Origin of the sequence: Lacinutrix sp., assembly GCF_029238095.1 — a bacterium.
Taxonomy (GTDB): domain Bacteria; phylum Bacteroidota; class Bacteroidia; order Flavobacteriales; family Flavobacteriaceae; genus Lacinutrix.
In genome coordinates this window covers 1-109,764 of record NZ_JAQWGS010000002.1, presented here as the reverse complement: position 1 = coordinate 109,764, position 109,764 = coordinate 1, and the positions used below count along the sequence as shown (strand labels likewise).

Here is a 109,764-nt window from a genome sequence, read left to right as displayed (position 1 = left end):
CAAGTTTCGTTTTTAATTTTAAAACGCGAATGGCAAAAGGTTTGGTTTAGAAATAGCTATTCTTAGTCTAAGATTGTCTTGTTATAATTTTCGATTTTTAGTATATTTGTGTAAATTGTTATTTAAATGTTTTCAAAAGCTCTGTAACCTGCACCTACAAAAAAAGACTGAATCCAGTACTTATCATCAAGAAAACTTGGGTTGTCGAAATTTCTACTCACATGATTTTGTTCAAATTCACCAGATAATTGAATTTCAGGAATTGGATTATATAGACTAATAATATTCGCTCCGAGAATAGTAGATTTCGCAATGTTTTTTTGACTAAAATAGGAACCATTTAAGCCTAAACCTAGAGAAAATTCAGGATTAAAATCGTAAATAGCACTTGGAGCAAGAGTGGCACTAAAAATATTGTTTCCTGTACTTAAACCTAATCCACCTCCAAAACGAACATGTTTCCAAAACTCATTTTCTTCGTTATTATTTTGAGCTAAAACAGAAGAAAAACAGAACAAAAATAGAAAGGATAATACAATAGTTTTTATTGCTTTTAGAGATTTTAAATGCATAGACTAAAAATTACGATGTTAATAAAGACATAAATATAAGAAAAGCATAGCTATTTTTGGAGAAAGTTGTATTTTTGATAAAATTTGTTGAAGCGAACACGTCTTATACTTAATAATGGATAAATATTCCTTTTTAAACGCAGCACATACAGCATACTTTGCTGATTTATACGAACAATACTTAAAAAATCCTGATTCTGTAGAACCAAGTTGGAGAGCCTTTTTTCAAGGTTACGACTTTGGTAGTGAAAACTACGGTATGGATGGTGAAATAGTTGAAGGTGTAACTACACAAATTCCAGAACATGTTCAAAAGGAATTTCAAGTATTAAAACTTATAGATGGTTACAGAACTAGAGGACACTTGTTTACAAAAACAAATCCTGTACGCGCAAGACGTAAATACGCACCAACTTTAGAAATAGAAAATTTTGGTTTATCCCAATCAGATTTAGACACTGTTTTTAATGCAGGAGAAATTTTAAGTATTGGAGCACAAACACTTCGTGAGATACGTAAGCATTTAGAAGCTATTTATTGCGACTCTATAGGTATTGAGTATATGTATATTAGAGATCCTGAACGTATACAATGGATTCAAAATAAGCTTAACCAAAACGATAACCAACCGCGTTTTTCTCCAGAAGAAAAAAAACAATTACTTAAAAAACTAAACGAGGCAGTTTCTTTCGAAAGTTTTTTACATACTAAATATGTTGGTCAGAAACGTTTTTCTTTAGAAGGAGGAGAATCTTTAATTCCAGCACTTGATGCTTTAATAGAAAAAGCTTCAGAATACGATGTCAAAGAATTTGTAATGGGAATGGCACATCGTGGTCGTTTAAGTACACTCGCAAACATTTTTGGTAAGTCGGCAAAAGATATCTTTAGCGAGTTTGATGGTAAAGATTATGAGCAAGAAGTTTTTGATGGTGATGTAAAATACCATTTAGGCTGGACAAGTGACCGTGTTACAGATGCAGGAAAAAAAATAAACTTAAATATTGCGCCAAATCCTTCACATTTAGAAACTGTAGGAGCAGTAGTAGAAGGTATTACTAAAGCAAAACAAGACGATAAATATCCAGAAAATCCATCTCAAGTTTTACCAATTGTAGTTCATGGAGATGCAGCAATTGCAGGACAAGGCCTAGTTTACGAAATTGTTCAAATGGCTCAATTAGATGGTTACAAAACTAATGGAACTATACATATAGTTGTAAATAACCAAATAGGCTTTACAACCAATTATTTAGATGCAAGATCTAGTACGTATTGTACAGATGTTGCCAAAGTAACACTATCACCAGTACTTCATGTCAATGCAGATGATGTAGAAGCAGTGGTTCATGCTGTTTTATTTGCACTTCATTTTAGAATGAGATATAAACGTGATGTTTTTATTGATTTATTAGGCTATAGAAAATATGGACATAATGAAGGCGATGAACCAAAATTTACACAACCTCTACTATATAAAGCCATTGCAAAACATAAAAATCCGAGAGATATTTATGCACAAAAGCTAATGGAAGAAGATGTTATAGATAGTTCTTATGTCTCAAAATTAGAAGAAGATTATAAAAATGCTTTAGAAGAAAAGTTAGTTGATTCTAGAAAAATAAAGAAAACAGAGATTACTCCTTTTATGAGTAATGAATGGGTAGATTACTCTACTACAGAAGAAGATGGAATGATGAAAGCTGTAGATACTTCTTATTCTAAAGAAGCATTAGCAAAAATCACAAAAGTATTATCTAGCCTTCCAAAGGATAAAAAATTCATTCGAAAAATATCTCGTCTTATAGAATCTAGACAAACCATGTTTAACGAAGATAGGCTAGATTGGGCAATGGCAGAACATTTAGCTTATGCCTCACTTTTAGAAGAAGGCTACGATGTTAGAATTTCTGGACAAGATGTAGAAAGAGGAACTTTCTCGCATAGACATGCAGTGGTGAAAGTAGAGGATAGCGAAGAAGAGATTGTTTTGCATAACAACCTAAGTGATAACCAAGGTAAATTCTTTATCTATAACTCTTTATTATCTGAATATGGCGTAGTAGGTTTCGATTATGGTTATGCTATGGCAAGCCCTAAAACATTAACCATTTGGGAAGCACAATTTGGAGACTTTAGCAATGGAGCACAAATTATGTTAGACCAATATATATCTGCCGCAGAAGATAAATGGAAACTGCAAAACGGTTTAGTTATGTTGTTGCCACATGGATATGAAGGTCAAGGAGCAGAACACTCATCGGCAAGAATGGAACGCTACCTACAACTGTGTGCAAAAGATAATATGTTTGTGGTAGATTGTACAACACCTGCAAATATGTACCATTTGTTACGTAAACAAATGAAAGCCAATTTTAGAAAGCCATTAATTGTCTTTACACCAAAGAGTTTATTACGTCATCCATTAGTAGTTTCTAGTGTAGATGAATTTGCAAACGGGAGTTTTAAAATGCTAATTGATGATGAAAAAGCAAAAGCAGATGAAATAAAGACATTGGTTTTTGTTACAGGTAAATTCTATTACGATTTACTAGAAGAACAAGAAAATCTAGGAAGAAAAGATGTAGCTTTAGTTAGAGTAGAACAATTATTTCCATTACCAATAGAAGATATTCGTAAAACAATAAGTAAATATAAAAACGCAAACGATGTGGTGTGGGCACAAGAAGAGCCAAGAAATATGGGAGCTTATAGCCATATGTTAATGCATTTAGACGAAGCTAAAACATTTAGAGCAGCAAGTAGAAGGCCTTATGGAGCACCAGCAGCAGGTAGTTCTGTAAGATCAAAAAAACGCCATCAAGAGGTTATTGATTTTGTGTTCGATAAAACAAAAAATAACCAGCGCTAAACCAATAATATTAAACAATTATGAAAAGAATAATTTTAGTAGCACTAGCGATTTTAAGTTTTTCAATAAGCTTTGCACAAACAGAGCTAGCTAATTATAAGGAAGTTGTTTCAAATTTTCAAAATAATTATAATAATGGAGACTTTGTTAGTATATATAATATGCTGAATGCAAATTTTCAAAAGACATTAACTTTAGAGAAGACTAAAGAGTTTTTTAAAACAAGTGTTAATGCCGAAGCTTTAGGTAAAATTAGAGCAGTAGAATTAAAAGAAATTATAAGAACAGGTCATAGTTATAAAATAAGTTTTGAAAACGGAGTTGGAGAAGCTTTTTTTCTATTAGATGACAATAATAAAATTAGTGGTTTACAAATGTATCCACCAAAACAATAAAACAACAGTCAAAACAAGACATTAAAACAAAATTATAGCACTATGATTTTAGAAATGAAAGTACCTTCACCAGGTGAATCTATCACAGAAGTTGAAATAGCAGAATGGTTAGTTCAAGATGGTGATTATGTTGAAAAAGATCAAGCAATCGCAGAAGTAGATAGTGATAAAGCCACTCTAGAATTACCTGCAGAAGCCAGCGGAACAATAACGTTAAAAGCAGAAGAAGGTGATGCAGTAGAAGTTGGTGCAGTGGTTTGTTTAATAGATACAAGTGCTACTAAACCAGAAGGGTCTCAAGAAGCACCAAAAGCAGAAACAAAAACGGAAGCACCAAAAGCAGTAGAAGCACCAAAAGCAACTGAAACTAAAACTTATGCCACTGGAACAGCAAGTCCAGCAGCAAAAAAGATTTTAGCAGAAAAAGGTATGGATTCTAGTACTATTTCTGGAACAGGAAAAGATGGTCGTGTTACTAAAGACGATGCAATTAATGCTGTACCTTCTATGGGAACACCAACTGGAGGAAATCGTGGGTCTTCAAACTCTAAAATGTCTATGTTACGTCGTAAAGTAGCAGAGCGTTTGGTTGAAGCCAAGAATACAACAGCAATGTTAACTACTTTTAATGAAGTAGATATGTCTCCAATTTTTGCTTTACGTAAAGAGTACAAAGAAACATTTAAAGCAAAACATGGTGTTGGCTTAGGTTTCATGTCGTTCTTTTCTCTAGCTGTAGTTAGAGCTTTAAAATTATATCCTGCTGTTAATTCTATGATTGATGGAAAAGAGATGAAGAGTTTCGATTTCGTAGATATAAGTATAGCAGTATCTGGACCAAAAGGATTAATGGTTCCTGTAATAAGAAATGCAGAAAATCTAACGTTTAGAGGAGTTGAAGCAGAAGTTAAGCGTTTAGCCATAAGAGCTAGAGATGGACAAATTACTGTAGATGAGATGACAGGAGGAACGTTTACAATCTCTAATGGAGGTGTTTTTGGTTCAATGTTATCTACACCAATTATTAATCCTCCGCAAAGTGGCATTTTAGGAATGCATAATATAGTAGAAAGACCAGTTGCTATAGACGGTAAAGTAGAAATAAGACCAATAATGTATGTAGCCTTATCTTACGACCATAGAATTATTGATGGTAAAGAAAGTGTAGGTTTTCTTGTTGCTGTAAAAGAAGCACTAGAAAATCCAGCAGAGTTATTAATGGATAATAATATTAAAAAAGCTTTAGAGCTATAATAATTAAAAGCATATTAAATAAAAAAGCACAGCCTATAATAGCTGTGCTTTTTTTATTATCATAGTTTAATTATGAATTAATGAAAACGGATAGAATATTAAGGAATATTACTATAACCGAAAAGATAATGACTCCAATTATAAGATTTTTGTTTTTTGTGTTATCTATTTCATCCATAATTATTTTTTGTTTTGAAATAAAAACTCTGGATTTTTTACAATACAGAGTTTTATAGTAATTCTTCCCCTAAAAAGAATTAATTAATAGCATTGTAAAGATACATAGAGTTAGTAATAAAAAAACACGTAGAAATACGTGTTTTTTTATTAGAGTAGATTTAAACAAGTTAAAATCTATAGTTTTAAATACAAATAATTCTTATTGTAGTCTATAATTGCTTTTCCTTTTTTTAAAATATCTGCACCAATAATACCATTCACTGGTTTTGCATTGTGCATAATTAATGCAGTATTAACGTGAGTTAAATTAAAAAGCACTAAAGTAATTTTTTGTTTTTTCCAGCGTCCAATTTTTATTGTGTTATTAGAAGCTGTTTGCGTAATCATATCTGTTGCTCCAGCTCCAGCAGCTTTAATATTTGATGCTTTTGCTTTAAGTTTAAACAGTTCAACATCTTCAAAACCAATACAACTACTTGATGCTCCTGTGTCTAAAATAAATAAACCTTTTACACCGTTTATAGTTGCTTTTACTTCAAAATGATTGGTTTTAGTAAGTTTTAATTTTACTTTTTTATACTCCTTTTTAAGTAGAAATTCCCAAAGTACGTTTTCCATTTTTTTGTTTAAATAACCAAAGCAAAAGTAGCATAATTACTAACCAAACTCCAATAATTGTCCATATATAATTGGTCTCTTTAACTTTGTCAAAATCACCATAAAGTTTAAACGCGCTCCAATAATATGGTGATTTTTTTATATTTTTTATATCCTTATTGTGGTACTCTGCTTTAAGTAGATTAAAGCAACGTAATATTGATGCTACAATAGTATTATTAAAGCAAATACCTGAAGATGCAGACGATTATAAAGTAGCGCAGAAGTTGTTGGATAAATTGGAGTAATGTTTATAAGATAATGTAACTTACTGTTCTCAGTTAGAGTAAAATTTTTTTTTTAAAATTTTGTTTCAAGTATATTAAAAAAATAGAATTAAAAAAAGTCATCATTAAACCGATGACTTTTTTATTTTTACAACATGATTATTACAGATACACATACGCATTTATATAGCGAAGCTTTCGATGACGATAGAGTAGAAATGATGCAACGCACATTAGACGCTAATGTTTCGAGACTATTTATTCCAGCAATAGATTCTACGTACACAGCATCTATGTTGCAACTAGAAAAAGACTATCCTAAAAACATCTTTTTAATGATGGGTTTACACCCAACACATGTAAAAGAGAACTATAAAGAAGAGTTAGCACACGTTGAGGAAATGTTAGATAAGCATAAATTTTACGCAGTTGGCGAAATAGGTATCGATTTGTACTGGGATAAAAGTACGTTGCCAATACAGCAAAATGCTTTTAGACACCAAATAAAACTAGCAAAACAATATAAATTGCCAATAGTGATACATTGTCGTGAAGCGTTCGATGAGATTTTTGATATTCTTGAAGAAGAGAAAAGCGATGACCTTTTCGGGATTTTTCACTGCTTTACTGGTACTTTGGAACAAGCGCATCAAGCGATTTCTTATAATATGAAATTAGGAATTGGTGGTGTAGCAACTTTTAAAAACGGTAAAATAGATCAGTTTTTAAACGAGATTGAATTAAAACATATTGTTCTAGAAACCGATTCTCCATATTTAGCACCAAAACCTTTCCGAGGAAAAAGAAACGAAAGTAGTTATATATTAAAGGTGGTAGAGAAGCTTTCTGAAATCTATAATACTTCCGAAGAAAAAATTGCCGATATTACAACAACGAATTCTAAAGCCGTTTTTGGTGTTTAAATAAAATAACCTCTCGACTGCGCTTGAGGAGACAAAAATCATGTTTAGTCGAGCACAGTCGAGACCTTAATAAAAATTATAATTTCAAATTGACCAAATCAATCCCAAACATACTCCTTATATATACTGGTGGAACCATTGGTATGATAAAAGATCCCGAAACAGGAGCTTTACGAGCTTTCGATTTCGATAATTTATTGGTTAGAATTCCAGAGCTTAAGCTTCTAGATTGTAATATAGAAGCCTATTCTTTTAAAACACCAATAGATTCAAGTAATATGGAACCTAGAGATTGGGTTACAATAGCTGAAGTTATAGAAAATAATTACGAGTCTTTCGATGGTTTTGTAGTGCTACATGGCAGCGATACCATGAGTTATACAGCTTCAGCATTAAGTTTTATGCTAGAGCACCTAGCAAAGCCAGTAGTGTTTACAGGTTCGCAATTGCCAATTGGAGATTTGCGTACAGATGCAAAAGAGAACTTAATAACCTCTATACAAGTGGCTTCTTTACAGCATTATGGTAAACCAATAATAAAAGAGGTATGTCTTTATTTTGAATATAAATTATATAGAGCTAACAGAACAACAAAAATAAATGCAGAACATTTTGAAGCTTTTGCAAGTTTAAACTATCCAGATTTAGCAGAATCTGGAGTACATTTAAAAATAAATAACGAGGCGCTATTTAAGCCTAATGCTAGAAAGAGCCTTGTAGTTCATAAAAATTTAGACAAAAATATTGCCTTGATAAAATTGTTTCCTGGTATTTCGGAACAATTATTGTTGTCTATATTCAACACACCAAATCTTAAGGGTGTTATAATTGAAACCTATGGTGCAGGAAACTGCTCTACAGAAGATTGGTTTATTTCTTTATTAAAAGAAACCATAAAAAAAGGAATACATATTATTAATATTACGCAATGTTCTGGAGGAAGTGTTATGATGGGACAATATGAAACCAGCGAAAAATTAAAAAAAATAGGTGTTATCTCAGGAAAAGATATCACAACCGAAGCCGCAGTCTCTAAATTAATGTATTTATTAGGACAAAATATTTCGCCTAACTTGTTTAAAACTATATATGAAACTGCTTTAAGAGGAGAAATGACTTAAAATTAATAGTTAAAAATTTGAGCCTTAAACTTTTTTTCATTTTATTTGAATAAACGAAAGTAATAGAATAGGTAACAGTTTAAAGAAAGAAATTTCTAAAAGCACAGTTATTATTTTATTTATTAATTCCATTTTTTATATCTTTAACACTTTAACTAATTAATAAAATTAAGAACAAAACAAATGAAAAGATTATTTTCTATCCTAGCCATAGTATTTTTAATGGCATTTGGCACAGCTAATGCAACTACAATCGCAGCAACAGTTGCTACTACAGTTGCTACAACTCAAGATGCAGCAACAACAGATGATGCAGCAGAAGAAGAACTTACATTTCACCAAGAGCTAAAAAAGCGTTTTATTGAAGGTGGACCAGGTTTTATGGGAATTGTATTATTATGTTTAATTCTTGGATTAGCAATTGCTATAGAGAGAATTATCTTTTTAAATTTATCTTCTACAAACACAAAAAAATTAACTCAAAATGTTGAAGATGCACTACAATCAGGTGGTATTGAAGCAGCAAAAGAAGTTTGTAGAAACACAAAAGGTCCTGTAGCATCTATTTTCTACCAAGGTTTAGATAGAGCAGACGATAGCTTAGAGTCTGCCGAGAAAGCAGTTGTAGCTTATGGAGGTGTACAAATGGGACAATTAGAGAAAAACGTATCTTGGATTTCATTATTTATCGCTTTAGCTCCAATGCTTGGGTTCATGGGAACAGTAATAGGTATGATTCAAGCCTTCGATAAAATTCAATCTGCAGGTGGAATGGATGCAACGTTAGTAGCAGGTGGTATTAAAGTTGCCTTATTAACTACTGTATTTGGTCTTATTGTTGCGATTATATTACAAGTTTTCTACAACTATATTGTAGCAAAAATTGATAGCATTGTAAATGATATGGAAGATTCTTCTATCACTTTAATGGATATGTTATCGAAGCATAAAAAATAAGCTATTAACTAATTTAAAAATACATTAAAAATTATGCATAAAGTATTAAAAATATTAGTAGCTGTTTTAAGCTTAATAGGAATTATTGGTCTGGTACGTATTATCATGACTGGTGAAGAAGAAGCTAAAGCTATAATAGGTTCTGGTGAAGGCATTTTATTTGAAACCATGTCTTCTATAGCATATATAATATTAATTCTAGCAATAGTGATAGTTGTTATATTTATATTCAAAAATCTATTTACAGGAGGCGGAAACATTAAAAACACTTTAATAGGTGTTGGTGCTTTTGTTGCAGTATTACTAATTGGATATTTAATGTCTGGTGGTGATACAAAAGAATATTTCTATAACGACATAATAGCAACAGATAGCGAATCTCAACTAGTGGGTGGAGGCTTAATAGCATTTTATATATTAAGTGTTGTTGCTATATTAGCAATGTTATTCTCAGGAGTTAAAAAAATAATTAAATAATTATGGCAAAAAGATCAGCACCAGAAGTTAATGCAGGCTCTATGGCTGACATTGCCTTCTTATTACTTATATTCTTTTTAGTAACAACAGATATTGCAACAGATTCTGGTTTAAGTAGAAAGTTACCACCTTGGGAACCTGATGCTGAACAAGAAAAAGTACAGATTAAGGAAAAAAATATTTTTGCCTTGACTTTAAATAGTAACAATCAAATACTTTTAACCTCTGCAGGAGATTCTGAAGTTATAGCCATTAAAGATTTAAGAGCACGTGCTTTCGAATTTTTAGATAATGGTGGTGGGCAAGGAGAAGATGCTTGTAAAAGATGTAAAGGAAATAGAGATCCTAAGTCATCTGATAATCTAAAAAAAGCTGTTATATCACTTGCTAACGATAGATTAACAGATTATAAAACCTACATAACGGTTCAAAACGAAATTATTGCAGCTTATAACGATATTAGAAATCGTGAGTTTAAAAAGGATTATCCTAAACTAGAGATGAATTTTGTTGAAGCTACAGAAATGTATCAAGATCCTGTTACAGATGTTAAGGTTAAAGAAAGCTTAAAAGAGAAATTAGAAGCAATTAAAGAAGTTGTTCCTCAACTTTTCTCTGAAGCTGAAGCAAAAAGAGATTAACAAGATAACATAAACACTATGTCTAAATTTAAAAAGAAAAAAGATGGAGGTTTACCTCCAATTTCAACAGCATCTTTACCAGATATTGTATTTATGCTTCTGTTTTTCTTTATGGTTGCTACAGTAATTAAAGAGGATAACTTAAAAATCCAGAACCAATTACCAAAAGCAAATCAAATTGAGAAATTAGATAAAAAGAAACCTATAAGCTATATCTATATTGGAAAGCCAAGTGCTAATTATATAGATACTTATGGTACAGAGGATAGAATACAATTAAACGATAAGTTGCAAAGCGTAGAGCAAGTTCAAGCATTTATTGCTGCCGAACGTGCTGCACTAGCAGAAGAGTTAGTACCAACACTTACAGTATCTCTTAAAGTAGATAGAGATGCTAAAATGGGTGTGCTAACAGATGTTAAACAAGAATTGCGTAAAACAAATGCACTTAAAATTAACTACACCACTAAAAAAGGTGATGCAGTTTCAAATTAATATTACATACTCTTAATTTTATAAAAGGCGTTTTGAAATTTCAAAACGCCTTTTATTTGTTTTAAAACTTATTATCTTGTAAGTATGAAAAATTGTATCGTATTTTTATGTCTCGTTTTTTTTAGCAACATGCTTTCAGCGCAAGAAGAATTGCTTTTAGAAACTAAACCTATTGATTCTATATATAAAGAAGATCAATTTTATTTTGGAATTACTTATAATCTTATTGGTAAAAAGCCAAGTAGCATGTCTCAAAGTGGTTTTTCTGGTGGTTTTCACTTTGGTTATACTAAAGATATGCCAATTAATAAAAGAAGGAATAAAGCCATTGGTATAGGTTTAGGCTTGTCTCTTAATTCTTTTAATCAAAACATTCAAATTGCTGAAGATTCTAGTGGCAATCAAAGCTTTCAATTAATAAATCAAGACGAAATCACATTTACAAAAAATAAGTTTTCAACCTATATAGTAGAACTACCAATAGAATATAGATGGCGAACGTCTACACCCGAAAATTATAAGTTTTGGCGAATTTATACAGGCTTTAAAATAGGTTATGTTTTTGCAAGCAATTCTAAATTTGAAGGCACTCCAGAAAATGTTAAAATAAAAACTATAGATGCTGTTAATAACTTACAATATGGTTTAACATTTGGAGCAGGATATAATACCTGGAATTTTTATTTGTATTATGCACTGAATCCAATTTTTAACGATTCGGCAAAAATAGGAGATACAGTAATTGAAGCTAATGCTATTAAAGTAGGCTCAATGTTTTACATACTATAACCAATACGGTAAAACCAGTAATTGCGGAAATAAACCAATACAAAACCCAAAAAGCAGCTCTACATTAGTATGTGCATTTAAGTGCAACCTAGACGTAGCAATGGCACCAGCTATTAAAGCAAATAGTGCTAAAGAACCATTTAAGTTTTTTCCAAAATGTAAAGAAATACCAATAGCAAACATAAAAACGCCAGCTATAGCGATCATGTGTATGCTTGCTTTAAATTTTAATAATGCAAGTATTAAGCAAACAACTGTAGAGATTAAGATACCAATAAAAAAATAATACAACTCCAATATTTGGTTATCTGGCAATACACGAACAATTATAAGTAAGCAAATAATTGTGTTTAGTGCCAAAGGAATTATACGTTCTTTAGTTGTTTTAAGGTATATAGACTCTGTTTTACCAATAGTTTTTAAAAGATAGTACAACAATATTGGTAGCACAATTGTAAGTATAGAAAGCGAAATAATTTTAGCTTCCATAACTTCTGGAGGAATAAACCTAGGAGATTTTGTAAAATAGAAAATAACACCTAATAATGGCATTATTATAGGATGAAAAACAAAGGATATACTTTTAAGTAGCCAATTCATTATTTATAGATATAAAGGATTGGATTTACAATTCCTTTCTTAAACGTGCCACAGAAATGTCTAACTGCTCTCGATATTTTGCAACAGTTCTTCTAGCAATTGGATAGCCTTTTTCTTTTAAAATTTTAGCTAAGGCTTCGTCTGTTAAAGGTTTCTTTTTGTTTTCTTCTTCAATAACTGTTTCAAGAATTTTTTTAATTTCTCTAGTCGAGACTTCTTCACCTTGATCGTTAGTCATAGACTCAGAAAAGAACTCTTTTATTAATTTTGTACCATAAGGCGTATCTACATACTTACTATTAGCAACACGAGACACAGTAGAGACATCCATTTCAATTTCGTCTGCAATGTCTTTTAAAATCATAGGTTTTAAATTACGCTCATCACCAGTTAAAAAGTATTCTTTCTGGTAATGCATTATAGAACTCATGGTAATAAATAAGGTTTGCTGTCGCTGCTTTATGGCTTCAATAAACCATTTTGCTGCATCAAGTTTCTGCTTGATAAACATAACAGCATCTTTTTGTGCTTTAGATTTTTCCTTAGATTCTTTATAGCCTTTAAGCATGTTATTATACTCACGAGAGACATGCAATTCTGGAGCATTTCTACCATTTAAAGTCAGTTCTAATTCGCCATCAACAATTTTAATTGCAAAATCGGGTACTACATGTTCAATCATTCTAGTATTTCCAGAATAACTTCCACCAGGTTTTGGGTTTAAACGTTCTATTTCATGTATAGCATCTTTAAGCTGAATTTCACTAATATTAAACTTAGCCATTAGTTTTTTGTAGTGCTTTTTAGTGAATTGCTCAAAAGCTTTATTAATAATATCTGAGGCCAAAGCAACATCTGGAGCTTGTTCTTTTCTGGCTAATTGAATACTTAAACACTCTTGAAGGTTTCTTGCGCCAACACCAGCAGGATCTAATTGGTGAACTATTTTAAGTACTTTCTCAATTTTATCTTCATCTGTATACACGTTTTGTGTAAAAGCCAAATCGTCCATGATATCACTTAATTCTCTACGTATGTATCCACTTTCGTCTACACTTCCTACTAGAAACTCAGCAATATCTCGCTCTTCATCACTTAAACGATAGGTGTTTAATTGTGTTTTTAAATGTTGCGTAAACGAAGTACCTGATGCATATGGTATGCTTTTCTCATCATCGTCTGCACTATAATTGTTAACATTAGTTCTATAATCTGGAATTTCGTCGTCGCTTAAATAGTCGTCAACATTAATTTCGGCTTCAATAGTTTCATTATCATTATATTCATCTTGAGAATTATCCATATCCTCGTACTCATCAACTTTTTCTTCTTTTCCAGTATCTAGTGCAGGATTTTCTTCAAGTTCTTGCTTTAAACGCTGCTCAAAAGCTTGTGTTGGCAACTGTATCAATTTCATTAATTGAATTTGTTGCGGAGACAATTTCTGCGATAATTTGAACTGTAAATATTGTTTAAGCATAATTTAATTTAAGATGATTACTAAAATAAAAAAAAACAATCTACAATATGGTTTTTAGTAGATTGTTTTATGACAATATTAATTGTATTACTTCTTATATTATAAATTAAGATGTCATTTTTGAAAGAGAGAACCGAACAGAAGAACCTTTATTAAGTTACTTGTTCTTGAAATGTTTTGTTTTACTCAGAATAACAACGATAAATAAGTTTTGATTAAAACTCAGCATTTTGAGGTGTTCTTGGATAAGGTATAACATCTCTTATATTACCCATTCCTGTTGTAAACATTACCAAACGTTCGAAACCTAAACCAAATCCAGAGTGCACTGCTGTACCATACTTACGTAGGTCTAAGTACCACCATAATTCTTCTTCAGGAATATCTAAAACAGCCATTTTTTCTTTTAGCACCTCTAAACGTTCTTCACGTTGGCTACCTCCAACCATTTCTCCAATACCTGGAAACAAAATATCCATTGCACGTACTGTTTTTCCGTCTTCGTTTAAGCGCATATAAAAGGCTTTAATATTTGCTGGATAATCGAATAATATTACTGGACATTTAAAGTGTTTTTCTACTAAAAAACGCTCATGTTCAGACTGTAAGTCGGCTCCCCATTCTTCAATAATATAATTGAATTTCTTCTTTTTGTTTGGCTTAGAGTTTTTAAGAATATCTATTGCTTCAGTATAGCTTAGGCGTTTAAAGTTGTTTTCGGTTACGAATTTTAACTTTTCAATTAAGCGCATTTCGCTACGCTCTGCTTGAGGTTTTGTTTTTTCTTCATCAAATAAACGTTGATCTAAAAACTCTAAATCCTCAGCATGATGATCTAAAACATAGGTAAGCACAGACTTTAAAAAGTCTTCAGCTAAATCCATATTTCCTGCTAAATCCATAAAGGCCACTTCTGGCTCAATCATCCAAAATTCTGATAAATGTCGAGACGTATTGGAGTTTTCTGCTCTAAATGTTGGTCCAAAAGTATATACTTTTCCTAAAGACATGGCATATGTTTCGGCCTCTAATTGTCCAGAAACGGTAAGGTTTGTATCTTTTCCAAAAAAGTTTTTAGAGTGGTCTATTGCGCCTTCGTCTGTTAATGGCGGATTTTTTTGATCTAAAGTACTTACTCTAAACATTTCACCAGCACCTTCTGCATCACTACCTGTAATTATTGGTGTATGCATATTAAAGAACCCATTGTCTGTAAAATATTTGTGCACAGCAAAAGATAATGCAGAACGTAAACGCATAACAGCACTAAAAGTGTTTGTTCTTGTACGTAAATGTGCATTTTCTCTTAAAAACTCGAACGAGTGTTTTTTTGGCTGAATAGGATATGTTTCTGGATCACTATCACCTAAAATTTCAATAGAAGAGACTACAATTTCAACGTTTTGTCCTTTACCTTGGCTTTCTATTAATTCTCCTTTTATGGATACAGCAGCACCAGTAGTAATACGCTTTAAGGTTTCTTCGGCTGTATTTTCGAAATCAACAACACATTGTATATTATTAAGAGTAGAACCATCATTTAGAGCAATAAATCTATTGGCTCTAAAGGTGCGAACCCAACCTTTAACTTCTACTTCCTGTAGTGTTGTTTCTTTTAATAATTTTGAAATTGTCATTTTTGTATTTATTAGATGGCAAATATAATTTTTTACTTCCTTTTTTTATTCTGATTCCTCTGAAATTTCATCTTCTTCATTTTCAATAGGAATAATATTAATTGAAGGTTTTTTAAGAATTTCTTTTCTAGCAATACTGCGTTCTAGAGAAAGTAATAATGAAGGCAATAGCAATAAGTTAGATAACATTGCAAATAATAATGTTACCGAAACCAAAGCACCAAGTGCGACTGTTCCTCCAAAACTAGAAATGGTAAATACCGAGAAACCAAAGAATAAAACAACAGAAGTGTAAAACATGCTTACGCCAGTTTCTCTTAAAGCTGCAAAAACCGATTTTTTAATTCTCCAGTTGTTTGCTATTAATTCTTGTCTATATTTTGCTAAAAAATGAATAGTATCATCTACAGATATTCCAAAGGCTATACTAAACACCAAAATAGTAGATGGTTTTATAGGTACACCAAGATATCCCATTAATCCTGCGGTTACTACCAATGGTAATAAATTAGGAATTAGAGAGACAATAATCATTCTAAAGGAACGAAACATGTAAGCCATAAATAATGAAATAAGTAAAATGGCAAGTGATAGTGATAAAGCTAAATTATTAACCAAATACTTTGTTCCTTTTTGAAATACTAAAGCTTTTCCTGTTATGGATACATTGTATTTTTCCTTTGGGAAAACTTTATTTATTTTGGAGATTAAATTCTCTTCAATACGTTCCATTTTATCGGTACCAATATCTTTCATGAACGTAGTAATGCGTGCATATTGTCCTGTGGAATCTACAAAGTTATTTAAAAGGTTTCCTTCTCCAGAGGTTGAGTTTTTTGCATAAGGTAATATAAAAGCTTCTTCTTGTTTTGTTGGAAGTTGGTAGTATTTAGGATTACCATTATAAAACGCCTGCTTAGAGTATTTAACCAAACTTACTACAGAGATTGGTCTTGATAGTTCTGGTGTTTCGATAATTAATTCTTCAAGCGTATTCATGCGCTTAAGTGTAGAAGATTTCATGACGCCTTTTTTGCGTTTGGTGTCTACCATAATTTCCATTGGCATGATACCATTAAATTCTTCTTCAAAAAACTTAATATCGCTAAAAAATTCTGCGCGCTTTGGCATGTCTTCTATTAAGCTTCCTGAAATTTTAATTTTATAAATTCCAATAATACACACAATTAATAAACCTATAGAAGTAATATAAATAGCAATACGCTTCTCTTTTACCATTCTTACAGTCCAATCTACAAAACCACCAATCCAACGTTTATTTAAGTGTTCTAAATGGCGATCTTTAGGATAAGGCAAAAAGGTGTATATAATTGGAATAATTAATAAACAGAGTATAAATATGGCTAGAATACTAAGCGATGCTACTACACCAAATTCTTTTAATAATTTGCTTTCTGTAATTATAAAAGTTGCAAAACCAGAGGCTGTTGTAACATTAGTCATCAATGTAGCATTACCAACTTTTGTAATAACACGCTGTAGTGATTTTACCTTATTGCCATGCAATTTAACTTCGTGTTGATACTTGTTGATTAAGAATATACAATTTGGAATTCCTATAACTATTATTAAAGGCGGAATTAAAGCCGTTAATACAGTAATTTCATATTTTAAAAGACCTAAAATACCTAAAGTCCACATTACACCAACACAAACTACTATTAGAGAAATAAAAGTGGCACGAAACGATCTGAAAAATAAAAAGAAAATTAGAGAAGTAATAAGTAATGCTGCACCTACAAATAGACCAATTTCATCTACAATATTTTGTGCGTTTAAGGTTCTTATGTATGGCATTCCAGATACACGTACATTTATGTTGTAGGTGTCTTCAAAAACTTTAACCTTCTTCATTAAAGTTTCAATTACAAAGTCTTTTCTTGCTGGTGTATTTACTAGTTCTTTTTTAAGATAAATGGCTGTTCTAACTGTTTTTGTTTCTTTATTAAAAAGAAAATTATCGTAAAAAGGAAATTGATTAAAAAGTTGATCTTGAAGTATTTTTATTTCTTCAGGAGATTTAACAGAGTCTTTTATAAAAGGTATGAGATCGAACTTTTGCTCTGTTTCATTTTTTACAAGTTTCTGTAAGTCTTTTATTGAAACTACAGATTCTACTTCGTTTGAAGCTCTAAAACTATTTGAGAGTGCATTCCAAGCGTTTAGTTTTTCAACTGTAAAGAGTGTTGTGTCTTTAACACCTAAAACAATTAAATTCCCTTCTTCACCAAAGATGTCAAGAAAGTTATTGTACTCAATATTGATCTCGTGATCATCTGGAAGTAAATTAGCTTCGGTATAGGTAAAACGCATGTATTTCCATTGCGTACTGAAGAGTATGGTAATAATTATAATGCCTAAAAGTATACCAATTTTATTGCGTAAAATTAGCCTAGCCACTATATCCCAAAACTTAGATTTTTTTTGTTTCGCCATGTTGCTTTAAAAGGAGCTTCAAAGGTATGGAAAACCTAAAGATTTTACGAAATAAAACAGCATTATAATGTAATGTTGAAAGTGAATTTAAGTGCAATATTGTCTTCTTCTCTTGGAAGGTGATAAGCGCCATAACGATACGTGAAACTCAAGCCAAAACCCAATAATAATTTATTGATTTCGAAACCAGATTCTGTATAACCATGTTTTAAGGTCTCAAAACTAACATTTTGATGTCTTGAGATATTATTCATATTACCATAGGCATAGCGCGACACCAATACTAACTGTGGATTAAAGTATTTAGAAATATGAAACGGTTTAACGTAATGTTTAACTACTAGTGTTGCAAATCTGTCTGAGAAGAACTCATTAAAATACATGGTTTCAAAACTATTAATTCCTGCTACACTAAAACGTTGTAAAATAGTTTCTTTAGTAATATTGTTTGGGTACGCATGGTATAAATGTGTTAATGGTGTGTCTCCATGTGCTAAACCAGCAGAAAAGGTACCAATAGTGTAGGATTCTTTATTATAATTAATTTTGTGTATGGTTCTAAAATCTAATTTAGAAAAGTTAAAATCTGCATTAAGGACATTTCTAAAACTCTTACTGTACTGTAATGTAAACTTTGGATAGCCATCTACGATGTTTTTGGTTTCTCCATCTACTATTTCATAGGTGCTAAATGGATTCCATTGTAAAGAAATTTTGGCTGTTGTGGTTTCAAAAGCACCATATGAAGTGTTGTCTAAAATATAATCGTAATCATAGGTTGGCCTAATATTACTTACAGCAATTTCTGTTTCTGTTATTAACTTTGGGTTTATTTCATGTTCTACTGAAATAGCAGACGTGATGTGTTTATGAAATAAATCGATATTTAATAATCGAGGCTCAAAAAAAGAGAAGAACCTACCATCTGTTAAAAAATTAGAACTTCCTGTTTCCATTAAATCGTCTACATGCGAGACATTAATCCAAGTATTTGTTTCAGGATTTAAACGAAAACCTCCACCAATTTTATATTTAAATCTATGGTCTTTAAAACCGTAAACACCATAAGAGTCTATTCTAAATGTTTTAGAAAAGCCATCGTTGGTAACACCACCTAAGCCAGTTCTAAACCCTTCATATTGATTGAATTTTACTAAGTAGCGTAAATCGAAGTTCCAAACTTTTGTAGGAAAGAAACCATTGCCAATTTGCTTTAAAAGGACACTTGACTCTAAAGAATCTTTAGGTTTTTCAATGTCTTTTTCTGGTGTTTGAGCTGTTATTACAGTAACACAAAAAAAGAATAGAATATATAACCAGTGTTTGTGCATAAATTATTTTAATAATGGCTTAATAGTATTAGAAAGTACAGTTTTAATATTGGTTCTGTAACCTATTTCTTTAAGTACTATTTCGCCTTTTTTATTAATTACAATACTTGTTGGGTAACTTTGTACACCATACATGTTTATAACATTATTTGCATTTGTAACTATGGTGTAGTTAAACTCTGTATCGTAAAGAAAATTTTCTACTACACCTTTTTTATTAAAGGTTAATGCTAAAAATACAACATCTTGGTCTTTATATTCTTTAACAAGTGCATTTAAGGTAGGTATTTCTTGAATACAAGGGCCACATTTTGTAAACCAAAAATTTAAAACAACAACTTTGCCTTTTAACTCAGATAGTTTAATGGTTTTACCATTTAGGTCTGTTACAATAAAGTCTAAAGCTTTTTCTCCAACAGTATAATGGGCTTCAGGATTTTTTTCAATTAAAACAGGATGATTACTCTTTTTTTTAAACACAACAGATTTAATTTGTCCTTTACTGTTTGCGTAAAATAAAGGTTGGTAATCTGGATTAGTCATGAGCTCCATTTGCGATACTGGTAGAATTTCACCTTGTTCGTTAAAAAGCATGATATCTGGAGTAATTATTATTTGCATAGTTTTTAATTGCTCGTTTGATATAACATGCTGATTTTCTGGAATAAATTTATAGGTGTTTTGCCCAAAAGTTATTAAGGAAAAACACATAGCAATATTAAAAAAAAGAGATTTCATAAATCGTGACATTTATAGAACGTGAAGTTAATTTTTAAATCATAAAAAAAGCGACTATTAAGTCGCTTTTAACTAATTATACAGTCATTATTTCTTTATCCTTATTTACTAGCAGCTCATCTATTCGTTTAACAGAATTATCTGTAAGTGTTTGAACATCTGCTTCAGCATTTTTCTGAAGATCTTCAGAGGCATCCTCTAATTTTTTAATGTCGTTATTAGCATCTTTTCTTGCATTTCTTACACCAATTTTAGCATCTTCTGCTTCTGCTTTAGCTTGTTTTGCAAGTTCACGTCTGCGTTCCTCTGTTAGTGGTGGAACGTTAATAATAAGTTGTTCTCCATTATTCATTGGGTTAAACCCTAAATTTGCAATTTGAATGGCTTTTTCAATAGGTTGAATCATTCCTTTTTCCCAAGGTTGAATAGTAATAGTTCTACCATCTGGAGTATTTACATTGGCTACTTGCGCTAATGGTGTTTGAGAACCATAATAGTCTACCATTACATTTCCTAACATTGCAGGACTAGCTTTACCAGCACGTATGTTTAGAAATTGTTTTTTTAAATGATCTATAGCACTGTCCATAGATTCTTTCGCGCTATCTATTATAAATTGAATGTCTTCGTTCATTGTTAAATTTTTTATTACTAATGGACTTAAAACAATAATTAAGCCAAATTGATTATTTGTTATTACACCATGATTTTTATTGCTTAATGCAGTTAAAGTATTGATGTCTATTTTTAATTAATACTAATGTAGTTAATTTTAGAAATTGCTACAAATTTTGATAAAATTCCTGTTTAATAGTAATTGGTTATAAACTTACTTGAGTTCCTATATTTTCTCCACAAACAACTTTCATTAGGTTTCCTCTTGTATTCATATCGAAAACAATAATTGGTAAATCGTTTTCCTGACTTAATGTAAAAGCTGTGGTGTCCATTACCTTTAGTCCTTTTCGTAATACATCATCAAAAGTAATATGGTCAAATTTTATTGCAGTACTGTCTTTTTCTGGATCTGTATTATAAATGCCATCTACACGAGTGCCTTTTAAAATTACATCAGCCTCTATTTCTATAGCTCTTAAAACTGCAGCAGAATCTGTAGTAAAATATGGGTTTCCAGTACCTCCTCCAAAAATAACAACACGTCCTTTGTTTAAGTGACTCATGGCTTTACGTCTAATAAAAGGCTCTGCAACTTCATTAATTTTAATAGCTGTTTGTAACCGTGTTTTTACACCTGCATCTTCAAGTGCTTGTTGTAATGCTAAACCATTAATTACTGTGGCTAGCATTCCCATATGGTCGCCTTGAACACGATCCATACCATTCATAGCTCCTGCAACACCTCTAAAAATATTACCACCACCAATTACTATGGCAACTTCTACACCTTTTTCTGTTACTGCTTTAATGTCTTGCGCATATTCTGCCAAACGTTCAGGATCAATACCATATTGACGTTTTCCCATTAAGGCTTCACCAGATAATTTTAGTAGGATTCTTTTGTATTTCATAAGAGTATGGTTGTGTTTAGATTTTCACTTGCATGAAAATAAAGGTTTAGCAAAGCTAAACGTTTTTAAGCATAAAAAAAACCACTAGCTCTAAAAATAGAGTAGTGGTTTTGATGTTTTACATTTTCTTATTGAGATTCTTCGCTTCGCTCTGAATGACAAAAGATTTGGTTATCCTAAAGACACACGTTTAAAAGCAGTAACTTCAATACCATTAGAGGCTACATAAGCTTCAACAGTTTGCTTATCGTCTTTAATAAACTTCTGGTCTAATAAACATTGTTCTTGATCTAAAGTGGTATTATCGCTAATAAAACGCTCCATTTTCCCTGGTAAAATTTTATCCCAAATTTGTTCTGGCTTACCTTCAGCAGCTAATTCAGCCTTTGCATCTGCTTCAGCTTGAGCCATAACTTCTGGAGTTAATTGTGCCATAGAAATGTATTTTGGTACATTTTTTAAGGTTTTTCCTAAACGTCCTAATTCGATATTATCTTTTTCAATAACTGCAATTCTTGCTTCAGTTTCACTGGCTACAAAAGCAGGATCAAAATCTTTGTAAGATAAAGACGTTGCTCCCATAGAAGCGACTTGCATTGCTACATCTTTACCAACAGTTTCGTTAGCTTCTGTTAAACCAACTAATGCTCCAATTTTGTTAATGTGAACATAAGAACCAACATAAGGTGCTTCTAATTTCTCGAAAGCATTGATTTCTAATTTTTCACCAACAACACCAGTTTGTTCAACTAATTTTTCGGCAACTGTCATGCCTCCAAAATCTGCAGCTAAAAATGCTTCTTTTGAGTTATAGTTGATTGCGATATCTGCAAATTGAGCAGCTAATGCTAAAAACGATTCGTTTTTACCTACGAAATCTGTTTCACATCCTAATACTATGGCAACACCAACAGTGTTAGCATCGTTTATTTTTATTGCAGCAGCACCTTCAGAAGAATCTCTGTCAGCTCTTTTTTCTGCTACTTTTTGACCTTTTTTACGTAATACATCGATTGCTGCATCAAAATCACCACCAGCTTCCACTAAGGCTTTTTTACAATCCATCATACCTGCACCAGTTGCTTTTCTTAATTTATTTACTTCTGCTGCTGAAATTTTTACTTCACTCATGATAAGTATATTTTAAAAAAGTCGCTTAATTATTTTCGGTTAAGAAAGCATTAAACGACTTTAATTTGTAATAATTTTATTGTTTTATTCTTCCTCTTCGTTTGCTGCTTTAGCTTTTTTAGCTGGAGCCGCTTTTTTCTCAGCTTTACCTTCTGCCTTATCAGCTTTTTCAGCTTTACGCTCGTTTAATCCACCTGTTATAGCTTCAGTAACATGCGTTAAAATTTTATCGATTGATTTAGAAGCATCATCGTTTGCTGGTATTACGTAATCTACTTGACGAGGATCAGAGTTAGTATCTACCATTGCAAAAATAGGAATGTTTAATTTCTGTGCTTCTTTAATCGCGATATGCTCACGTTTAATATCTACAACAAACAAAGCGCCTGGAAGACGTGTCATGTCCACAATAGAACCTAAATTCTTTTCTAACTTAGCTCTCAAACGATCTACTTGTAGACGTTCTTTTTTAGATAAAGTTAAAAATGTTCCATCTTTCTTCATTCTATCAATAGTAGCCATCTTTTTGATTGCTTTTCTAATAGTAACAAAGTTAGTTAACATTCCACCTGGCCATCTTTCTGTAATGTAAGGCATGTTAATACCTCCTGCTTTTTCAGCAACGATGTCTTTGGCTTGTTTTTTTGTAGCTACAAATAAGATTTTACGACCAGAGGCTGCGATTTTTGCTAACGCATCTCCAGCTTCTTCCATCTTAGCTGCTGTTTTGTATAAATTGATAATATGGATGCCGTTACGCTCCATATATACGTAAGGTGCCATGTTAGGATCCCACTTACGTGTTAGGTGACCGAAGTGTACACCTGCTTCAAGTAATTCTTTTACTTCTACTGCCATTTTGTAATAGTTTACGTTCTGTTGAATTAGCAATAATTAAGTGGTCATTTATAAAAAAATCGCCTTAAATATTTAGATGCTAGACTAAATCCTGTGCTTTTATTTTTAAAGCTACTAGGACAACAATAACTGTGTTAAATTTTGTTTTGTGTTGAAAATAAATTCAACAAGAATATTAACGTTTTGAGAATTGGAATTTTTTACGCGCTTTCTTCTGTCCGAATTTTTTACGCTCAACCATTCTTGGGTCTCTTGTTAATAATCCTTCAGGTTTAAGAATCCCTCTGTTTTCATCATTTAACTCGCACATAGCACGAGAAATTGCTAAACGGATAGCTTCTGCTTGACCTGTAATACCTCCTCCAAATACGTTAACGTTGATATCGAAAGTGTCTTCATTGTTAGTTAAAACTAACGGTTGGTTTACTTTGTACTGTAACGTTGCTGTATCGAAGTAGTCTTTAATGTCTTTTTTGTTAATCGTGATGTTTCCTTTACCTTCTTTTAGGTAAACACGAGCAACAGCCGTTTTTCGACGACCAATTTTGTGTAATACTTCCATTACTTGAATTCGTTTAAGTTAATTGTTTTAGGCTTTTGCGCTTCGTGAGCATGCTTAGTTCCTGTAACAACAGTTAAATTTCTGAAAAGTGCTGCTCCTAATTTGTTTTTAGGTAACATTCCTTTTACAGATTTCTCTACTAATCTTGACGGATCTTTTCCGAACAATTCAGTAGCAGTTAGACTTCTTTGACCACCTGGATAACCTGTGTGACGAATGTACGTTTTGTCATTCCACTTGTTTCCTGTTAAGTTGATTTTTTCTGCATTGATAACAATTACGTTATCGCCACAATCAACGTGTGGTGTGAAGCTTGGCTTGTGCTTTCCTCTTAAAAGTCTTGCGACTTGAGAGCACATACGCCCTAAAGTTTGACCATCAGCATCCACTAAAACCCACTGCTTATCTGCAGTAGCTTTATTTGCTGAAATGGTTTTGTAGCTTAGTGTATCCACAATTTTTAAATTTTATAATTAAACATTCCTCTCTCAAAAAGAGTTTGCAAATTTACGACAATCTTATTGATTACCAAATAGTATGCGGTATTTTATTTGATAACTTTGTTGATATGTTTCTACACTTTGTTAATTAACAGCTTAATTTCTAAAACACGCAGTTTATAAAGCCTGTTTTTTGTTCATTTCTGTTTAAAAAAATAATAAACAGTTAATTTAGGTGTGTTTTCTCATTGTAATCTGTGTAATTTGTAATGGTTATACTTTATTTTTTTAGGACAATTCACAAACAATACATTCTGTTTTATATTATAAATGGTACTATTTAAAAATATTATTAAAAATGAAATGCTAAAGCGATTATTACATACTGTATAAGAATCATTTTTTAACTATTTTTGCAACGCTATGAAACAACTACAACTTTCAGATTGGTTACCTACCACAAACAAAGAGGTTAAAATACGCGGTTGGGAAGCGTTAGACGTTATCCTATTTAGTGGAGATGCTTATGTAGATCATCCTTCGTTTGGTCCAGCAGTAATTGGTCGTATTTTAGAAAGTTATGGCTTGCGTGTAGCCATTGTACCACAACCCAATGTTAACGATAATCTTCAGGATTTTGTTAAAATGGGTAAACCAAAATTGTTTTTTGGTGTTACAGGTGGTTGTATGGATCCAATGCTTAGCAATTATAATGCGAACAAAAAGCGTCGTGATAAAGATGCTTATACACCAAATGGAGATATAGGTTTTAGACCAGATTACGCGACTACTGTTTACTCTAATATTTTAAAAGAAAAATGGCCAGATACTCCTATTTTAATAGGTGGTATTGAAGCTTCATTACGTCGTGTAACGCATTACGATTATTGGAGCGATAAACTTATGCCTACTATTTTAGAAACGTCTAAAGCAGATATGTTGGTGTATGGTATGGGAGAACAACCGCTTCGTGAAGTGGTGCGCTTATTACAAAAAGGTGTTCCTTTTTCTAGTATAACTACCGTTTTACAAACGGCTATTTTGGTAGATAAAAATGCACAGATTCCTAAAAATAGTAACTGGGAAGACGTGGAGATTGCATCGCATGAGGAATGTTTAAAGGATAAGAAAAAATACGCGTCTAACTTTAAGGTGATTGAACAAGAGTCTAATAAGTTAGCAGCAAGACGCCTTTTTCAGAAAGTTGGAGACAGGACTTTAATGATTAATCCGCCTTGTCCAACCATGACTGAAGCCGAAATTGATGCCTCTTTTGAGTTGCCTTATACTAGAATGCCACACCCAAAATATAATAAGCGTGGACCAATTCCTGCTTACGAAATGATTAAGTTTTCTATAAACATACATCGTGGTTGTTTTGGTGGTTGTAGTTTTTGTACCATTTCGGCACATCAAGGTAAATTTATTGCCTCTCGTAGTCAAGAATCTGTATTACGTGAAGTCGATACGGTTGCTAATATGCCAGATTTTAAAGGTTATTTAAGCGATATTGGAGGTCCAAGTGCTAACATGTATAAAATGAAAGGGAAGGTACAGTCTATATGCGATAAGTGTGTTGCTCCTTCTTGTATTTCGCCAGTAATCTGCAGTAATTTAGATACATCGCATAAACCGTTAACCGAATTATACCAAGCGGTTGATAGTCACCCAAAAGTAAAAAAATCGTTTATAGGTTCTGGTATACGTCATGATATGTTAGTACCAGAATTTAATAAAAATGCAGACCCAAAAGAGTTAGATGCTTATACAGAAGAAGTGATGACCAATCACGTGTCTGGACGACTAAAAGTAGCTCCAGAACATACTAGTGATCCTGTGTTAAAACTGATGCGTAAACCGTCTTTTACATACTTCCATAAGTTTAAAGAGCGTTTTGATAAAATTAATGTCGCTAAAAAATTAAAGCTTCAACTTATACCTTATTTTATCTCTAATCATCCAGCTTGCGAAGTCGAAGATATGGCAAATCTTGCTGCCGAAACTAAGGATATGGGTTTTCAGCTAGAGCAAGTACAAGGTTTTACACCAACACCAATGACTGTTGCGACTGTTATTTATTACAGTGGTTACCATCCTTACACACTCAAAAAAGTAAAGACACCAATTACTAGAAAGGAAAAAGACGAGCAACACCGTTTTTTCTTCTGGTATAAAGACGAGAATAAAGCGTGGATTAAAAAAACCTTAAACAAATTAGGTCGTCAAGATTTGCTAAAAGTGTTATTGCCAGAGAAAACCGAAAAATGGCGTAAAAACAAGCCAACAGGAGAAACTAAAAACACTTATGATGATGCCATACCTTTTAACCAAAGAAAGGATAAAGCTAAATTTAAGAGTAAGAAAAAGAGACGATAACTCTTTATAATAAAACACGAGTGGTCAACTTAATGCCTGATTGCTAGTTAGTACTATGTTATAGTAATTTTAACTTACGCCTTGCGCACGTCATTACTCTGCAATTCGTTTTAATTTTTAATTAACGATGATTGCAGATATAGCTATCCATAAACCAGAACCCTATTTTCCAGTACAACCTTTACCACAATTTAATCGCACGATAAATGTGAATCGTACCATTAAAGGTTTAGAAGCAGGTAAACCAATATTAATTACAACATTTTACAGTAATGGTTTAACGCTGTTAAGTGCGTTGCAGAAGCATCTTAAAAAAACAATGCCAAGCGAAACATTCCAGGAACAACGCAAGTTTCGTGCTGTTTACCAAAAGCTATCCAATCTTATTTATATAGAAGTTAAAGCACATGCATTAGCAGTAAAAAAAGCACCTACAATGTTCTCTTAATTTTAATTCGCCTGAAAGATATTCAGCTATAAAAGGTATTAATTTAATCTTGAAATTTGGGTATTGATGTGTGATAGGAGTTAGTCTATCTTTGATTTCAATTTTAATATTTAGTTCTTCTAAAATTTCTCTTTTTATACAATCAATTTCTGATTCTCCTGCTTCAATTTTACCACCTGCAAATTCCCATTTCAAAGGAAGTTTCATTGATTTACTTCTTTGTACTGCTAAAACCTTATTATTAAACTTAATGATAGCGCAAGTTACAGGAATGACTTTCATCTATAAATATTAATGTGCCTCTAACCAATTCAAACCAGTATCCAACTCCACATCCAAAGGCACCTCCATTTTAAAAGCATTTTCCATTTCGGTTTTAATTAAGGTTTTCATGTCTTCCAACTCTGGTTTGTACACATCAAACACCAATTCATCATGCACTTGTAGTAGCATTTTGGTTTTGTAGTTACCAGTTTCTAGTTTGTTATAAATATTAATCATGGCTATTTTAATAATATCTGCAGCACTTCCTTGTATTGGTGCATTTACAGCATTACGTTCTGCAGCACTGCGTACCACAGCATTTCTAGAATTAATATCTTTTAAATAACGCCTTCTGTCTAAAACGGTTTTTACATAACCATGATCGCGTGCAAAATCTACTTGCGCACTCATGTAAGCTTTTAGTTTTGGGTAGGTTTCGTAATAGGTGTCAATCAATTCTTTGGCTTCACCACGCGATAAATCGGTTTGGTTACTTAACCCAAAAGCAGAGACACCATAAATAATCCCAAAGTTTACGGTTTTGGCATTGCTACGTTGCTCACGTGTCACTTCTGTAATGGGTACGTTAAAGACTTTAGACGCTGTGGAAGCGTGAATATCTTCACCATTTTTAAAGGCTTCTATCATGGTTTCCTCTTGACTTAAAGCAGCAATAATGCGCAGTTCTATTTGGCTATAATCGGCAGCCAATAAAATGTACTCATCATTGCGAGGAATAAAGGCTTTACGTACTTGTCTGCCACGTTCTGTTCGTATAGGAATGTTTTGCAAATTAGGATTATTACTACTTAAACGTCCTGTTGCAGCAACGGTTTGCATATAATCTGTGTGCACACGTCCTGTGATTTCTTCCACTTGTAAAGGCAACGCATCCACATACGTACTTTTTAGTTTTGCGAGTCCTCGATATTCTAAAATATTTCTAATAATTTCGTGGTCTTTTGCTAGGTAAGATAAAATATCTTCGCTGGTTTTATATTGACCAGTTTTGGTTTTTTTAGGCTTATCAACTAGCTTCAGTTTTTCAAACAGAATAATTCCCATTTGCTTAGGCGAGGCAATATTAAATGTTTCGCCAGTAACCTCATAAATTTTAGCTTCTAAAGTTGCTATGTCTTTTTCTAAGGCTTCAGATAAACCATTCAAGAAGGTTCCGTCTAGATTAATACCTTCTAATTCCATAGCAGCTAAAACTCTAAGTAAAGGCACTTCGATATCATCGAATAATTTTTGAGTATTGGCTTCGCCTAATTCTTTTTCAAAATGTTCTTTTAATTGTAAGGTAATATCTGCATCTTCTACTGCATATTCTGTTTGTTTGTCTAACGGAACGTCTCGCATAGACAATTGGTTTTTTCCTTTTTTACCAATGAGTTCTGTAATAGAAACAGGTGTGTAATTTAAGTAGGTTTCTGCCAACACATCCATATTGTGACGCATATCTGGATTAATTAAATAATGCGCTAACATGGTATCAAACAACTTGCCTTTTACGCTGACATTGTATTTGGCTAAAACTTTAATGTCATACTTTAAATTCTGACCAATTTTCTCAATCGTTTCACTTCCAAAAAATGGTCTCAGTTCTTCGATAATAGCCTGTGCTTCTTGTCTATCTTCTGGAAATGGTAAGTAAAAGCCTTTGCCAACTTCCCAAGAAAAGGCAATACCAACAAGTTCTGCTGTTAACGGATTTAAGCCTGTGGTTTCCGTATCAAAACACACACTGGTTTGGTTCATTAGGTTTTTAACAAATAGCTTGGTTGCCATTCCAGGTGCAACACTTTGGTAAAAATGCGAGGTGGTTTCAAGAGTTTGTCTTGTGTATTCCGAAGTAGTCTCAGTAGTAGTAGGTTCTGCGCCACCAAATAGCGAAAATTGTCCAGCGCCTGCGCTTTCGGCTTCTTTAGGTGTTACTTTAGGTTGGTTTTCTGTAGTCTTTGTGTTAGACGATGGTTGCGATGTGGCCTCCTCACCAGACGTAAAGGTTTTTGTGAAATTATCTATAAGACGTCTAAACTCTAATTCCTGAAAAATTTCAGTGACTTTAGGAATATCTGGAGCATCTAATTCAAAATCTTTAGCATTAAACGTTACTGGAACATCTAGCATAATAGTCGCTAGTTTTTTTGACAGCATTCCAAGTGCTTTGGCGCCTTCTATTTTTTCTTTCATTTTACCTTTTAGCTCATGTGTATTGGCTAAAAGATTTTCCATACTACCATATTGAGCTAAGAACTTTTTTGCTGTTTTCTCGCCAACGCCTGGTAATCCAGGAATATTATCTGATGAGTCTCCCATCATCCCTAAAAAATCGATGACTTGCAAAGGATCTGTAACTTCAAATTTCTTTTGTACTTCTGGGATTCCCCAAGTTTCGTAACCACCACCAAACATTGGTCTGTACATAAAAATGTTTTCGCTTACCAATTGTGCAAAGTCTTTATCTGGAGTAACCATAAAGGTTTGGTAACCCTCTTTTTCGGCTTGTTTTGCTAAAGTTCCAATAACATCATCGGCTTCGTAACCTTCCTTTACCATGATAGGAATGTGCATGGCTTTTAAAATCTCTTGAATAATGGGTACAGCTATTTTTATGGCTTCGGGAGTTTCGTCTCTATTGGCTTTATAGGCTTCAAATAGTTCTACTCTGTCTGTGCTTCCGCCTTTATCAAAACAAACAGCTAAATGGTCTGGTCTTTCACGTTTTATAACATCTAAAAGCGAGTTCATAAAACCCATAATTGCAGAGGTATCAAGACCTTTAGAGTTAATTCTTGGATTTTTTATAAAGGCATAGTAGCCACGAAATATTAATGCGAAAGCATCTACTAAAAATACACGTTTGTTATTTGACATTGGTATGAGTTTGAAAGGACTCAAATCTACAAAAACTTATGCGTTTTATTTAAAATAATTGAATTGCAATTTGTAATTTTCGGCACTAAATATTTTTAAATGAAGAATTTTTCAATCGTAATACATGGTGGAGCAGGAACTTTAGTAAAAGGCATGATGACACCAGCACTAGAAACCCGATATAAAGCAGCGTTACAATTGGCTTTAGATGAAGGTTATAACGTATTAGAAACTGGAGGAACTGCAACTGAAGCAGTAGAGAAAGCAGTTATTGTTTTGGAAGATTCTCCATTATTTAATGCCGCGGAAAAACAGAAGAGGAACTTATTAAAATGCTAAATGATGGTATTAAAATGAAAGACCCAAATAAGAAAACAACCATTATTCCATCTGAAAAAGAAGCCATAAAATTTGCAGTAAAAAATGCAGTTAAATGCTCTTTAATTATACTTTGTAGTGACGTTATTCCTGATGCTTTAGATCTTGTAAAGAAATTTAAAGAACAAGAGGCAAGAGGTGAATTGAATTTTACGGATTAGAAATTAGAATAAATAAGTAGTTATAAAGAAAGCCGAAACTTACGTTTCGGCTTTTTTTAATGAATAGCTTATTAAGCTTTAACAATATATTTAGATTGAATATTTTCATTTTTTCCATCTTGATACTTGGTCATACTAAACCATTGATGAATACCAAAACTACCAGTTTCACCTTGTTTATTAACAGCTACATAGCCAACTTGAAAGTTTTTATAATCGCTATTTGGTTTGTTTACTATACGTCCAATTGCTTCTTCGCATGCTTCTTGTGGCGATTTCCCTTGTCGCATTAATTCCACGACTAAAAAACTCCCAACGGTTTTAACTACTTCTTCACCTAATCCAGTAGCCACACAGCCACCAACTTCATTATCTACAAAAAGTCCTGAACCTATAATTGGAGAATCGCCAACGCGGCCACCCATTTTGTAAGCCAATCCGCTCGTAGTGCAAGCACCAGAAATATCACCATTTTTATCAATAGCAATCATACCAATAGTATCGTGGTTTTCTATATTAATTATGGGCTTGTATTTGGCTTCCACTTTCCATTTTTCCCAAGCTTTTTTTGAGGCTTCAGTTAATAAATTTTCTTTTTTAAAACCAAGCTCATAAGCATATTGTTCCGCACCTTTTCCTGCTAACATAACATGTGGTGTGTTTTCCATTACGTTTCTAGCTACAGAAATAGCATGTGTTACATTTTGTAGATACACAACAGAACCACAGTTCCCGTTTTTATCCATAATACAAGCGTCTAAAGTGACGTTTCCATCGCGATCTGGCAAACCACCTTTTCCTACAGATTGTCCTTTTTCGTTGGCTTCTTCAATTTTACAACCTGCTTCTACTGCATCTAATGCATTTCCACCATTTTCTAAAACCTTGTAGGCTGTTTCGGTAGCCAATTTAACATCCCAAGTTGCAATAACTATAGGTAATGTTGCTGCTGTTTTGTTTGTAATAATTGGTTTATTGGTTTTAGGGTCTTCTGCACAAGCAATTAATGTACTTCCAACTGCTAAGCCAGCAGTAGACAGGGTAGCATTTTTTAGAAATTGTCTTCTTTTCATAGAAAATGTCTTTTTAATTTCCGCTTTTAGGAAATATTATTATTATAATTTAATACTCTACACCTTGTTTGTCTAAAACAGATTTAGCTCTAAAGGCATAAAACAATAAGTAAGCAAAGCATAAAACAGCCATCCAATAGGATGATTGGATATTAAATACATCGGCTAGTTTTCCTTGTAATGGTGGAATAATGGCACCACCAAGAATCATCATAATTAAAAAAGCAGAACCTTGAGACGTATACTTTCCTAAACCTGCAATACTTAATGTAAAAATACAAGGCCACATAATTGAACAAAATAATCCACCAGATAAAAAAGCAAATAAAGCTATATTTCCAGTTGTAAATAAACCAATTAGCATTGCTAAAACACCCAAAAATGCAAATATTTTTAAACTTTTTACAGGATTATCTTTGGCTACAAAGAAGCCAATAATTTGTATTGCAATGCAAAAAGAGAAAAACAGTATTTGATTTGTAGAATAATTAACCTTATTAACTAAAAGAATAACGGCAAAAGCAACATAAGGCACTATAATTAGTAGCGCCTTTTTAACGCCTTTACTTGGGTTAAAAACAGTAATTGCGCCAACCCAACGACCAATCATTAATCCTCCCCAATACAATGATATAAATGGTGCAATTTCAGCATCATTAAGTACTTTTAAACCTAAAGGATTTAAGTTTGCTGCTTTATCTGTAACTTGTTTTAAAAGTTCTCCTAAATTACTTCCAATAGTTACCTCTACACCAACATAAGTGAAGATAGCAAGCATCCCTAAAACCAATTGTGGATATTTCATGGCTCCCCAACCTTCAGCTTTTTTAGAAGCACTAGTGTTGGCAACAGTAACAGTTGCTATAACTGCAAATAATGCTACAAATAGTATGATTAATCGTGTTTTTTCTAAACCTTCTGTTGCTATTACTTCACCAGAATAAGTGCTAAAAATATAACCAAAACAGGCCACAATTATAACGGTTAGAACTATCAATAAGTTACGTGCTTTATTTGCTGGTTCAAAAGCCGTTTCAGCTTTTAAAGCTGGTAGTTTTTTAGAAAAATGAAACAATGCTGCTGCTAATAAGAATAAAACACCTACTCCAATATATAAAGCTTGAATTGTAGTTAGTTTAATCTCGTTATTTTGAATCATGGCTGTTAATTGCTCACCATCAACTGCTGCCCCAAATAGAATGAATGAAACTACAATTGGACCAATTGTAGTTCCAAAGGAGTTAATACCTCCAGCCAGATTTAATCGATGCGATCCAGTTTCTGGATTGCCAAGTGCAATAGCAAAAGGATTGGCTGTTGTTTGTTGCAACGAAAAACCTAAGCCTACAATAAAAAAGGCGATAAGAATATAATAAAAGACCTGTGTTTGACCTTGTTCTGCACCAAAAGTAGCAGGAAACATTAAAAAAGCACCTATGGCTGATAAAAGCAGTCCGTAAATTATTCCTTTTTTGTAGCCCCAAGAATTAATAATATCTTTTTTTATTGAGCTAGAAATAATAAATAGTAAAAGCGCTCCAATAAAATAGGCACCATAAAAGGCGAAATCTACAAGTTGTGATTGAAATTGGTCAATTTCAAAATACGTTTTACAGAATGGAATAAATACACTGTTTGATGCAGCAATAAATCCCCAAAAAAAGAAGACTGTTACTAGTGTTGTAAGAGCAGATTTGTTGTTTTGATTAGGCATAATTTGTTGTTAGTTTAGCTAAATGTAATTAAATAATGTATTGCTAAGAAATATTGTTTAAAATGAATTGTTATTTTACTATAATTTCATCAACAAATAACCAGCTTCTTCCATCGTGTTTATAGCCTAAATGCCATTCTGGAAGTTCGCCTAGTTTTTTTGCAGCTATTTTTATGTAACGATATTGTCTAGCAACTTGTTTAAAATAAGCCGTTTTAATTTCTGTGTTTTCAGATGCTAGAGAGTTATTCATTTTTCTAATTCCATCAATTAACGAGAAATTTATACCATCATTAGAACCCAAACAGGAAACTTCAGTAGGTAGAAAAATCCAAGAGCGTTGGTCTTGTAAAAAATTAACTTTAATTGTATTTACAGGTTTACTACTTCCTAAATCTACTGTTGCAATTAAATCTGAGTCAAAGTAGCCTTGCCAAGTTCCTGTTCTAAAATCTGGAGTACCTAAAATACCATCAATAAGCGCATTGTTTCCTCCAGCATTGTATTGATTTGCAAATTCTGTATCCAATGTTATAGATAAGTTAGGATCAATTTTAAAGAAGTTTGTAGTTATTATTTTGCTTTTTATTCCGTTCAATTCTGAATATACTTCTAACGATTGCGCTTCAGAAATTATAAAAGGCTTTTCGTATTTTTTGTAGTCAGTATTGTTTTTAGAATAATATATTGAAGCGTCTTTTGTGTTGTTTTGTAATTCAACCTCTGTCTCTCCTTTAAATGCGGTTTTTCCTTTCGAAATAAATGGAGGTGTAACTATAAGATGATTTTCAATTTTAGTTTGTGGTACATCAATATCTCGTGTTGCCCAATCTGATGCAGAGCCTTTCATTATAAAATGTAATGTACCACCTTTCATAATATCTTGATGAGAAATAAAAGATTGGTATAATGGTTCTCCATTTAATCTGGCAGATTCAATATAGAGGTTTGTGTTGCTTAAATTTTCTGCTTCAACTGTAAATTGTTTTCCATTTTCTAGGTTAAAAGTCGCTTTTTTAAATAAAGGCGTTCCTATAATGTATTGGTTACTTCCTGGAGTCACAGGATAGAAGCCAAGTGAGCTAAAAATGTACCAAGCACTCATTTGTCCGCAATCCTCATTTCCAGAAATTCCATCTGGAGTATTGGTATATAATTCGGTTAAAATTTGGTGTACTTTCTCTTGAGTTTTGTGTGGTTTATTAACGAAATTATATAAGTAAGCCATATGATGACTCGGTTCGTTTCCATGCGCATATTGCCCAATTAAACCAGTAATATCAGCTTGATTTCTGCCAGAAGTTTCAGCTTCTGCAACAAACAATTTATCGAGATTGGCTTCCAGTTTATCTTTTCCGCTTAATAAATTTATAAAGCCAGAAATGTCTTGAGGTACGTAAAAGCTGTATTGCCACGAATTGGCTTCAGTGTAATTAAAATTAACTTCGTATGGATCAAAAGGAGCAAACCAAGTATTACGAAAACGACCACGCATGAATTGAGTTTCTGGATCAAACACGTTCTTATAATTTTGTGCTCTTTGGGTATAATCTTTATAAATCTCTTTTTTATTCATGGCTTTTGCCATTTCAGCAATGGTCCAATCATCATAAGCATATTCTAAAGTTTTAGAAACAGATTCGCTTTCTTCCTCCACAGGAATAAACCCAAGATCTTTATAGCTTTTTAAGCCTAGTTTATCTCGAGTGGCACTGTGCATCATAGCTTCTAGAGCTTTTTCAGAATCATAACCACGAATTCCTTTTAAGTAAGCATCAGATATTACAGGAACGGCATGATAACCAATCATACAGCCTGTATAATTTGCGCTTAAATCCCAAATAGGCATAATACCACCTTCGTCGTATTTTGCTAAAAAGGTGTTTATAAAATCGTTTGTTTTGTCCTGTTCTATAATTGTATATAAAGGATGTGCTGCACGATAGGTATCCCAAAGTGAAAACACAGTGTAATAGTCGAAATCTTTGGCTTCATGGATTTTTAAATCCATACCACGATAACGTCCATCGACATCTTGATATAAATTTGGAGCTAAAGCCACATGATACATCGACGAATAGAAATTGGTTTTATAATCTTTATTATCGCTTTCAATAACTATTTTTTCTAATTGTTTTTCCCAAAAATCTTGAGCGTTTTTTTTTACCTGTTCAAAAGTTTGATTTCCTATTTCGCCTTCTAGATTTTTTCTAGCACCTTCAATGTCTACAGCACTAATGCCAACTTTAATGTAAACAGGTTCGTTATTTGGGTTTTTAAAATTTAAAGCAATTTTTTGAGCTCCTGGTTCTCCAAATTTTGGTGGAGATTGCAACACATCGTTAAAGGCATGAGATGTTTTAATAACGAAGAATAAACGTTGGTCTTTTGCCCAAGCATCAGAAAAGCGATAACCAACAATTTCAGTTTCAGAGATTTTTTCAATTTCAGCATCTAGAACCTTGTCTCTATGAACTAAATCTACAATGGCAAATTGATTTTCAGCAGAAGGAAATTGATATTTGTGAATTCCGCTACGCTTAGAAACAGTCAGTTCAACACTTATATCTGTATCGTCTAAATGTACTTTGTAAAATCCTGGTTCGGCAACTTCATTGTCGTGTGAGAATTTAGATTTGTATCCTTGTTCTCCATCTGCTCCATTATTAAAAACTTGTGCGTTGGTTGGCATTATTAAAATGTCTCCATAATCACTAACACCAGTTCCACTTAGGTGAGTGTGTGAAAAACCATAAATTTCATTGTCGCTATAATGGTAACCAGAGCAACCATCCCAACCGTCTAAACGTGTATCTGGACTTAGTTGCATCATGCCAAAAGGCATTGTTGCTCCAGGATAAGTATGGCCATGTCCACCTGTACCAATAAACGGATTAACATAGTTAATTAAAGATTGGTCTTTTACTGCTGGATTTTGTTCCTGTTTCTCTTTACAGCTTGAAATTATTAGGAATGTACAAAAAAGGCTTACAATTAAGTTTCTCATTAAAGAATAGATTACTAAATTTAAGCATCTAATATACTAAAATGAAATTCACAAAACTGCTACCTTTTTTTCTTTTACTATTTATTACTACTGCTTGTACTAAAAATTTTGAAAAAGCGATTGCACCACAAATTATTCCTAAGCCTTTAAATCAAGAAATTCTAGAAGGCGAGTTTAAACTATCTAATGAAACACAAATAATAACAAATCAAAACTTTAAAGTATCTTCTAAATTTCTAATAGAATATCTATCAGATTTTAATTTGAAAGTCTCTGAAACTAATATTGCTTCAAATAGTATTCAATTTATACGTGATGAAACAATAACTAATATTGAAGGTTACAAACTAGATATTTCTCCTGAAACAATTATAATATCTGCTAAAACAGATCAAGGTGCTTTTTACGCGGTACAATCTTTAAGACAATTATTACCAGAAGCTTTAGAGAACAGAACATTCACTAAAAAGCAAATCACAATTCAATGTTTAAAAATTGAAGACGAACCACAATTTAAATATCGTGGTATGCATTTAGATGTTGGTAGACATTTATTTTCTATAGATTTTATTAAAAAATATATAGATGCACTTGCTATGCTAAAAATGAATACGTTTCACTGGCATTTAACCGAAGATCAAGGTTGGCGTTTAGAAATTAAAAAATATCCAAAACTAACAGAAGTTGCTTCATTTAGAGACGAAACTTTAATTGGGCATTATAATACACAACCACAAGAGTTTGATGGTAAAAGATATGGAGGTTTTTATACACAAGAACAAATTAAAGATATAGTAAAATATGCTAACAATCGTAATATTACAATTATTCCAGAGATTGAATTACCAGGACATTCACAAGCAGCCATTGCTGCGTATCCAGAATTAGGATGTACAGGTCAACAAGTTAAAGTCGCAAATAAATGGGGCGTTTTTGAAGAGATTTATTGTTCCAAAGACGAGACTTTCACTTTTATTGAAAACGTTCTTGATGAGGTTTTAGAGTTATTTCCTAGTAAGTATATTCATATTGGAGGCGACGAAGCACCAAAAACAAGATGGACAAACTGTAGTAATTGTCAACAACGTATTAAAGACGAAGGTTTAAAAGATGAGCACGAATTGCAGAGCTACTTTATTACACGTGTAGAAAAATATTTAAACAGTAAAGGCAGACAAATTATTGGTTGGGACGAAATTCTAGAAGGCGGTTTAGCGCCAAATGCCACTGTCATGTCTTGGCGAGGATTTAATGGTGCAATAGAAGCTGCAAAACAAAAGCATCATGTTATTTTAACACCAGGTTCTCATTGTTATTTTGACCACTATCAATCTGAAAACGAAGAAGAGCCATTGGCCATTGGTGGTTTTTTACCATTAGAAAAAGTGTATAATTTCAGTCCTATTCCAGAAGAATTAACATTTGAAGAAGCTAATTATGTACTTGGCGCTCAAGGCAATGTTTGGACAGAATACATGCCAACATCACAACAAGTGGAGTATATGGTTTTTCCGAGAATTTTGGCACTAAGTGAAGTGGTATGGTCTAGTGCTAAAGGAAGGAATTATGAAGAATTTGTTCCAAGAGTAGAACATTTTCATAAGAGACTAGAGGCTTTAGATATTAATTATGCTAATCATTTATTTGAAATTGAAGGTAAAGTTATAACAAAAGAGGATGCCATTTTCTATCAAATGAAAACAGCTTCAAAAGGAAAAGATATTAGGTTTACTTTAGACGAATCTGAGCCAAATATAGAGTCAAAAATTTATACTAATCCAATTTTGGTAACCAAAAAAGTTACAATTAAAGCAAGTGTTTTTAATTCTAAAGAAAAATTAGGAAAAACATTTGCTCAAAAAATTAATCTACATAAAGCCACAGGAAAAAAAATTACAATAAACACAAAACTTAATACATCTTATCCAGGAAGTGGTGCATCAGGATTAATAAATGGTATAAAAGGGAGTAATACACGTTATGGAGATAAAGAATGGTTAGGGTTTTCTGGTGAGGATTTAGAAATCACAATCGATTTAGGTGAAGAAATGAATATTGAGTCAATAAGTGGAAGGTTTTTTCATTCGCCAGGTCAGTGGATTTATGCACCAAAATTTATAGAAATATTGACTTTAGCAGAGTCAAATGAATATTACGAAGATAATATTTACAGAATGATTCCAATTTCTCAATCAGAAAATAAGCTTATGAGAATTTTTAAAGAAAGTTTTAATTGGGAAAATAAGGCAGAAATGAAATACAGATACATAAAGATGAAAATCCCTAATTATGGAATAATTCCAGAAGGCAAACAAGGAGCAGGACATAAAGCTTGGACGTTTATAGACGAGATAATTGTAAAATGATTATGAAACTAGAAATCTGTACCAACAGTTACCAATCTGCAAAAAATGCGCAAGATGCAGGAGCACATCGTATTGAATTGTGTAGTGAATTAGCCGTTGGTGGCATCACTCCAAATTACGGTTTATTGAAACAAGTTTCAGAAAATTTATCTATTGAAACCTTTGTGCTAATTCGACCACGAAGTGGAAACTTTACCTATTCAAATACTGAGTTTGAAATTATGAAAAGCAATATTAAGCTCTGTAAAGATTTAGGTTTTTCTGGTGTAGTTTCAGGTGTTTTAAATGCAGATAATACAATAGACATAAAAAGAACAAAAGTATTAGTAGAACTTGCTAAACCATTGCAATTTACCTTTCATCGTGCTTTCGATTGGACACCAAATCCTGAAGAAGCTTTACATGAATTAATAGACCTAGGAGTGCAAAGAATATTAACTTCAGGACAAAGTGTTTCAGCAGAAAAAGGAATTGAAATTTTAAAAAGCCTAAAAATTAAAGCTGAAAATAAAATTGTTATTCTTCCAGGAGGAGGTGTTTCGGTTGAAAATGCTATACTATTTAGAGATGAAGGATTTACAGAGATTCATGCGTCTTTAACAAAACTAGAAAAATTAAACGAATCACCAATTATTTCAATGAACAGTAAAAAGCACTTTAAAGAAACACATTTGGCAGTTTCAAATTCAGAAAAAATAAAAGAACTTTTATGCAATCTAAAAAATGAATAAAATTATAGTTTTCTTCTTAATAATTATTTGCTTTTCATGTAAAAACGAAAGTGTCCCAACCACAATAGAACTCTCTCAAAACTGGGTTTTTAAAAATGTAAATGAGACAACTTGGTTAGTCGCCGAAGTTCCAGGAGAAGTGCATATGGATTTATTTAAAAACAAGAAAATTAAAGATCCATTTGTTGCAAATAATGAAGAAGATTTGCAATGGATTTCTGAAGCAGATTGGGAGTATAAAACCAATTTTAGTGTACATGAAAATACACGCGATAGAAATCACTTAGAGCTCAATTTTAATGGATTAGACACCTATGCTCAAGTCTATTTAAACGATAGTTTAATTTTAAAGAGCAACAATGCGTTTAGAACTTATAAAGTAGACGTAAAACCCATTTTAAAAGCTGAAAACGAATTAAAAATCATTTTCGAAAACACAAATAAAGTAGAAGAGAAAGCAAAAGCTAAACTATCGTATCAATTACCAGAAGGTAATCGTATTTTTACGAGGAAAGCACAATTTACTTATGGTTGGGATTGGGCACCAAATTTTATAACATCAGGAATTTCGAAACCTATTGAGCTGGTGGCTTGGGATGATTTTAAAATTGAAAATATAAAGATTAAACAGCTAGCATTAAGCGATTCAAATGCGGAGTTATTGGTTGAGATTAGCAAAATTTCTAATGTTAAATTAGATAAAAATTTAACTTACGAAGTTTATATAAATGAGAATCGAAATAAACAGTCCAATGAAATTTATAAAGGATATACATGGCTAACAAAAATTAAAATTAAAAACCCAAAAAAATGGTGGCCACATAATCTAGGTAAGCCTTATTTATACGATATTAAAGTTGTTGTTAAAGATGGTAAAACCGTTTTAGATAGTGTTTCAGTAAAAAAAGGGTTGCGTACAATAGAGTTAGTTTCTGAAAAAGATAGCATTGGCAAATCTTTTTATTTTAAAGTAAACGACGTGCCAGTTTACACAAAAGGTGCTAACTATATTCCGCAAAACAGTTTTCAAAATCAAGTAAAAGAAGAGGATTACAAAAAGTTATTAAACGATGTTGTTGATGCTAATATGAATATGCTTCGTGTTTGGGGTGGAGGCATTTATGAAAACGACATTTTCTACAATTTATGTGACGAAAAAGGCATTTTAGTTTGGCAAGATTTTATGTTCGCTTGTGCCATGTATCCTGGAGATGAGGCCTTTTTAGAAAACGTAAAAATTGAAGCAGAGCAACAGGTAAAACGCCTACAAAATCACCCAAGTATCGCCTTGTGGTGTGGCAATAATGAAAGTAGCGAAGGATGGCATCTTTGGGGCTGGCAAAGTGGTAGAAGTGAAGATGAGAAAAAAGAAATCTGGAATAATTATTTAAAAGTATTCGATACTATTTTACCAAAAATTGTAGCTCAAAATTCTGATACAGACTATTGGCAATCGTCACCAAGTTATGGTCGTGGCAATCCAAAATACAAGACAGAAGGTGATGCACACGATTGGTGGATTTGGCATGACGAGTATCCTTTTGAGCATCTGCAGGAAAACGTACCACGTTTTATGAGTGAGTTTGGATTCCAGTCGTTTCCTAGTTACGAAGCTATAAAATATATAAACGGAAATGATAGTATTTCAATTACTTCAAAGGCATTTTCAACGCATCAAAAACACGCACGAGGTTTTTCAATAATTAAAAATTACATGGAACGTGATTTTCCTATTCCAGATAACGACGAAGATTATGTTTACGTAAGCCAGTTATTGCAAGCACATGGTATCACTATGGGAATAGAAGCACAACGTCGAGCAAAACCATATAATATGGGAACTTTATATTGGCAATTAAACGATTGCTGGCCAGTAACCTCTTGGTCTAGTATTGATTATTTTGGTAACTGGAAAGCTTTACATTATAGTGTAAAACGTAGTTTTGAAGATGTTTTAGTGTCTAGTACGATTAAAGATAATATAGTTGAAGTTTTTGTAATTAACGACCTTTTAAAACCCATAAAAGGAAACTTAAAAGTAGAAATAAGAAAACTTAATGGCGATTCTATTTGGAGTATTAATAAAGATATTGAAGCGCCTAAACTATCAAGTAACAGAGATTATATAATAAATTATCGCAGTTTAGAATTTAATAAAAAGGATGCAGTTTTAATTACTAAATTTAATAACCAAACACGATTACATTATTTTGTTAGTCCTAAACACTTAGAACTTCCAAAAGGAGAGATAAAAAGTGAAATTATGAAAACAGATGATGGCTTTTTTATTACATTATCTTCAAAAGTGTTTCAAAAAGATGTGTTTTTGTATTCAAATAAAAAAGGACATTTTAGCGATAATTTTCTCGATTTACTACCAAATGAAACCAAAGTTATTCACTTTAAAACAGAATCAGTTCTACTTAACGATTTAAAAATTAAAACGTTTAACAAATTACTAAGATAAGTCGCTTTTACAATTAATATATTTGTAAAAAATTGCTTGTATGTTACGTTGGATAATAATTTCCATAATTATATTAATACTAGATTATTATGCCTTTCAAACGGTAAAAACAATTACCAAAAACTATTGGTTTTATGCTATTTATTGGTTTGTTAGTTTTTTTGTACTTGGAAATCTAATTTATCATTATTCTAGTTTTTCACGGTCAGATAGATTTACAATTAGTCATGGTTATGCTCTTGCATATTTATTTGGGATTTTTGTTCCTAAATTAATTTTATTACTCTTTATGTTTGGCGAAGACATACTAAGAGCTGTTTTGGTTTTAATTAATAAAGTTTCAAACTCTAATCCAGATAACATAGCATATTCAGCTAGTAGACGAGGTTTTGTATCTAAAATAGCTTTAGGTATTGCAGCCATTCCGTTTGCTTCTTTTATTTATGGTATTTACCAAGGGAAATATAATTTTAAAGTAATAAATCATGTTTTGCATTTTGAAGATTTACCAGACGCTTTCGATGGTTACAAGATTACCCAAATTAGCGATATACACTCCGGAAGCCTTGAGAGTAAAGAGAAAATCTCTTATGGTATAGATTTAATTAATGAACAAAAAAGTGATGCCATTTTATTTACAGGAGATATTGTAAATACTAAAGCTGAAGAGATGAATGAGTGGATTGATACTTTTAAAAAATTAGAAGCTAAAGACGGCAAGTTTGCTGTTATGGGAAACCATGATTATGGCTATTATGCTTATGGTAATGATAAAGCTTTAAATAATGAAAACCAACGTCAGTTAGAAGAAGTGCATAGTAAAATAGGTTTTGATTTGATTATGAACGATAACCGAAAAATAGAACGCAACGGACAAACTATTAATATCCTTGGTGTTGAAAATTGGGGAGCATCGCGGCATTTTCCTAAACGCGGAAGCTTAAAAGAAGCTACAAAATCTATTGGCGAAAACGATTTTAATATATTAATGTCTCACGATCCATCGCATTTTGATTATGATAAAATGGAGCTTAACACGAATGATAGAAATAACCATGATTTAATTACCAACGAAACCAATATTATTGATTTTGAAAAACACATTCATTTAACTTTAGCTGGACATACACATGGTATGCAGTTTGGTATAGAAGTACCATCTTTAGGTATAAAATGGAGTCCAGTAAAATACCGATATCCAAAGTGGGCTGGATTATACGAAGAAGCAGGTAAGTTTTTACATGTAAACAGAGGCTTTGGGTATTTAGCTTTTCCGGGTCGTATTGGTATTTGGCCAGAGGTTACAGTTATTACGCTTAAAAAAGGCACGAAAGTTGTTTAAATGTTTCTTAAATTAAATAAGATAAATCTATAAGTTGTTAAAAAATTGTAGATTTACATTAACCATTTTAAACTAATACTTTAAAAAATGTCAAAATTTGGAGAATTAATCGATGTAAACATTCCAGTATTACTAGATTTCTTTACAGAATGGAATGAACAATCAACAGCTATGCATCCTGTACTTCGTGATGTTGCCGCTGCTCTTGGTGATAAAGCTAGAGTAATAAAAATTGATGTTGATAAAAACAAAGAATTATCTGAAGCTTTGCGTGTAAAAAGTTTACCTACTTTAATTATTTATAAAGATGGTGAAATGAAATGGAGACAAAGTGGAGAACAAGATGCAAACACTTTAATTGCCATTATTAAAGATTTTGTTTAAGCATCAATAGCCTTAAAAGTGTAGCCTTTTTTGCTAAAATGAGCTAATACCTTTGGTAGTGCATACGTCATATTTCTAGATGCTTTTACACTATCATGAAAAATAATTATATTGTTTTTTTCTGAAGCTGCATTAATTACATTCTTCAAGCTTCTTTCTCTCGATATTTTATTATCCCAATCGAAAGCAACAACACTCCACATAATTACTTTATAGCCTCGTCTTGCTAACGCTTTTCCTTGTGTTTTTTTTATTTGTCCAAATGGTGGTCTAAATAAGCTAAGCTCATATTGACTATTAACTAACGCCTTATTTATAATAGTTTCTGCTTTAATAACGTTATCTATATATTTTTCTGTTGAAGTACTCCAGCCTTTTACATGATCTTGAGTATGGTTTCCTATACTATGTCCTTCTTTTAAAAGCAATTGAAAAATTTCTGGATGTTTTGCAACATTGTTACCAATACAAAAAAAGGTAGCCTTGGCATTATACTGCTTCAGCATATCTAAGGTCCATTCCGTTATTTCAGGAGTTGGACCATCATCAAAAGTAAGGTATATGGTTTTACCTTTAGACGAAAAATCCCAAACATAGTTTGGGAAAATTCGTTTTATAAATTGTGGTATTTTAGCAGGAAATAGACGCATGCTTAGTCTTCTGTTTCCACTTCAATAGGTTCTATGCTAATTGCACTGCTATCTCTATTAATATCGCTTTCTTCTCTTATGTCTGGTCTGTCGTCTGGGAAGAGCCTTTCAAAAGGTCTTTGAAATTCTGTAAAAGTTAAAAATTCTTTTTCAGCAAAATCTTCGTCATACTCAACAAGAACAATTATTAAAGCTCTGTAGCGTTCTAAATCTGTAACAATTTCTTGTCCGTTTTTAATTTGATTTTCTAGAGTTAGCTCACTATAATATGTTAAGTTTTCTTGATATTTAACAGCAACATCTTTAAACAATTGTCTCGCTTTATCTTTAGCGCCAACTTCGTAATAAGCACTAATATAAGGTTCAAGTAATGTGTAGTAGCCAAACTTATCTACAGGCATATTCTCCATAGCAATGTCTGCAATATGTTCTGCCTTGTCTAGTTTTTTCTCATTAATTAAGTTTTCTATTAATCGCGCTAAATTTCCTCTATAAGTAATAGAGTTTTTACGTGTTTCTGGGTCGTGGTAAATATCATCACTTCCGCTATTTCCCCAATCCCAAGCTTTAACTTTCTCGTACATAAAGTCTGTATCTACTCTTCCCATATCGAAAGGATTTGCTCGATCTGTAGGTGTTTTTATAGGAACTAACTTATAGCACATACCGTCAAGTTGTAAGAAATCTTTCATCCAGATATAATCGTCTTCACCAAAAGCACCACCTGTAAAGTAAATTGGTCGTTTCCAATCGTTATTGGCAACAATATCTAACATTAATAAACGCTGTTTGTAAATAGCGCTCTCTTTTATGTTAATATCAATATAAGGCACTATTAAGTCTGCATCCTTTTCTTTTACAATACCGTATTTTAAAGCATTTTCTTTGTTTACAGGAATACGAATATTTTCTACTGGAAAATAGTTTGTATTTAGTAATTGCGAAGGATATTGTTCTATATCTTCACCTTGTAACTGGATAATTCTCTTAAATTTTGTTTTTGGATTATCACTAGAAACAAAATCTAAAAAGTCTTTAATCAATAAAGTATCACGACTAAAAGTAGGTTTTGCATCTTCTGTCTTTGGATCTATATAATAAGTACGTTTCATTATATAATCTCGTGTTCCATATTTATATTGGTCGTGTGTTAATTGTGATGGCACAGGATCGCTTTCGTATGCTTTACGTTTCATTTGGTCTATATACCAATCGGTTTGAAACAAACTAGTATTTACTACACGAACATCTGTTCTATAATTTTCAATTTCTTGAGCATACCAGAGTGCAAATGTATCATTATCACCAATGGAAAAAAGAATAGCATTTTCGCCACAAGAATCTAGATATTTTTTGGCCATAGATAAGGCAGTGTATTTGTCAGACCTGTCATGGTCGTCCCAATTATTAACCGCTAAAATCAAAGGTGCAATTAATAAGCAAACTCCAGTAATTGCAAGAGGTAAAGCTGTGCTTTTTACTTTGTTTTTAAAGAATTCAAAAATTCCATAGACACTAAAGCCAATCCATATAGCAAATACATAAAACGAACCTACCACAGAATAATCACGCTCACGAGGCTCAAAAGGTCTAATGTTAGTGTATACTTGTATTGCAATTCCTGTAAATAAGAATAGCACGAATAATACCCAAAATGTTTTTTTATCTTTATTGAACAAGAAAAACAAACCAATAATTCCTAAAATTAATGGAAGGAAAAAGTATGTGTTTCTAGCTTTGTTATTTTTTACATCGCTTGGTAAATTATCTTGAGATTGTCCTAAATGCCAAGAATCTATTGCATTGATACCGCTAATCCAATTACCATGATTGTTGTACTCGCCTTGTATGTCGTCTTGTCGGCCAGTAAAATTCCACATAAAATAACGCCAATACATATAGCCTAATTGGTATTGAAATAAATACACAGTATTGTCTATAAACGATGGTTTTTCAATGTCTAAATACTCTTGGCCATATTCTTTTAAGAATCTATGGTAGCCTTCGTAATCTACTTTTCCTTCTGCGACTTTACTTTTAAACTGATTAATAAACGCAACATCTTTTTGTATTCTTGGTCTTAAAGCAATATTTAATTTATCGCCATAAACAGCCATAAATTCATCGTATTCTCTTTCTGTTAGTTGATTTTGTTGGTATTTTTCAATAAAATCCGCAATTTTTTTCTGAGTAAAGACATCGACATTAAATTTCTCCTTTAGCGTGTAATCTAAAAATCCAGAGAACAGCATGTAGTTTTCAGCATGCTCACCACTCCACATTCTTGGTAAAACAGAAGCATGATCGTAATTATAATTCTGTACTGCATCTTTATAGTCATTAACAATAACGTATTTGCCGAGCTTTAAATCTTTTTCGTATTTAGGTTTATCATCTCTGTAAGCATCTTCTTTGTCAGGATTTAATGCAGCATATTGGTCTGTAAATAATGGTCCGTAAAACAAATGCGTTTTTGGATATTGTTCCAAATTATAGTATGCAAGGAGCTCTCTTGCGCTTGAAGGATTGTTTTCATTAATTACCACATCGGCATTTGCACGAATAGGTAACATAAGCCATGACGAAAAACCAATAACAACAAAAGTAACACATAAAATTGCTGTGTTAAGATGTTTGTAACCTTTGTTTTTAGTGTGTTTTAAGCCAAAATATATGGCAGCAATTAATAAGAGACCTGCGATTATTGACCCAGAATTAAAAGGTAACCCAATAACATTAACAAAGAAAATTTCTAATAAACTAAAGAACCTAATGATATTTGGTGCTAGTAATTTAAAAATGAATAATAAAATAGCCACAGAAACTACATTTGCAACTATAAAGTTTGTTATAGTAACAGTTTTGTAATTTTTAAAATAGTAAATGAGACCTATTGCAGGAATGGTTAGTAATCCCATAAAGTGCACACCAAAAGATAAACCAATTATAAAAGCAATAAGAATAAGCCAACGGTTACCTCTAGGATTATGCATGTCGTTTTCCCAACGTAAGGCACAATAAAATAAAAGCGACATAATAAGTGTTGCCATAGCATACACTTCGGTTTCAACGGCATTAAACCAAAAAGAATCTGTAAAAGCAAAGGTTATGCTTCCAACTAAAGCACTACCTAAAATAGCATAAGATTTAGAAGTCGTACTTTCTTCGGTTTTAATCATTTTTTGAAGCAATAATGAAATACTCCAAAACATAAACAGTATTGTAAATGCACTAGAAACAGCACTTACCATATTAAGCATGAGACCAATATTTTCTGGGGAAATTGCAAACGTTGAGAAAAACGCACCCAACATTTGAAATAAGGGAGCTCCTGGTGGATGACCAACTTGAAGTTTTGCAGAGGTTAAAATATATTCACCAGCATCCCAATAGCTAACAGTTGGCTCGACTGTTAAACTGTAAGTTATTAAAGCAATTAAAAAAGCGAACCATCCTAAGATGTTATTCCATTTTTTAAAGTTTGAAGACGTCATATACCTAGTATGTTTATATTAATGGCGAATTTACTAATAAATTTGAAACAAGAATGATAAAGTTTTCATAACAGAGTTTATTTAAAACGGCTTGTTTTTATACAGCTAACACGCTTTTTAAAAAAAACGATGAAAAATAAATATTATTTTATAGCAAAATGTTTGCGCAAATAAAACTTTGTTTTAAATTTGCAGCCTGTTACAATTATTGGCCTATGGTGTAACTGGTAACACGTTGGTTTTTGGTACCAAAGAGTCTAGGTTCGAAACCTAGTGGGCCAACAAAAAAGTCTTCCAAATTTTGGAAGACTTTTTTATTTATAAAAATTTAATTTATTAAATTTTAAAAGTAATTACTGGTCTTTTAGCGTGGTTAACTAAGTCTTCACTTAAACTGCCATTTAAAAAGTGAGCAATACCTTGTCTTCCATGCGTGCTAATACCTATAAGATCTGCATTAATAATATGCGAAAAATTTAAAATACCTTTTTCTACAGTTTCATCATTATATATGTTTGTGGTGTAGTTTGTAAAGTTTGTACCTTCAATAAATTCTTGAATTTTAACTTTTGCTGATGCAGTGGTTGTAAAATTTGAAACTGTATTTACCATCAACAAGTGAATTTTAGCGTTAAAAGTTTCAGCTAATTTTACTGCTTGTTTGTATGTCTCACGACTATCGTTTTTAAAATCCGATGCAAAAACAAATTCTTCAATATCAAAATTTTCATGTTCGTTTTTAATAACTAAAACAGGTTTGTTAGAGGCGCGAACTATTTTTTCAGCGTTCGATCCAATAAACATTTCTTTTAACCCACTAGATCCATGAGAACCCATAACAATTAAATCTATATCCTCTTTCTTGCAAGTTTCTAATATACCAGTAGAAATATCATGTATGTCCACCATTTCTGTTACAGTAATATCACTTAAATACGGTTTAGACATCACATCTTCAAATTGTTTATGTGCAAGTTTCATAAAATATACAGCCTCAGGTAAATCTGCTGGAACACCTTCTGAAATATGAGTTAAAGGTAAGTCTAACATATTTAAAAGGATAAGCTCACAATTATGTTTTCTTGAAAGTTGAGCAGCTACTTTTATAGCATTTTCTGCTTCGTTTGAAAAATCGGTTGGTACAAGAATTTTTTTCATAGTATTTATGTTTAACAAGTATTTAAATCTAAGAAAAAAAAAGGACTTCTAAAAATGTATCGAGTATTCATTAATCTTGTTGTAAAAGATTTTAACTTTTTTGTTTTTAAAGGTATGTTTAAAGATTAAATCTTGCTTTTTTTTTAATAAAGCTAAAAGTCTGTAGGACATTATTATAAAAATATGTATATTTGCAGCGTTGTAAGATAAATGAATGTGAGCGGACTAGTCGTCCGCTCTTTTTATACTTAAAAATGTTTAATACTACAGTAAAAAACTTATTGGAGGAAGCCTTAGAGGAAAGATCAGATTTATTTTTAATAGATTTTACAATCTCTAATGATCAATCTATTAACATAATTATCGATGGCGATAATGGTGTTAGAGTTGAGGATTGCATGTTTATTAGTAGAGCTATCGAGCATAATATTGATAGAGAAGAGCATGATTTCTCTCTAGAAGTAGCATCAAATGGTGCAACTGCTCCATTGGTATTGCCAAGACAATTTGTTAAAAATATAGGAAGAACATTAGACGTTAGAACAAAAACCGAAAGTATAGAAGCAGCGTTAATTAATGCTTCCAATGAAGGCATTGAGTTATCTTGGAAAGCTAGAGAGCAAAAGCCTGTTGGTAAAGGCAAGGTAACTGTTCAAAAAAACGCAAAAATAGCTTACAACGATATTGTAGAAGCAAAAGTTATGATAAAATTTTAATTCAATAGAATAATGGAAAATATAGCGTTAATTGAATCATTTTCAGAGTTTAAAGACGATAAATTAATAGATCGTGTTACGCTTATGGCGATATTGGAAGATGTATTTAGAAATGCACTAAAGAAGAAGTTTGGAGATGATGATAACTTCGATATTATTATAAATCCAGACAAAGGAGATTTAGAGATTTGGAGAAATAGAGTAGTCGTTGCAGATGGTGAAGTTGAAGAGCCAAACCAAGAAATCTCTCTTAGTGCAGCTAGAAAAATAGAACCAGATTTTGAAGTCGGTGAAGACGTGTCTCAAGAAGTTAAGCTTATAGATCTTGGTCGTCGTGCAATCTTAGCGCTGCGTCAAAATTTAATTTCTAAAATTCACGAACACGATAACACCAATATATTCAAGCAATTTAAAGAACTTGAAGGCGAGTTATATACTGCAGAGGTACACCATATTCGCCATAGAGCAGTAATATTATTAGATGACGATGGTAATGAAATTATATTGCCAAAAGATAAACAAATACCTTCAGATTTCTTTCGTAAAGGAGATAATGTAAGAGGTATTATTGATAGTGTAGAGCTTAAAGGAAACAAGCCTGCTATTATTATGTCGCGTACATCGCCAAAGTTTTTAGAAAAATTATTTGAAGCTGAAATACCAGAAGTATTTGATGGTTTAATTACTATTAAAAATGTAGTAAGAATTCCTGGTGAAAAAGCAAAAGTGGCAGTAGATTCTTATGACGATAGAATAGATCCTGTAGGTGCTTGTGTAGGAATGAAAGGTTCAAGAATTCATGGTATTGTTCGCGAATTAGGAAACGAAAACATAGATGTAATCAATTACACTAATAACTTACAACTATATATTACAAGAGCATTAAGTCCAGCACGAGTAACGTCAATAAAAATTGATGAAGAAAACAAAAGAGCAGAGGCTATATTAAAACCAGAAGAAGTAAGTAAAGCAATAGGTCGTGGAGGTCACAATATTCGTTTAGCTGGACAACTTACTGGTTACGAGATTGATGTGTTTAGAGAAGGTGCAGAAGAAGATGTGGAATTAAGAGAATTCTCTGATGAAATAGAAGATTGGGTTATTAAAGAATTTAGCAAAGTAGGTTTAGACACAGCAAAAAGTGTCCTAGAGCAAGATGTTGAAGATTTAGTAAAAAGAACAGATTTAGAAGAAGAAACAATACTAGATGTTATTAGAATTCTTAAGGAAGAATTTGAAGATTAACATATTTTTGAGTAAAATTAAGGTAAAGGCAATTTATGGCTGAAACGATTAGATTAAATAAAGTACTACGTGAGCTTAACATCTCTTTAGATCGTGCTGTGGAATTTTTAGATTCCAAAGGTGTCGAGATAGAGAAGCGTCCAACAACGAAAATTTCTGAAACAACATACAAAATTCTTTCAGATGAATTCGAAACAGATGCAAATAAGAAGATCAAGTCTCAAGCAGTTAGTGAAGCTAAGCTCAAAGAAAAGGAAGATTTGCGTATTAAACGCGAACAAGAACTAGAAGCTAAGCAAAAAGAAGAAGAAGCAAAAGCTACAGCCAAAGCCAAGGCAGAAGAAGTTGTAAAAGCAACTAAAGTGCTTTCTGGACCTAAAAAAGTTGGTAAAATAGATTTAGACTCAAAAAAGAAAGAATCTAAGCTAGACAAAGAACAGGAAGTGAAAGAGGCAAAAGCTGAAGCTCCAAAAAAGGAAGTTAAAGCAGAAGCTAAAACACAAGAAAAAAATGAGCTAAAAAAAGAACCTGCACTAAAGAAAGCAGAGTCTACAAAAGCCAAAGAAGAATCGGTTAAAGCAGAAGAGCCTAATGAGCCAGAAACTGTAGAAACTCAATACAAAAAGCTTACTGGACCAAAAATTGCTGGTGAAAAAATAGATTTATCACAATTTAATAAGCCTAAGAAAAAGAAAGAAGTTGCTAAAAAAGCAGATGATGCTAATAAGAAAAAACGTCGTCGCATCTCTAAACCAGGAGATAACAAACCTGGCTCTGGAGGAGCTGGATCAAACAACAGAGGAGGTAACGATAGGTTTAAAGGTAAAAAACCAGGACAAGGTAGAAGAAATATTGTAAAAGCAGAACCAAGTGAAGAGGATGTAAAAAAACAAGTAAGAGAAACACTTGAAAAATTACAAGGAAAATCTAGCAAAGGTAAAGGAGCAAAATATAGAAGAGACAAAAGAGATCAACATAGAGAACAGTCTGAAATCGATGAGCAAATCGAAGCAGCAGAAAGCAAAATACTTAAAGTAACAGAGTTTGTTACAGCAAGTGAAGTTGCAACCATGATGGATGTTCAAGTAACTCAAATTATCTCTGCATGTATGTCTCTTGGAATGATGGTAACAATGAATCAGCGTTTAGATGCTGAAACATTAACTATTGTAGCAGAAGAGTTTGGTTACAAAGTAGAATTTGTAACAGCAGATATCGAAGAGTCTATTGTAGAAGTCGTTGATAAGCCTGAAGATTTAATAGAACGAGCACCTATTGTTACAGTAATGGGACACGTAGATCACGGTAAAACATCACTTTTGGATTATATTCGTAAAGAAAACGTAATTGCTGGAGAATCAGGCGGAATTACACAACATATTGGTGCATATGGAGTACAATTAGAAAGTGGTCAAAAAATAGCATTTCTAGATACTCCTGGTCACGAGGCCTTTACAGCCATGCGTGCACGTGGTGCTCAAGTTACAGATATTGCTATTATTGTAGCAGCAGCAGACGATGATATTATGCCACAAACAAAAGAAGCAATTTCTCATGCACAAGCCGCAGGAGTGCCTATTGTTTTTGCCATAAACAAAATAGATAAACCAGACGCCAATCCAGAAAAGATTAAAGAAGGTTTAGCACAAATGAATCTTTTAGTAGAAGATTGGGGAGGTAAAATTCAGTCTCACAATATTTCAGCTAAAGTTGGAACTGGTGTAAAAGAATTATTAGAAAAAGTATTACTTGAGGCTGAATTATTAGAGCTCAAAGCAAATCCAAATAAGCCAGCAATTGGTACTGTTGTAGAAGCATTCTTAGACAAAGGGCGTGGATATGTATCGACAATATTAGTACAAGCAGGAACACTTAAAATTGGAGACTATGTATTAGCAGGAAAAAATAGTGGAAAGATTAAAGCAATGCAAGATGAACGAGGTAATGATGTTCAAGCAGCAGGACCTTCTACTCCAGTATCTATATTAGGTCTAGATGGAGCACCACAAGCAGGTGATAAATTCAATGTTTTTGCAGATGAGCGTGAAGCGAAGCAAATTGCCACAAAACGTATGCAGTTACAACGTGAACAAGACGTACGTACAACAAAAACATTAACACTTGCAGAGATTGGTCGTCGTATCGCTCTAGGTACATTTAAAGAATTAAATATTATTCTTAAAGGAGATGTTGATGGTTCAGTTGAGGCCTTAACAGATTCGTTTCAAAAACTCTCTACAGAAGAAATTCAAGTTAATATTCTTCATAAAGGTGTTGGAGCCATTACAGAAAGCGATGTATTGTTAGCAACTGCATCAGATGCTATTATTATTGGTTTTAATGTTCGTCCAGTAGGTAACGCAAGAGTTATTGCGGATAGAGAAGAAATTGATATTAGAACATACTCAATTATCTACGACGCCATTAATGATCTTAAAGACGCAATGGAAGGCATGTTGTCTCCAGAGCTTAAAGAAGAAATTACTGGTACTGCAGAAATTAGAGAAATATTTAAAGTTACTAAAGTTGGAAGTATTGCAGGATGTATGGTAATGAACGGTAAAATATTTAGAAACTCTCAAATACGTTTAATACGTGATGGTGTTGTTGTTTACACAGGAGAATTAACCTCTCTAAAACGATTTAAAGACGATGTTAAAGAAGTTGGTAAGGGTTACGACTGTGGTATGCAAATAAAAAATTATAACGACATTAAAGAAGGTGATGTTATTGAAGCATTCCATGAAGTAGAAGTAAAGAAAAAATTAAAATAATGTGATTCATCGTTAAGCGAAGAATCTATAAAACTAAAAGCCGTTTTCAATTAATTGAAAACGGCTTTTTTATTTCTAAAGAAAACTACTAATTACTTTTTTTCTTTGGCTTAAATATAAAAGCATTAGGAAATTTCTTCTTTATTTTTATTAAAGCTCTTTCGGCCTCTAGTCTTGTTCTAAAACTTCCAACCCATATTTTATAGTTAGGTGTTTCGTATTCTAATTTTGAAGACCAAGAATTAAATGTGCTATCAAAATTGTTCTCTACACTTTCAGCTTCTTGTCTAGACCCTGAATAAATTTGAATTTTATAACGATCGTTATCCTCTTCTTCAATATTAATCTCTTTTTTCAACTCTAATAAGGTTGAAATTTCAGGTTGTTGATTAATAACAACAGTACCTTGTTGTCCAAAAACAAAACTACTAGAAAGTAATAAAGCCAGAGAGAAACATAGAGTTTTTAATGTTTTTAAATTCATAGTTGTTAAATATATGATGCAAATGTAAAAGTTATAAACGAAAGAAAAGTGCTTTTTCTTATTTAGAATTTTTCTAAATTATAAATTAAGACTTATTTAAGATTTCAAAAATGGACTTTAAGTATTACTTTTGCGTAAGTTTTTTATAACTGTATTTTAGATATAGATGAAAAAATCATACCAAAGTTTAGAAGTAAATTCAATCAACAATATGAAAAAGGTGATTCACCGCAAATTAGGCATTAATATTCTTCATTTAGGCTTAGTTTTTTTGTTAACGTTTTCTACTGCTCTTTCTGCTCAAGAAGGTGACCCTGTAAATGGAAAAGCAATATTTAATGCTAATTGTGCAGCTTGTCATAAATTAGATAAGAAAATGACAGGTCCTGCTTTACGTAATGTAGAGCAGCGTTTAGCAGATAGTGAAGGTTTAGACAGAGAATGGCTTTATGCTTGGATAAAGAATAGCGCAGGAATGATTAAATCTGGTGATGCATATGCAAACAAGATTTACAATGAGTATGGTGGTACTGCTATGAATGCTTTTCCTCAATTATCTAATACAGATATTGATGATATTTTAGCATATACTGGTGCTGAGCCTCCAGCTCCTGTAAAAGAAGAAGTTGTTGATGATAGATCTAATCCAGAAAGCGATACTAGCTCAAACGGATTAATATTAGGTGCTTTAGCGCTTTTGTTTGCGCTATTAGCAGGTGCGTTATACCTAGTTAACAAAACATTGCGCAGTTTTGCAGAAGTAAAAGGTGTTGAATTAGTAGACCAACCTAAAAGAAAGCCGCTTTGGAAAGCATTTGTTGAAAACCAATTCTTAATTTTGGTAACTGCGATATTATTTTTATTGGCCTCTGCTTATTTCGTTTATGGTTACTTTATGCAAGTAGGTGTAAACCAAGGTTACGAGCCAGTTCAAGAAATTCATTATTCTCATAGAATTCATGCAGGAGATAATGGTATAGATTGTAAATACTGTCACTCATCTGCAAGAGTTTCTAAACATTCAGGGATACCTTCGTTAAACGTATGTATGAATTGTCATAAATCTATTTATGAAGTTGCTGAAGGAACACAAGCTGAAGGTTTAGCAGAATATGGTGTAGATTATAATGCAGAAATTAAAAAATTATACAAAGCTGTTGGATGGGATGATGTAGAGCAAAAATACACAGGTGAAACCTCTCCAGTAAAATGGACTAGAATTCACAATTTGCCTGACTTTGCCTACTTTAACCACTCTCAGCACGTTAGTGTTGCAGGTGTAGAGTGTCAAACTTGTCATGGTCCTGTTGAGGAAATGGAAGTAATGTATCAATATTCTCCATTAACAATGGGTTGGTGTATTAACTGTCACAGAGAAACTAATGTTAAGGTAAAAGATAATGAGTACTATACCAAAATTCACGAGGAACTCTCAAAAAAATATGGAGTTGAGCAATTAACTGCTGCGCAGATGGGTGGATTAGAATGTGGTAAGTGTCACTACTAGATATTAGTTTACAGTACTCCTTTGACATAGGAGTCTCTAAAGAGAAAGTTTTGTCACACTAGGCTTGTCTGAGTGTTTTAAGTGAAAAAGTTATAAATAAATTAAGAAGTAATTCAATTATATAATATGTCATCAAACAAGAAATACTGGAAAAGTGTTGAAGAGCTAAAAGAAAGCTCTATTGTTGAGACGCTAAAACAAAACGAATTTGTAAACGAAATTCCTACAGATGAATTTCTTGGAGACAAGGAAACATTAGAGGCTTCGTCTACTACGCGTCGTGATTTCTTAAAGTATGTTGGTTTTAGTACTGCTGCAGCTTCTTTAGCTGCCTGCGAAGGACCAGTAATTAAATCAATTCCTTATGTAGTGCAACCAGACTCTATTATTCCTGGTGTAGCTAACTATTATGCAACAACTATTGCAGATGGTTTTGATTTTGCAAGTGTTTTAGTAAAAACTCGAGAAGGTCGTCCAATCAAAATCGAAAACAATAACCTTGCTGCAACTAATGGTGGTGCAAATGCTAGAGTTAATGCATCGGTTTTAGGACTATACGATAGTTTAAGAGTGCAATCTCCTATGAAAGGTGAAAATCCTATTTCTTGGTCTACTTTTACTTCAGAAACGACTCAAAAATTAAATGCGACTAAAGAAGCTGGAAAGCAAATCGTGTTTTTAACACAAACGTATGCTAGTCCATCTACAAGTAAGTTAATTTCAGAATTTAAAGAAAAATATTTAAATGCTAAGCATGTGGTTTACGACGCTGTTTCAGAGTCTGCTGCACTAGATGCTTTTCAAACAAAATATAACGAAAGAGGATTAGCAGATTACGATTTTTCTATAGCTTCTACAATTGTAGCCTTTGGAGCAGATTTCTTAGGTGATTGGCAAGGTGGTGGTTTTGATTCCGGATATTCAAAAGGACGAATTCCTAAAAATGGTAAAATGTCCCGTCATATTCAATTCGAATCTAATATGTCTCTTGCAGGTGCAAATGCAGATAAGCGTGTGCCTTTAACACCAAGTCAGCAAAAATTAGCTTTAGCAAAATTACATAGCCTAATTGTTGGTGGTGCTTTTTCAGGTAGCTTGCCAGCGCACATAGAGAAAGAAGTACAAGCAACAGCTTCTGAGTTAGATAAAGCTGGAAGAAATGGTGTTGTGGTTACAGGTATTCAAGATGTAAATGCACAAACTGTTGTTTTAGAGATAAACGAAAAGCTTGAGAGTAAAGCGTTTAATCCAAAAAAACCAATAAGAACAAGACAAGGAAATGATAAGGCTGTAATGACTTTAATTGCTGATATGAAAGCAGGAAAAGTAGGAGCTCTTATCATGAGTGGAGTAAATCCACTATATACTTTACCAAATGCTTCAGATTTTGCTGAAGGATTAAAAAACACAGATTTATCTGTAGCTTTCTCTATGAAAGCAGACGAAACAGCCTTAGCTTCGCAATATATTGCAGCTGCACCTCACTACCTAGAAAGTTGGGGAGATGTAGAAATAAAGAAAGGCCATTTCGGATTAATTCAGCCTACCATTCGTCCTTTATTTGATACAAAACAATTTCAAGAAGTTTTATTGCTATGGAATGGAAATGATGTTAAGTATAGCGATTATGTTAAAACACTTTGGAATTCTGAAATTCTTGAGGGAGCATCATTTAACCAAGCGTTACATGATGGGTCTTTTATATCTCAATCTTCTAGTGATGTAGTTGATGATACTGTAGAAGCATCACAAGATAATGTTGAGACACCTTCTGGAAGTGCAGCTAGAGCTTTAGCGACTAGTGCAACTTCAAAAGGAATGGAGCTTACTTTATATACTAAAGTAGGAATGGGAGACGGACAACAAGCTAACAACCCATGGTTACAAGAATTTCCTGATCCAATTACAAGAACTTCTTGGGATAACTATTTAACAGTTTCTGCCGCAGATGCTAAACGCTTAGAATTAGTAAACGAGCATGAAGCAACAGGTGCTTTAAATGGTAGTTACGCTGAAATTACTGTTAACGGTAATAAATTAACAGTTCCCGTAATTATCCAACCAGGTCAAGCAACAGGTTCTGTAGGTTTGGCTCTTGGTTATGGAAGATCTGCAGGTTTAAAAGAAGAAATGCAAACAGGTGTTAATGCTTATAAATTATACCAAGGTTTTAACACTATACAAGATATTACAGTAACTAAGGCCGTAGGAATGCATGAGTTTGCTTGTGTACAGTTACAAAATACTTTAATGGGTCGTGGAGACATTATTAAAGAAACAACATTAGAGATTTTTAACACAAGTGACAGAACTGTATGGAATGCAATACCAACAGTATCTTTAAATCACGAGGAAGTAGAAGTAACATCTCCAGAGGTAGATTTATGGGATGAATTTGATCGTTCTATTGGTCATCACTTTAACTTGTCTATTGATTTAAATGCTTGTACAGGTTGTGGAGCATGTGTAATTGCATGTCATGCAGAAAACAATGTTCCTGTTGTAGGAAAAGAAGAAATACGTAGAAGTCGCGATATGCATTGGTTACGTATTGATAGATATTATTCTTCTGAAGAGTCTTTTGCAGCTGATGATGCTAAGAAAGAAGGTTTCGATGGTTTAGGTTTATTTAGTGAAAATGGTTCTTTAGGAGGATTTGGAGAATTAGAAATTGCTTCAGATAACCCACAAGTTGCTTTTCAACCAGTAATGTGTCAGCACTGTAATCATGCTCCTTGTGAGACTGTATGTCCAGTAGCTGCAACATCACATGGTCGTCAAGGCCAAAACCATATGGCTTACAATCGTTGTGTAGGTACAAGATATTGTGCAAACAACTGCCCTTATAAAGTGCGTCGTTTCAACTGGTTCCTTTATAATGGAAATGATGAGTTCGATTACTTTATGAATGACGACTTAGGTAGAATGGTAATTAATCCAGATGTAACAGTACGTTCTCGTGGTGTCATGGAAAAATGTTCTATGTGTATTCAAAAAACACAAAAAACAATTCTTGATGCAAAACGTGATGGACGTGTTATTAAAGATGGAGAATTCCAAACAGCTTGTTCTTCTGCTTGTAGCAATGGAGCGATGGTGTTTGGAGATATTAACGACAAAGAAAGCAAAGTTGCAAAACTTTTAGAAGACGATCGTATGTATCACTTACTAGAAAGTGTTGGTACTAAACCTAATGTTCAGTATCATACTAAAGTGAGAAACACGAAAGCATAAAAAGAATTAATTAACGAATACTTATAAAAGGATTATGGCGTCTCATTACGAAGCACCTATTAGAAGACCTTTAGTTACAGGCAACAAATCGTACCACGATGTAACTGTAGATATCGCAGCACCTGTAGAAGGAAAAGCAAACAAACAATGGTGGATTGTATTTTCAATCGCATTAGTTGCTTTTCTTTGGGGAGTTGGATGTATGGTTTATACAATATCTACTGGTATTGGAACTTGGGGATTAAACAAGACAGTTGGTTGGGCTTGGGATATTACTAACTTCGTTTGGTGGGTTGGTATTGGTCACGCAGGAACATTAATTTCTGCAGTACTATTATTATTCCGTCAAAAATGGAGAATGGCAATTAACCGTTCTGCAGAAGCAATGACGATTTTTTCAGTAGTTCAAGCGGGTTTATTTCCAATTATTCACATGGGCCGTCCATGGTTAGCATATTGGGTATTACCAATTCCTAATCAATTTGGATCGCTATGGGTTAACTTTAACTCTCCTTTACTTTGGGATGTATTTGCAATTTCAACATACTTATCAGTATCATTAGTCTTTTGGTGGACAGGTTTATTACCAGATTTTGCAATGCTTAGAGATAGAGCAATTAAACCTTTTCAAAAGAAGATTTATAGTTTATTAAGTTTTGGTTGGACTGGTAGAGCAAAAGATTGGCAACGTTTTGAAGAAGTATCTTTAGTACTTGCAGGTTTAGCAACTCCACTAGTACTTTCTGTACACACGATTGTATCTTTTGATTTCGCAACATCAGTAATACCTGGTTGGCATACAACTATATTCCCACCTTACTTTGTTGCAGGAGCAATTTTTTCTGGATTCGCTATGGTAAATACGCTTCTTATAATAATGAGAAAAGTGTGTAGCTTGGAAGATTATATTACAGTACAACACATAGAGTTAATGAACATTGTAATCATGATTACAGGTTCTATAGTAGGTGTAGCATATATTACAGAGTTGTTTGTTGCATGGTATTCAGGAGTGGAGTATGAGCAATACGCTTTCCTTAATAGAGCTACAGGACCATACTGGTGGGCTTATTGGGCAATGATGTCTTGTAACGTGTTTTCTCCACAGTTCATGTGGTTCAAAAAATTACGTACAAGTATTATGTTCTCTTTTGCTATATCAATAGTGGTAAACATAGGAATGTGGTTTGAGCGTTTTGTAATTATTGTAACATCGTTACATAGAGATTATTTGCCATCTTCTTGGACAATGTTCTCTCCTACATTTGTAGATATTGGAATATTTATAGGAACAATAGGATTCTTTTTCGTATTATTCTTACTGTATTCAAGAACATTCCCAGTTATTGCACAAGCAGAGGTTAAGACCATTTTAAAGTCTTCAGGAGACAGATATAAAACCATCAGAGATAGAGGAGACAGTTTAGTTGGTACAGGTGCAGATGTTAGAACATCTAATGTTGATATTAAAGAACAAAAAAATAATAAAGAGTAGCATATGGAAGCTTCAAAAGTAATTCACGCTATTTATAACGATGACGATGTGTTATTGGCTGCAGTAAAGAAGGTCAAAGCCGAAAGACATCACATTGAAGAAATATATACGCCATTTCCAGTCCATGGGCTAGACAAGGCTATGGGTTTAGCGCCGACAAGAATAGCAATCGCAGCATTTATGTACGGTTGTGTAGGTTTAGCAGTAGCGACATTAATGATGAATTTTATTATGATAGAAGATTGGCCACAAAATATAGGTGGTAAACCAAGCTTTAGCTATTTAGAGAATATGCCTGCATTTGTACCAATTATGTTCGAATTAACAGTATTCTTTGCAGCACACTTAATGGTAATAACATTTTATTTACGTAGTAGAATGTGGCCATTTAAAAAAGCAGAAAATCCAGACCCAAGAACAACTGATGATCATTTTTTAATGGAAATCCCTATTCATGGTAATGAAAAAGAATTACAAGATTTACTTTCACAAACTGGTGCTGTTGAAATTAACGTAGTAGATAACGCGCATTAATTATACAAAATGAAGAGTATTATTAAAATAACAATATTAGCTATAGTTTTAGTGTCTTTTGCTTCTTGTCAAAAGAATTCAAGACCTAATTACGAGTTCATGCCTAATATGTATGAATCAGTTGCTTACGAAACGTATCAAGAATCTGACGCATTTGCTAATGGTGTAGAAGCACAATTACCAGCAGAAGGAACAATACCAAGAGGTTATACGCCTTTCGATATTGATAATACTACCGAAGGTTACAATGAGGCTAAAGCAAATTTAAAAAGTGTTTTAGATTCTACACAAATTGACGAACCTAGAGGTAAAGAGTTATACAATATTTATTGTGGTATTTGCCATGGTAATAAAGGTGATGGTAAAGGGAAGTTAGTCCAAAGAGAAAAAATCCTTGGTATACCAAGTTACGATGACGCCGGAAGAGCTATAACAGAAGGTAGTGTTTATCATACTATTTATTACGGTAAAAATGCTATGGGCTCTTATTCAAATCAATTAAATAGAGAAGAGCGTTGGCAAGTAGTTTCATATGTTATGAAATTGAAAGCGGATTTAGAAAAATAAGATTTAGTTAAAGATTATATAATGGAATACAAAATTTCAAATAGACTAAGATTAACTGCAATCATTTTAATGGTCGTTGGAGCAATAGGTGTTAGTTATAGTTTCTACACTTCTCATGTAACATTTGAAGAAGTCGAAAACATGCTAGCAAATGAATCTCATCATGGTGGTTCTAATGGTCACGGTGAAACTGAAAATCATCAAGCAGATGAAACTAGTAGTCATGATACTCATGCAGCTGTTGATGCTCACGGAGAAGACAAACACGCAGTAGGTAATTCTCATGAGGTTGTAGATGAGCATACCAAGCATGTAAATCATGTCATGCACGCAATGCACAACAGACCTTGGTCTGCATTCTATATTGCTGCTTTCTTTTTTATGATGATATCTTTAGGCGTACTAGCATTCTATGCTATCCAATATGCCTCTCAAGCTGGTTGGTCACCTCTACTACTAAGAGTAATGGAAGGCATAACAGCTTATTTATTTCCAGGAGCTCTAATACTTTTAGCCATAGCAGTGGCATCTGGTACCATTGGTCATTATAATATTTTTGTTTGGATGGATCCAGACGTTGTCGCACATGATAAATTAATCCAAGGGAAAACAGGTTGGTTAAATATTTGGGGATTTGCAATTAGAGGTTTAATTTTTATTGGTGGTTGGTCATTATACAGATACTTTTCTAGAAAATTTTCAATTGCTCAAGATAAAGCAGACGATAACAAAAACTTTAAGAAAACATTCCGTATTTCGGCAGCATTTTTAGTATTCTTTATTTACACAGAATCTATGATGTCTTGGGATTGGATTATGAGTGTAGATCCACACTGGTTCTCTACATTATTTGGATGGTACGTGTTTGCTGGTATGATGGTTTGTGCTGTAACAACGATAGCATTTATAGCGTTATACTTGAAAACTAAAGGCTTATTACCAAAAGTAAATGATAGCCATTTCCATGATTTAGCAAAATTCATGTTTGCATTCAGTATTTTCTGGACGTATTTATGGTTCTCTCAATTTATGTTGATCTGGTATTCAAATATTCCAGAAGAAGTAACTTACTTTGTCACTAGAATTGAAGACTATAAATTACCTTTTTTTGGAATGTTGGCAATGAACTTTATCTTTCCATTATTATTATTAATGAATAGTGATTACAAACGTATTCCTTGGTTTATAGTGATGACAGGTATTGTAATATTAGCTGGTCATTATATTGATGTTTTCAATATGATAATGCCAGCAACAGTAGGAGACCAATGGTATATTGGTGTTCCAGAAATTTGTTCAATGTTATTCTTTGCAGGATTATTTATCTTTATTGTGTTTACAGCGCTGTCAAAAGCTCCTTTAACACCTACAAGAAATCCTTTTGTGAAGGAGAGTGAACATTTTCATTATTAATAAAATAATTCAATAAAGAAGAACGACAACAATGACGGCTTTATTATCAATTTTAGTTTTAGTATTTATTCTCGTTGCCATATGGCAAATGGTTAAGATATTCGATTTAACTCAAAGCGTTAACGCTAGAAGTGATGATCAAGTAGCTAACGACAAAGACAATAAAATAAATGGGTATTTAATGTTAGGCTTTTTAGCCTTTATATATGTTATCACTATCATTTGTTTTGTTAAATATGGAGATTTACCATTAATGTCTAACTCTGCATCAGAGCATGGTCCAGGTATTGATAATTTAATGATTATCTCTATGATCATTATTTTCTTCGTTCAAACAGTTACACAGTTCTTGCTTCATTATTTTGCTTTTAAATACAAAGGTGAAAAAGGGAAAAAAGCTCTATTCTATGCTGATAATAACAAGCTAGAAGCAATCTGGACTATTATTCCTGTAATTGTATTAGCAGTACTTATTATACAAGGTTTATTTACGTGGACAACAATAATGAATGTTAATGAAGACAATGATCCCTTAGTAGTAGAATTATATGCGCAACAGTTCAACTGGAAAGCACGTTATGGAGGAGCAGATAATACCTTAGGTAAAGCTAATGTCAGATTAATAGATATTAATCGTGCTAATATTTTAGGTGTAGACGAAGCAGATCCAAATGCTCAGGATGACGTAATAACTACAGAATTACATTTACCAGTAGGACGTCCTGTTTTATTTAAAATGCGTTCACAAGATGTATTGCACTCAGCATATATGCCACATTTTAGAGCACAAATGAATTGTGTTCCGGGTATGATAACTCAATTTGGTTTTACTCCAACAGTTACAACTGCAGATATGAGAGAAACACCTGAAATGCAAGATAAAGTTGCAAACATTAATAAAATTAGAGTTGAAAAAAGCAAAGATTTAGTAGCAAAAGGAGAACAAGCTTTAGATTTATATACATTCGATTACTTATTATTATGTAATAAAATTTGTGGTAAGTCTCACTACAATATGCAAATGAAAATAATAGTAGAAACACAAGAAGAATATGATGCTTGGATGAAATCTCAAAAAGCATTTAAAGATTCTTTGATAGACTAATTAATTAAAAGATTATAAAGATATATAGATTATGTCAGCACACGCAGATACTCACGACGCTCACGACGATCACCACCATAAAGAAACTTTCGTAACTAAATATATATTTAGTCAGGATCACAAAATGATTGCCAAGCAGTACCTTATTACTGGTACTATTATGGGAGTTATTGGTGTAATGATGTCTTTAATGATGCGTATGCAAATTGCATGGCCAGAAGAGCCAAATGTAATATTCCAAGCATTATTAGGAAAATGGGCACCAGAAGGTGTTATGGATGCAGATATTTATTTAGCATTAGTAACCATTCATGGAACCATTATGGTCTTCTTTGTACTTACAGCAGGATTAAGTGGTACATTTAGTAACTTATTAATTCCATTGCAAATAGGTGCTCGAGATATGGCATCAGGCTTTTTAAACATGGTATCTTATTGGTTATTCTTTATATCAAGTGTAATCATGGTTTTATCTTTCTTTGTTGAAGCAGGACCAGCAGCAGCAGGTTGGACAATTTATCCACCACTAAGTGCTTTACCAATGGCCCAAGGAGGCTCTGGAGCTGGTATGACTTTATGGTTAGTATCAATGGCTATTTTTATTGCATCTTCTTTATTAGGATCTTTAAATTACGTAGTAACAGTAATAAACTTACGTACAAAAGGAATGTCTATGACTCGACTACCTTTAACTATTTGGGCCTTTTTTGTTACTGCAATTATTGGTATTGTATCTTTCCCAGTATTATTATCTGCAGCATTATTACTAATTATGGACAGAAGTTTCGGAACATCGTTCTTCTTGTCAGACATATTTATACAAGGTGAAGTTTTACATTATCAAGGTGGTTCTCCAGTTTTATTTGAACACTTATTTTGGTTTCTGGGTCATCCTGAAGTATACATAGTATTATTACCAGCTTTAGGTATAACTTCTGAGATTATTGCAACAAACTCTCGTAAACCAATCTTTGGTTATCGTGCAATGGTAGCTTCAATTTTAGCAATTGCATTTTTATCTACAATTGTTTGGGGTCACCATATGTTTGTATCTGGTATGAATCCATTTTTAGGTTCAGTATTTACTTTTACTACATTATTAATTGCAATACCTTCAGCAGTAAAAGCTTTTAATTATATAACCACACTTTGGAAAGGAAATCTTCAAATGAATCCAGCCATGTTATTTTCTATTGGTTTAGTTTCAACTTTTATTACAGGAGGATTAACAGGTATAATTCTTGGAGATAGTGCATTAGATATCAATGTACACGATACGTATTTTGTAGTTGCCCACTTTCACTTAGTAATGGGAATATCTGCACTTTATGGTATGTTTGCAGGAATCTATCACTGGTTTCCAAAAATGTTTGGTCGTATGCTAAACAAGAATTTAGGTTACATTCACTTTTGGGTAACAGCAGTTTGTGCTTATGGAGTATTTTTCCCAATGCACTTTATAGGTATGGCAGGTTTACCAAGACGTTATTATACAAATAGTAATTTTCCATTATTTGACGACTTACAAGATGTAAACGTAATAATCACCGTTTTTGCTTTAATAGGTGGCGCTTTTCAAATTGTATTCTTATATAACTTCTTCATTAGCATGTTTTACGGAAAGAAATCTGTACAAAACCCATGGAGATCTAATACATTAGAATGGACAACTCCTGTTGAGCATATTCACGGTAATTGGCCAGGAGAAATACCTCATGTACACCGTTGGGCTTATGATTATTCTAAACCTGGTCACGATGAAGACTTTGTCTCTCAAATTGTACCGCTTAAAGAAGGTGAAGAAGAGTTACAACATTAATTTACTGTTATAAGTCTCACATTAGAGAAACTATAAACATATTTAAAAGCCTTTCCATAACGGAAAGGCTTTTTGTTTATATTTGTTATTGCAGTCCATTCTTTAATATTATGATGTGATTCTTGCTTTCAGTATTGTTTTCATAATTAAAAGATTAATTTTATTGCTGTAAAAGATATGAACGAAAACCTAGATCCAACCAACGAGAATTTTTCATCTGAAGAATTCGACATAGAAAAAACATTGAGACCCTTATCTTTTGAAGATTTTTCTGGTCAAGATCAGGTATTAGAAAATTTAAAAATATTTGTTCAAGCTGCCAACTTAAGAGATGAAGCTTTAGATCACACATTATTTCATGGACCACCAGGTTTAGGCAAAACAACATTAGCAAACATATTAGCAAACGAATTAAATGTTGGAATAAAAGTAACTTCTGGTCCTGTTTTAGACAAACCAGGAGACCTAGCAGGATTACTTACTAATCTTGATGATCGAGATGTTTTATTTATAGATGAAATACACAGATTAAGCCCAATTGTAGAAGAGTATTTATACTCTGCAATGGAGGACTATAAAATTGATATCATGATAGAGTCTGGACCAAATGCAAGAACGGTTCAAATTAATTTAAATCCTTTTACTTTAGTAGGTGCAACTACTCGATCAGGATTATTAACTGCTCCAATGAGAGCACGTTTTGGAATTCAAAGCAGGTTACAGTATTATTCAACCGAATTGCTAAGTACAATTATTCAACGTAGTGCCCAAATATTAAACGTTCCAATAACAATGGAGGCTGCTATAGAAATTGCAGGAAGAAGTCGTGGAACACCTAGAATAGCTAATGCTTTGTTGCGTCGTGTTCGAGATTTTGCTCAAATAAAAGGAAACGGAAGTATAGAAATAAAAATTGCTAAGTTTTCTTTAGAAGCCTTAAACGTTGATGCTTATGGTTTAGATGAAATGGATAACAAAATCTTGTCCACCATAATAGACAAATTTAAAGGAGGACCTGTTGGTGTTTCAACAATAGCAACAGCAGTAAGTGAAAGCTCAGAAACCATCGAGGAAGTTTATGAACCGTTTCTAATTCAGCAAGGTTTTATTATGCGAACTCCTAGAGGACGGGAAGTTACAGAATTAGCTTATAAGCATTTAGGAAAAATTAAAGGACCAATACAAGGAGGCTTATTTTAGGAATTTGTCATTCAGTGCGATACAAAGAATCTATCCAATTATGTTAAATAATAAAGCTAAGTATGCAGATTTAATTAAAACCGAAGCCAAACGCCTCGGTTTTTTGTCTAGTGGAATAAGCAAAGCCGAATTTTTAGAAACTGAGGCTCCTCGTTTAGAACACTGGCTAAATAATAATAGGCATGGTAGTATGCAATACATGGAAAACCACTTCGATAAACGCTTAGACCCAACAAAATTAGTAGAAGATTCAAAAAGTGTTATTTCACTGTTACTTAATTATTTTCCTCCACAAACACAAAAAGATACAGAAGCTCCAAAGTTGTCTAAATATGCTTATGGTAACGATTACCATCATGTAATAAAATCTAAACTTAAAGCATTAACTCATTTTATTCAAAATGAAATAGGAGAAGTAAACGGAAGAGCTTTCGTAGATTCTGCTCCAGTTTTAGATAAAGCTTGGGCTGCTAAATCTGGTTTAGGTTGGATTGGAAAGCACAGTAATTTATTAACACAACAAGTAGGTTCGTTTTATTTTATTGCAGAGTTAATAATCGATCTAGATTTAGAATACGATACAATAACAACAGACCACTGTGGAACATGCACAGCTTGCATAGATGCTTGTCCAACACAAGCTATAGTTCAACCTTATGTTGTAGATGGTAGTAGATGCATCAGTTATTTTACAATAGAATTAAAAGACCAATTACCTAATGAAATGAAAGGTAAATTCGACAATTGGATGTTTGGTTGCGATGTATGTCAAGATGTTTGCCCATGGAATAAATTCTCAAAACCTCATAGTCAACCTTTGTTTAATCCGCATCCAGAGTTGTTAGACATGACCAAAAAAGATTGGGAAGAAATAACAGAAGATGTCTTTAAAAAAGTGTTTCAAAAATCGGCAGTAAAGCGGACAAAATTTTCTGGATTACAAAGGAATATTAAGTTTCTTAAATTATAGTTTTAGTAGAGTTTCTTTTTACTAAAGCAGTTTCTAGTTCTATAGTTTTTAGTTTTACTTCTTTTCCTTTTTTTATAGCTTTAAGTTCTTTATATAATTGTTTAAATGCCATTTTACCCATTTCAAAACCAGGTTGATCTATTGTTGTTAAGGATGGCGTAATAGCAGATGACATAAACCAGTTACTAAAACCTACAACTGAAATTTCCTCAGGAATTTTAATACCACTTTTGTTTAATTCTTTTATTGCTCCTATCGCAACCAAATCGGTATTAATAAAAATGCCGTCAATATCTTTGTGTTCTATAAGTAGTTGTTTGGCAAATTTTTCTCCTTCTTGAAAAGTCATGTCATTACAGATATATACTAAAGAAGGATCGTAAAAAATATTGTTATCTATAAGTGCTTTTTTATAACCTAAAAAGCGATCTATAGAGTTTTGTGGCAAAAGAGGTCCGCGAAAGTGTGCAATTCTTTTACATCCAGTATCTATTAAGTGTTGTGTTGCATTGTATGCAGCTTTTCTGTCGTCTATAATTACCTTAGAACAGTTTACTATTTTTGCAATCTTATCAAACATAACCAAAGGTTTTTCTTGTGCGATGATATCGTTTAAGTGATTAAAATCTGCAGTGGCATTAGCTAAAGAAATTAAAATACCATCAACCTGTTTACTTAGCAATAGCTCAATCTGTTTTTTTTCTAGTTTATAAGATTCATTAGACTGAAGAATAATAACAAGATATCCTTTTTTTTCAGCTTGACTAATAATACCTTTAATCACACTTGAAAAAAAGTGGTGTACTATTTCAGGAATTATTAAACCAATAGTTTTAGACTCTCTAGTTCTTAAGTTTACAGCAAAAGCATTTGGTTTATAGTTTAATGTTTGCGCTAAGTCCTTAACTAAGGCTTTTGTTTTTTTACTAACATCAGGATAATCTTTTAATGCTTTAGATACTGTAGTAATAGAAATACCTAATGTTTCGGCAATTTGTTTTAAAGTTACAGGTTCCAATAGAAAATGTTTTACCGCAAAATACAATAAAAAATCAAATCGAAAACGTTTTCGTTCAAATCGAAAACGTTTTCGTTAATAATTTTGCAAATTTTATTGCCTTTAAAAGTAAATTTACTCAATATCAAGACAAAAAACTAATTAATTCTTAAAAACTAATGAAAAAAATTAACCAAATTAAAAAGATTTTTTCTGTGCTGTTTATGATGTTTACAACAATCATATTTGCACAATCTACAATCTCTGGTAAAGTTGCAGACCAATCAGGTTCTGGTTTACCAGGAGTAAATGTTGTCATTTCAGGTACAAACCAAGGTGCTAGTACTGATTTTGATGGAAATTATTCTATAAGTAATGTAGAAAATGGAACTTATAATGTAATAGCATCTTATGTTGGTTTTACAGAAAGTACAAAAAGCATAACAATTCAAGGTTCAAATGCTACAGTCAATTTTCAATTAGCTCAAGATGCTTCTTCTTTAGACGAAGTTGTAATTACAGGAGTTTTAAACCCTAAGTCTAGAATAGAATCTAGTGTTTCTATATCTTCAATAGGTGTAGAACAAATAGCACAATCTGCTCCTAGAACTTCTGGAGAGATTTTTAGAAATATTCCTGGTGTACGTGCAGAAACTTCTGGTGGAGATGGAAATGGTAACTATAATGTTCGTGGTGTGCCAGTTTCTTCTGGTGGTACTAGATACTTACAATTACAAGAAGATGGTTTACCAATAATGTTATTTGGAGATACTTCTTTTGGAAATCCAGATAATTATTTACGTATAGATTCTAATGTAGCAAGAATTGAAGCAATTAGAGGTGGTTCGGCTTCTACTTTAGCATCAAACGCTCCAGCAGGTATTATTAATGTTATTAGTAAAACAGGAGCTGTAGAAGGTGGTTCGATAGCGTCTTCTTTTGGTTTAGATTATCAATCATCAAGATTAGATTTTGAATATGGTACACCATTAGCAAATGGATTGTCTTACCATATTGGTGGTTTTATTAGAAATGGGGAAGGACCGAGAGCTATAGGCTACCAAGGAAATAAAGGCGGTCAATTTAAAGCAAATCTTACAAAACGTTTTGAAAAAGGTTACGTAAGAGTATATACTAAGTTTTTAAATGATAGATCGGCAATGTATATGCCAATGCCAATGCTTTTAGAAGGTGACGATGCTAATCCTACTTATGCAAATCTACCAGGTTTCGATATAACAACAGACACACCTCACTCTTCTAATTTACAACAAAGTGCAGGAACATCTGCTTTTGATGGACAGCCAGTATCTAATGATGTAAGAAATGGAAACAATCCAATTACAAAATCTCTTGGAGCAGAGTTTTCTTTTGATTTAGGAAACGAATGGTCTTTTGTAGGTAAAGCAAGATATTCTAATAATAGTGGTAAATGGATTGCACCATTTACAGCAAACGTTGGAGCTGTAGCTGACGTTGCAGCAACTGCAAGTGGAGCTTCTGGAGCTACAGGCGCATTAGTGTATTCAGATGGTGATAGAGAAGCGTTTAATCCAGCAAATGGATTAGCACAAATTTTGCATGTATTTGATGTGACTATTGACGATATGAGCAATTTCTTTGGTGATGTAAAGATTTCTAAAAAAATTGGCGATAATGTAAATGTAACAGCAGGTATGTTTACAGCTACACAAAACACGAAAACATCATGGCAATGGAGTTCTTTTCTTTCTGAAGTAAAAGGAGATGGAAATGCAAGAATGGTAGATTTCGACGGTTATTCAAGAAATGGTCAATATGCTTATGGGACTCCAGTTTGGGGAAACTGTTGCCAACGTAAATATAATACAGTGCATAGTGTAAATTCACCTTATGTTGGTGTTGATATAGATATTACTGAAAAAATAAATTTTGATGGTAGTGTTCGTTTTGAAAACGTTAATGTAAATGGAATTATAGCTAGTGGTCCAACTAGTCAAGGGAATTACGATTATAATGGCGATGGAGTAATACAAGGTATTGAGCAGAATGTACCAATTGTTTCAGGTGCAGATGGTCAAAATATAGACCAAGATTATAACTTTACTTCATTCTCAGCAGGACTTAATTATAAAATTAATAACGGTTCGGCAGTTTTTGCAAGATACAGTAAAGGCGCTTCAGGAAGAGCTTCAGATAGAAATGGTTATGATCAATTTGGGAAGTCTAGTACAAATTTCGATCAAGTAACTCAATTAGAACTTGGTTTCAAGAAACGTTTTGAAAATGCATCTGTGTACGTTACAGCTTTTAGCAGTAATACAGATGAAGATGCAGGAAGTGCTTTAAATTTAACAGTAGGAAATGAGTTTAAGGCTACAGGTTTAGAATTAGAAGGGTCTTACAATATAAACGACTTTAGTGTAGTAGGTTCTGTTACTTATACAGATGCTGAGATTATTGAGGATAGAGCTAGTGGAACTGGAGCTAATAAAGGAAAAACACCGCAAAGACAAGCAGATTTTGTATATAACCTTTCACCAAGATACGTGTTTGGAAATGATAAACAACATGTATTAGGTTTAGCAATACTAGGAACATCTAAATCGTTCGCATTTGATTCTAATGATTTAATACAACCTGGATTTGCTTATGTAAACCTTTTAGGATCTGTTGGTCTTACAGAAGGATTATCTTTATCTCTTAACATAAACAACCTTTTTGATACTGTTGGTATTACAGAAGTAAATGGTATAGATGGTGCAGCAATTAATGGAAGTGATCGTTATGTTAGAGCAAGATCTATAACGGGTCGTTCCTCTTCTTTAGCTCTTAGATATAAATTTTAAATTATTAAGTGTTAATAAAATAATTTAAGTAAGTAGATTGATTGATTGATTTGATTTAGTTTAGAGTCAATGTTTTAAAAGACATTGGCTCTTTCTATTAAAATCTATATTTTTAATAGTTTAAAATCTTGTTATGATAAAAAAACCAAAATTAAGTTTCTGGCAAATACTAAACATGAATGTTGGGTTCTTCGGTATTCAATACAGTTTTGGTTTACAACAAAGTGCAATAACACCAATCTACGATTTTTTAGGTGCAAGTCCAGACCAGATTCCTATTCTACACCTTGCTGGTCCAGTAACTGGATTGTTAGTTCAGCCTATTATTGGAGCATTAAGTGATAAAACATGGAGTCCAAAATTTGGAAGACGTAAGCCTTTTTTCTTGATAGGAGCCATATTATGTAGTATAACTTTACTGGCATTTCCTTTTAGTAGTAGTTTATGGATGGCTGCAGGTTTATTATGGATTCTAGATGCAGGAAATAATACAGCAATGGAGCCATATAGAGCCTTAATTGCAGATAAATTAGATAATGAGCAACAACCTTTAGGGTTTCAAATGCAAAGTTTTTTTACAGGCTTGGGACAGGTTTTAGCTAATTTATCACTATTCATTTTTCCTTTAATATTTATTGGTACTACAGGATCCTTACCAACTTGGGTATATGCGTCCTTTTTCTTAGGCGCTATTTGTTCTATAGGTTCAATTTTATGGAGTATTAGCAAAACAAAAGAAATTCCGCCAACTACAGAAGAATTAGAAAAATTAAAAGAAAAAAGAAGTGTTTTAGGCCCTTTAATAGAAATATTTTCAGCTATAAAAGACATGCCTAGAGTCATGTGGCAATTAGCGTTAGTATATCTTTTTCAATGGTACGCCTTGTTTTGTTATTGGCAAAACGCTTCAAAAAGTGTTGCGCTTTCCGTTTGGAATGCCACACCAGATAATGAAGAATTATACAGTGAAGCTGTAAGTTGGACAGGTTTAGTTAATGGTTGGTACAACGTAGTTACATTTTTAGTAGCTTTTGCATTGGTTGGATTCGCAAAAAAATATAGTGCAAAAAAAGTACATGCTTTTTGTTTAATTCTAGCAGCATTAGCCTTTTTAGCTTTTCCTCATATTGAAAATAAAAACTTATTACTCTTCGCAATTACAGGTTTTGGTATTGGTTGGGCAAGTATGATGGGTATTCCTTATTTAATGGTGGTTTCAGATATACCAAAAGAACGCTATGGTGTTTATATGGGAATAATAAATATGATGATTGTAATCCCAATGATTTTACAAACATTATCTTTTGGTTATATTTTAAAGCACTTTTTAAATAACGACCCTCGAAATGCAATAACTTTTGCAGGTGTATTGTTATTAATTGCGACAGTTTGTACACTGTTTATTAAAATTAAAAAACAAGACGAAGTAGTAAGTTAAATGAAAGCAGAACAATCCTATATAAAAGCCACAGAGTTATTAGCAAAAGCAAGATCCGACAAAGGGTTTTTAGCTAGCGCGAGTGATATTACAAACTACAAACGTGTTTGGGCTAGAGATGGTGTAATTTGTGGTTTAGCTGCTTTGTTAGATGGAGATGAAAGTCTGGTAGAAACGTTCAAAAACACACTAATTACCTTAGCAGATAACCAACATAAACATGGACATATTCCTTCTAATGTTTTTTTTAATGATGAAAATAAAGTCGAAGTAAGCTTTGGTGGATTAGCAGGAAGAGTAGATACAATATCATGGTTTATTATAGGCGTTTGTAATTATGCATCTTTAACAAAAAATATAAATTTTGCTGAAGAGTTAAAACCTAAAATGAATAAAGGCTTACAACTTTTAGAAGCTTGGGAGTTTAATAATAATCATCTTATTTATGTGCCAAGATCAGGAAATTGGGCAGATGAATATATTACTGAAGGACATATTTTCTACGATCAAGTGTTAAGACTTTGGGCTTTAAAATGTATAAATAGTTTATTTCCTAACGCAGAATATCAAGAAAAAATAAATCATATTACTGAAAAATTAGCAGGTAACTATCGTAAAACCGATTACAAAAACCCATTTCATCCAAAGGCATATAAAACCTTAGAAAAAAAGAGTTTTTGGATGGCTTCAATAAATCCGTCAGGATATCAAACAATGTTTGATGCCTTGGGTAATAGTATTGCGCTATTAATTGGATTAGGAGATACAGATTTTCAAGAAGAAATTATTAAGTATTCAGAAAAACTAAGAGCGTCTCTTCCTTTAAAACTATTACCAGCTTTCTGGGAACCAATTACAAAAGAACATGAAGATTGGAAGCTGTTAGAAAATAACTGTAAATACGAATTTAGAAATGTTCCTTTCGAGTTTCATAATGGTGGTACATGGCAGATGGTAAATGGATTTTATGGGATGAGTTTAGTTGAAAACCATATAGAAAAGGCTACTAATGTTTTGTCACATATTAAAAAACTTAATGCATTAAAAGAGTTTGGGTTTTACGAAAATTTTAATAGTAAAACAAGCCAACCAACAGGAGTAGAAAATTGCGCTTGGAGTGCAGCAGGAGAGATTGCTTTACAGCAATATGTTAACGGAAAAAGATTGTTAGTTTAGAAAATGAAAAAGGATATAGACATACTTTGTGTAGGTGAAGCTTTAGTCGATTTTATTGGACACCAAGAAGGTGTTGGTATAAATAAGACAAGAGATTACCATAGATATTTAGGTGGATCACCAACAAATGTTGCTATGAATACTGCACGCCTAGGATTAAATACAGCTTTAGTTGCAACTATTGGAGAAGACGGTTTTGGCGAATATATTATTGAAAGATTAAATGAAATAAATATAAATATCAATTATTTAAAAAAATCAAAAACAACTCCAACAAGTACAATTTTTGTTTCAAGATCTATTGATACACCAGATTTTGTTGCTTATCGAAAAGCAGATTTTATTATTGAAGAAAATCAAATACCATTAAAGTTACTAAAGCGATCTAAAATATTTCATACCACTTGTTTTGCGCTAAGTAAAAATCCTGCTAGAGACACTATTCTAGTAAAAGCAAAAGAAGCTTTTGAAGCTGGTTGTAAACTAAGTATAGATGTGAATTTTTCAGAAAAAATTTGGGAAGATAGAGCAAATGCTACTAAAATTATTAAATCTTATTGTGTTTATAATCCTTTGGTAAAGATAAGTGAAGATGATATGTTTAGGTTATTTAACAAAACACTATCACATCAAGAAATATTTAATTTTTTCCACAAAGCAGGTGTAGAAATAGTTTGCCTAACTTTAGGTAAAGAAGGAGTTGTTCTTTCAGAAAAAGGCAAAAAGGTATTAAGTCTTCCGGCAATAAAAATCACAAAAGTAATGGATGCAACTGGAGCTGGAGACGCTTTTTGGTCAGGTTTTTTATTTGCATATATAAATAAAAATTCTCTTGAAGAATGTTTGCTTATCGCGCTTAAACTTGCAGCATTAAAATTACAGAATGTAGGAAGATTGCCAAACAATATAAATGTACTTTCAGAATTATTAAAAATCTAATAGTAAAAATTTATAAACCTTTATATTTGCTTGTTGTTATTTAAGATAAAAAACATGAGTAAACAAAGCAAAAGAAGAGAAGCATTAGTTTATCACGCTAAACCAACTCCAGGTAAAATAAAAGTAGTTCCAACCAAGAAATATGCGAGTCAAAGAGATTTAGCATTAGCCTATTCTCCTGGTGTTGCTGAGCCTTGTTTAGAAATCCAAAAAGATGTAAATAACGTTTATAAATATACAGCAAAAGGAAACCTTGTTGCAGTAATCTCTAACGGAACAGCTGTTTTAGGATTAGGAAATATTGGTCCTGAAGCCTCAAAACCAGTAATGGAAGGTAAAGGGTTGCTGTTTAAAATATTTGCAGATATAGATGTGTTCGATATTGAAGTAGGAACTGAAAATATTGAAGAATTTATTGCTACTGTTAAAAATATAGCACCAACTTTTGGTGGTATAAACCTCGAAGATATAAAAGCGCCTGAAGCTTTTGAAATTGAAAAACGTCTAAAAGCAGAATTGGATATTCCAGTAATGCATGACGACCAACATGGAACAGCAATAATTTCGGCAGCAGCCTTATTAAATGCTTTAGAGCTTTCAAAGAAGAAAATTGAAGAAGTAAAAATCGTTGTTAGCGGAGCTGGAGCAGCTGCAATTTCCTGTACACGATTATATTTAGCCTTTGGAGCTAAACGCGAAAATGTAGTCATGTTAGATAGTAAAGGTGTTATTAGAGATGATAGAGCTAATTTAACCTCACAAAAAGCAGAATTTGCGACGCATAGAAAAATAGATACGCTTGATGAAGCCATGAAAGATGCCGATGTTTTTATTGGACTTTCAACTTCAGATATTGTCTCTCAAGATATGCTAAAATCAATGGCTAAAAATCCTATTGTTTTTGCAATGGCAAATCCAGATCCAGAAATAAAATACCAATTAGCAATAGACGCTAGAGACGATATTATTATGGCTACAGGACGTAGCGACCATCCTAATCAAGTAAATAATGTGCTTGGTTTTCCATTTATTTTTAGAGGCGCTTTAGATGTTCGCGCTACTAAAATTAATGAAGCTATGAAAATGGCTGCAGTTAAAGCCTTAGCTAATTTAGCTAAAGAACCTGTGCCAGAGCAAGTAAATATTGCCTACAACGAGACAAGACTCACATTTGGTAAAGATTATATTATACCTAAACCATTCGATCCTAGATTAATATCAGAAGTACCACCAGCAGTAGCAAAAGCAGCTATGGAAAGCGGTGTTGCAAAAGAGCCAATAGAAGATTGGGATAAGTATAAAGAGGAACTTATGCAACGTTTAGGGTCGGACAATAAGATTTTAAGATTGTTATATAATCGTGCAAAAACAGCTCCTAAACGTGTGGTTTATGCAGAAGCAGACCATATTGATGTTTTAAAAGCAGCACAAATTGTATACGACGATGGTATTGCAATCCCAATTCTATTAGGAAGAAAAGAGGAAATAGAACGCTTGAAAGAAGAAATCGAATTTGATGCAGATGTGTTGATAATCGATCCTAAAACAGATGAGCAAAACGCCCAAAAAAACAAGTATGCCGAAGTCTATTGGAAGCAACGTAAACGTAGAGGTGTTACTTTATTAGAGGCTCAAAAGTTAATGCGTGAACGTAATTATTTTGCTGCAATGATGATAAACGAAGGAGATGCAGACGCTCTAATTACAGGTTACTCACGTAGTTATCCTCAAGTAGTAAAGCCAATGCTAGAGTTAATAGGTCTTGCGCCAGGATCTACAAGAATTGCTACAACAAATGTAATGATGACAGAGCGAGGACCAATGTTTTTAAGTGATACATCAATAAATATTAATCCTTCAGCAAAAGACTTAATTAAAATTGCACAAATGACCTCTGGTGTTGTTAAAATGTTTGGTTTAAAACCAGTAATGGCAATGACTAGTTTTTCAAATTTTGGATCTTCAAAAGATCAAACAGCAACAAAAGTAAGAGAAGCAGTCTCTTATTTACACAGAAGACATCCAGATTTATTAGTCGATGGAGAATTGCAGACCGATTTTGCTCTTAATAGCAAAATGCTTCAGGATATCTTTCCATTTTCAAAATTATCTGGACATAAAGTAAATACACTAATTTTTCCAAATTTAGAATCTGCTAATATTACCTATAAATTACTTAAAGAATTAAATAAAGCAGAGTCAATAGGTCCAATAATGATGGGTTTACGTAAACCTGTACATATCCTTCAGTTAGATGCTAGTGTAGACGAAATAGTTAATATGACAGCCATTGCAGTAATAGATGCACAACAGAAAGGAAAACAAGCTTTAATGAGCCAAAAAACAGAATAGCGGTTAGTCCGAGATTTTTATTACATTTGGAAGCATAACCAGAAATCGTAGATGATTACACATATTAAAGGGAAATTGGTGGAAAAAAATCCAACAGATATTGTTATAGACTGCAATGGTGTTGGTTATTTATTAAATATATCTTTAAATACTTTTTCTCAAATTCCTGAACAGGAAAACATACAGTTATACACACACCTTCATGTAAAAGAAGACGCTCACAGTCTTTATGGTTTTGTAACCAAAGGCGAAAGAGAAGTTTTTAGATTATTAATTTCAGTAAGTGGAATTGGTACCAATACAGCAAGAACCATGCTTTCTTCTTTAACACCAAAACAAATACGTGAAGGAATTGCAACTGAAGATGTAGCACTTATTCAGTCTGTAAAAGGCATTGGTGTAAAAACAGCTCAGCGTGTAATTATTGATTTAAAGGATAAAATCATTAAAATTTACGATATTGACGAAGTTTCTGTAAATAGAAACAATACCAACAAAGATGAAGCGTTATCTGCATTAGAAGTGCTTGGTTTTGCAAAAAAACAAGCAGAACGTGTGGTGGACAAAATAGTACTTGCCGAACCAGAGGCTACCGTTGAAGCCCTTATTAAACAAGCTTTAAAAAAATTATAGTAAATTTTGAATACAACTAACCTTTACTTTTATAAATCAATTAAACACTGTGCATTATTCGTGTTAGCATTTTTATTATGCTTTAGTGCTTTTGCTCAAGTTGAACCTGATCCTACTGTAGAAACAGATACAACAAAAACAGGGTTTAGTTTTGGCGATATTTTAATGCCAAACCCAAATAGTATTACTTCAAAATATACATACGATCCCATTACAGATAGATATGTTTACACAGAAACAGTAGGAAGTTTTAATATTAATTATCCTATAATTTTAACACCAAAAGAATATCAAGACTTGGTGTTTAAAGAAAATTTAAAAGGCTATTATCAAGATAAAATAAATGCCATTGATGGTAAAAAAGACGCTTCAGAAGAACAGAAAAAGAATTTGTTGCCAGAATTTACTATAGACTCTGGCCTTTTTGAAACCATTTTTGGTGGTAATACCATAGAAGTGGTGCCTCAAGGAAATTTAGAAATGGATTTGGGGGTGTTGTATACAAAACAAGATAATCCTTCCTTTTCTCCGCAAAACAGGAGTAATTTCACTTTTGATTTTGACCAAAGAATTAGTTTAAGTTTATTAGGTAAGGTTGGAAAAAGACTACAAGTTACTGCCAATTACGATACAGAAGCAAGTTTCGACTTTCAACAAATAGTAAAATTAGAATACGATCCAACTTTAGGAGGTGGAGAAGACTCTATTCTTCAAAAAATAGAAGTAGGTAACGTAAATATGCCATTAAACAGTTCTCTAATTTCGGGCGCACAAACTTTATTTGGAGTAAAAACTAAGTTGCAGTTTGGAAAAACCACAGTTACAGCAGTGTTTTCTGAACAAAGATCTGACTCAAGATCAGTAGTTGCTCAAGGTGGAGGAACATTAGACGAATTCGATTTCTTTATTCGTGATTATGATGAGAACAGGCATTTTTTCTTAGCACAATATTTTCGTGAAAACTATGATAAAGCCCTTGAAAACTATCCGTTCATTAATACAAATGTTCAAATTACAAGAGCAGAAGTTTGGGTGACTAATAGAAGTAATAGAACAGAAAACGTTCGAAACATAGTTGCATTACAAGATATTGGAGAATCTACAGTTATTGGAAATCCAGGTGTAGTTGTTACTGCAGGACCTGGTGCTTTTCCAGACAACGGAAACAACCGTTTAGACCCTACAAATATTGGTGGACCAGGTTCACAATTAACTCAAGCTGTTAGAGATGTTGCTACAGTTCAAGCAGGAATTTTAGTGCCTGGATTTAATGAAGGTTTTGATTATGCTAAACTAGAAAACACAAGAAAATTACAAGAAGGACAAGAGTATTCATTAAATACACAGTTAGGTTATATCTCACTAAACCAAAGATTAACTAATGACGAAGTAGTCGCTGTCGCGTTTCAGTATACAGTTGGAGGTCAGGTATTTCAAGTTGGTGAATTTGCCAACGATGGTATAGATGCAACTGCTGTAGAAACAAATGGAACAGGAGAAGTGACTAACGTTACTAATAACAACTTAATTCTAAAATTATTAAAAAGTAGTATAACATCTGTCTCTCAACCTATTTGGGATTTAATGATGAAAAATATCTACGATACAGGTGCATATCAACTTAGTCAAGAAGATTTTAAATTAAACATTTTTTATAACGAATCTGCAGCCTTAAACTATATAACTGCTGTAGAGGGTTCTCCTTTTGGTGTTGATTTTGAAGGTGAACCAATTGAACAAACAACCTTATTGCGTTTATTTAATTTCGATAGATTAAACTTTAATAACGATCCTCAAGCTAAAGGAGATGGTTTTTTCGATTTTGTAAATGGTTTAACAGTTTTACCTGAAAATGGAAAAATTGTCTTTACAAAAGTTGAACCTTTTGGACGATATTTATTTGATGTTTTAGATAATGATGGCAATACTGGAAACAATGCTTTTGATTACGAATCTGATACTTATTCAAATCCAAATCAAGAAAAATATGTTTACGACATATTATATAAAGCAACAAAAACAGCTGCATTAGATGAAGCTCAAAAGAATAAGTTTCAAATAAAAGGACGCTATAAATCTTCAGGAGGAAATGGAATTCCTATTGGAGGATTTAATGTACCTAGAGGTTCTGTGAAAGTAACCGCTGGAGGACGTGTTCTAGTAGAAGGGCAAGATTACACTGTAAATTATCAATTAGGACGTGTTTTTATAGTTGATGAAGCTTTAAAAGCATCAAACACACCAATTCAAGTTACTACAGAAAATAATTCGGTTTTTGGGCAACAAACCAAGCGTTATACAGGGTTAAATATAGAGCATCAGTTTAACGAGAATTTCTTACTTGGTGCTACGTACATTAATTTAAACGAAAGACCAATCACCCAAAAAGCAAACTATAATAACGAACCTATTAATAATACTATTTTAGGTTTTAATGGTAACTATTCTACAGAAGTTCCATTTTTTACAAGACTAGCAAATAAATTACCTAACATAGATACTGATGCGCCATCAAACTTATCTGTTCGTGGTGAATTTGCTTATTTGTTACCAGGAGCACCAAAAGGAACCGATTTTAATGGAGAAGCAACAGCTTATATAGATGATTTCGAGGGTAGTCAAAACGGTATCGATTTAAAATCTCCTCAATCTTGGTTTTTGTCAAGTAGACCATTGGCGCTAAATGGAACAACGGCTTTCGATGCCTTTAGTGGATTAAGAAGTGGTTACGATAGAGCCTTGTTAAACTGGTATACAATAGATCCTATTTTTTACAGTGGGCAAAGACCAAATGGTATAGATGACGACGACATTTCAAATATATATACTTCTCGTGTTTTTGTTAATGAATTATTCCCAGAACAGGACATAGCACAAGGACAAACAGCAGTATTAAACACATTAGATCTAACATATTATCCAACAGAAAGAGGACCTTATAATTTTAGCGATACTAATTTAACTCCAGATGGTTCCACACTAGTAAACCCTAATGATGGTTGGGCAGGAATTACAAGACAGATAACATCTACAGATTTTGAGCAAGCTAATGTTGAATATATTGAGTTTTGGATGCAAGATCCTTTTCAAGAAAATCCAACAAATCCAGGTGGAAAATTAGTTTTTAATTTAGGAAGTATTTCTGAAGATGTCTTAAAAGATGGAAAAAAGCAATATGAAAACGGCTTACCAAAAGATGGTAATGTTTCGTTATTGCAAAATGATGTTACACCATGGGCAATACCACAAAATCAAGCCTTAATTTATGCATTTGATTCAGTAGGAGAAGAGCGTACAAATCAAGATGTTGGCTACGATGGTTACGACGATTTGGAAGAAATGAGTATTGCAGATCCAACAATAAATCCTGGAAACCCACAACCTATACCAGCATCAATTGCTGCATTACCTGATCCATCTGCCGATAATTACCAATATTATCTTGCAGCCGAAGGAGATATTTTAGAGCGTTATAAGCGCTATAATAATGTACAAGGAAATTCACCAGATGCTTTTAGCGATACCAATAGAGGATCAACTACACAACCAGATGTAGAAGATATTAATAGAGATAACACGATGAACACTATCGATAGTTATTTTGAATATGAACTAGAAGTAACCAGACAAAATTTACCTTTAAATAACTTAGGAGAGATAGCACCTACTAACCCAATAGGAGAATTTATTAGAGATGTAAAAATCCGCCCAAGAGTCTTACCAAACGGTGATACAGAGCAAATACGCTGGTATCAATTTAGAATACCAGTACAAGGAGAGCATGTAGTTGCAAGAAATGGGATAACAGATTTAAGATCTATCCGTTTTGCGAGAATGTTTCTTAATGATTTTTCTGAGCAAACAACATTCCGTTTTGGTACATTAGATTTGGTACGTAGTGATTGGAGACGCTATCAATTAGCATTAGATGGAGGTCCAACACCAGCAGATTTTAACGATACAGATTTTACTGTAGGCGTTGTTAGTACTCAAGAAAATGATGGTAGTTACGAGTCTCCACCAGGAGTAGTGCCAGAGCGTTTAAATAACAATAACACCATAATAGACCAAAACGAGCAATCTTTAGTAGTTAATGTATGCGATTTACAGCAAAAAGACTCTAGAGCAGTATTCAAGAATATTAGTGTAGACATGAGACAATACAAACGTATTAGAATGTTTATGCATGCAGAAGATGGTGATTTACCTGGTCTTCAAGATGATGAATTGGTAGGTTTTATAAGAATGGGTAACGATTTAACACAAAATTATTACCAAATAGAAGTGCCTTTAAAAGTATCTGTTGGAACATCAAGTGCAGCATTATGGCCTACAGCAAACGAAATTGATTTGCCTTTAGACATTTTGGAAAAAATGAAATCTTTAGGTATTGCAAATAATACACTCGCTAATGGTAATCCAACATTTTACGACATTTTTGGAGAAGAATTAGTTCCTGTAACAAATGAGTTTGCTGGTTATAATACTCCAGGAAGAGATAAACATCGTGTTGCAATTAAAGGAAATCCAAATTTTGGAGCAGTAAGAACTTTAATGGTTGGTGTTAAAAACGGAACAACAAATCCGCAATGTGGTGAGGTTTGGTTTAACGAGTTACGACTGTCAGATATGGATAATGAAGGCGGTTGGGCAGCTGTAATGAGCGTGGATACTAATTTTGCAGACTTTGCCAATGTAAGCGCAACAGGTAGAATGAGCACAGCTGGTTTTGGCTCAGTAGATCAAGGACCACAAGAACGAAGCAGAGAAGAAATAAAACAATACGATATTGTAACTAATGTAAATATTGGGCAACTATTACCAAAAAAATGGGGCATTCAATTGCCTTTTAATTATGGAGTGGGCGAAGAATTAATTACACCAGAATATGACCAGCAGTATCAAGATTTAAAACTTCAAAATAGAATAGATGCTGCTGAGACTGCAGAACAAAAGAAAACCATTAGAGAGCAATCTGAAGAATATACAAGACGAAGAAGCATTAATTTTATTGGTGTTAGAAAAGTTAGAACAGGAGATTCCAAACCTCGCTTTTACGATGTTGAAAATTTAACATTTAATCACTCTTATAATAAAGTAGAACATCGCGATTTTGAAATTGAACGTTCTATAGACAAACAAACAAGAACAGGTGCAAGTTATGCTTATAATTTTGAACCAAAAGTAATAGAGCCTTTTAAAAAAAACGATTCTCTTTTTACTGGAAAATATTGGAAACTTTTAAAAGATTTTAATCTTAATTTAATGCCTGCAAGTTTTGCTATAAATACAGATATTAATAGACAGTTTAATAGACAACGCTTTAGAGAAGTAGAGTTAGGAGGCAATAATATAGGACTTGAAGAATTATTTAGAAGAAACTATAATTTCGATTTCCAATCGACTTTAAATTGGAATTTAACCAAATCATTATCATTAAACTTTGCGGTTGCCAATAATAATATAGTGAGAAATTATTTTCAAGATAATATTATAAATGGAGAACAAGATCCAAGCCTAGACGTTTGGGATGGTTATTTTGATATTGGAGATGCTAATAGACGTTCTCAAACATTAGGTATAAATTATGAGGTGCCATTCAATAAATTTCCTGCGTTAGATTTTATTAAAGCAACCTATGCTTATCAAGGGTTGTACCAATGGCAAAAAGGATCAGATTTATTTGGAGAATTAGTAGCAGACGATGGCTTAACCTACGATTTAGGAAACTCTATCTCAAATGGTAACACGCATAATATTAATTCTTCTTTAGATATGCGTAAGTTTTATAAGTATTTAGGGATTAAAAAGAAACGTGTAATTAATAATAACAATAAAATAAGTAGAACAGGAAGAGGCAATACTCCCAAAGGAGGACTTAAAAAAGAGGACACAAATAACTTAAAAGACACAAAGGATGGAATAGTTGCAAAGGATGGAAAAAATGCAAATGCTCCACAAACAAAGAAAAAAGGTAGTTTAGGAACAGATATAACCAATTTCGGGATAGGTATTTTAACATCTGTTAAACGTGTTCAAATTAATTATTCTGAAAATAACGGAACCTTTCTTCCAGGTTTTCTAGATACACCAGGTTTTATAAGCGCTTCTAAACCAACATTTGGATATACTTTAGGAAGCCAAAGCGACATTAGAGATTTAGCTGCAAGAAATGGATGGTTAACGGTTTTTCCTGATTTCAATCAGCAATACACTAAAAATCACACAGAGCAGTTAGATATATCAGCCAATTTAGAACCATTTAACGATTTGAAAATAGACCTAATTGGCTCAAGAACCTATGCAGAAAACTATACCGAAAATTATAGAGTTGAAAATAACGAATACCGTTCTTTAACACCAAACGTTTTTGGAAACTTCAATATATCAACATTTACATTGCCAACAGCATTTGGTAAAAGTGATGAAATTAGTTCTGAAGCTTTTGATGCCTTTAGAGAAAACAGATTAATTATTGCAAGAAGACTTGCTGCCGAAAAAGGAGCTAATGTTAACGATGTAGACGCAGAAGGCTATCCTTTAGGTTTTGGAAAAACCAGTCAAGCAGTGTTATTACCAGCCTTTTTAAGTGCTTACACTGGACAAAACGCTAGTAAAACAAAACTAGGTGCTTTTAGAAATATTCCTATTCCTAATTGGGATATAAAGTACACAGGTTTAATGAATTTTAAATGGTTTAAAAAACGCTTCAAACGTTTTTCATTATCACATGGTTACCGTTCAAGTTATACTATTAATCAATTTAGAACTAATTTAGATTTTAATGGAATAGATTATAGCGAGCCATACGCATCACAACCATCAGATGATATAGACCAAGCAGGAAATTTTAAAAATGCAGAATTATACAGTAATATCAATTTAACAGAATTATTTAGTCCATTAATTAGAATAGATATGGAGATGAAAAATTCTGTAAAGATTCTTGCTGAAGTAAGAAAAGATAGATTATTATCTCTAAGTTTTGATAATAATTTAATGACCGAAATTCAAGGTAACGAATTTACTTTAGGCTTAGGTTATAGGTTTAAAGATGTTAGAATAAAATCTAAATTAGCAGGACCTAAAAAAGCTATAGTTAGCGATTTAGTAATGGAAGCAAACCTTTCTATTAGAGATAATAAAACCATTATTAGATATTTAGATTTAGAAAATAACCAAATTACAAATGGTCAAACAATTTATGGTTTAAAGTATAACGCTAACTATTCATTCAGTAAAAACTTAACTGGTATTTTCTATTTCGATTATACATTTTCAGAATATGCAATATCAACTGCATTTCCACAAACAACAATACGCTCTGGACTTACCTTGAGATATAATTTTGGTAACTAATTAAATTAAATACTATTCGAAAAACCAAAGCATTTAAATACATTTGCGTAAATAAATAAAATAAGACAATGAATATTCCATCAGAATTAAAATATACTAAAGATCACGAGTGGGTTAAAGTAGATAACGACATCATTACTATTGGTATTACAGATTTCGCTCAAAGCGAATTAGGTGATATTGTATATGTAGAAGTAGAAACGTTAGATGAAACGCTAGACGCTGAAGATGTTTTTGGTACAGTAGAAGCTGTTAAAACAGTTTCAGATTTATTTATTCCTGTATCAGGAGAGGTTATAGAATTTAATGAATCTTTAGAAGACGAACCTGAAAAAGTAAATACAGATCCTTATGGTGAAGGATGGATGGTTAAGGTTAAAGTTAACGACACTTCAGATTTAGAAGGTTTATTATCTGCCGAAGACTACAAAGCACTTATAAGTGCTTAAAAGTCTCAGTTTTTTAATAAGCATTCTTTATACTATAACATTAACAGCTTTAAGTTTGTTTAAGATTGATAATGTTGTAGTAAAAATACCATCATTTAATGATAAAGCAGGACATGCAGCTGCACATTTTATTTTTGTGTTTTTATGGTTTGTTGTATTTTACTATAAATTCAGTTTTAAATACAATAAGGCTCTAGGTTTTGCAGCTTTGTTTTCTTTGGGCTATGGTATACTAATAGAACTCCTTCAGGGTTGGATTACAATAAGTAGACAAAGCGACTTTAATGATGTGTTAGCAAATGCTTTAGGAATGGTTTTTGCAGTATTACTTTTGTTAAGTATAAAAAAACGCGTGTTAAAAAATAATAATAGCTTGCTATTTTGATAAATAAATAGTTATTTTAGCAAAGCATAAACAAATTTATTTTATGGAAACAAAGAAAAATCCTAAAGCAAACGTAGGCAGAAATAGTGGTCTGTATTTTGCTGTTGGTATGTTGTTAATGTTAGGTTTAACATATACAGCTATCAATTACAAAACTTACGATGAGCGTGTAGTAGATAATAGATCTATAGATGTTGATGATGAGTTGGACGAAGAAATACCAATTACAAATCAAGCTCCACCACCACCACCACCACCACCACCACCACCACCAACTCCAGAAGTTATAGACGTTGTTGAAGATGAAGAAGAGATTGTAGAAACAGTTATGGAAACTACAGAAACAACTCAAGATGAAGTTATAGCTGAAGTCGAAGAAATTGAAGTGGAAGAAATTGAAGAAGATGTAGAAGTGTCTTTTGCAGTTATAGAAAGTGTGCCAATTTTTCCTGGTTGTGAAAAAGGAAATAACGACCAGAAAAGAAAATGCATGTCTGATGCTATCAACAAGTTAGTTCGTAAAAAGTTTGATTTAGACTTAGGTCAACAATTAGAATTAGAAGGAAAACAAAGAATTTATGCTCGTTTTACAATTGATAAAACTGGAAATATAACAAATGTAAAAGTTCGTGGACCTCACAAAGAATTAGAAAAAGAAGCGCGAAGAGTAGTAGGTTTAATACCAAATATGAAGCCTGGTAAACAAAGAGGGAAACCTGTAAAAGTAACTTTCGATCTACCAATTACTTTTAATGTGCAATAATATTTAGTTAGTTTTAAAGCTAATAAATTAAAAAACCCGATGCAATATTGTATCGGGTTTTTTGTTTTTGGTATGCTTATTGTGTTTTCCTCATAATATTAACATGTAAACTTTAATTATTATGAACAATTCAAACAAAAGTCACGATTTCGTTCGTCAAAACGAAAAAAACGTGAAAAAATCACAAAAGCATGATGCAAATTTACAAAAAAACTCAACGCTGTACTTTCAAGTTGGATTAATTTTGTGCTTATTAGCAAGTTATGGAGCGCTAGAGTTGTCTTTTACTACTTCAAAAGATTATGTTTATTCTACTCCAGAAATTGAGGACAAAACTATTTATGAGGTAGATCCTAAAATCTATAAAATTATTAAGGAAGTAACAGAAGAACCAAAAAAAGAAATAGTAAAACCAAAACCTAAAAATCCTGATTTTAAAATTGCAGATGATAAAAAAGAAATTGAAAAGTTAGAAAAAAAATTAATTAGTGTAAACTTACCAGTTGATAAAAAAGTTGTACTTAAACCAACTGATCCAGTATTTGATATTACACCAATAGAACCACCTTTAAATATTATGGCTGTTCAAAGAGTTCCAGTATTTCCAGGTTGCGAAAGCGAAACTAATAACGATGGTAGAAGAAAATGCTTAGCAGATAAACTAACCAAGCTAGTACAAAGAAAGTTTGATGTAGATGTAGCTTCTGTTCTAGGTTTATCAGGTAAACAAAAAATTTATGTCTCTTTTAAAATCAACAAACAAGGTGAGGTAGAGATTGTAGAAACTAAGGCTAATCATATAGATTTAGAAAAAGAAGCCAATAGAGTAATAAAAAAAATACCAACTATGGAGCCTGGTAAAAACAATAATAAACCAGTAGAAGTGTCTTATATGCTTCCAATACAATTCAATATTCTATAAAAAATAGTATTATAATTTTATATAACCGTTATTACCTTTGGTAGTAGCGGTTTTTTATTTTTATAGTGATACCTTCTACAGAAAAATATTATCTTTCGAGTAAATTAAATGTACACTACTCCATGAAGTATTTTGCATTCATTTTAATAATTTGTTTTCAGTCTTTCGCGATAGCTCAAGAAAATAATGAAATGCCTCCAGTTTTAGATTCTTGTAAAGAAGAACCATTATCTAATTTGCAAAAATGTTTTGATACCGAAGTTTTTAATCTGCTATTTAAAAACTATAAAGTTCCACAAAAAGTTACAGAAGCTAATTATAAAGGCGAAGTTGTTATTTTATTTGAAGTTGACAAAAAAGGTGGTTTTAGAACCATGTATGTAGACGCAATCTATCCAGAGTTAAAAGCCGAAGCTATTCTTGTAATAAAAACTTTTCCTAAAGTTAAACCAGCAACTTATAATAGTGAGCCAACATACAAACAGTATTCTATTACATTAAAAATTCCTCTAGAAGACCAAACCATCTCTATTGAAGATTTAGCGCTAAACAAAAAAGAAAAACAAGAATTGAATGCTCTTGAAACAGCAGCCAAAAAAGAACTTGATAAAGTAAATGCAACCTATACAACATATGATAATAGAGCGTATAGAAGTCAGTTAAATATTCCTTTTTCACATGAGAATTATTCCAGATTCGAACGTGCAACAAATTTAATAGGCACTAATAGTCATACAGCATCAAAACCTTTTATTTACGAAGATATTTCAGCATATTACGATTTTGAAGCAGAAAATGAAGCTCTAAAAAAAGAAACTCAATCTTGGGTAGGAAAAAAACTTTGGAATGAACATTTAGTGCAGCTACAAGGTGAAGATTATTGGTTTACAGTAGATCCTATTTTCGATTTGCAAGCAGGTAAAGACACAGATGCAGACTTTAGCAATACGTTTAACAACACAAGAGGTATTTATATTCAAGGAGGATTAGGTAATAAATTTAGCTTTTCTGCTTCGGTTTATGAAAATCAAGGGCGTTTTGCTCAATATTTTAATGCGTATGCCGAGAGCATAGCACCTTCTGATGGTCCTGCTATAGTACCAGGTCGTGGCATTGCAAAACGTTTTAAAGACGACGCCTTCGATTATCCGGTTGCAGAAGCGTATTTGTCTTACACACCATCAAAATTTATAAATGTTCAGTTTGGACATGGTAAGAATTTTATTGGAGATGGTTACCGTTCCTTATTACAAAGTGATGTGGCAAGTCCTTATCCATATTTAAAATTAAACACCAAATTCTGGAAAATAAAATACACAAACACTTACACATGGTTAAAAGATGTTAGACCAGAAGTTACAGAAGATGGTGCGTTTTTAACCAAATATATTGCAAACCATTATTTGAGCTGGAATGTAAACAAGCGATTAAATTTAGGGATTTTTGAATCTGTAATTTGGGCAAATACAAACAATAGAGGTTTTGATATTAATTACCTAAACCCTATCATTTTTTATCGCGCAATAGAGTTTGAAACTGGGCAAGATGCAGGAAATGCAATAGTTGGAGCATCTGCAAAATATAAGCTTAACGATAACTTTAATGTGTACTCACAATTTGTTTTAGACGAGTTTTCTCTAAATGATGTAAAAGGAGGAAACGGAAGTTGGAAAAATAAATTTGGTTTACAATTAGGAGCAAAGTATTACAACGCCTTTAAAGTAAAAGATTTAATGTTACAAGCCGAATACAATGCAGTAAGACCTTACACCTATTCTCATAATTCAATTATATTAAACTACGCTCATAACAACCAGCCAATGGCGCATCTTTGGGGAGCAAACTTTAGAGAACTGGTTTTAATAGGACGCTATAGAAAAGACAGAGTATTTGGCGAAGCGAAATTAATAGCAGGAATTAGAGGTTTCGATATCAATAATAGCACAGACAATTTTAATTATGGAGGCAATATTTACAGAGATGAAGTCGATAGACCTTTTGATTCTGGAGTAAAAATAGGACAAGGCATAAAAACTAATACCATTAATGCGAGTGTTCAAGCTGGTTATTTAATAAATCCAGCCTCAAACTTAAAAGTTTTTGCCAATATTAGTTACCGTAATTTTAATCCTGAAGCAGAAACCATGTCTGTTTTAAACAATAGTATAGTTTGGTTTAATTTTGGAATTAGAACCGACTTATTTAATTGGTATTTTGATTTGTAGAATAGACTTTACAACGTATCTTTGCATCAAATTTTTAAGTGCTTTAAAAAGCCTCAAAAGCAAAGCAATACATTGAGTACAACAACTATAATAGTAAAAGCTTCAATAATTTCAGATTTTAAAGAAATCACTAAAATGCGTTTAGCATTAAGTGTGGTGTTTTCTTCGGTTGCAGGTTATTTACTTGGTGTAGATTCTGTAAATTTCACAACACTTTTTTTATTGGCTTTAGGAGGTTATTTTATGGTTGGCGCATCAAACGCGTATAACCAGATTATAGAAAAAAACCTAGACGCTTTAATGGACAGAACTAAAAATCGTCCTATTCCTGCTGGTCGTATGACTGTGCGAACTGCATTTATTATTGCAACTTTATTTACTATTCTTGGTATTAGTATTTTATACTATATTAACGCTCAAACAGCACTATTTGGAGCGATATCAATTTTTTTATATACCTGTGCTTATACACCTTTAAAAACAAAAACACCTTTGGCTGTTTTTGTTGGTGCTATTCCAGGTGCTATACCTTTTATGTTGGGATGGGTTGCTGCTACAGATGATTTTGGTATAGAACCAGGCACACTTTTCGCTTTACAATTTTTCTGGCAATTCCCGCATTTTTGGGCTATTGGCTGGTTTTTATACAACGATTATAAAAAAGGAGGCTTCTTTATGCTGCCTACAGGAAAACAGGATAAAGGCACAGCAGTGCAAACCATAATGTACACTGTTTGGACCATACTTATTTCTATAGTTCCAGTTTTTGGTGTAACAGGCAGATTAGAATTATCTTATGTTGCGGCATCACTAGTATTTGCACTAGGCCTTTTTATGTTATATTACGCGATACAATTGTTTAAAAAAATGACAGAGAAAGCAGCCAAACAGCTCATGTTTGCTAGTGTCTCTTACATAACATTAATACAAATTATTTACGTTGTAGATAAATTTATTAGATAACTATGGATTTAACCCAAGGAACCTTTAAAGAAAAGAACGAACGCTCAAAAAAGATGATGCTTTGGTTTGGACTTATTGCTTTGTTTATGTCTTTTGCAGGATTAACAAGTGCAGTTATTATTAGTCGTACACGACCAGATTGGTCTAAAGAGTTAGAGCTGCCACAAGTGTTTTTAATAAGTGTTTTTGTAATATTAGCAAGTAGTATTACATACATTTTAGCGCAACGCGCTTTAAAAAATGGAAATAGAGAAACTACAACCATTTTTTTATTCATAAGTTTTTTATTAGGGATTGTTTTTATGTTTTTACAGTTTCAAGGCTTTAAGGCATTAATAGATTCTGGATATTATTTTACAGGAGAAACTAGTAATCCTAAAGCATCGTTTATATTTTTAATTGCTTTTTTTCATTTGTTACATGTAGCTGTTGGTTTAATTTGTTTGTTGGTTGTAATTTATAATCATTTTAAACAAAAGTATACAGCAGATAATATGTTAGGTATCGAACTCGCTGGAACATTCTGGCATTTTATTGATATACTTTGGATATTCTTATATTTACTAATGTATTTTGTGGGTTAGAAAAGCTTAAAAAACAGTATAATATAAAACAGAATTTAATAATCAGATAAAACAAGGCTCAAAAATCACACTTTAACATTTCTTTAGAAGAAGAAAATGATTATTTTTGTGCAATATTTAAAATTAACGAACTCAACTATATGAATACTACAGTTGCAACTACTGGAACAGAAGGTAAAACTTGGGGAGGAGGAAGCCAACCTCTTAAAGCGAGTTATGGTAAAATGATGATGTGGTTTTTTATCGTTTCAGATGCCTTAACATTCTCAGCATTTTTGGCTGCTTACGGTTTTTCAAGATTTAAATTTATAGATTCTTGGCCAATAGCAGATGAGGTTTTTACACACGTACCTTTCTTTCATGGCAATTACCCAATGATCTATGTAGCTTTCATGACATTTATACTAATCATGTCATCTGTAACAATGGTTCTAGCTGTTGATGCAGGTCATCACATGAAACAAAAAGCAGTAACATGGTACATGTTTTTAACTGTAATTGGAGGATTAATATTTGTAGGCTCTCAAGCTTGGGAGTGGAATACTTTTATTAAAGGAGAATATGGAGCTGTACAAACTAAAGGTGGTAACATTTTACAATTTGGTGAGTATGTAGATGTAGATGGAGAACAAAAATTTAAGCGTGTAGCTGTTGCAGATTTTGTAAAAGGGGGTCATGGAGAAAGAACACAGCACCAAAGTAAAAACGGAATATGGTATGTAAGCGAAGGGATACTTCCAGAATATACTGTTGAAGAAGTATACAATGGTTTAGCAGCACATGAAAATGTATTGGTAAGAAATCAAATCTTAAATGAAGAAGGAGAGAAAACAGTATTGTCTCGCGAAGAATCACTAAAGCAAATAAAAGATAATGGTACATTAGTAGTTCATGGTGCTAACTTAAAAGTTAACGAATACGGTTCACCATTGTTTGCAGATTTCTTTTTCTTTATTACAGGTTTTCACGGTTTCCACGTATTTTCAGGAGTTGTAATTAATATCATTATCTTTTTTAATGTTATTTTAGGAACTTACGAAAAACGCAAAAACTACGAAATGGTAGAGAAAGTAGGATTATACTGGCACTTTGTAGATTTAGTTTGGGTATTTGTATTTACTTTCTTCTACTTAGTTTAATAAAATAAAAGTCATTTCCCTAAAGAAGGAAATCTAAAAAATAAAGCATTTTAAAAGATGGCACACGAACACAAATTAGAAATATTTAGAGGATTATGGAAATTTAAGTCTAACACTCAAAAAATTTGGGGTGTTTTAGTTTTCTTAACTTTTGTAACAGCAATTGAAGTTGTTTTAGGTATTTACAAACCAGAAGTTTTAATGGGACAAGTACTAGGTATGAAAGGCCTTAACTGGATTTTTATTTTTCTAACCATAGTAAAAGCATATTATATTACTTGGGACTTTATGCACATGAGAGACGAAACCAAAGCGTTAAGACGTATGGTAGTATGGACAGGTGTATTTTTAATTTGCTATTTAGTATTTATTCTTTTACAAGAAGGTGGATATATTGAAAGTGTTTATAGTGACGGATTTATTAAGCACGATTTTTAATTATAATTTAGTTAAAATATATTAAAAGATAGTAAAAGGTGGTTTTTTTAAACCACCTTTTTTTATTTTTGTAATTCAAAAAAATAAAAAAACTTATGAGCAAAAAGCCAATAAAAAAATACTTTATTTTAGGAGTGTTATTTTTTCTTCCTGTTGTTTTTTTACTCATGCTTTATCCTTCTACAAACAATTATAATGTATTAGATGTTGTTAAAGAAGACGTGTTAGATATTTCAAATTTAACATCAGTAACAAATTCAGATATTGCTTTAAAAGATCACATTACAGTTTTAGGTTTTTTAGGTAGTGATCCAGAATCAAAAATTGTAGAAGCTTCAAACCTTAAAGAACTAGTTTATAATAAATTTAAAGGCTTTAAAAAGTTTCAAATAGTTATGTTAGTGACTTTAGATGCTCAAGATAAAACCAGTCGATTAATTCAAGAATTAAATAAATATAGTGAGCATAAATATTGGCATTTTGTTTATGCTAGCGATAGCGATATTAATAAACTCTTTAATAGCTTAAGATCAAGTTTGCAGTTAGATGCAAACTTATCTACTAGTGGTGTTTTTGTTATTGATAAAGACTTAAACCAACGAGGTCGATTAGATGATAGAACAAAAAAAGAAGTAGAAAAAGAAACTCAAGTTTATCCACTTACAGCATACGATTGTTCTGAAGTCTCTATAATAAAAAATAAAATGGCTGCCGAAGATATGCGTGTGCTACTAGAAGAATACAGAAAATCTGGAAGAAATAAAGTAGATTCTTCAAATCGAAGAGCTAAAGATCTCAATCCTAATAAAGAAACAGATGAATAAAACTAACTACTCTTACATAGGTATCGCTTTTATTATTTTATTATTTGGAATTATTTTTATACCAAAAATTATAGATAGAGTAAAGAACAATGATGTTACACGTAACAAAAGAATAAGTGTTGGGCAAGACAATAATTTTGAAAACAAAGGTGACTTAGCTTTTATAGAAATTAATGGAAAACCCAAAAAAGTTCCAGCATTTAGCTTCATAAATCAAGATGGTAAAACAATAACCCAAGACGATTATAAAGGAAAAGTTTATGTGGTAGAGTTCTTTTTTACAACCTGTCCTACAATTTGTCCAAGAATGAATAGAAACTTGGTAAATATCCAAAATGTTTTTAGTAATACTAAAGATTTTGGTGTCGCTTCGTTTTCTATAACACCAGAAATAGACACTCCAGAAGTATTAAAAGAATATGCTAATAAATATGGTATTACGAATCCAAATTGGAACTTAATGACAGGAGATGAGACCGAGATTTATAAATTAGCTAATGTTGGTTTTAATATTTTTGTTGGTAAAGTTGAAAATGATGAGATTGGTTTTGAACATTCTGGAGATTTTGCTCTAATAGATAAAAACGGATTTATCCGTTCGCGTTTAGACGCCTTTGGCAATCCAAAAATTTTCTATAAAGGTATTATTAGTGAGCAAGAGAAAATGGATGAAGATGGTAACGAAGAAGAAATTACCATGTTAAAGGAAGATATAAAAAAACTACTAAACGAATAAAAGTAATAAATACTTAAATGGTCGAGTTGTCACTATAAATGATTTCGAGGCACGAGAATTTTTAAATCAGCGAAGCTAAATTGTATCGAGAAGAAATGAACACAGAAAACATTCAAAACGAAAAGAAATATAACAAGTGGATTGTTGCACTTTCTATTGTAATACCATTAGCAGTTGCCGCTTTATTTGGTATAAAGTTAAAAGACTTTGGTATTGATATCGAGCCTTTAACTTTTTTACCTCCAATATATGCAACAATAAACGGACTAACAGCTATTATCCTTTTGTTGGCCGTTTCAGCAATCAAAAAAGGGAATAGAAAATTACACGAACGTTTAATGAAATTTGCCATTTCTTTATCTGTAGTATTCTTATTATTATACATCGCTTACCACATGACTAGCGATTCTACCAAATATGGTGGAGAAGGAGTTATTGCTTACGCTTATTACTTTATTTTAATAACCCATATTTTATTATCTATTGCTGTAATACCTTTTGTTTTAATTACTTACGTAAGAGCAATAACAAATAATATAGAAAGGCACAAAAAAATAGCACGTATTACATTTCCGTTATGGCTTTATGTAGCAGTAACAGGAGTTATAGTCTATTTAATGATTTCACCTTATTATATATAATCTGTCATTCAGAACACTGTTGTCATTATAAACACAGTAAAAAAGTTAAATAATAAATCCTATTGTCATTTCGAGTGATTTTCTGAGGTACGAGAATTTTCAAATCAGCGAAGCTAAATTTTATAGAGAAGTAATACTATTAAACATGAAAACTAAAGTTCTCTTTTTTATTTTTTCCTTATTCTTTTTTCTTAGAACAAATGCACAATGTGCTATGTGTAGAGCAGTTTTAGAAAATGAAGAAGGCCAAGGTGCCGCAAAAAGTATAAACGATGGTATTATTTATTTAATGGCAATACCATACATCTTAGTTTTTGGTGTTGGCTTTACTATTTATTGGAAATATTTTAGAAAGAAGAAGCCAACCAATAATTAGAGTTTTAACATATATTTCACATAATTCCTGTAACAAATAATGTCCTTTTTAGTCTAATGGATATGATGTAGTAAACATCAATCAAAAAAAAATTAACCATTATGCTCAAAATAAGTAAACTACACAAGTCTTATCCCATTGGCGATTCTAGTCTTCATGTTTTAAAAGGAATTGATCTTTCTGTAGAAGCTGGTGAAATGGTAGCAATCATGGGATCTTCTGGTTCTGGAAAATCAACATTACTTAATATTATAGGAATGTTGGACGAAGCAGATGAAGGCGAATATATTTTAGATAATGTGCCTATTAAAAATCTTACAGAGAAAAAAGCAGCTATTTATCGTAATAAGTTCTTGGGCTTCATTTTTCAATCTTTTAACTTAATAAATTACAAAAGCGCATTAGATAATGTGGCATTGCCACTGTACTATCAAGGTCTTAAAAGAAAAGAGCGTATTGAAAAAGCACTCTTTCATTTAGAAAAAGTAGGCTTGAGAGACTGGGCAACTCACTTACCAAACGAATTGTCTGGTGGACAGAAACAACGTGTGGCTATTGCTAGAGCTTTAGCTGCCAATCCAAAATTATTACTTGCAGATGAGCCAACAGGAGCACTTGACACTACAACATCTTACGAGATTATGGATTTTATTCAGTCTTTAAACGATGAAGGCAAAACCATATTAATGGTAACACACGAAGAGGATATTGCAAATATGTGTAAACGTATAGTAAGACTTAAAGATGGTGTTATAATGGAAGATGTATTTGTAAACCAAGTAAGAGCCTCGCAATATGTTTGATAGAGATCTCTGGAGAGAAATTTTCCAAAGTATTAATATGAATAAAACCAGAAGTTTACTCTCAGGTTTTACAGTAGCCTTTGCTATTTCTTTATTTGCTATTTTATTTGGAATAGTAAATGGTCTTGTTAATACTTTTGATACCGCTTTTGTAGACGATGCTTCAAACTCAATTTTTATTAATTCTGGTACAACATCAAAAGCTAGTAATGGTTTACAAGCTGGACGACGTATTCAATTTAGAAATGAAGATCAGGATTGGGTTAAAGAAGAGTTTGATGATAAGGTGCAATACATTACTTCTAGAAAATATTTAAATGTTACAGCTTCTTTTAGAAATGAAAAAAATAATTATACCGTTAGAGCTGTAAATCCAGATCATCAATATTTAGAAAACACAAATGTTAACTACGGACGCTATGTAAACGAGTCTGATATTAAAAATAAAACCAAAGTAGTTGTCATTGGTCGTTTAGTAGAAGAAGATTTGTTCTTAAAAACCACTGCAGTAGGAAAATATATTAACCTTAATGGCATTCAATACAAAGTAGTAGGTGTTTTTAGCGATGATGGAGGAGATAACGAAGAACGTTTAATTTATATGCCAATATCTACAGCACAACAGATTTATGGTAATAACGACTATGTAGACCAAATTAATTTAACCTATAATCCAGAGTTAGATTTTGATGCAGCTATTGGGTTTGGCAATATGTTAACCAAAAAATTAAAAGAGCGCTTTATGGTCTCTCAAAACGATCAGCGCGCTATTAGAGTTAGAAACTTAGCAAGCGAAACACAGATTGTTAATCAAATGACAGGAGGATTGGGTGTTATGGTTTTAGTTATAGGCTTTGGAACTTTAATTGCAGGTATAGTAGGTATTAGTAATATGATGATTTTTATAGTAAAAGAACGTACCAAAGAAATAGGAATTAGAAAAGCATTAGGTGCTTCACCAAAATCTATTGTATCTATTATTTTATTAGAATCTATTTTAATAACGATAATTGCTGGATTTTTAGGCTTACTTCTAGGAATGGGAATCTTAGAATTAGCAAAACCCACCTTAGAAGACTTTTTTATTACTAATCCCTCAGTAAGTTGGACTATAGTTAACAGTGCACTATTTACCCTAATATTAGCAGGAGCAATTGCTGGATATCTTCCAGCAAAAAAAGCATCAAGAATTAAACCTATTGTAGCACTAAGAGACGATTAATTATGCGATTTTTATTTGAAAGAGATACTTGGCAAGAAGTCTACGATAGTTTAACTAAAAACAAACTACGTTCTGCACTAACTATGGTTGGTGTTTGGTGGGGAATTTTATTGCTTATTGGACTTTTAGGCTCTGCAAAAGGTTTAGAAAATTCATTTAACCGTTTGTTTGGTAGTTTTGCAACCAATAGTGTTTTTGTGTGGGCTCAAAGTACTAGCAAACCATTTAGAGGATTTCAAGAAGGTCGACTAGTTCAACTTAAAATAAGCGATGCTAAAAAAATAGAAGAAAATGTAGATGGTATTGAGTTTGTTGTACCTAGAAATAGAAATCAAGCTTTAGTAGTTCATGATTTTTTATCAGGAAACTTTAGAGTTGCTGGAGACTATCCATTATTAGATAAAGTTTCAAAAAAGAAAATGATTCGTGGACGCTTTATCAATCAAACAGATATAGATGAAAAAAGAAAAGTAGTTGTTATTTCTGAAGAAATTTATAAACAACTTTTTGAAAAGGATGCCGAAATGATAGATAAATACATACAACTTAACAGTATGAATTTTAAAGTTGTTGGGATGTTTGAAACTGGAAATCAAAATATGGGTCCAACAGACGATATGCATATTCCGTTTACCACCTTTCAGCAAATATATAATTTAGGCGAAAATATTGGTTTTATGATGATTACAGGTAAGCCAGAATACGATATTGTTCAAATCGAATCTGATGCTAAACTAATATTAAGAAATTTAAATAATGTGCATCCAGAAGACAATAGAGCCTTTGGTAGTTTTAACTTAGGTAAAGAGTTTGCTAAACTTACTAGTTTTTTAACAGGCATGCAATTTTTAACTTGGTTTGTAGGTATTGCCACACTAATAGCAGGCGTTTTTGCCATTGGAAATATATTATTAATTACAGTAAAAGAAAGAACAAAAGAAATAGGAGTGCGCCGTGCTTTAGGTGCAACACCTTTTGAAATAAAAAGACAAATTGTTGTAGAAGCTGTATTCATTACAATATTAGCAGGTTTATTTGGTATTATAAGTGGAGGCTGGATTTTAATTGCTTTAGATAATGCTTTTGGCCAAGGAACAGATGCAGTATTAGTAAATGCATCTGTATCCATAACTGTAGTCTTTATTGCGCTCCTTATATTAGTGTTTTTAGGAACATTAATTGGTTTAATACCAGCCTTTAAAGCAACAAGTATAAAACCAATAGACGCCTTAAGAGAAGAGTAAATCAATTAAAAAAAAACAAATCAAACCAAAGTAGAAAATTATAATTAAAATGAAAAAAGCATTAAAAATTATCGTAGGATTAGGATTGCTTGTAGCATTAATATTTGTGCTAAAGTACTTTAAAGATTCTAACTCTAAATCTGTTGAAGATTTTAAAACAGCAGAACCATTTTACACTTCTATTAATACAAAAACAGTAGCAACAGGAAAACTTAATCCTGAAGAAGAGGTAGAATTAAAGCCTCAAATTTCTGGAATTATAGATAAAATTCTTGTAGAAGAAGGAGATATTGTACAAAAAGGAGATGTTATTGCAAAAATTAGAGTGGTCCCAAACGAGCAAAGTTTAGTTGGTGCAAATGGACAAATATCTACAGCTAAATTGGCCTATAACAACTCTAAAACAATATATGATAGAAACAAAGCCTTGTTCGATAAAGGAGTAATTTCTAGACAAGATTTCGAGAATAGTGAGTTAGCATTAAACCAAGCCAACGAAACGTTACGTCAAGCACAAAATAATTATCAAATTATAAAAAGAGGTTCGCTTTCAGGAGGAGGTTCTGCAAATACTAATATTGTTGCGCTTATACCAGGAACCATTTTAGAGATTCCTGTGCGAGAAGGCGACCAAGTTATTGAGAGTAATAACTTTAATGCAGGAACTACCATTGCTACTATTGCAGACATGAGTAAAATGATTTTTGAAGGAAAAGTAGACGAAGCCGAAGTAGGAAAACTAGAAGAAGGTAAAGCTATTAAAGTTATTTTAGGAGCCATTGGTGAAAAAGAATTTCCAGCAATATTAACCTTTGTAGCACCTAAAGGAATGGAAGAAAATGGAGCAGTACAGTTTACTATTAAAGCAGATGTAGAGGTTGAACAATCTACTAAAATTAGAGCAGGTTATAGCGCAAATGCAGAAATTGAAATGGAGTCTAAAGATAGCGTTATGGTAATAAAAGAGTCTTTGCTTCAATTTAATAGAATTACAGAAAAACCTTTTGTCGAAGTTCAAATAGGTGATGGTCAATTTGAAAAGAAAAATGTTGAATTAGGACTTTCTGATGGTATAAACGTTGAAATTACTGAAGGTGTAAAAGAAGGCGATAAAATAAAGGTTTGGAACAAAGCCTCTAAAGAAGACAATGATGATGAAGATAAATAAAATTAAAATACTTGCTTTAGGTTTATTACTTAGTGTATCAACTTATAGTTTTAGTCAAGAGAAGCTATGGACACTACAAGAGTGTGTAACACACGCACTAGAAAATAATATTTCTGTAATTCAAGCTCAAAACACATTATTATTAAACGAACAAGATATAAAAGCGGCAAAAGGTCAGTTTTTACCTTCAGCAAGCGCAAATTTAAACCATTCTTTATCTATTGGTAACCGAGAACTTTTTCCAGGTCAGTTTGTAGATAGAACAGATAATAGTACAAGCGCTAGTATAAGTGCAAATCAAACTGTTTTTAATGGATTTAGATTAACAAATTTATATAAGCAATCGCAGTTAAATCTAGAAACAAATGCGCTAGAATTAGAGCGTATTAAAGACGATATTTCTCTTAATGTGGTTAATTCTTATTTAAATATTTTATTTAATAAAGAGAATTTAGAGACTGCAAAAGTGCAATACGAGTTTTCTAAGAAGCAGTTAAATCAAGTGCAAGAATTGGTTGATGCTGGTGTGCAATCTGAGGCAAATATATACGATGCTCAAGCAACTTTAAGTAGAGATTTACAAAGCGTAACAGTTGCAGAAAATAACTATGAGTTGTCTTTGTTAACCTTATCTCAATTACTTCAAGTACCTTTTCAAGGTTTCGATGTAAAAGTTATAGAAATAGATAATCCGTCGGCAGAATTAATGTATAATGATGTTACTCCAATATTAAATTACGCATTTGAGAATAGAAATGAAATTAAAGTAGCCGAAAAAAATATTGAAAATTCTAAGATAGGAACAGAAATATCAAAAAGTGGCTTTTACCCAACGGTTTCTGCTGGATACACTCTTGGGTCTAATGTATTCTTTACAAATTTAATTACTACCGAAGAATCATTCTTTAATCAGTTGAATCAGCAAAAAGGACATCGTTTTAATGTTAATGTTAGTATACCAATATTTTCAAGATTTCAAAATAAAACAGCTGTTGCTAGAGCTAAAATTCAAGAAGAGAATGCCTTGTTAGGTTTAGAACAATCTAAGTTAGCATTAGAGTCTAATATACAACGTGCTTTTACAGATGCAAAGTCAGCATTTAGAGCCTACGAAGCAGCAAAAGTATCCTTAGAGTCTCAAAAATTAGCATTTGGTAATGCAGAAGAACGTTATAATATAGGTATGATGAATGCTTTCGATTTAGAACAATCTAGATTAAGATTAGTAAATGCAGAGGCGTCTTTAATTAATGCTAAATACGATTTTGTTTTTAAAACAAAAGTGTTAGATTTCTACCTTGGAAAACCAATAACACAATAAATTTTGGCTTTAATACTTAGTATAGAAACCGCAACAACAAATTGCTCTGTCTCACTCTCTAAAAATGGTGAGACTTTGCTTTTAAAAGAAGATAATAGTAATAATTATTCTCATGCAGAGCGATTACATGTTTTTATAGATGAAACGCTTCGCGAAGCCAACATTGAGAGATCAGAATTAGAGGCTATTGCAGTAAGTAAAGGTCCTGGCTCTTATACAGGTTTACGTATTGGAGTTTCGGCAGCAAAAGGATTATGTTATGCACTAGATATTCCTTTAATATCTGTCTCAACATTAGAAGCTTTAGCCTATCAAGTTAATGTTGATAATGGAGTAATAGTCCCAATGCTAGATGCAAGACGTATGGAGGTGTTTTCGGCTATTTATTCATCAAACTTAAAACAAGTTCGAGACATAGAAGCTCAAATTTTAGACGAATCCTCTTTTACTCAAGAGCTATCTAAAGGTAAAGTTTACTTTATTGGAAATGGAGTAGAGAAAACTAAGGCACTTTTAAAACATGAAAACGCTTTTTTTATTGAAGGCAAACTACCTTCAGCAAATCAAATGAGTGCACTTGCCTATTTAAAGTATAAAAAAAGCGACACCGAAGATGTCGCTTATTTTGAACCTTATTACCTTAAAGATTTTGTGGCTTTAAAACCAAAACCTAAAAAATAACTATTCTTTTTTCTGTATTTCTACTGCATGTGGATAAGGTATTTCTATTCCTGCAGCATCTAATGCTTCTTTTGTATTTTCTGTAGTTTCGAAGTAAACATCCCAGTAATGCTCTCCTTTGCACCAAGGTCTTACTGCAAAGTTTATAGAGCTATCTGCTAACTCAAGCACATTTACTGTTGGAGCAGGTTCTGTTAATACCTTTGGGTTGTCTTTTAATACTTTCATTAAAACAGCCTTCGCTTCTTTAATATCAGAATCGTAACCAACACCAAAAACTAAATCAACTCTACGTGTGCCTTCTGTAGTATAATTAATAATGTTTCCATTGGATAATGCACCATTAGGAATAATAATTTCACGATTAGATAAACCTGTAAGTTTTGTAGTGAAGATTTCGATTTCTTTAACCACACCAATTTCACCTTGAGCCTCAATTAAGTCGCCTAATTTAATGGGTTTAAAAATCATAATTAAAACACCACCAGCAAAATTTCCTAACGAACCTTGTAAAGCTAAACCAACAGCTAAACCAGCAGCAGCAATAATTGCAGCAAAAGATGCAGTTTGAATACCCATGGTGCCTAGAACAATTACTATTAATGCAATTTTTAAGAGCCAACTAATTAAATTTAGTAAGAATTTTTTAAGACTTGGATCGTAATTAGCTTTATCCATAGACTTGCTAATTCCTTTTCTAAGGTATTTAATTATAAAAGCACCAATTATCCATATTGTTAATGCTAGTAATATTTTTGGTGTGTATTCAAGAAGAAGTTCGTAGCCTTTATCTATCCATTTTTGTAATTCCATAATTTATTTTAAAGATTTAATTAAGTATACAAAATTAGAACTTTTCAAATGCTTTTATCTGCTTACAGAAGACAAATTTAATTTTATCTATTAAAGTCTTAATCTATCGATTAAAATAAGTGGAATTTTATGTTATATTGTTCTAATAAGTATTCTTATTAATATGAAGCATATAATAGCTGGTAGAGACTGTATAATAAATAGTTTTATTTTGCCTGTTGAATAAGCTCCATATATTCCCGCAACAATGATACATATCAAGAAAAATTGTAATGCAACAATGTGCTTTTCTATAAAAGAGAAAAATAATAATCCTGCAGCTAAAAAACCATTATACAAACCTTGATTTGCAGCTAGAACTTTTGTTTCCTTTGCAAAAGCTTCATCTTTAATACCAAAAGCTTTTCTTGTTTTAGGGCGAGTCCATAAAAACATTTCAAGAATTAAAAAGTAGAAATGTAATATGATGATAATAATAAGAAAGGTAACTACTAATATCTTGATCATCTGTGTTTATTTAATTGGTTTACAGCTTGGTGGACTTCTTTAACGGGTAAGTTACAGACTTTATTTACACAAACATAAATTAGTGTTTCATTTTCAACGTATCTGTTTTTTAATAAAGGTAATTTGCTTTCGCCTTTGCAGCCAACAACTATTTTATTAGGGATATAACTTGCATTTAATTGTTCTATGATGTTCTTGTAGTTCTCTCCAACAATTGCAACTTCGTAAAAAGGTTCTGTAAAGTTTAACATTAAATCTAGCCAATTAGAATAGCCAGAGGCATAAGTTTCAATTTCTGGTTTTACATTATTAAGCATTGTTGTAGCAGTTTTTAGATAATATGTATTGTCGTAATAATGAGATAATTTAAATAAGTTTTTAGCTAAAATAGAATTACTCGCAGGTATTACATTATCTCTATATTCCATGGTTTTAGAAACCAAATCATCATCATCATTAGAAGTAAAATAAAACATTTTATTGGTATCGTTAAAAAAGGCATCAAAACAATAGTCTGTTAATGCTTTGGCATTGTTGAGCCATTTTTCGTCTAAGGTAACTTCATAGAGTGTTATAAAGGCATCAATAGTTGTGGCATAGTCTTCAAGAAAGCCATTAATTGTAGATTTCCCATCTTTATAATTATGAAATAAACTCCCGTTTTCTTTTAATTGGTTGTTTAAAATAAAGTTTCCATTTTTTATTGCTATTTCAAGATACTTGTCGTCTTTTAAAACACGGTAAGCATCAACATAACCTCTCAACATAATAGCATTCCAAGAGGTTAGTACTTTGTCGTCTAAACGTGGTCGTTCTCTTTTTTCTCTTTCTTTTAACAAAAGCGATTGCCATTTTCTTTTCTTTTCTTTTAAAGTTTCTAACGAAATATTTTCTTTTTTAACGAAATTTTTATCGGTTTCATTTCTAATTAACACATAATTTTTGTGTTCCCAAAAGCCATAATTATTAATATTATAATAGGATGAAAACAAACTAAAATCTTCATTTAAAATTAATTTTAAAGACTCTTTTGTCCAGACGTAAAATGCACCTTCTTCAAGTGTTCCAGATTCGGTTAAACTATCTGCATCTAATGAAGAGTAAAAAGCACCATTACCATTAGTAAGTTCTCGTTCTATAAACTCCAGAGTCTCAATAACAACATCTTTATATAAATCGTTTTTGGTAATTAAGTAGGCATCTGCATATAAACTAACAAGTTGCCCATTGTCGTAAAGCATTTTTTCGAAGTGAGGTACATGCCATTTTTCGTCTACAGAATATCGAGAAAAACCTCCACCAACTTGATCGTAAACACCACCAAAAGCCATATTTGTAATTGTATTATTTGTAAACTCTATTATGTTTTCTTCTTTATTTTGATACCCATAACGCATTAAAAAATGATAGTTATTAGGCATCATAAATTTGGGAGCACGATTCATTCCTCCTCTTTTATTATCGAAATAATTAGTCCAATTGTCTAAAACATGAGCTATAAATTCTGTTTTAAACAAAGGATCTTCTTTGTTAATAGAAATCATATCAAGAGATTTTAAACCATGTTCTAATTTTGTAGCATACTCCTCTAATTTTTCAGGTTCCGTTTTGTATAATTCAGAAATTTGATTCAAAGCGTTCATCCATTGCTCCTTGGCAAAGTATGTTCCTCCCCAAACAGGTCTTCCATCTGGAAGCGCAATTACATTCATTGGCCAGCCACCTTGACCTGTCATTAATTGCACAGCATTCATGTAAACTTGATCTATATCAGGACGCTCTTCTCTGTCTACTTTTATATTAATAAAGTTGTTATTCATAACACTTGCAACTGTTACATCTTCAAAACTTTCGTGCTCCATAACATGGCACCAATGGCAAGCAGCATAACCAACGCTAATAATAATAAGGGTGTTAGATTTTTTTGCAAGCTCTAATGTTTTAGAATTCCAAGCCTCCCAATGAACAGGGTTATGTGCATGTTGAAGTAAATAAGGACTGGTTTCGTTAATTAGGTTATTAGTGTATTTGTGTGTCACAGTATCTTTATTTTGTGCATTACAATTAGTTAGTGAAAAAAGTAAAATTAAAGTGAATATTTTCAATATTAAAATGTTCAACAACTAATGTATAAAAATAATAATACATTTAATTTTAATGAGGTAGGAATTATGCAATTATGATTGTTATATGCATATAACAATCAATCTATTTTAGAAAACGTTATATTTACAAAAGCACAATATCAAGGTAACTAGGTCTTTTTGGTTACTTAGTTTTTGAGTAATTATTAGTATTATTGTACATTCCTAAATATGAAACAAAAACCAATTATAATGAAGCACTTTTCGCTAGTACTACTTTTGTTATTCTGTTCGTCTAACATTTTCGGACAGGATGTATTAATGCAAAACGGAACTGTTAACCAATGTTCGGGAACATTATATGATTCTGGTGGCGCAACAGGTTCTTATTCAGATAATGAAAATTTGGTTTTAACGATATGTCCAGATGGGCCAGATCAATTTATACAATTAGATTTTTCTTTATTTGGAACCCAAGGTATTCCTGGTAACCCAATAGATATATTAACTATATATGATGGAGACGACACAGCTTCACCAGTAATTGGAACCTATTCAGGTGGAGGTGCTCAAGTAGGTTTAAACATAGTGTCTGCCTCTACAACAAGTACGACAGGTTGTCTTACATTAGAATTTACTAGTGATGCTTCAGGTAATACGACAGGTTGGGTTGCAGAAATTTCATGTTTACAATCTTGCCAAACCATAACACCAACAATAGATTCTACAGTTCCTGCTGCAAATGGTCTTGGAAATGTACAAATAGCAGTTGGAGGCACTGTAGATTTTGAAGGTAGTGCAACATTTTCTGAAGATGCTACTGGTGCTACATCGAGTTGGAATTTTGGCGATGGAACAGGTACTGTAAATGGTGATATGGTTAGTCATCAATTTAACACCATTGGTACTTATACAACAACTTACACAGTTACAGATTCCAATCCAACTGGATGTTCGGAATCTGTTACAATAACCGTTGAGGTTTTAAGTCCTTATATAGATGTAGATCAGACTACTTATACTGTACCACAGTTAGTTGAAGATGTGTTAATCGATAGTCCTTGCGCTAGTGTTTCTAATATAAATTGGAGTACTGGTACTAATTTTGGACAAGAGAATGGAATTGGGTATTTTACAGCAATACCAGGTGCTTTTGCCTTTGAAGCAGGAATTGTATTAAATACCGGAAACGCATTAGAAGCAGAAGGTCCAGAAACTGGTACACAAAGTAGTGGAGGTTGGCCAGGAGATACAGACCTAGAAAATGCGATACCTGCACTAGGAATAGGCGATTCAAACGATGCTACTTTTATAGAGTTTGATTTTGTGCCAATTGCTAGTAGTATTAGTTTTGACTTTTTATTTGCATCTGAAGAATATGGTGGTTTTCAATGTGGTTTTACAGATGCTTTCGCCTTTTTGTTAACAGACTTAAATACAGGTACAGTAACTAATTTAGCTATTGTTCCCGGAACTACAGATATTGTTTCTGTTTTTACAGTAAGAGATAATGCTTTTAATGGAGGTTGCCCTTCTGTTAACCCACAATTTTTTGATTCTTTTTATGGTGCTGGAGGTGAACCTTTAGTTAACTCTCCTATAGATTTTAGAGGTTACACCACGTCAATGACAGCTTTTTCTAATGTTATTCCTAATAATAATTATAATATAAAATTAGTAATAGCAGATGATGGAGATACGCTTTTTAACGCAGCAGTATTTTTAGGTGCAGGGACATTTAATTTAGGCGGCGATTTAGGAGATGATATTACAATTGATGCAGGAACTGCAGATTGTCAGGGTACAGCCATAACATTAGATACAGGTTTGCCTACAGCAACACATACATGGTCTTATGAAGGGACAGTAATTCCTGGTGAAACAGGTTCTACAATAGATGTTTTTCAGGAAGGTAATTATTCTGTTGATATTGTTTTTTCTGCAACTTGTCAAGCTTCTGATACTATTTTAATTGAGTTTATTCCAGGACCAGAAATTCAATCGATTTCAGACTTAACAGAATGTAATAATGGAGGTGGAGCTGTTCTCTTTGATTTAACCGAAAATGAAACTTCGGCTATTGGGACACAAGACCCAACAACGGTTTTAGTGACTTTTCATAATTCTCAAATGGATGCAGATTCAGGCATAAATCCAATACCTAATCCAGATGCTTACAGCGGAACAGATGGCGAAATTATTTATATTAGAATAGATGATGTTCAATCTGGAACTTGTGATGATACAGATATTTTTACACTTGAATATTTAAATATTGTTCTAAATCCAGCACCAGATATGGAAGTTTGTGATGATGTTACAAATGATGGTAATGCACCTTTTGATTTAACTTCTCAAAATGCAGTAATACTTGGTACTCAAGTTCCAGCAGATTTCAATGTTACCTATTATTTAAATTTTGCAGATGCAGATGCTGGAACAGGTGCACTTACTAGTCCATATATAAATACATTAAACAATCCTCAACCTATTTTTGTTAGAGTTGAAAGTATTCAAGACTCAGCATGCTATATTGCTTCTTCAAATGCAGTATTTAATTTAATTGTTAATCCAATAGCAAATGCAACACAGCCTTTAGACATAGAAACTTGTGATGATTCTTCCAATGATGGTGAAGAAGTTTTCGATTTAACTGCTCTAGAGCCTGTTATTTTGAACGGTCAAGATCCAACTAATTTTACTGTTTCATTTTATGAATTACAAACAGATGTTGCCACTTCTACAAATCCAATTCTTACTCCAGCTACATACACTAATACAAGCACTCCTCAAACTATTTTTGTTAGAGTTGATGATATCATGAATCCTACTTGTTATGGTGAAACTAGTTTTACAATTACTGTTAATGCATTCGATGATTCTACTTTCACTATGCAAGCAACATGTGATGGTGCAACAGTTGATTCTGTAGCATTACCAGGTGGAACATATGTTTTCAATCCTCTGCCAACCGATGGTGCAATATTAGATGCAAATACAGGAACCATAACTAATGGTGTATCAGGAACAAGTTATACAGTGGATTATACTACAAACGGTATTTGTCCATCAACGAGTCAGTTTACTTTTACAGTTTCTACTACAAACGACCCTTCTTTTACTATGATAGCAAATTGTGAAGGAGGAACAGTATCGACAGAAGCTACTCCAGGAGGTGTTTATACAATTAATCCTACACCTACTGATGGAGCAACAATTGATCCTGTAACTGGAACTGTAATGGGTGGAACTTCCTCTGCGACCTATACTATAGAATATGAGCTTGGAGGAACTTGTCCATCATCTTCTACATTTTCTCTTACTGTATTAACAACAGACAATCCAGCTTTCACCATGACACCAACCTGCGATGGAGCAACAGCAACTATAACAGGAGACACAGGTGGAACCTTTACTTTCAACACAGCACCTACAGATGGAGCAACAATAGATTCAGCAACAGGAACTATAACAG

Annotated in this window: 85 protein-coding genes, 1 tRNA gene and 2 pseudogenes; 61 read left to right on the top strand and 27 right to left on the bottom strand. The window is 32.5% G+C overall.

Annotation, left to right across the window (positions count from 1 at the left end; all coding sequences use genetic code 11):
• Positions 1–122: 122 nt before the first annotated feature.
• A complete protein-coding gene (locus P8H50_RS00465) occupies positions 123–572 on the bottom strand; it encodes an alpha-ketoglutarate decarboxylase (RefSeq protein WP_300204200.1) in 450 nt (149 codons plus the stop codon).
• A 115-nt stretch (positions 573–687) separates the two neighbouring features.
• On the opposite strand from P8H50_RS00465, the gene P8H50_RS00460 reads away from it, so the two are divergent.
• From P8H50_RS00460 to odhB, 3 genes are read left to right on the top strand one after another with little or no spacing between them, the layout of a single operon-like run.
• A complete protein-coding gene (locus P8H50_RS00460) occupies positions 688–3,444 on the top strand; it encodes a 2-oxoglutarate dehydrogenase E1 component (protein WP_300204195.1) in 2,757 nt (918 codons plus the stop codon).
• 20 nt (positions 3,445–3,464) lie between these two features.
• Positions 3,465–3,839 carry a DUF3887 domain-containing protein gene (locus P8H50_RS00455; RefSeq protein WP_300204191.1) on the top strand — a complete coding sequence of 125 codons (375 nt, stop codon included), beginning with the start codon at positions 3,465–3,467 and terminating at the stop codon, positions 3,837–3,839.
• A 42-nt stretch (positions 3,840–3,881) separates the two neighbouring features.
• Complete coding sequence (odhB, locus tag P8H50_RS00450; RefSeq protein WP_300204187.1) at positions 3,882–5,093, top strand: 2-oxoglutarate dehydrogenase complex dihydrolipoyllysine-residue succinyltransferase; 1,212 nt, start codon at positions 3,882–3,884, stop codon at positions 5,091–5,093.
• Positions 5,094–5,447: 354 nt separating this feature from the next.
• Here the strand turns inward: odhB and P8H50_RS00445 are convergent, their stop codons facing one another.
• Entirely contained in the window at positions 5,448–5,891 is a 444-nt protein-coding gene (locus P8H50_RS00445) for a retropepsin-like aspartic protease (RefSeq protein ID WP_300204184.1), read from the bottom strand.
• Positions 5,892–6,049: 158 nt separating this feature from the next.
• Here P8H50_RS00445 and P8H50_RS00440 point away from each other — a divergent pair, with 158 nt between their 5' ends.
• The 8 genes from P8H50_RS00440 (at position 6,050) to P8H50_RS00405 (ending at position 11,560) form a co-directional block, all read left to right on the top strand.
• Positions 6,050–6,178 (top strand): hypothetical protein, encoded by a 129-nt coding sequence (locus P8H50_RS00440; protein ID WP_300204182.1) that lies wholly within the window; start codon positions 6,050–6,052, stop codon positions 6,176–6,178.
• 134 nt (positions 6,179–6,312) lie between these two features.
• Positions 6,313–7,080 carry a TatD family hydrolase gene (locus P8H50_RS00435; RefSeq protein ID WP_300204178.1) on the top strand — a complete coding sequence of 256 codons (768 nt, stop codon included), beginning with the start codon at positions 6,313–6,315 and terminating at the stop codon, positions 7,078–7,080.
• A gap of 89 nt (positions 7,081–7,169) precedes the next feature.
• Entirely contained in the window at positions 7,170–8,201 is a 1,032-nt protein-coding gene (locus tag P8H50_RS00430; protein WP_300204175.1) for an asparaginase, read from the top strand.
• Between the two features lie 183 nt (positions 8,202–8,384).
• Entirely contained in the window at positions 8,385–9,158 is a 774-nt protein-coding gene (locus P8H50_RS00425; RefSeq protein ID WP_300204170.1) for a MotA/TolQ/ExbB proton channel family protein, read from the top strand.
• A 33-nt stretch (positions 9,159–9,191) separates the two neighbouring features.
• Positions 9,192–9,635, top strand: coding sequence for a hypothetical protein (locus P8H50_RS00420; protein WP_300204165.1), 444 nt, complete (start codon positions 9,192–9,194; stop codon positions 9,633–9,635).
• Between the two features lie 2 nt (positions 9,636–9,637).
• On the top strand, positions 9,638–10,276 hold the full coding sequence (locus tag P8H50_RS00415; protein ID WP_300204162.1) for a biopolymer transporter ExbD: 639 nt from the start codon (positions 9,638–9,640) through the stop codon (positions 10,274–10,276).
• Between the two features lie 18 nt (positions 10,277–10,294).
• On the top strand, positions 10,295–10,771 hold the full coding sequence (locus tag P8H50_RS00410; protein ID WP_300204158.1) for a biopolymer transporter ExbD: 477 nt from the start codon (positions 10,295–10,297) through the stop codon (positions 10,769–10,771).
• A 129-nt stretch (positions 10,772–10,900) separates the two neighbouring features.
• Positions 10,901–11,560, top strand: a complete 660-nt coding sequence (locus P8H50_RS00405; RefSeq protein WP_300204155.1) for a porin family protein — start codon at positions 10,901–10,903, stop codon at positions 11,558–11,560.
• Here the strand turns inward: P8H50_RS00405 and P8H50_RS00400 are convergent.
• The 12 genes from P8H50_RS00400 to rplM all read right to left on the bottom strand — a co-directional run bounded on the left by P8H50_RS00400 (position 11,555) and on the right by rplM (position 24,338).
• A complete protein-coding gene (locus P8H50_RS00400) occupies positions 11,555–12,160 on the bottom strand; it encodes a hypothetical protein (protein ID WP_300204151.1) in 606 nt (201 codons plus the stop codon). The two genes, P8H50_RS00405 and P8H50_RS00400, sit on opposite strands and share 6 nt — an antisense overlap.
• 25 nt (positions 12,161–12,185) lie before the next feature.
• Positions 12,186–13,640 carry an RNA polymerase factor sigma-54 gene (gene rpoN, locus P8H50_RS00395; RefSeq protein WP_300204146.1) on the bottom strand — a complete coding sequence of 485 codons (1,455 nt, stop codon included), beginning with the start codon at positions 13,638–13,640 and terminating at the stop codon, positions 12,186–12,188.
• 215 nt (positions 13,641–13,855) lie between these two features.
• On the bottom strand, positions 13,856–15,277 hold the full coding sequence (asnS, locus tag P8H50_RS00390) for an asparagine--tRNA ligase (RefSeq protein ID WP_300204143.1): 1,422 nt from the start codon (positions 15,275–15,277) through the stop codon (positions 13,856–13,858).
• Positions 15,278–15,322: 45 nt separating this feature from the next.
• The gene (locus P8H50_RS00385) at positions 15,323–17,734 is read right to left on the bottom strand and encodes an efflux RND transporter permease subunit (protein ID WP_300204140.1); all 2,412 of its coding nucleotides are present in this window, start codon (positions 17,732–17,734) and stop codon (positions 15,323–15,325) included.
• 62 nt (positions 17,735–17,796) lie between these two features.
• Entirely contained in the window at positions 17,797–19,065 is a 1,269-nt protein-coding gene (locus P8H50_RS00380) for a DUF5686 family protein (RefSeq protein WP_300204135.1), read from the bottom strand.
• A gap of 3 nt (positions 19,066–19,068) precedes the next feature.
• Positions 19,069–19,803, bottom strand: coding sequence for a TlpA disulfide reductase family protein (locus P8H50_RS00375; RefSeq protein WP_300204132.1), 735 nt, complete (start codon positions 19,801–19,803; stop codon positions 19,069–19,071).
• A 76-nt stretch (positions 19,804–19,879) separates the two neighbouring features.
• Positions 19,880–20,437 carry a ribosome recycling factor gene (gene frr / locus P8H50_RS00370; RefSeq protein WP_300204128.1) on the bottom strand — a complete coding sequence of 186 codons (558 nt, stop codon included), beginning with the start codon at positions 20,435–20,437 and terminating at the stop codon, positions 19,880–19,882.
• A 187-nt stretch (positions 20,438–20,624) separates the two neighbouring features.
• A complete protein-coding gene (pyrH, locus tag P8H50_RS00365) occupies positions 20,625–21,332 on the bottom strand; it encodes a UMP kinase (protein WP_300204123.1) in 708 nt (235 codons plus the stop codon).
• Positions 21,333–21,503: 171 nt separating this feature from the next.
• Positions 21,504–22,463, bottom strand: a complete 960-nt coding sequence (tsf, locus tag P8H50_RS00360) for a translation elongation factor Ts (RefSeq protein WP_300204119.1) — start codon at positions 22,461–22,463, stop codon at positions 21,504–21,506.
• A gap of 84 nt (positions 22,464–22,547) precedes the next feature.
• Entirely contained in the window at positions 22,548–23,321 is a 774-nt protein-coding gene (gene rpsB / locus P8H50_RS00355) for a 30S ribosomal protein S2 (RefSeq protein ID WP_300204116.1), read from the bottom strand.
• Between the two features lie 175 nt (positions 23,322–23,496).
• Positions 23,497–23,883 (bottom strand): 30S ribosomal protein S9, encoded by a 387-nt coding sequence (gene rpsI / locus P8H50_RS00350; protein WP_300204113.1) that lies wholly within the window; start codon positions 23,881–23,883, stop codon positions 23,497–23,499.
• Positions 23,883–24,338 carry a 50S ribosomal protein L13 gene (rplM, locus tag P8H50_RS00345; RefSeq protein WP_300204108.1) on the bottom strand — a complete coding sequence of 152 codons (456 nt, stop codon included), beginning with the start codon at positions 24,336–24,338 and terminating at the stop codon, positions 23,883–23,885. Before rplM ends, rpsI begins: the two co-directional genes overlap by 1 nt.
• Positions 24,339–24,746: 408 nt before the next feature.
• On the opposite strand from rplM, the gene P8H50_RS00340 reads away from it, so the two are divergent.
• A complete protein-coding gene (locus P8H50_RS00340) occupies positions 24,747–26,699 on the top strand; it encodes a YgiQ family radical SAM protein (protein ID WP_300204103.1) in 1,953 nt (650 codons plus the stop codon).
• 127 nt (positions 26,700–26,826) lie between these two features.
• Positions 26,827–27,147 (top strand): hypothetical protein, encoded by a 321-nt coding sequence (locus P8H50_RS00335; RefSeq protein ID WP_300204099.1) that lies wholly within the window; start codon positions 26,827–26,829, stop codon positions 27,145–27,147.
• Here the strand turns inward: P8H50_RS00335 and P8H50_RS00330 are convergent.
• Positions 27,112–27,429 (bottom strand): (deoxy)nucleoside triphosphate pyrophosphohydrolase, encoded by a 318-nt coding sequence (locus tag P8H50_RS00330; RefSeq protein ID WP_300204095.1) that lies wholly within the window; start codon positions 27,427–27,429, stop codon positions 27,112–27,114. The two genes, P8H50_RS00335 and P8H50_RS00330, sit on opposite strands and share 36 nt — an antisense overlap.
• A 9-nt stretch (positions 27,430–27,438) precedes the next feature.
• Positions 27,439–30,291, bottom strand: a complete 2,853-nt coding sequence (gene polA / locus P8H50_RS00325; protein ID WP_300204091.1) for a DNA polymerase I — start codon at positions 30,289–30,291, stop codon at positions 27,439–27,441.
• A 99-nt stretch (positions 30,292–30,390) separates the two neighbouring features.
• On the opposite strand from polA, the pseudogene P8H50_RS00320 reads away from it, so the two are divergent.
• Together P8H50_RS00320 and P8H50_RS00315 are read left to right on the top strand one after the other, a co-directional pair.
• Positions 30,391–30,537: pseudogene (locus P8H50_RS00320) on the top strand (isoaspartyl peptidase/L-asparaginase); the annotation flags it as partial.
• A gap of 12 nt (positions 30,538–30,549) precedes the next feature.
• Positions 30,550–30,830 (top strand): annotated as a pseudogene (locus P8H50_RS00315) (cyanophycin synthetase); the annotation flags it as partial.
• A gap of 71 nt (positions 30,831–30,901) precedes the next feature.
• Here P8H50_RS00315 and P8H50_RS00310 read toward each other — a convergent pair.
• The 3 genes from P8H50_RS00310 to P8H50_RS00300 all read right to left on the bottom strand — a co-directional run bounded on the left by P8H50_RS00310 (position 30,902) and on the right by P8H50_RS00300 (position 36,624).
• Complete coding sequence (locus P8H50_RS00310) at positions 30,902–31,903, bottom strand: isoaspartyl peptidase/L-asparaginase family protein (protein WP_300204082.1); 1,002 nt, start codon at positions 31,901–31,903, stop codon at positions 30,902–30,904.
• Positions 31,904–31,952: 49 nt separating this feature from the next.
• The gene (locus P8H50_RS00305) at positions 31,953–33,617 is read right to left on the bottom strand and encodes an MFS transporter (RefSeq protein ID WP_300204079.1); all 1,665 of its coding nucleotides are present in this window, start codon (positions 33,615–33,617) and stop codon (positions 31,953–31,955) included.
• A 70-nt stretch (positions 33,618–33,687) separates the two neighbouring features.
• Entirely contained in the window at positions 33,688–36,624 is a 2,937-nt protein-coding gene (locus P8H50_RS00300) for a GH92 family glycosyl hydrolase (RefSeq protein WP_300204076.1), read from the bottom strand.
• Positions 36,625–36,665: 41 nt separating this feature from the next.
• On the opposite strand from P8H50_RS00300, the gene P8H50_RS00295 reads away from it, so the two are divergent.
• The 5 genes from P8H50_RS00295 (at position 36,666) to P8H50_RS00275 (ending at position 43,914) form a co-directional block, all read left to right on the top strand.
• Positions 36,666–38,990: a family 20 glycosylhydrolase gene (locus tag P8H50_RS00295; RefSeq protein WP_300204071.1), complete on the top strand. Its 2,325-nt coding sequence runs from the start codon at positions 36,666–36,668 to the stop codon at positions 38,988–38,990.
• A 2-nt stretch (positions 38,991–38,992) separates the two neighbouring features.
• Entirely contained in the window at positions 38,993–39,721 is a 729-nt protein-coding gene (locus P8H50_RS00290; RefSeq protein ID WP_300204067.1) for a copper homeostasis protein CutC, read from the top strand.
• Positions 39,714–42,188 carry a glycoside hydrolase family 2 protein gene (locus P8H50_RS00285; protein WP_300204063.1) on the top strand — a complete coding sequence of 825 codons (2,475 nt, stop codon included), beginning with the start codon at positions 39,714–39,716 and terminating at the stop codon, positions 42,186–42,188. Before P8H50_RS00290 ends, P8H50_RS00285 begins: the two co-directional genes overlap by 8 nt.
• A gap of 40 nt (positions 42,189–42,228) precedes the next feature.
• Positions 42,229–43,530, top strand: a complete 1,302-nt coding sequence (locus P8H50_RS00280) for a metallophosphoesterase (protein WP_300204060.1) — start codon at positions 42,229–42,231, stop codon at positions 43,528–43,530.
• 87 nt (positions 43,531–43,617) lie between these two features.
• Positions 43,618–43,914 (top strand): thioredoxin family protein, encoded by a 297-nt coding sequence (locus P8H50_RS00275; protein ID WP_300204057.1) that lies wholly within the window; start codon positions 43,618–43,620, stop codon positions 43,912–43,914.
• Here the strand turns inward: P8H50_RS00275 and P8H50_RS00270 are convergent.
• Together P8H50_RS00270 and P8H50_RS00265 are read right to left on the bottom strand one after the other, a co-directional pair.
• Complete coding sequence (locus P8H50_RS00270; RefSeq protein WP_300204054.1) at positions 43,911–44,564, bottom strand: polysaccharide deacetylase family protein; 654 nt, start codon at positions 44,562–44,564, stop codon at positions 43,911–43,913. The genes P8H50_RS00275 and P8H50_RS00270 overlap by 4 nt on opposite strands.
• A gap of 2 nt (positions 44,565–44,566) precedes the next feature.
• Positions 44,567–48,058, bottom strand: a complete 3,492-nt coding sequence (locus tag P8H50_RS00265) for a DUF2723 domain-containing protein (RefSeq protein ID WP_300204051.1) — start codon at positions 48,056–48,058, stop codon at positions 44,567–44,569.
• Positions 48,059–48,267: 209 nt separating this feature from the next.
• On the opposite strand from P8H50_RS00265, the gene P8H50_RS00260 reads away from it, so the two are divergent.
• Positions 48,268–48,340, top strand: a tRNA-Gln gene (locus P8H50_RS00260).
• A gap of 54 nt (positions 48,341–48,394) precedes the next feature.
• Here the strand turns inward: P8H50_RS00260 and P8H50_RS00255 are convergent.
• The gene (locus tag P8H50_RS00255; protein ID WP_300204048.1) at positions 48,395–49,216 is read right to left on the bottom strand and encodes a universal stress protein; all 822 of its coding nucleotides are present in this window, start codon (positions 49,214–49,216) and stop codon (positions 48,395–48,397) included.
• 254 nt (positions 49,217–49,470) lie between these two features.
• Between P8H50_RS00255 and rimP the strand changes: the two genes are divergently transcribed.
• Genes rimP through infB form a run of 3 tightly spaced genes read left to right on the top strand, consistent with a single transcriptional unit; the run spans position 49,471 to position 53,951 of the window.
• Positions 49,471–49,932 (top strand): ribosome assembly cofactor RimP, encoded by a 462-nt coding sequence (gene rimP, locus P8H50_RS00250; protein WP_300204045.1) that lies wholly within the window; start codon positions 49,471–49,473, stop codon positions 49,930–49,932.
• Positions 49,933–49,944: 12 nt separating this feature from the next.
• On the top strand, positions 49,945–51,177 hold the full coding sequence (nusA, locus tag P8H50_RS00245) for a transcription termination factor NusA (RefSeq protein WP_300204042.1): 1,233 nt from the start codon (positions 49,945–49,947) through the stop codon (positions 51,175–51,177).
• 35 nt (positions 51,178–51,212) lie between these two features.
• A complete protein-coding gene (infB, locus tag P8H50_RS00240; protein ID WP_300204039.1) occupies positions 51,213–53,951 on the top strand; it encodes a translation initiation factor IF-2 in 2,739 nt (912 codons plus the stop codon).
• Between the two features lie 88 nt (positions 53,952–54,039).
• On the opposite strand, the gene P8H50_RS00235 is transcribed toward infB, so the two are convergent.
• A complete protein-coding gene (locus tag P8H50_RS00235) occupies positions 54,040–54,435 on the bottom strand; it encodes an SPOR domain-containing protein (protein ID WP_300204036.1) in 396 nt (131 codons plus the stop codon).
• A 211-nt stretch (positions 54,436–54,646) separates the two neighbouring features.
• Between P8H50_RS00235 and P8H50_RS00230 the strand changes: the two genes are divergently transcribed.
• The 10 genes from P8H50_RS00230 to queG all read left to right on the top strand — a co-directional run bounded on the left by P8H50_RS00230 (position 54,647) and on the right by queG (position 68,279).
• A complete protein-coding gene (locus tag P8H50_RS00230; RefSeq protein ID WP_300204203.1) occupies positions 54,647–55,942 on the top strand; it encodes a c-type cytochrome in 1,296 nt (431 codons plus the stop codon).
• Between the two features lie 126 nt (positions 55,943–56,068).
• Entirely contained in the window at positions 56,069–59,176 is a 3,108-nt protein-coding gene (locus P8H50_RS00225; RefSeq protein ID WP_300204032.1) for a TAT-variant-translocated molybdopterin oxidoreductase, read from the top strand.
• Between the two features lie 34 nt (positions 59,177–59,210).
• Positions 59,211–60,671, top strand: coding sequence for an NrfD/PsrC family molybdoenzyme membrane anchor subunit (gene nrfD, locus P8H50_RS00220; RefSeq protein WP_300204029.1), 1,461 nt, complete (start codon positions 59,211–59,213; stop codon positions 60,669–60,671).
• Positions 60,672–60,674: 3 nt separating this feature from the next.
• On the top strand, positions 60,675–61,205 hold the full coding sequence (locus P8H50_RS00215; protein ID WP_300204025.1) for a DUF3341 domain-containing protein: 531 nt from the start codon (positions 60,675–60,677) through the stop codon (positions 61,203–61,205).
• 9 nt (positions 61,206–61,214) lie between these two features.
• Entirely contained in the window at positions 61,215–61,772 is a 558-nt protein-coding gene (locus P8H50_RS00210) for a cytochrome c (RefSeq protein WP_300204021.1), read from the top strand.
• Positions 61,773–61,793: 21 nt separating this feature from the next.
• Positions 61,794–63,185 (top strand): quinol:cytochrome C oxidoreductase, encoded by a 1,392-nt coding sequence (locus tag P8H50_RS00205; protein ID WP_300204017.1) that lies wholly within the window; start codon positions 61,794–61,796, stop codon positions 63,183–63,185.
• 31 nt (positions 63,186–63,216) lie between these two features.
• Positions 63,217–64,290: a cytochrome c oxidase subunit II gene (locus P8H50_RS00200; protein ID WP_300204013.1), complete on the top strand. Its 1,074-nt coding sequence runs from the start codon at positions 63,217–63,219 to the stop codon at positions 64,288–64,290.
• Between the two features lie 31 nt (positions 64,291–64,321).
• Positions 64,322–66,109 (top strand): cbb3-type cytochrome c oxidase subunit I, encoded by a 1,788-nt coding sequence (locus tag P8H50_RS00195; protein ID WP_300204010.1) that lies wholly within the window; start codon positions 64,322–64,324, stop codon positions 66,107–66,109.
• A 177-nt stretch (positions 66,110–66,286) separates the two neighbouring features.
• A complete protein-coding gene (ruvB, locus tag P8H50_RS00190) occupies positions 66,287–67,309 on the top strand; it encodes a Holliday junction branch migration DNA helicase RuvB (RefSeq protein ID WP_300204007.1) in 1,023 nt (340 codons plus the stop codon).
• Between the two features lie 40 nt (positions 67,310–67,349).
• Positions 67,350–68,279, top strand: a complete 930-nt coding sequence (queG, locus tag P8H50_RS00185; protein ID WP_300204003.1) for a tRNA epoxyqueuosine(34) reductase QueG — start codon at positions 67,350–67,352, stop codon at positions 68,277–68,279.
• On the opposite strand, the gene P8H50_RS00180 is transcribed toward queG, so the two are convergent.
• On the bottom strand, positions 68,269–69,297 hold the full coding sequence (locus tag P8H50_RS00180) for a LacI family DNA-binding transcriptional regulator (protein ID WP_300204000.1): 1,029 nt from the start codon (positions 69,295–69,297) through the stop codon (positions 68,269–68,271). The two genes, queG and P8H50_RS00180, sit on opposite strands and share 11 nt — an antisense overlap.
• Before the next feature lie 158 nt (positions 69,298–69,455).
• On the opposite strand from P8H50_RS00180, the gene P8H50_RS00175 reads away from it, so the two are divergent.
• The 26 genes from P8H50_RS00175 (at position 69,456) to tsaB (ending at position 102,885) form a co-directional block, all read left to right on the top strand.
• A complete protein-coding gene (locus tag P8H50_RS00175; protein WP_300203996.1) occupies positions 69,456–72,104 on the top strand; it encodes a TonB-dependent receptor in 2,649 nt (882 codons plus the stop codon).
• A 133-nt stretch (positions 72,105–72,237) separates the two neighbouring features.
• On the top strand, positions 72,238–73,542 hold the full coding sequence (locus tag P8H50_RS00170; protein ID WP_300203993.1) for an MFS transporter: 1,305 nt from the start codon (positions 72,238–72,240) through the stop codon (positions 73,540–73,542).
• Complete coding sequence (locus tag P8H50_RS00165) at positions 73,543–74,718, top strand: glycoside hydrolase 100 family protein (RefSeq protein WP_300203990.1); 1,176 nt, start codon at positions 73,543–73,545, stop codon at positions 74,716–74,718.
• 3 nt (positions 74,719–74,721) lie between these two features.
• Entirely contained in the window at positions 74,722–75,657 is a 936-nt protein-coding gene (locus tag P8H50_RS00160) for a PfkB family carbohydrate kinase (RefSeq protein ID WP_300203987.1), read from the top strand.
• Positions 75,658–75,711: 54 nt separating this feature from the next.
• Entirely contained in the window at positions 75,712–78,009 is a 2,298-nt protein-coding gene (locus P8H50_RS00155) for an NADP-dependent malic enzyme (protein ID WP_300203983.1), read from the top strand.
• Between the two features lie 51 nt (positions 78,010–78,060).
• The gene (gene ruvA / locus P8H50_RS00150; RefSeq protein ID WP_300203979.1) at positions 78,061–78,642 is read left to right on the top strand and encodes a Holliday junction branch migration protein RuvA; all 582 of its coding nucleotides are present in this window, start codon (positions 78,061–78,063) and stop codon (positions 78,640–78,642) included.
• Between the two features lie 60 nt (positions 78,643–78,702).
• Positions 78,703–86,001: a cell surface protein SprA gene (gene sprA, locus P8H50_RS00145; protein WP_300203975.1), complete on the top strand. Its 7,299-nt coding sequence runs from the start codon at positions 78,703–78,705 to the stop codon at positions 85,999–86,001.
• Between the two features lie 68 nt (positions 86,002–86,069).
• Positions 86,070–86,450, top strand: coding sequence for a glycine cleavage system protein GcvH (gene gcvH, locus P8H50_RS00140; protein ID WP_300203971.1), 381 nt, complete (start codon positions 86,070–86,072; stop codon positions 86,448–86,450).
• Positions 86,443–86,835, top strand: a complete 393-nt coding sequence (locus P8H50_RS00135; RefSeq protein WP_300203969.1) for a VanZ family protein — start codon at positions 86,443–86,445, stop codon at positions 86,833–86,835. The genes gcvH and P8H50_RS00135 overlap by 8 nt, the downstream gene beginning before the upstream one ends.
• 43 nt (positions 86,836–86,878) lie before the next feature.
• Positions 86,879–87,598, top strand: a complete 720-nt coding sequence (locus P8H50_RS00130) for an energy transducer TonB (protein WP_300203966.1) — start codon at positions 86,879–86,881, stop codon at positions 87,596–87,598.
• Between the two features lie 121 nt (positions 87,599–87,719).
• Positions 87,720–88,520, top strand: coding sequence for an energy transducer TonB (locus P8H50_RS00125; protein WP_300203963.1), 801 nt, complete (start codon positions 87,720–87,722; stop codon positions 88,518–88,520).
• A gap of 122 nt (positions 88,521–88,642) precedes the next feature.
• Positions 88,643–90,745, top strand: coding sequence for a gliding motility protein RemB (locus P8H50_RS00120; protein ID WP_300203959.1), 2,103 nt, complete (start codon positions 88,643–88,645; stop codon positions 90,743–90,745).
• Between the two features lie 72 nt (positions 90,746–90,817).
• The gene (cyoE, locus tag P8H50_RS00115) at positions 90,818–91,708 is read left to right on the top strand and encodes a heme o synthase (RefSeq protein ID WP_300203956.1); all 891 of its coding nucleotides are present in this window, start codon (positions 90,818–90,820) and stop codon (positions 91,706–91,708) included.
• A 2-nt stretch (positions 91,709–91,710) separates the two neighbouring features.
• Entirely contained in the window at positions 91,711–92,292 is a 582-nt protein-coding gene (locus tag P8H50_RS00110) for a cytochrome c oxidase subunit 3 (protein WP_300203953.1), read from the top strand.
• Between the two features lie 140 nt (positions 92,293–92,432).
• On the top strand, positions 92,433–93,431 hold the full coding sequence (locus P8H50_RS00105; protein WP_300203948.1) for a cytochrome c oxidase subunit 3: 999 nt from the start codon (positions 92,433–92,435) through the stop codon (positions 93,429–93,431).
• Between the two features lie 57 nt (positions 93,432–93,488).
• Positions 93,489–93,869, top strand: coding sequence for a cytochrome C oxidase subunit IV family protein (locus tag P8H50_RS00100; protein ID WP_300203944.1), 381 nt, complete (start codon positions 93,489–93,491; stop codon positions 93,867–93,869).
• A 95-nt stretch (positions 93,870–93,964) separates the two neighbouring features.
• Complete coding sequence (locus P8H50_RS00095) at positions 93,965–94,693, top strand: hypothetical protein (RefSeq protein ID WP_300203941.1); 729 nt, start codon at positions 93,965–93,967, stop codon at positions 94,691–94,693.
• Positions 94,686–95,429 (top strand): SCO family protein, encoded by a 744-nt coding sequence (locus P8H50_RS00090; RefSeq protein WP_300203938.1) that lies wholly within the window; start codon positions 94,686–94,688, stop codon positions 95,427–95,429. The genes P8H50_RS00095 and P8H50_RS00090 overlap by 8 nt, the downstream gene beginning before the upstream one ends.
• A gap of 95 nt (positions 95,430–95,524) precedes the next feature.
• Positions 95,525–96,070: a DUF420 domain-containing protein gene (locus P8H50_RS00085; RefSeq protein ID WP_300203935.1), complete on the top strand. Its 546-nt coding sequence runs from the start codon at positions 95,525–95,527 to the stop codon at positions 96,068–96,070.
• 145 nt (positions 96,071–96,215) lie between these two features.
• On the top strand, positions 96,216–96,446 hold the full coding sequence (locus P8H50_RS00080; protein WP_300203932.1) for a hypothetical protein: 231 nt from the start codon (positions 96,216–96,218) through the stop codon (positions 96,444–96,446).
• A gap of 101 nt (positions 96,447–96,547) precedes the next feature.
• Positions 96,548–97,249, top strand: coding sequence for an ABC transporter ATP-binding protein (locus P8H50_RS00075; RefSeq protein ID WP_300203928.1), 702 nt, complete (start codon positions 96,548–96,550; stop codon positions 97,247–97,249).
• Positions 97,242–98,471, top strand: coding sequence for an ABC transporter permease (locus tag P8H50_RS00070; RefSeq protein WP_300203925.1), 1,230 nt, complete (start codon positions 97,242–97,244; stop codon positions 98,469–98,471). The genes P8H50_RS00075 and P8H50_RS00070 overlap by 8 nt, the downstream gene beginning before the upstream one ends.
• 2 nt (positions 98,472–98,473) lie before the next feature.
• A complete protein-coding gene (locus P8H50_RS00065; protein WP_300203922.1) occupies positions 98,474–99,715 on the top strand; it encodes an ABC transporter permease in 1,242 nt (413 codons plus the stop codon).
• Positions 99,716–99,764: 49 nt separating this feature from the next.
• A complete protein-coding gene (locus tag P8H50_RS00060) occupies positions 99,765–100,883 on the top strand; it encodes an efflux RND transporter periplasmic adaptor subunit (protein ID WP_300203918.1) in 1,119 nt (372 codons plus the stop codon).
• Entirely contained in the window at positions 100,864–102,204 is a 1,341-nt protein-coding gene (locus P8H50_RS00055; protein ID WP_300203915.1) for a TolC family protein, read from the top strand. The genes P8H50_RS00060 and P8H50_RS00055 overlap by 20 nt, the downstream gene beginning before the upstream one ends.
• A 3-nt stretch (positions 102,205–102,207) precedes the next feature.
• Entirely contained in the window at positions 102,208–102,885 is a 678-nt protein-coding gene (gene tsaB, locus P8H50_RS00050) for a tRNA (adenosine(37)-N6)-threonylcarbamoyltransferase complex dimerization subunit type 1 TsaB (RefSeq protein WP_300203911.1), read from the top strand.
• Here the strand turns inward: tsaB and P8H50_RS00045 are convergent, their stop codons facing one another.
• The 3 genes from P8H50_RS00045 to P8H50_RS00035 all read right to left on the bottom strand — a co-directional run bounded on the left by P8H50_RS00045 (position 102,886) and on the right by P8H50_RS00035 (position 106,244).
• Positions 102,886–103,698: a mechanosensitive ion channel domain-containing protein gene (locus tag P8H50_RS00045; protein ID WP_300203907.1), complete on the bottom strand. Its 813-nt coding sequence runs from the start codon at positions 103,696–103,698 to the stop codon at positions 102,886–102,888. It lies immediately after the preceding gene.
• 132 nt (positions 103,699–103,830) lie between these two features.
• Positions 103,831–104,205, bottom strand: a complete 375-nt coding sequence (locus P8H50_RS00040) for a DUF1304 domain-containing protein (protein WP_300203904.1) — start codon at positions 104,203–104,205, stop codon at positions 103,831–103,833.
• Positions 104,202–106,244 carry a thioredoxin domain-containing protein gene (locus tag P8H50_RS00035; RefSeq protein WP_300203901.1) on the bottom strand — a complete coding sequence of 681 codons (2,043 nt, stop codon included), beginning with the start codon at positions 106,242–106,244 and terminating at the stop codon, positions 104,202–104,204. The genes P8H50_RS00040 and P8H50_RS00035 overlap by 4 nt, the downstream gene beginning before the upstream one ends.
• A gap of 297 nt (positions 106,245–106,541) precedes the next feature.
• Between P8H50_RS00035 and P8H50_RS00030 the strand changes: the two genes are divergently transcribed.
• Positions 106,542–109,764: choice-of-anchor L domain-containing protein (locus P8H50_RS00030; protein WP_300203898.1), on the top strand; the 3,223-nt coding region annotated here is incomplete at its 3' end.

What these genes read in the sequence shown, in the direction of transcription:
- P8H50_RS00425 (WP_300204170.1), top strand. Translation starts at nt 8,385, where the DNA reads ATGAAAAGATTATTTTCTATCCTAGCCATAGTATTTTTAATGGCATTT.
- P8H50_RS00290 (WP_300204067.1), top strand. Translation starts at nt 38,993, where the DNA reads ATGAAACTAGAAATCTGTACCAACAGTTACCAATCTGCAAAAAATGCG.
- nrfD (WP_300204029.1), top strand. Translation starts at nt 59,211, where the DNA reads ATGGCGTCTCATTACGAAGCACCTATTAGAAGACCTTTAGTTACAGGC.
- P8H50_RS00125 (WP_300203963.1), top strand. Translation starts at nt 87,720, where the DNA reads ATGAACAATTCAAACAAAAGTCACGATTTCGTTCGTCAAAACGAAAAA.
- P8H50_RS00130 (WP_300203966.1), top strand. Translation starts at nt 86,879, where the DNA reads ATGGAAACAAAGAAAAATCCTAAAGCAAACGTAGGCAGAAATAGTGGT.
- P8H50_RS00300 (WP_300204076.1), bottom strand. Translation starts at nt 36,624, where the DNA reads ATGAGAAACTTAATTGTAAGCCTTTTTTGTACATTCCTAATAATTTCA.
- asnS (WP_300204143.1), bottom strand. Translation starts at nt 15,277, where the DNA reads ATGACAATTTCAAAATTATTAAAAGAAACAACACTACAGGAAGTAGAA.
- P8H50_RS00275 (WP_300204057.1), top strand. Translation starts at nt 43,618, where the DNA reads ATGTCAAAATTTGGAGAATTAATCGATGTAAACATTCCAGTATTACTA.
- P8H50_RS00335 (WP_300204099.1), top strand. Translation starts at nt 26,827, where the DNA reads ATGATTGCAGATATAGCTATCCATAAACCAGAACCCTATTTTCCAGTA.
- P8H50_RS00340 (WP_300204103.1), top strand. Translation starts at nt 24,747, where the DNA reads ATGAAACAACTACAACTTTCAGATTGGTTACCTACCACAAACAAAGAG.
- P8H50_RS00235 (WP_300204036.1), bottom strand. Translation starts at nt 54,435, where the DNA reads ATGAATTTAAAAACATTAAAAACTCTATGTTTCTCTCTGGCTTTATTA.
- P8H50_RS00055 (WP_300203915.1), top strand. Translation starts at nt 100,864, where the DNA reads ATGATGATGAAGATAAATAAAATTAAAATACTTGCTTTAGGTTTATTA.
- P8H50_RS00270 (WP_300204054.1), bottom strand. Translation starts at nt 44,564, where the DNA reads ATGCGTCTATTTCCTGCTAAAATACCACAATTTATAAAACGAATTTTC.
- P8H50_RS00265 (WP_300204051.1), bottom strand. Translation starts at nt 48,058, where the DNA reads ATGACGTCTTCAAACTTTAAAAAATGGAATAACATCTTAGGATGGTTC.
- polA (WP_300204091.1), bottom strand. Translation starts at nt 30,291, where the DNA reads ATGTCAAATAACAAACGTGTATTTTTAGTAGATGCTTTCGCATTAATA.
- P8H50_RS00285 (WP_300204063.1), top strand. Translation starts at nt 39,714, where the DNA reads ATGAATAAAATTATAGTTTTCTTCTTAATAATTATTTGCTTTTCATGT.
- P8H50_RS00170 (WP_300203993.1), top strand. Translation starts at nt 72,238, where the DNA reads ATGATAAAAAAACCAAAATTAAGTTTCTGGCAAATACTAAACATGAAT.
- P8H50_RS00455 (WP_300204191.1), top strand. Translation starts at nt 3,465, where the DNA reads ATGAAAAGAATAATTTTAGTAGCACTAGCGATTTTAAGTTTTTCAATA.
- P8H50_RS00100 (WP_300203944.1), top strand. Translation starts at nt 93,489, where the DNA reads ATGGCACACGAACACAAATTAGAAATATTTAGAGGATTATGGAAATTT.
- P8H50_RS00305 (WP_300204079.1), bottom strand. Translation starts at nt 33,617, where the DNA reads ATGCCTAATCAAAACAACAAATCTGCTCTTACAACACTAGTAACAGTC.
- P8H50_RS00045 (WP_300203907.1), bottom strand. Translation starts at nt 103,698, where the DNA reads ATGGAATTACAAAAATGGATAGATAAAGGCTACGAACTTCTTCTTGAA.
- P8H50_RS00175 (WP_300203996.1), top strand. Translation starts at nt 69,456, where the DNA reads ATGAAAAAAATTAACCAAATTAAAAAGATTTTTTCTGTGCTGTTTATG.
- P8H50_RS00095 (WP_300203941.1), top strand. Translation starts at nt 93,965, where the DNA reads ATGAGCAAAAAGCCAATAAAAAAATACTTTATTTTAGGAGTGTTATTT.
- P8H50_RS00085 (WP_300203935.1), top strand. Translation starts at nt 95,525, where the DNA reads ATGAACACAGAAAACATTCAAAACGAAAAGAAATATAACAAGTGGATT.
- P8H50_RS00375 (WP_300204132.1), bottom strand. Translation starts at nt 19,803, where the DNA reads ATGAAATCTCTTTTTTTTAATATTGCTATGTGTTTTTCCTTAATAACT.
- rpsI (WP_300204113.1), bottom strand. Translation starts at nt 23,883, where the DNA reads ATGGAAGTATTACACAAAATTGGTCGTCGAAAAACGGCTGTTGCTCGT.
- ruvA (WP_300203979.1), top strand. Translation starts at nt 78,061, where the DNA reads ATGATTACACATATTAAAGGGAAATTGGTGGAAAAAAATCCAACAGAT.
- queG (WP_300204003.1), top strand. Translation starts at nt 67,350, where the DNA reads ATGTTAAATAATAAAGCTAAGTATGCAGATTTAATTAAAACCGAAGCC.
- P8H50_RS00415 (WP_300204162.1), top strand. Translation starts at nt 9,638, where the DNA reads ATGGCAAAAAGATCAGCACCAGAAGTTAATGCAGGCTCTATGGCTGAC.
- P8H50_RS00255 (WP_300204048.1), bottom strand. Translation starts at nt 49,216, where the DNA reads ATGAAAAAAATTCTTGTACCAACCGATTTTTCAAACGAAGCAGAAAAT.
- pyrH (WP_300204123.1), bottom strand. Translation starts at nt 21,332, where the DNA reads ATGAAATACAAAAGAATCCTACTAAAATTATCTGGTGAAGCCTTAATG.
- P8H50_RS00420 (WP_300204165.1), top strand. Translation starts at nt 9,192, where the DNA reads ATGCATAAAGTATTAAAAATATTAGTAGCTGTTTTAAGCTTAATAGGA.
- P8H50_RS00195 (WP_300204010.1), top strand. Translation starts at nt 64,322, where the DNA reads ATGTCAGCACACGCAGATACTCACGACGCTCACGACGATCACCACCAT.
- P8H50_RS00165 (WP_300203990.1), top strand. Translation starts at nt 73,543, where the DNA reads ATGAAAGCAGAACAATCCTATATAAAAGCCACAGAGTTATTAGCAAAA.
- odhB (WP_300204187.1), top strand. Translation starts at nt 3,882, where the DNA reads ATGATTTTAGAAATGAAAGTACCTTCACCAGGTGAATCTATCACAGAA.
- P8H50_RS00330 (WP_300204095.1), bottom strand. Translation starts at nt 27,429, where the DNA reads ATGAAAGTCATTCCTGTAACTTGCGCTATCATTAAGTTTAATAATAAG.
- P8H50_RS00105 (WP_300203948.1), top strand. Translation starts at nt 92,433, where the DNA reads ATGAATACTACAGTTGCAACTACTGGAACAGAAGGTAAAACTTGGGGA.
- P8H50_RS00110 (WP_300203953.1), top strand. Translation starts at nt 91,711, where the DNA reads ATGGATTTAACCCAAGGAACCTTTAAAGAAAAGAACGAACGCTCAAAA.
- gcvH (WP_300203971.1), top strand. Translation starts at nt 86,070, where the DNA reads ATGAATATTCCATCAGAATTAAAATATACTAAAGATCACGAGTGGGTT.
- rpsB (WP_300204116.1), bottom strand. Translation starts at nt 23,321, where the DNA reads ATGGCAGTAGAAGTAAAAGAATTACTTGAAGCAGGTGTACACTTCGGT.
- P8H50_RS00435 (WP_300204178.1), top strand. Translation starts at nt 6,313, where the DNA reads ATGATTATTACAGATACACATACGCATTTATATAGCGAAGCTTTCGAT.
- P8H50_RS00210 (WP_300204021.1), top strand. Translation starts at nt 61,215, where the DNA reads ATGAAGAGTATTATTAAAATAACAATATTAGCTATAGTTTTAGTGTCT.
- P8H50_RS00380 (WP_300204135.1), bottom strand. Translation starts at nt 19,065, where the DNA reads ATGCACAAACACTGGTTATATATTCTATTCTTTTTTTGTGTTACTGTA.
- P8H50_RS00410 (WP_300204158.1), top strand. Translation starts at nt 10,295, where the DNA reads ATGTCTAAATTTAAAAAGAAAAAAGATGGAGGTTTACCTCCAATTTCA.
- P8H50_RS00200 (WP_300204013.1), top strand. Translation starts at nt 63,217, where the DNA reads ATGACGGCTTTATTATCAATTTTAGTTTTAGTATTTATTCTCGTTGCC.
- P8H50_RS00405 (WP_300204155.1), top strand. Translation starts at nt 10,901, where the DNA reads ATGCTTTCAGCGCAAGAAGAATTGCTTTTAGAAACTAAACCTATTGAT.
- infB (WP_300204039.1), top strand. Translation starts at nt 51,213, where the DNA reads ATGGCTGAAACGATTAGATTAAATAAAGTACTACGTGAGCTTAACATC.
- P8H50_RS00120 (WP_300203959.1), top strand. Translation starts at nt 88,643, where the DNA reads ATGAAGTATTTTGCATTCATTTTAATAATTTGTTTTCAGTCTTTCGCG.
- P8H50_RS00280 (WP_300204060.1), top strand. Translation starts at nt 42,229, where the DNA reads ATGTTACGTTGGATAATAATTTCCATAATTATATTAATACTAGATTAT.
- P8H50_RS00160 (WP_300203987.1), top strand. Translation starts at nt 74,722, where the DNA reads ATGAAAAAGGATATAGACATACTTTGTGTAGGTGAAGCTTTAGTCGAT.
- P8H50_RS00155 (WP_300203983.1), top strand. Translation starts at nt 75,712, where the DNA reads ATGAGTAAACAAAGCAAAAGAAGAGAAGCATTAGTTTATCACGCTAAA.
- P8H50_RS00400 (WP_300204151.1), bottom strand. Translation starts at nt 12,160, where the DNA reads ATGAATTGGCTACTTAAAAGTATATCCTTTGTTTTTCATCCTATAATA.
- P8H50_RS00445 (WP_300204184.1), bottom strand. Translation starts at nt 5,891, where the DNA reads ATGGAAAACGTACTTTGGGAATTTCTACTTAAAAAGGAGTATAAAAAA.
- P8H50_RS00065 (WP_300203922.1), top strand. Translation starts at nt 98,474, where the DNA reads ATGCGATTTTTATTTGAAAGAGATACTTGGCAAGAAGTCTACGATAGT.
- P8H50_RS00385 (WP_300204140.1), bottom strand. Translation starts at nt 17,734, where the DNA reads ATGGCGAAACAAAAAAAATCTAAGTTTTGGGATATAGTGGCTAGGCTA.
- P8H50_RS00080 (WP_300203932.1), top strand. Translation starts at nt 96,216, where the DNA reads ATGAAAACTAAAGTTCTCTTTTTTATTTTTTCCTTATTCTTTTTTCTT.
- P8H50_RS00295 (WP_300204071.1), top strand. Translation starts at nt 36,666, where the DNA reads ATGAAATTCACAAAACTGCTACCTTTTTTTCTTTTACTATTTATTACT.
- rimP (WP_300204045.1), top strand. Translation starts at nt 49,471, where the DNA reads ATGTTTAATACTACAGTAAAAAACTTATTGGAGGAAGCCTTAGAGGAA.
- P8H50_RS00070 (WP_300203925.1), top strand. Translation starts at nt 97,242, where the DNA reads ATGTTTGATAGAGATCTCTGGAGAGAAATTTTCCAAAGTATTAATATG.
- P8H50_RS00310 (WP_300204082.1), bottom strand. Translation starts at nt 31,903, where the DNA reads ATGAAAAGAAGACAATTTCTAAAAAATGCTACCCTGTCTACTGCTGGC.
- rpoN (WP_300204146.1), bottom strand. Translation starts at nt 13,640, where the DNA reads ATGCTTAAACAATATTTACAGTTCAAATTATCGCAGAAATTGTCTCCG.
- tsf (WP_300204119.1), bottom strand. Translation starts at nt 22,463, where the DNA reads ATGAGTGAAGTAAAAATTTCAGCAGCAGAAGTAAATAAATTAAGAAAA.
- P8H50_RS00205 (WP_300204017.1), top strand. Translation starts at nt 61,794, where the DNA reads ATGGAATACAAAATTTCAAATAGACTAAGATTAACTGCAATCATTTTA.
- P8H50_RS00060 (WP_300203918.1), top strand. Translation starts at nt 99,765, where the DNA reads ATGAAAAAAGCATTAAAAATTATCGTAGGATTAGGATTGCTTGTAGCA.
- P8H50_RS00230 (WP_300204203.1), top strand. Translation starts at nt 54,647, where the DNA reads ATGAAAAAGGTGATTCACCGCAAATTAGGCATTAATATTCTTCATTTA.
- P8H50_RS00460 (WP_300204195.1), top strand. Translation starts at nt 688, where the DNA reads ATGGATAAATATTCCTTTTTAAACGCAGCACATACAGCATACTTTGCT.
- P8H50_RS00465 (WP_300204200.1), bottom strand. Translation starts at nt 572, where the DNA reads ATGCATTTAAAATCTCTAAAAGCAATAAAAACTATTGTATTATCCTTT.
- P8H50_RS00225 (WP_300204032.1), top strand. Translation starts at nt 56,069, where the DNA reads ATGTCATCAAACAAGAAATACTGGAAAAGTGTTGAAGAGCTAAAAGAA.
- P8H50_RS00040 (WP_300203904.1), bottom strand. Translation starts at nt 104,205, where the DNA reads ATGATCAAGATATTAGTAGTTACCTTTCTTATTATTATCATCATATTA.
- P8H50_RS00090 (WP_300203938.1), top strand. Translation starts at nt 94,686, where the DNA reads ATGAATAAAACTAACTACTCTTACATAGGTATCGCTTTTATTATTTTA.
- P8H50_RS00215 (WP_300204025.1), top strand. Translation starts at nt 60,675, where the DNA reads ATGGAAGCTTCAAAAGTAATTCACGCTATTTATAACGATGACGATGTG.
- ruvB (WP_300204007.1), top strand. Translation starts at nt 66,287, where the DNA reads ATGAACGAAAACCTAGATCCAACCAACGAGAATTTTTCATCTGAAGAA.
- frr (WP_300204128.1), bottom strand. Translation starts at nt 20,437, where the DNA reads ATGAACGAAGACATTCAATTTATAATAGATAGCGCGAAAGAATCTATG.
- P8H50_RS00075 (WP_300203928.1), top strand. Translation starts at nt 96,548, where the DNA reads ATGCTCAAAATAAGTAAACTACACAAGTCTTATCCCATTGGCGATTCT.
- nusA (WP_300204042.1), top strand. Translation starts at nt 49,945, where the DNA reads ATGGAAAATATAGCGTTAATTGAATCATTTTCAGAGTTTAAAGACGAT.